Source organism: Amycolatopsis pigmentata (assembly GCF_042684065.1).
In the GTDB taxonomy this organism is placed as follows: domain Bacteria; phylum Actinomycetota; class Actinomycetes; order Mycobacteriales; family Pseudonocardiaceae; genus Amycolatopsis_E; species Amycolatopsis_E pigmentata.
Window position 1 is genome coordinate 274,194 of sequence record NZ_JBHUKR010000020.1, and the last position, 115,343, is coordinate 389,536.

At 69.2% G+C, this 115,343-nt stretch carries 54 protein-coding genes (2 of these 54 cut by a window edge); 14 read left to right on the forward strand and 40 right to left on the reverse strand.

Annotation, left to right across the window (positions count from 1 at the left end; translation table 11 throughout):
- Positions 1-623, forward strand: the final stretch of a protein-coding gene (locus ACFSXZ_RS30795) for a phosphocholine-specific phospholipase C (RefSeq protein WP_378268923.1). Its footprint begins 1,432 nt before the window's first position; 623 of the gene's 2,055 nt are visible here — the last part of the coding sequence; the start codon falls outside the window, past its left edge; its stop codon occupies positions 621-623.
- Positions 624-717: 94 nt separating this feature from the next.
- On the opposite strand, the gene ACFSXZ_RS30800 is transcribed toward ACFSXZ_RS30795, so the two are convergent.
- The 4 genes from ACFSXZ_RS30800 to ACFSXZ_RS30815 all read right to left on the reverse strand — a co-directional run bounded on the left by ACFSXZ_RS30800 (position 718) and on the right by ACFSXZ_RS30815 (position 5,175).
- Positions 718-1,818 (reverse strand): zinc-binding dehydrogenase, encoded by a 1,101-nt coding sequence (locus ACFSXZ_RS30800; protein ID WP_378268924.1) that lies wholly within the window; start codon positions 1,816-1,818, stop codon positions 718-720.
- The gene (locus ACFSXZ_RS30805) at positions 1,811-3,058 is read right to left on the reverse strand and encodes an acyl-CoA dehydrogenase family protein (protein WP_378268926.1); all 1,248 of its coding nucleotides are present in this window, start codon (positions 3,056-3,058) and stop codon (positions 1,811-1,813) included. Before ACFSXZ_RS30805 ends, ACFSXZ_RS30800 begins: the two co-directional genes overlap by 8 nt.
- 138 nt (positions 3,059-3,196) lie before the next feature.
- Entirely contained in the window at positions 3,197-3,868 is a 672-nt protein-coding gene (locus ACFSXZ_RS30810; protein ID WP_378268927.1) for a GntR family transcriptional regulator, read from the reverse strand.
- Positions 3,869-3,957: 89 nt separating this feature from the next.
- Entirely contained in the window at positions 3,958-5,175 is a 1,218-nt protein-coding gene (locus ACFSXZ_RS30815) for an acyl-CoA dehydrogenase (protein WP_378268928.1), read from the reverse strand.
- A 125-nt stretch (positions 5,176-5,300) separates the two neighbouring features.
- Here ACFSXZ_RS30815 and ACFSXZ_RS30820 point away from each other — a divergent pair, with 125 nt between their 5' ends.
- The 3 genes from ACFSXZ_RS30820 (at position 5,301) to ACFSXZ_RS30830 (ending at position 7,495) form a co-directional block, all read left to right on the forward strand.
- On the forward strand, positions 5,301-5,702 hold the full coding sequence (locus ACFSXZ_RS30820) for a cupin domain-containing protein (protein ID WP_378268929.1): 402 nt from the start codon (positions 5,301-5,303) through the stop codon (positions 5,700-5,702).
- Positions 5,695-6,573 carry an NAD(P)-dependent oxidoreductase gene (locus ACFSXZ_RS30825; protein WP_378268931.1) on the forward strand — a complete coding sequence of 293 codons (879 nt, stop codon included), beginning with the start codon at positions 5,695-5,697 and terminating at the stop codon, positions 6,571-6,573. The genes ACFSXZ_RS30820 and ACFSXZ_RS30825 overlap by 8 nt, the downstream gene beginning before the upstream one ends.
- A 76-nt stretch (positions 6,574-6,649) precedes the next feature.
- Positions 6,650-7,495 carry an SDR family NAD(P)-dependent oxidoreductase gene (locus ACFSXZ_RS30830; RefSeq protein WP_378268933.1) on the forward strand — a complete coding sequence of 282 codons (846 nt, stop codon included), beginning with the start codon at positions 6,650-6,652 and terminating at the stop codon, positions 7,493-7,495.
- Here ACFSXZ_RS30830 and ACFSXZ_RS30835 read toward each other — a convergent pair whose 3' ends face one another.
- The 7 genes from ACFSXZ_RS30835 to ACFSXZ_RS30865 form a co-directional block, all read right to left on the reverse strand.
- A complete protein-coding gene (locus ACFSXZ_RS30835) occupies positions 7,496-8,206 on the reverse strand; it encodes a GntR family transcriptional regulator (protein ID WP_378268935.1) in 711 nt (236 codons plus the stop codon).
- Between the two features lie 76 nt (positions 8,207-8,282).
- Positions 8,283-12,374, reverse strand: coding sequence for a non-ribosomal peptide synthetase (locus ACFSXZ_RS30840; RefSeq protein ID WP_378268936.1), 4,092 nt, complete (start codon positions 12,372-12,374; stop codon positions 8,283-8,285).
- Positions 12,358-12,888 carry an SET domain-containing protein-lysine N-methyltransferase gene (locus ACFSXZ_RS30845; RefSeq protein WP_378268938.1) on the reverse strand — a complete coding sequence of 177 codons (531 nt, stop codon included), beginning with the start codon at positions 12,886-12,888 and terminating at the stop codon, positions 12,358-12,360. The genes ACFSXZ_RS30840 and ACFSXZ_RS30845 overlap by 17 nt, the downstream gene beginning before the upstream one ends.
- 376 nt (positions 12,889-13,264) lie before the next feature.
- The gene (locus tag ACFSXZ_RS30850) at positions 13,265-13,648 is read right to left on the reverse strand and encodes a VOC family protein (protein ID WP_378268939.1); all 384 of its coding nucleotides are present in this window, start codon (positions 13,646-13,648) and stop codon (positions 13,265-13,267) included.
- Positions 13,648-14,016 carry a hypothetical protein gene (locus ACFSXZ_RS30855; RefSeq protein ID WP_378268941.1) on the reverse strand — a complete coding sequence of 123 codons (369 nt, stop codon included), beginning with the start codon at positions 14,014-14,016 and terminating at the stop codon, positions 13,648-13,650. The genes ACFSXZ_RS30850 and ACFSXZ_RS30855 overlap by 1 nt, the downstream gene beginning before the upstream one ends.
- On the reverse strand, positions 14,006-15,646 hold the full coding sequence (locus ACFSXZ_RS30860; protein ID WP_378268942.1) for a hypothetical protein: 1,641 nt from the start codon (positions 15,644-15,646) through the stop codon (positions 14,006-14,008). The genes ACFSXZ_RS30855 and ACFSXZ_RS30860 overlap by 11 nt, the downstream gene beginning before the upstream one ends.
- A gap of 8 nt (positions 15,647-15,654) precedes the next feature.
- Complete coding sequence (locus ACFSXZ_RS30865) at positions 15,655-16,218, reverse strand: hypothetical protein (protein WP_378268944.1); 564 nt, start codon at positions 16,216-16,218, stop codon at positions 15,655-15,657.
- A 180-nt stretch (positions 16,219-16,398) separates the two neighbouring features.
- Here ACFSXZ_RS30865 and ACFSXZ_RS30870 point away from each other — a divergent pair, with 180 nt between their 5' ends.
- From ACFSXZ_RS30870 to ACFSXZ_RS30880, 3 genes are all read left to right on the forward strand, one after another.
- On the forward strand, positions 16,399-16,851 hold the full coding sequence (locus ACFSXZ_RS30870; RefSeq protein ID WP_378268946.1) for a hypothetical protein: 453 nt from the start codon (positions 16,399-16,401) through the stop codon (positions 16,849-16,851).
- Positions 16,852-16,867: 16 nt separating this feature from the next.
- On the forward strand, positions 16,868-21,235 hold the full coding sequence (locus ACFSXZ_RS30875) for a cation-translocating P-type ATPase (protein WP_378268948.1): 4,368 nt from the start codon (positions 16,868-16,870) through the stop codon (positions 21,233-21,235).
- A 111-nt stretch (positions 21,236-21,346) separates the two neighbouring features.
- Entirely contained in the window at positions 21,347-21,472 is a 126-nt protein-coding gene (locus tag ACFSXZ_RS30880; protein WP_378268950.1) for a hypothetical protein, read from the forward strand.
- Positions 21,473-21,502: 30 nt separating this feature from the next.
- Here ACFSXZ_RS30880 and ACFSXZ_RS30885 read toward each other — a convergent pair whose 3' ends face one another.
- The 4 genes from ACFSXZ_RS30885 to ACFSXZ_RS30900 all read right to left on the reverse strand — a co-directional run bounded on the left by ACFSXZ_RS30885 (position 21,503) and on the right by ACFSXZ_RS30900 (position 23,710).
- Complete coding sequence (locus ACFSXZ_RS30885) at positions 21,503-21,901, reverse strand: STAS domain-containing protein (protein WP_378268952.1); 399 nt, start codon at positions 21,899-21,901, stop codon at positions 21,503-21,505.
- 53 nt (positions 21,902-21,954) lie between these two features.
- Positions 21,955-22,398 carry an ATP-binding protein gene (locus tag ACFSXZ_RS30890; RefSeq protein ID WP_378268954.1) on the reverse strand — a complete coding sequence of 148 codons (444 nt, stop codon included), beginning with the start codon at positions 22,396-22,398 and terminating at the stop codon, positions 21,955-21,957.
- 140 nt (positions 22,399-22,538) lie between these two features.
- On the reverse strand, positions 22,539-22,952 hold the full coding sequence (locus ACFSXZ_RS30895) for an STAS domain-containing protein (RefSeq protein ID WP_378268956.1): 414 nt from the start codon (positions 22,950-22,952) through the stop codon (positions 22,539-22,541).
- 212 nt (positions 22,953-23,164) lie between these two features.
- Positions 23,165-23,710: a hypothetical protein gene (locus ACFSXZ_RS30900; RefSeq protein ID WP_378268958.1), complete on the reverse strand. Its 546-nt coding sequence runs from the start codon at positions 23,708-23,710 to the stop codon at positions 23,165-23,167.
- 117 nt (positions 23,711-23,827) lie between these two features.
- Here ACFSXZ_RS30900 and ACFSXZ_RS30905 point away from each other — a divergent pair, with 117 nt between their 5' ends.
- Positions 23,828-24,463 (forward strand): cupin domain-containing protein, encoded by a 636-nt coding sequence (locus ACFSXZ_RS30905; protein WP_378268960.1) that lies wholly within the window; start codon positions 23,828-23,830, stop codon positions 24,461-24,463.
- A gap of 2 nt (positions 24,464-24,465) precedes the next feature.
- Here ACFSXZ_RS30905 and ACFSXZ_RS30910 read toward each other — a convergent pair whose 3' ends face one another.
- Positions 24,466-25,308, reverse strand: a complete 843-nt coding sequence (locus tag ACFSXZ_RS30910; protein WP_378268962.1) for a TIGR03620 family F420-dependent LLM class oxidoreductase — start codon at positions 25,306-25,308, stop codon at positions 24,466-24,468.
- A 111-nt stretch (positions 25,309-25,419) separates the two neighbouring features.
- On the opposite strand from ACFSXZ_RS30910, the gene ACFSXZ_RS30915 reads away from it, so the two are divergent.
- Entirely contained in the window at positions 25,420-26,286 is an 867-nt protein-coding gene (locus ACFSXZ_RS30915) for a LysR family transcriptional regulator (RefSeq protein WP_378268964.1), read from the forward strand.
- Positions 26,287-26,299: 13 nt separating this feature from the next.
- On the opposite strand, the gene ACFSXZ_RS30920 is transcribed toward ACFSXZ_RS30915, so the two are convergent.
- From ACFSXZ_RS30920 to ACFSXZ_RS30945, 6 genes are read right to left on the reverse strand one after another with little or no spacing between them, the layout of a single operon-like run.
- Positions 26,300-27,583, reverse strand: coding sequence for a cryptochrome/photolyase family protein (locus tag ACFSXZ_RS30920; protein WP_378268965.1), 1,284 nt, complete (start codon positions 27,581-27,583; stop codon positions 26,300-26,302).
- Entirely contained in the window at positions 27,580-28,689 is a 1,110-nt protein-coding gene (locus tag ACFSXZ_RS30925; RefSeq protein ID WP_378268966.1) for a cytochrome P450, read from the reverse strand. Before ACFSXZ_RS30925 ends, ACFSXZ_RS30920 begins: the two co-directional genes overlap by 4 nt.
- Positions 28,686-29,744 carry a glycosyltransferase gene (locus ACFSXZ_RS30930; protein WP_378268968.1) on the reverse strand — a complete coding sequence of 353 codons (1,059 nt, stop codon included), beginning with the start codon at positions 29,742-29,744 and terminating at the stop codon, positions 28,686-28,688. Before ACFSXZ_RS30930 ends, ACFSXZ_RS30925 begins: the two co-directional genes overlap by 4 nt.
- Before the next feature lie 14 nt (positions 29,745-29,758).
- Positions 29,759-30,148: a lycopene cyclase domain-containing protein gene (locus tag ACFSXZ_RS30935; protein ID WP_378268970.1), complete on the reverse strand. Its 390-nt coding sequence runs from the start codon at positions 30,146-30,148 to the stop codon at positions 29,759-29,761.
- Complete coding sequence (locus ACFSXZ_RS30940; protein WP_378268971.1) at positions 30,138-30,440, reverse strand: lycopene cyclase domain-containing protein; 303 nt, start codon at positions 30,438-30,440, stop codon at positions 30,138-30,140. Before ACFSXZ_RS30940 ends, ACFSXZ_RS30935 begins: the two co-directional genes overlap by 11 nt.
- 3 nt (positions 30,441-30,443) lie before the next feature.
- Positions 30,444-31,343, reverse strand: a complete 900-nt coding sequence (locus ACFSXZ_RS30945) for a phytoene/squalene synthase family protein (RefSeq protein WP_378268972.1) — start codon at positions 31,341-31,343, stop codon at positions 30,444-30,446.
- An 80-nt stretch (positions 31,344-31,423) separates the two neighbouring features.
- Between ACFSXZ_RS30945 and crtI the strand changes: the two genes are divergently transcribed.
- Both crtI and ACFSXZ_RS30955 read left to right on the forward strand, forming a co-directional pair.
- Entirely contained in the window at positions 31,424-32,905 is a 1,482-nt protein-coding gene (gene crtI, locus ACFSXZ_RS30950) for a phytoene desaturase family protein (protein WP_378268974.1), read from the forward strand.
- A 38-nt stretch (positions 32,906-32,943) separates the two neighbouring features.
- Positions 32,944-33,852 carry a MerR family transcriptional regulator gene (locus tag ACFSXZ_RS30955; protein ID WP_378268976.1) on the forward strand — a complete coding sequence of 303 codons (909 nt, stop codon included), beginning with the start codon at positions 32,944-32,946 and terminating at the stop codon, positions 33,850-33,852.
- On the opposite strand, the gene argS is transcribed toward ACFSXZ_RS30955, so the two are convergent.
- Positions 33,820-35,580 carry an arginine--tRNA ligase gene (argS, locus tag ACFSXZ_RS30960; RefSeq protein WP_449224295.1) on the reverse strand — a complete coding sequence of 587 codons (1,761 nt, stop codon included), beginning with the start codon at positions 35,578-35,580 and terminating at the stop codon, positions 33,820-33,822. The two genes, ACFSXZ_RS30955 and argS, sit on opposite strands and share 33 nt — an antisense overlap.
- Before the next feature lie 324 nt (positions 35,581-35,904).
- Between argS and ACFSXZ_RS30965 the strand changes: the two genes are divergently transcribed.
- Positions 35,905-36,279: a chloride channel protein gene (locus ACFSXZ_RS30965; protein ID WP_449224296.1), complete on the forward strand. Its 375-nt coding sequence runs from the start codon at positions 35,905-35,907 to the stop codon at positions 36,277-36,279.
- A gap of 15 nt (positions 36,280-36,294) precedes the next feature.
- Positions 36,295-36,777 (forward strand): nitroreductase family deazaflavin-dependent oxidoreductase, encoded by a 483-nt coding sequence (locus ACFSXZ_RS30970; protein WP_378268978.1) that lies wholly within the window; start codon positions 36,295-36,297, stop codon positions 36,775-36,777.
- Between the two features lie 15 nt (positions 36,778-36,792).
- Here the strand turns inward: ACFSXZ_RS30970 and ACFSXZ_RS30975 are convergent, their stop codons facing one another.
- Entirely contained in the window at positions 36,793-37,338 is a 546-nt protein-coding gene (locus ACFSXZ_RS30975) for a MarR family winged helix-turn-helix transcriptional regulator (RefSeq protein ID WP_378268979.1), read from the reverse strand.
- A 73-nt stretch (positions 37,339-37,411) separates the two neighbouring features.
- Entirely contained in the window at positions 37,412-37,870 is a 459-nt protein-coding gene (locus tag ACFSXZ_RS30980; RefSeq protein WP_378268981.1) for a DUF6292 family protein, read from the reverse strand.
- Between the two features lie 271 nt (positions 37,871-38,141).
- Between ACFSXZ_RS30980 and ACFSXZ_RS30985 the strand changes: the two genes are divergently transcribed.
- Positions 38,142-39,101, forward strand: coding sequence for a sensor histidine kinase (locus tag ACFSXZ_RS30985; protein WP_378268983.1), 960 nt, complete (start codon positions 38,142-38,144; stop codon positions 39,099-39,101).
- A gap of 15 nt (positions 39,102-39,116) precedes the next feature.
- Here ACFSXZ_RS30985 and ACFSXZ_RS30990 read toward each other — a convergent pair whose 3' ends face one another.
- The 15 genes from ACFSXZ_RS30990 to eccB form a co-directional block, all read right to left on the reverse strand.
- The gene (locus ACFSXZ_RS30990) at positions 39,117-39,422 is read right to left on the reverse strand and encodes a hypothetical protein (protein WP_378268984.1); all 306 of its coding nucleotides are present in this window, start codon (positions 39,420-39,422) and stop codon (positions 39,117-39,119) included.
- A 165-nt stretch (positions 39,423-39,587) separates the two neighbouring features.
- Positions 39,588-40,574: a hypothetical protein gene (locus tag ACFSXZ_RS30995; RefSeq protein WP_378268986.1), complete on the reverse strand. Its 987-nt coding sequence runs from the start codon at positions 40,572-40,574 to the stop codon at positions 39,588-39,590.
- A gap of 2 nt (positions 40,575-40,576) precedes the next feature.
- On the reverse strand, positions 40,577-41,242 hold the full coding sequence (locus tag ACFSXZ_RS31000; RefSeq protein WP_378268988.1) for a LuxR C-terminal-related transcriptional regulator: 666 nt from the start codon (positions 41,240-41,242) through the stop codon (positions 40,577-40,579).
- Between the two features lie 266 nt (positions 41,243-41,508).
- Entirely contained in the window at positions 41,509-44,547 is a 3,039-nt protein-coding gene (locus tag ACFSXZ_RS31005) for an AAA family ATPase (RefSeq protein WP_378268989.1), read from the reverse strand.
- Between the two features lie 108 nt (positions 44,548-44,655).
- Complete coding sequence (locus tag ACFSXZ_RS31010) at positions 44,656-77,718, reverse strand: WXG100-like domain-containing protein (RefSeq protein WP_378268991.1); 33,063 nt, start codon at positions 77,716-77,718, stop codon at positions 44,656-44,658.
- A gap of 278 nt (positions 77,719-77,996) precedes the next feature.
- Positions 77,997-78,896, reverse strand: coding sequence for a hypothetical protein (locus ACFSXZ_RS31015; RefSeq protein WP_378268993.1), 900 nt, complete (start codon positions 78,894-78,896; stop codon positions 77,997-77,999).
- On the reverse strand, positions 78,893-81,571 hold the full coding sequence (locus tag ACFSXZ_RS31020) for a hypothetical protein (RefSeq protein ID WP_378268995.1): 2,679 nt from the start codon (positions 81,569-81,571) through the stop codon (positions 78,893-78,895). The genes ACFSXZ_RS31015 and ACFSXZ_RS31020 overlap by 4 nt, the downstream gene beginning before the upstream one ends.
- A 48-nt stretch (positions 81,572-81,619) precedes the next feature.
- A complete protein-coding gene (locus ACFSXZ_RS31025) occupies positions 81,620-108,526 on the reverse strand; it encodes a WXG100-like domain-containing protein (protein ID WP_378268997.1) in 26,907 nt (8,968 codons plus the stop codon).
- Between the two features lie 14 nt (positions 108,527-108,540).
- Complete coding sequence (locus ACFSXZ_RS31030; protein ID WP_378268999.1) at positions 108,541-108,855, reverse strand: hypothetical protein; 315 nt, start codon at positions 108,853-108,855, stop codon at positions 108,541-108,543.
- Positions 108,848-109,243, reverse strand: a complete 396-nt coding sequence (locus ACFSXZ_RS31035; protein ID WP_378269000.1) for a YbaB/EbfC family nucleoid-associated protein — start codon at positions 109,241-109,243, stop codon at positions 108,848-108,850. The genes ACFSXZ_RS31030 and ACFSXZ_RS31035 overlap by 8 nt, the downstream gene beginning before the upstream one ends.
- A 31-nt stretch (positions 109,244-109,274) precedes the next feature.
- Positions 109,275-111,623 carry a hypothetical protein gene (locus ACFSXZ_RS31040; RefSeq protein WP_378269001.1) on the reverse strand — a complete coding sequence of 783 codons (2,349 nt, stop codon included), beginning with the start codon at positions 111,621-111,623 and terminating at the stop codon, positions 109,275-109,277.
- A 32-nt stretch (positions 111,624-111,655) separates the two neighbouring features.
- Positions 111,656-113,350 (reverse strand): hypothetical protein, encoded by a 1,695-nt coding sequence (locus tag ACFSXZ_RS31045; protein WP_378269002.1) that lies wholly within the window; start codon positions 113,348-113,350, stop codon positions 111,656-111,658.
- Between the two features lie 158 nt (positions 113,351-113,508).
- Entirely contained in the window at positions 113,509-113,799 is a 291-nt protein-coding gene (locus ACFSXZ_RS31050) for a WXG100 family type VII secretion target (protein WP_378269005.1), read from the reverse strand.
- A gap of 30 nt (positions 113,800-113,829) precedes the next feature.
- Positions 113,830-114,126: a hypothetical protein gene (locus tag ACFSXZ_RS31055; RefSeq protein WP_378269006.1), complete on the reverse strand. Its 297-nt coding sequence runs from the start codon at positions 114,124-114,126 to the stop codon at positions 113,830-113,832.
- 24 nt (positions 114,127-114,150) lie between these two features.
- Positions 114,151-115,343 carry the 3' portion of a type VII secretion protein EccB gene (gene eccB, locus ACFSXZ_RS31060; protein ID WP_378269007.1) on the reverse strand. Its footprint extends 148 nt past the window's final position, so only the last 1,193 of its 1,341 coding nucleotides appear in the window; its start codon lies off the right edge, out of view — the gene reads right to left on this strand; the stop codon is at positions 114,151-114,153.

Consider the following 115,343-nt stretch of genomic DNA (forward strand, 5'->3'; position numbering starts at 1 on the left):
CCGACTACGTGCCCGCCGTGCCGGCCAATCCGGTCCTGCCCCGGCAGGAGCGCGGTCTCCGTCCCGCCCGGCCGCTCCCCTACGACCTGGCCGCGGACGCGAAGCTCACGGACGGACGGCTCACGATCACCTTCGCCAACCTCGGTCAGGCAGGCGCGACCTTCCTCGTGACCTCGGCCTCGACGGCGGGTGGGCCGTGGACCTATACCGTCGAGGCGGGCAAGGAGCTGTCGGGCGATCTGGCCCTGCCGGCCGGTGGGCCGTACGACTTCACCGTGCACGGTCCCAACGGCTTCCTGCGCCGGTTCACGGGCAGCACTGCTGGGCCTGAGGTGAGCGCCGGCCATGACGGACGCTCCGGCGGGGTGAGGCTGGTCCTGACCAATGAGGACGGCGTCCCGTCGCGGTTCACCGTCACCGACGCGTACGGCCACCGCCGGACCACGACGCACACGGTGCCGCCCGGCGCGAAGGTCGTCGTGCCGGCCGATCTGAAGAGAAGCAACAACTGGTACGACATTTCGGTGACCTGCGACAGGGACACGACTTTCCTCCGACGTGTGGCAGGCCATATCGAGACGGGGTACGCGAGCACCAGCGACCCGGCCATCCTCACCGGCTGAGGTCTGGTGGAGCGCCGATACCTGAGCAGGTCGCGGGCGGAACGACCCGTTCGCGACCTGCCTCGGCCTTCGAAGGGAGCGCGCGCTCACCGGGTCAGGACGGCATCTTCAGCACTCCGGTCACGACCTCGTGACCGAGCGCCGCTCGCAGCGCCTGGTCCGCCTCGTCGAGCGTGAATGTCTTGCTCAGCACAGGCGCCGGGTCGAGGAGCCCGCGTTCCAGCAAGGTGGCGAACCGGGGCAGGTCCCAGCGATTGCGGGTGTTGCCGTACTGACAGCCGATGATCGTCTTGCTGGTCACCGTGAGATCCACGACGGGCAGGGTCACGGTGGTGTCCCTCGACTCCCATCCGGTGGGCACCATCGTCCCGCCGCGCCTGGTCATCGTGAGCGCCTGGGCGAACGCCGACGGCGGGCCCGCGGCCTCGAACACGTAGTCGGCGCCGCGCCCTTCGGTGAGCCCCCGCACGAACTCGACCGGGTCGCCGTCGGCGGGGTCGTGCACGGCGGTCGCGCCCACCGCGAGCGCGATCTCGCGACGCTCCGCTCTCGGCTCCACGACCACGATTTCGGCGGCGCCCGCCAGGCGCGCGCCCTGCACCATCCACAGTCCGATCGCCCCGGCGCCCAGCACGGCCACCGAGGAACCCGGGGTCACGCGGGCGATGTTGACCACGGCCCCGACGCCACTGGTCAACCCGCAGCCCAGGAGGGAAAGCTCGATATCGCCCACCGAGGAGTCCACCGCTACGACGCAGCTTTCCCGGAGGACCATCCGCTCGGCGAAGGTGCCCACGCCGCCGTCGGAGTGCACCGGCGTGCCGTCCTCACGCGCCCCGATCACCCAGGGCGGCACGATCCCGCCCACGATGTCGACACACTGGTATTCCTGCCCGCGCACGCAATAGAAACAACTGCCACACGCCGGGGTGCCCGCGATCACGACCCGCTGGCCCGGCCGGACGTGGGTGACCCGCGACCCCACCTCCTCGACGATCGCCGACGCGGCATGGCCGAGCACCGTGGGCGGCGCGGCCAGCAACTTGCCGATCGACGACAGCGCGTCGGTGATGCAGACGTCCACCGCCAGGATCCGCACGACGATCTCGCGCGGCCCGGGGTCGCGCAGGCGGATCGTCTCCATCCGCAACGGAGCGCCCACCTCGTGCAGCACGGCCGCCCGGGTCTCACGCATCGGTGATCCCGAGGTGGTCACGGCCCCTGTCTTCGTCGATGAACTCGACCAGCACGTTGAACCGGTGTCCCCAGGCCATCGACATGTCACGCCAGATGCGCTGCATCCGCTGCCCGTCCTCGGCCGCCGCGGAACCGGCCGTGCGGAACAGCGTCTCCTGCATCGCTTCCCAGCTCAGCCACATGCTTTCCCGGCCGAGCACCTGGATGTCGAGGTCGACGGAGCGCGTGAACGGCCGCTCGCCGCTCACCCCGGCGCGGCAGGCGTCGAGGTACTGCTCCGCCGCCTCCGTGACAAGCGCTTCCGCCGCGCGGAGCTTGGCGGTCGCCTTGCCCAGCCAACGCTGGTAGTGCGCGTTGTGCATGCGGAGCACGACCGGTGGCCGGCCGGTCTTCTTCGCCCGGATGATGTTCTCGTACTCGTCCAGCGCCCCCAGCGCCATGCCCACCACCAACGCCGCGAAGTCGAGAGAAAACAGGCTCAGCGTGCGGCCGGCGTAGAGCGGATTGCGGTGCACCCGGTAGCCCTCCGTACCGCCGGTGACGTCCGCGTCGATGAGGAACAGGTTCTCGATCACGGAATCCTCCGGGAGGACCGCGCCGTCGAAGCGGACGCTGTTCGATCCGCTCCCCTTCAACCCGAGGGTGGTGCCCCAGTCGTCGAGCATGGTCCAACTCGAACGGGGGGCGAGAAACAACGCGGGCGGCCCGATCGGCACTCCGTTCGGTTCGGCGGCGGGCAGCGCCTGCCCGAGGTAATGCGTCGCGTAGGGCGCTCCGGAGGCGTAGCCGTGGGTCCCGTCGACGCGCCATCCTCCGTCGACCCGGGTGACCGTGCCCGCCGGCGCCGACACCGACGGGCACAGGAAATCCCCGCCACCGAACGCCTCCGCCTGCACGTGCCCGGGGAACCAGGTGGCGACCTGCACCGCGTGATGCGCGGCGAGGCAGACACACCAGGCGGTCGACGGACACCCCCGCGCGAGTTCCTTGATCACGGTGGCGAACGTGCCCGGATCGACCTCGTGGCCGCCGTACCGCCGCGGCACGAGAGCCCGGTAGAAGCCCGCGCGGCGGAAGGCCTCATGGGTGTCCGCCGCGCAGCGGGTTCGCTTCTCGGTCTCCGCCTGGCGTTCGATGAGTTCGGGCACGAACGCCTTGGCTCTGGCGATCAGTTCGCCCGGGGCGAGGCCGGGTTCGGCCTCACCTTCCCGTGAAGGCACGGTGTCGGTGACGGGCATCGGTCCGCTCCTTAGCGGTAGGTGTGGTCGCCGGGGGCACGCCTCGATCGCCCTCCGTTCCGCGGCACGCGCTCAGATTGTATGATCGTATGACAAAATTCCCGGTTGTGGAAGAAGTTTTCCTTGACGGGAAAGGAATCAGCGGCAGAGTGCGATGCGGCGAAGGCCGGCCTCGGTGATCCGCGCGCGGTGCCGGTCGCAGGCCGCGATGGCTCGCCGGGCGTCGCGTGCCGCGAGCGCCGAGTAGATTTCGCGCAACTCCGCGGCGATTTCGGCCCCGCTGCCGGGTTCGGTCACGGCGAGCGACATGACCAGTCCCGCCTGCACGCGAAGACCCTGGAGCAAAGCGATGGTCCCCGTGCTTCCCGTGCCACGGAGCATGACGACGAAGAACCAGTCGCGGGCGCGCATCAGCTCTTCCGGCGCGGGATCCTCCGCGACCACGCGCTCCAGCTCTCCCAGCGCACGGCCGAGTGCCCCCAGCTGGGCATCGGAGGCGTTCGCGACGAACCGGCGGACGGCGACCTCTTCCAGCATGTGCCGGACCTCGTCCACCTCGGCCATGTCGCTCGGCCGCGGATGCGCCACCACGGCACCGCCTTCGGACTCCGTCACCATGCCCAGCTCGGCCAGTTCGGTCAGCGCTTCCCTGACCGCGAGGCGGCCGGCACCGGTGAGACTGGCCAGCACATCGCCCGGGATGGCGTCACCGGGGCGGGCATCGCCGCGCAGAACCCATCGGATCACGGTGTCACGGACCATCCGCGAATCGGCCACGGGCCCACTTGCCCCGTCATCGTCGATGGGCACGGCGCGATCGTAGCAGCGCGGCGGCGCCGTCATCAACGCGCGAACACGTGGCCCGGCAAAGTCCACTGTGGACTCTCCGGGGGCGGTGTTCAGGCCTCCTCGAGGCCCAGCAGGAGCCGGGCGGTCCGCCGGAACGCCTGCTCGCGCAGCATCGGGTTGCGGTGCACCAGGAGCATCGCGAGGTCGCGGAAGATCCGTTCGAACCGCTCACCGTGCCGTATCGTCGAAGCACCTACCGTGCGCAGCAGGTCGTTTTCGACGGTTTCCCAGACCCCGACGCACACTTCGCGCACCACGCCCGCCAAGCTCCAGTCGTCGAGGAACGTGTACTCCCGGGTGCCGTCCGCCGTCTGCCCGCAGTACTCCATGTGCTCGGCGATCACGCCGTTCAGCGCCGCTTCCGCGGTCCGGAGCTTGGTGTAGCAGGCGCCGTAGAGACGCTGGTAGTCGGCGTCCTCGATCCGCGGCACGATGGGCAGGTACGGCGTCTTGCGGGTCCGCATCAACCGCTCGTACTCGTCGAGCGCGAGGAAACCGCCGCCGACCGCCAGCGCGGCGAGCGAGGTGGTGAAGGTGACGAGACCACGCCCGGCGTACAGCGAGTTGCCGTGCAGCCGGGAGCCGACGGTGCCGTCCTTGACCGAAAAGTTGATCATGTCGGCGTCCTCGAGGAACATCGACGAGTCCAGGAACGCGCCGGTGAACCGGATACTCTCCGAACCGGTCGCCTTGAGCCCCAGCGAATCCCCCCAGTTGTGGAGCCGTTCGAACGCCGAGCGTGGCGCGAGGTACATGCCCATACGTTCACCGGTGCCGTCCTCCTGCTCGAGCATGGCCTGCCCGAGAAAGTAGGTGGCATAGGGGATTCCCGAGCAATAGTCGACCACGCCGTCGAGGAGATAACCCCCGTCGGTGCGGCGGGCCTTCACCGTGGGCGCGGCCACCGACGCGGCGCGGAAGTCGCCGCCGCCGAACACGCGGTCCTGCACCTCTTCGGGGAACCAGGACGCGACCTGCAACGCGTGGTTGGCGGCGAGGGTGAAGCACCACGCCGTGCCGAGATCGCCGCGAGCGAGTTCCTTGACCACGTCGAAGAACACCCGGGGCGAGACCTCCAGGCCCCCGTAGCGCTTGGGCACGAACATGTCGTAGAACCGGGCACCGAGGAATTTCCGGTGCATTTCCTCGGAGTAATAGGTGAGGTCCTCGGCCCCGGCCTGATTCTCGAGCAGCTCCGGCCGCAAGGCGATCGCTCGCTCGACGAGGTCGGAACCGGCCGGTGACGCGCTGACCTCCATGATCGTCATACAATCAGCCGTTTTGCCCGCTGTCAACGCACGGTGACTTGCCCCCGCCCGGCACAACATCATATCGTCAGACAATGTGACAAGGCAGGCCACCAGGACGGCCGGCCGAACGACGAGGAGTGACCATGAAGCACGTCCGGCCCGCCGACCGTGTCGGCACGGCCCGCAAGACCGGCTCCCAGTTCACCGGGACGGTCAACTCGTTCCTCACGCTGTCCGCCGACGGTGTCATCGTCAACACCGTCGACTTCACACCGGGCGCCCGCACCTTCTGGCACACCCATGAGCACGGTCAGATCCTCCAGGTCCTCGCCGGCCAGGGCCGGGTCGGCACGGCCGAGGGCGTGCGGGTGCTGCGGCCGGGCGACACCGTGTGGTGCCCTCCTGGCGAGCGGCACTGGCACGGCGCGGGAGCGGAGTCGTTCATGACCCACACGGCGATCTCGCTGGGTGTGACCTCCTGGGCCGAAGAAGTCGACGACGCGACCTACACCACCGAAGCCGATGGCGAGTCCGGCGATGAGTGAGCGCGTCGCTTTCCTGGGGCTCGGCAAGATGGGTGCGCCCATGTCCCGGCGGCTCGTCGAGGCGGGTGTCCGGCTGGCCGGCTTCGACCCCGAGCCCTCCGCGCGCCGCGCGCTCGAGGAGGCCGGCGGAGAGACCGCGGAGACCGCGGCCGGCGCGATCACGGGTGCCACCGTGATCGTGCTGATGCTCCCCAGTTCCGCGGTCGTGGAGGCGGTTCTCGGCGACGAGGCCGTCCGTGCCGTGCTCGCGCCGGGCAGCATCGTCGTCGACATGAGCTCGTCGGACCCGGTGTCGACGCGTGCGCTCGCGAAGAAACTGGCGGCCGGGAAGGTCGCACTGGTGGACGCACCGGTCTCGGGTGGCGTGGTGCGCGCGAAGGACGGCACGCTCACGATCATGACCGGCGGTGATCCGGCCGACCTGGAACGGGTCGCCCCGGTGCTGGCCGCTTTCGGCACCGCGCGCCGCGCCGGCGACGTGGGCGCGGGACACGCCCTGAAGGCGATCAACAACCTGCTCTCCGCGGTGCATCTGCTGGCCACCGCCGAAGGCGTCGAAGCGGGACGGCGTTTCGGGCTGGACCCCGAGGTGATGGTGTCGTTGATCAACACCTCCAGCGGCCGCAGCGGATCCAGCGAGAACAAGTTCCCCAACTACGTGTTCCCCGGGACCTACGATTCCGGTTTCACCGTCGGCCTGATGCTCAAGGACATCCGCATCGCCGCGAGCCTGGCCGAGGAGGTCGGCGCGCCGGTCACGCTGGGTGGCAAGGCGGTCGAACTGTGGGCCCAGGCCGAAGCCGCGCTCGGCGGGCAGGCGGACCACACCGAGATCGCGCGCTGGGTCCAGGCGAAGAAGGATCTTCGATGACCGTGCCCGGTCGCGGCGGTCAAGGTGACCAGCGGGCGCACCGTCGCCAACTCGCGGGAACAGGAGCGTCCTGAACATGGTCCACAACGGACTTGCCGGGAAGGTCGTCGTCGTCACCGGGGCGGCGGGAGGCATCGGAAAGGCCGCCGCGCACCGCCTGTCCGCCGAAGGCATGTCGGTGGTGGTGGTCGATCTCGACGAGGCGAACGCGAACCAGGTGGCCGCCGGGCTGCCGGGCGAGGCGATCGGGGTCGGGGCCGACGTCAGTTCGGAGTCCGATGTGGACACCTACATGGCGCGTGCGGTGGCCCGGTTCGGCCGGGTCGACTGCCACTTCCTCAACGCGGGCATTCCCGGCTCGACGACGCCGCTCCCCGACGTCGAGGCCAGCGAGTGGGACGCGATCATGGGGGTGAACCTGCGTGGTCCGTTCCTCGGGGTGCGCGCCGCGTTCCGGCACTACCACGAACGGGGCACCGCGGGCTCGATCGTGGTGACGGCCTCCATCGCGAGTCTGTCCGGCAGCAACGATCTGCTCGCCTACACCACTTCCAAACACGGTGTCGTCGGACTGGTGCGGGGAGCCGCGGTCTACGGCGGTCCGGTCGGCGTGCGGGTCAACGCCGTCGCGCCGGGCATCGTGCCCACGCCGCTGTTCGGCGAGCAGGGCATGGCCGGGATGGCACACCGCGCGGGCACGTCCCCGTTGCGCAGGCCGGGCAGGCCCGAGGAGATCGCGGGCGCGGTGGCGTACCTGCTCAGCGACGACGCTTCCTACGTCACCGGCAGCGTCCTGTCCGTCGACGGCGGTTCGCACGTCCAGAACACCGCCCGCAACGGTGGCGGGGCCGGGTTGTGGGATCCCGCGGGGATCGACGCTCCCCTGCGTGCCCGGCACGGAAGCGCGCGGGCGGCCGAGTGATCAGACGGCTTCGCCGAGCCCCTTGATACCGGCCTTGGCGGCGTTGGCCACATGCCGGGCGCTCGCCCGCTGGGCGGCCCGGGAGTCCCGGGCCTCGATCGCCTCGACCAGGGCCCGGAGTTCCTGCACGGCCTGCCGCGGACGCTCCTCGCTGGAGGACAGTGAGGTCGCGCGGAGCAGGCTGACCCGCGCGTGCAACTGAGTCAGGCTGGCCTGGAGAGCCCGGTTGCCCGCCCCCCTGGCGAGCAGGTCGTAGAGCTTGTCCTTGAGCTTGAGCATCGACGCGGTGCCGCCGCCGCGCTCCACGGTCTGTTCGAACTGGGTGAACGCCTTGCGCACGGCCACGACCTCGGCGTCGGAGGCGTTCTCGATGAACTTCTTCACCAGATGCCCCTCGAGCACCCCGCGCAGTTCGTAAAGCTCCTCGGCCTCCTCGGCGGAGGGGGCGACCACGACCGCGCCCTTCTGCGGAATGGTCTTGACCAGGCCCTCGGCGGCGAGTTCGCGGATGACCTCGCGGATGGTGGTGCGGGAGACCCCCGTGCTGTCGATCAGCTCCCGCTCGATCAGGCGCTGCCCCGGCTTGAAGCGGAAGCTCAGGATGGCATCCCGGAGAACCTCGAGCACCTGCTCGCGCAGCGGGGCCGAGACACGGCCGATCCGGCCGGACAGATCGGGGCCCGGGCTGCCCATCTTGACGGACTCCACCACGGGGCAACCCTACGGCATGCCCGTGAGGCGGACAAACCAGCTCCGGCCCTTCTCCCGCAAGGTATCCCCGCGTCGTTCAGGGAGCCTCCCGGTCCATCGCGGGACGCCTGCGCGAGGCACGGTGCCTGCCGCCGCCGATCAGGATCGGCTGCCCCGGCCAGGTCGGGAAGCCCGCCTCGTGCCGCCGGGCGTGGCGGACCATGCCCGGCCGCGCGCTCCCGTCCAGTGCCCGGGTCGGCGCGCCCTCGTACCGGCGGTCCGGCAGCAACCGTTCCTGTTTCATGACCACGCTGTGCGGCGCGACCACGGTGTTCTCCCCGATTTCCGCGCCGTACAAGGGAACCGTCGCGTGGCCGAGGGTGGAACCGGCGCCGACCCGGACCGGGGCGATCTTGAGCACCCGGTCCTCGAAGGTGTGGGCCTGGAACATGGCGCTCACCGTGGCCCCGTCCGCGATTTCGAGCATGTCGGGGTCGACGATCTGGGCGAAACCTTCCGAGAACACCACCCGGGAACCGATCTTCATGCCGGTCCGCCGGAGGTAGACCGCGAGCAGCAGCGTGCCCTCCAACGTGGCCAGTGCCCGTCCGGCGATGAAACCCCATGCCACGTAAAGGAAATCCCATCGGCTGCACCAGCACGACCACAGCGGGTGAGTGCCCGGGCGTACCCGGCCCAGCAAACCCCATTTCAGCGCCAGCACGAACAGGCACAGCGAAGCCACCGTCGCGAGCGTGACCGCCGGGACGCCCAGCAGCACCAGCGGCAGCAACGGCAGCAGACCGGAGACCTGGTCGACGCCCCACACCCAGCCGAGCCCCGCGAGCATCGGCACGATCGGCAGGGCGAAGCGGAGCCATTCCCAGAACACCCGCGTGAGCACCCTGGCGAACGACGGGTCGTGGGTCAGCGAGCGGTCCACGCTCACGATCTCCCGCTGTGGCAACTCGAACGGCGGATGCCCGAACCAGGACGTGCCCGGCAGGATCAGCCGGTCGTCGGCCAGAGTGGAAATCCCGATCAGGATGTCGGAGGGCAGCCGCTGCCCGCCGCGGATCACCGCGTGGTTGCCCAGGAAGGTGTTGGCGCCCAGGACGACGGGTTCCAGCGCGACCGTGCCCTGGTGGACCCGGGGCCCGCCGAGATAGATGCCGTCCGCGAAGAAGGTGTCCGGCCCGATCTCGATGAGTTCCGGCACCACGTCGATGATGGTGCTGATTTCACAGCCACGGCCGATCCGCATTCCCGCGACCCGCAGCCACGGCGGCCAGAACAGCCCGCCCGACAGCCAGCGCCCGGCCGAACTCACCAGCCCGGTCTTCAGGGCCACCCGGACATAGGCGGTGCTCCACCGGCCGATCACGCCGGGCCGGACCGTACCCAGGCATCGGCAGGCCAGCGCCTCCATGGCCACGGCGAGGAACAGCGACAGGCACCCGGAAAAGCCGATGGCCGCCAGCAGCGGCAGGTTGGCCATCGGCTGGGCCAGCGCGTCGAGCAGGGACTCGTAGGTGAGCCCGAACCGGTAGACGATCAGCAGGGACAGGGCCAGCGACGGCAGCGCGAGCACCCACTGCAGAAGGTCCCGGCTTCCGATCATGAGCAGCCCGTGCGCGATCGGCGACAGGCTCCGCGTGCTCACCCGCGGCGGCGGTCCCGCATCGCCGACGGGCTTGGCCGGCACGCCTTCCCACCGTTGCCCGTCGGGGATCGAGCGGCCCGAGGGCAGCGAAGAAAGCGCTGTCAGGCAGGCTCCCCGGCCGACCCGGGTGTCCGGGCACACCCCGGCGCGCACCTCCAGGGTGGCGCCGTCGGCGATGGTGACCGGGCCGAGCACCACCTGCCGGCGTTCGAGCGAGATCAACCCGATCGACGCGTCCTGGCCGATCGAGACGTCGTCACCGATGTGCAGCATGTCCCAGCCGCCACGGGAAAGGTCCACGCCGCGATGGATGTGCACCCGGTTCCCGACCCGGGCCCCCAGCGAGCGCAGCACCATGCACTGGAACTCGGTGCCGGCGATCCGGCCCCACGGGATCAGCCGCATGAACTGCCGGACGATCCACATGCGCACGGCGAAACCGCTCCACACCGAGGCCCGCACCGGCGTGTACCGGCCGATGAAGACCTTCTTGGCTCGCACCGCCAGTGCGATGGTGAACGGGGAAAGCGCGGTGCGGCCCACGGTCAGCACCACCGGGGCGACGAAGAGGAGCGGGATGAGGCCGATGTGGTCGGCCACCCACGGCAGCACCCGGAAGAAGAGGAAGTAGGCCACCGCCGAGCCCACGAGCAGTTCCACCACCAGCCAGACGGCCTGGACGGTCGTGGCGCCGATCGGGTTCCCCGCCGGTGTCCTTCGTGGTCGTTCGAGCTTCACCGTGCCCGACTCCTCGGAAGGAGCGGCGAGCGCGGCGAGCCCCTCGACCGTGCGGGCCTGGTAGAGGTCGCGCACGGTGATCCCCGAAGTCGCGGGGTCGGCCCGCAGCGCGGTGATGACGACGGCCGCGGTCAGCGAACTGCCGCCGAGGTCGGTGAAGAAGTCCGCGTCCACCGGGGGCGGCGCGCCCAGTGAGAGCGCCTCGGCCACCGCCGTGGAAATGAGCTGTTCCATCGGTGTACGCGCGGCCGGGCCGGTCTGCTGTTGTTCCTGCGTCAGCGTCGGCAGGTCGTTGCGGCGCACCTTGCCGCCGGCGGTTCTCGGCAGCTCGTCGATGAGACCGAAGGCCGAGGGCATCATGTAGGTGGGCAGCGCCTTTGCCAGGGCTTCACGCAATTCCGGGATCGCGGGCGGATTGCCGGGGTCTTCGGGTATGAGGTGCGCGGCCAGGTTCTCGCCCTGCACGCGGCAGGCCGCTTCCCGCACGCCCGGGCACCGGGCGAGGACCGATTCGATCGCCTCCAGTTCGATCCGGTACCCGCGCAGTTTGACCTGTGAGTCGATGCGGCCGTGATAGAACAGCGTGCCGTCCGCGTCGGCGTGCACGAGGTCGCCGGTGCGGTAGATCTTGCCGAACGTCGGGTGCTGCGGGAACTTCTCGGCCGTCAGGTCGGGACGGTTGAGGTAGCCCAACGCGATCCCGGCACCTCCCATGCACAGCTCACCCTGCTCACCGGTGGGCACCGGCTCGAGGTTCTCGTCGAGGACCCACGCCCACATGCCCGGCACCGGACTGCCGATCGCCACCGGCCTGCCCGGCACGATGTCCTGGCGAAGGCAGGTGATGCTGCATTCGGTGGGCCCGTACCCGTTGACCATCCGGCGGCCCACGGACCACCGCTCGGCCACGTCTTCCGGTAGCGCCTCGCCGCCGACGTAGAGCAGGCGGAGGTCGGGCAGTTCCCGTCGCGGGTCCTCGCATCCGGTCGTGCGGAGCAGGGTCGGCGGCGGGCACAGGACGGTGATGCGCTCCTCGCGCAGCCACGGCACCAGGTCCGGGCCGAGCCGTGCGGTGTCGTCGTCCATCACCACCACGGTCGCGCCGCTGGCCAGGGCCAGCCACACCTCTTCGACCGATGAGTCGTAGGCGGCCGACGACCCCTGGGCCACCCGGTCCCCCGGCCCGAGACCGAACTCGCCCAGGTCACCCTCGACCAGGTTGACCACGCCCCGGTGCGGCACCATCACGCCCTTCGGCGCGCCGGTACTGCCCGAGGTGTAGATGAGGTAGGCCAGGCTGTCCGGTCCGGGTGCGGCGGGCAGGTAGGCCGTCGACACGGCGACCGGGCGGTCGACCCGCACCACCGGCCCGCGGTAGCCGATCCGCTCCGCCCGCTCGGCACCCTCGGCATCGGTCAGCAGCGCCGACGCGCCCGCGTCATCGAAGATGTGAGTCACCTGATCGTCCGGGAACGACGGATCGACACAGACGTAGGCGGCCGCCGCGCGCAGCACGGCCAGTTGCGCCGCGTAGACCTGTTCCGTGCTGCGGCGGAGCATGATCGCGACGATCTGCCCCGGCGCCGCGACCGCCAGCACGGCCCGCGCGAGCCGCTCGGACTCGCGCCGGAGCTCCAGGTAGGTGACGGTCGTGCGCGACCGCCCCGGCCCGGGCGGGACGTCGATCGCGACCGCTTCCGGCCAGGTGGCCGCCGCGCGGTCGAAGTACTCGTGGAGCGCGGGTGGCCTGCCCGCGTCGAACCAGTCCGACTCAGCGGTGAGCGACACGCTGAGGCTCCTCGCCGTTGCCGTAGTCCAGCAGCGCCAGCAGGTGGTCGGACAGCCACGGGCGCAGGCGCTCCCGGTCCGCCGGCGCCAGGTGGGCGAAACCGGCGACCCGGCGCACGCAGTGTTCGGCGCCGCAGCGGCACTCGAACGGCTCGGCCAGCTCGAACTCGGTGGTGTTGTAGTCGAAGGTGATCTCTTCGCGCGGCTGGATGGCCCGGACCGAGTACACCTCGCGGTCGCGGATGGCCACGCTCGGGGCGCAGCTGTGGTTCATGAACCGCCAGTAGAAGCGGTCCATGATCTCCTCGATACCGTAACTGGGCGGCAGGTCCAGGTGCCGGTCCTGGCCGAGTTGCACCGAATAGCGGGTCGGTGTCCCGGTCAGTTCCCCGTCGAGGCGGAACATCAAGGTGCCCGGCGGTACCGGACGGCGCGCGACAAGCGCGTACTCACCGCCCGCGCGCAGCACTGCCACCTGGTTCGCCCCGGCCTGACGACTCATGGTCTCCGTCATCGCGACCTTCCCATGCCGTTGACGCTGTCCACGTCCCGTGCCCGGCGTCCTGCCGGGCCCACACTGAGAACAACGCTGCGGGATTTCGCGCGGTTCAATCCCGGCCACATCAGTTTCCAGAAAGCCGTGTTCGGCCCGTCACCGAAGAACCGGACGAAGGCCACTTTGAGGACAAGCCCGGACCCTTCGGGCTCGTCTTCGCAGGTAAAACGGGTGTGTGCGACCGGAGAGCCCGCGCGCGACAATCTTCCGGGCCACCGTGAAAACTGTGAAATTTCGTCGGAATTTACCGATTTTCACGGCACCCGGGATCGGTTTCGAAAACGTATTACCGCGATTCCACGCCGATTCGGGGTCGCCGGTGTGGTGGACGGGGCTATTCGTGGCTCGTGTCGACGACACAGAATCGGTTGCCCTCGGTGTCGGCGAGCACCACGAAATCCGGCGACTCCGGATAAAGATCCCATTCGACCCGGACGGCGCCGAGCGACACCAGCCGTTCCACCTCCGCGGCCTGCTCGGCGGCGCTGTCCGTGTAGAGATCCAGGTGGACGCGGGGCACGTCCTGAACCGGCGCCGTGCTGGTGTCCAAAGCCAGCGCCGCGCCCTGGCCGCCGGGTGGGACGAGGACCACGAAATCGGCTTCCGGTCCAGGTTCGCCTTGGCGTGGCACATATCCGAGCGCCTGCCGCCAGAAGGCGACCGCCCGCCTCAGATCTCCGGCTCCCATCACCGTCGTGCCGATGCGCAACGGAGCCATCAGCTCAACGCCCCGTGGATGGCTTCGCTGAGCTGAGTGACGGCAGTGACCAGTGGCGGGACCGGCTTGACGAGGGTGGTGAGCCGTTCGAGCAAGCGGCCGAGTACTCCACGGTCGGGCTCGGGGCGGTTCAGTTCCTCACGCAGGATCTCGGCGGTCGCCTTGGTGGTGCCCGGAAGTTCGGCGTCGTGCCGCTCCAGGAGTTCCTCCAGCGTTTCGAGCAACCGCTCGGTGGTTTCGCCGCCGGACCCGGACGCGAGCCGGATGTCGCGGCTCACGGCCTTCGCGCCCGGCCCGACGGCCTGGTTGCCGACGATGCTCTGGCCGCCGGACTGCTGGATGCCGTAGTTCGGCGAGTCATCCCGCATTCGCTGTCTCCTGGGAATTCCGGGGCGGGACCGTCGTGGTCGTCTGTGTCGCGGTCGCGCCCAGCCCGACCGCCTGGTTGCCGACGTGGCTGACGCCGCCGGTCTGGACGATACCCTGGTTGAGGATCACCATCTGCCGGTTGGCGAACTCGGTGGTGTCCACCTCGTGCTCGTCGAGAAAGTCCAGCACGGCGGTCAGCACGTGCCGCTCGACGATCTTGAGATGTTTGTGGACGTCGGTGTTCTGGAAATAGTTGTGGGATACCGCGTCCTCCGCCATCTGCCGCACACTGAAACGGGCACCATAGTCGTACCCGAGGTCTTCCCCGGCGAGGTGGCGGTTCCGTTCCAGGCGCGCGCGATGGCGTATCCCCGCCAGGCCGACCCGCAGGACCCGGCCTGGCGCTCCGGCCACGAGGGAGGGCAGCCTGGCCGCCGAGGAAAGCAGCATCCTGCCGATCTGCCCGGGGACCGGGGTGTCGGTGAGCCGGTCGACATGGTGGTACTGCGACCAGACCGGCCCGAGGATCGCCCGATCGCATTGGAAGTAGAGCAGCCTGCCGTCCGTGGAGAAATGCAGGAACGTGCTCGCCACCATCTCCTCGCCCCACGACCGCACTTCGGCGCAGAGGAAATACCGCGCGCTGCCGTTCGGCTGCCCGGCGATTTCCCGGATCTCTTCGGGCGTCAGGTTCTGGCGGGGCGGAAGGTCGCGACGCGGCAGGAAACGGGAGCCCAGCGCCTCGCCGCTGACGAAGATCCGGTCGGTGATGTGCAGGCCTTCGAGCGGTTCACCCGAACCCTCCCCGGCCTGTCCCAAGGCGACGAGCCGGTTCCGGACATGCTCGATCAGTTCTCCGACATCGATCTCGACCACCTCGCCGGGATCGGTGCGTCCGCGCCGTGAGGTCGGCAGGGCGAACGCCCAGCCCACCATCGCCGTGCCGTATCCGAGGAACGGGGTGAACCCGCTGTAGGGCGTCACATTCCCGTACTGGGTCGCTTCGATCGCGCCGAGGATGGGCGCCACCCACTCCTCCCGTGGTCGTGGTGCCGCCTCCGGCCGGAACCTGCTGCGCGCCAGTTCGCCGATCACGACCTGCCGGGTGGTCAGCACGTCCCAGGCCAGCGCCCCGTACATCACGAGCACCACCGGCAATCCCAGCCAGGGCACGCCGGTGAGCCAGCCCGGCAGGCCGACGGCTTCGGGGTCCCCGCCGCTCGGGGTGAGTCCGCTGATCAGCACCGCGAGCAGGACGGGAATCGCCACCATCAGCAGGGCAGGCACCACCGGCCAGGTCCGGCCGCGCCCGCCCGGCCGCCGCACCGTGCCGGCCAGCGCGGCGATCACGAGCAACGACAGCACCGTCCACAGGAGAGAGACGACGAGCGCGATCACGACACACACCACCAGCGCGAGATCGCGCAGATACCACTGCCGCCGCGCGGCCAGGCAGTGCAGCACCACCGGCCGCAGGTCGAAGCCCACCGACGGTGCCGTGGCGCGGAGGTCACCGGCGAACACCCCGTTCAGCACCCGGTTGGCGAAGTTCTCGTCCGTGCGGGCGGCCACACACAGATACCGCGTCACCTGACCGGAGGTGGCGCGGGCGGCATCGGGTTCGGTCACGTCGATCCTCACCACAGCGAAGGGGGTTCGTTCTCAGGGCGGTCCGTCCCCGGGTTCCGGTACGCGTGCGCGGCGACCGCCCCGAGCGCGATCCCGAACACCAATCCGAACAGCGTGGCCTGGATCAACGGGGTCATGACGAGGTTTTCGAAGGCATCCGACCCCAGGTAGTCCCAGTCGTTCCGTCCGTTCGGCTGCCCGGCGACGACCGTGGCGAGCAGCGCGCCGGACACGGCGGCCACGGACGCCGCGAGCACCGTCGTGCCCACGAGAGCGGCGAACGCCCCGCCCCCCGGCGACGACCGGGCGAGACGGCGCAACCCGAAGACCATCAAGGCGACGAAAAGCACCGCTCGCAGGTCCAGCGCCCAGAAGTTCCATTCGTTGCCGGGCTGCGGGCTCAGCCGCCAGCGCGGGAAAATCACCACCGAATACAGCGGGAACCCCGGGCCCGGGAAGCTCTTCACCACCAGATCGGCCACCACCTGGTTCGCGGCGAGCAGCACATAGCAGAGGACAAGGGAGATTCCCGGTGCACGGGCCACCCCCCGGCCGGCGATCGGAATCGTCACGGGCATGACGGTAGCCGTGGCGCCGGCTCCCGCTCTACGGCCGTGACGGTGACCGTGACGATTTTTCTTGTCCCGCAGACGGATCGGCGAAGATGGTCACACTGGGCCGAATGGTGCAATTGATAATGGACCGGACGTAGCATTGAACGGGTCTCGCGAGTCACGACCGAGGGAGTGCCGATGCCCAAGTCACCGCGAACCCGCACCGAGCAGCCCGCGAAGGCGCCGTCCGGCCGGCGGAAGAACGAAAAGCAGGCGGAACGCGGCTCGAAGGTCGATTTGCCGTTCGCCACCGGCAAATTCCACGCCCCGGACCTGTCCGGAATGCGGCCGCGGAACGTCATCGCCGCCACGCGATCGCTGTTGCCGTCACCGCGGGAGGCCGCCTACTACGGCGGTCTCGCGTTGCTGGCCGCCTTCGAAGTGATCGAATGGCCGGTGGCCGTCGCGATCGGCGTCGGCGCCGCGGTGATGGGCCGCGGCCACGGCGAAAGCGGCGCCGGGGAAAAGCCGGAGACCCACGAGGGCGACGGGCACCGGCGGGAACGGGCGCCCACCGGGCGGAGCACGGCCACGTCGCGGCGTGAAGGGACGGCCGCCAGGCGGAGCACGGCCGCGGCGCGGCGCAAGTAGGCGCTGGACGCCCGACATGCCGGTCATCCGTCTCCTGAACGCCCTCAACCAGCTCGTCAAGCCCTTCGCCGGCTCTCTCGGCGCGGTCTCCGACCTGGTCTCCGGCGGTGACGGCCGCCGCGCGTGGACGGCCGGGGACCGGATGCACGTCGAGGTCCGCGGCGTGCACCAGCCGGGTACCGAGGACGCGGCGGAGGCGCTGCGGCAACGGCTGCTGGACCTCGACGGCGTCCGCGCCGTGGAGATCAACGCCCACTGGGGCCGCGCGATCGTCATCCACGATCCCACCGTGACCAACGTGAGCGACGTGGTCGACGCGGTGAAGGAGATCGAGGAGGACTGGGACCTGCGCGCCCACGGCCAAGCACCCGCCAGCGCTCGTCACCCCGCGAATCCCGGACCCGTGCTCAGGGAGGCGACCGCCCTCGGCATCAGCCTCGTCGGCGCGGGGTACTCGCTGGCCGGGCGGGCGCTGCCGGGAAAGTTGCCCACGGTGTGGCCGACGCTGATCTCCCTGGTGGACTCCTCGCCCCGGCTGCGGTCCGGGGTCGAGCGGCAGATCGGTCGTCCCCTCGCCGACGCGATCTTCGCCGTCGGTGGCGCCACCGGGCAGGCGCTCGCGCGAAGCCCGCTCGGACTGCTGAGCCACGCCGCCTCGCGGTTGGTGGTGCAGCGGGAATTGGTCGCCCGCCGGCAGGCCTGGGAGCGGTGGGAAGCCGCGGTGGCCGGGCAACCGGGAATGCACGAGGCGGAAGCGCTGGAGCACCGGCCGCGTCCGGTTCCCGTCCCCGCCGGCCCGATCGAGAGGCTGACCGACGCTTCGGTGGTCGCCGCGCTCGCCGGTTCCGGTGCGATGCTCGCGGTGACGCGGGACAGTGAACGAGCGACCGCCATCCTGATGGCGGGCCTGCCGAAAACGGCGACGGCGGGGCGAGATGCCTTCGCCAGCCGGATCGACGCCCTTTTCTCTCAAGCGGGCAGCCTGGTGCTGGAACCGGACGCCCTGCGCCGCCTGGACCGGGTCGACACCGTCGTGCTCGACACGGCGATGCTGCTCACCGGCCGGTACGCGGTGGACACCGTGGTGCCGCTCGGCCGCGCGCATCCCGCTTCCGAACTGTCGCAACGCATCCATGAGTTGCTGGACGCGCGCCATCCTCAGACCCGCCGCGAACGTGACGGCTGGGTGCTGGAAAGCGCGAGCGATACCGATCCCCCCTCGGTGCGGCGTCGCGCGAAGGAACTGGGCGGACCGGACGCGGTGGTTTTGGTGGTGTCGCACGAAAACCGCCCCGTAGGGCTGGCACGCCTGCTACCGGAAATCGACCCGATGGCCGAGGCTTTCCTCGAAGCCGCGCGGTCCGCGGGCCAGGTGCTCCTCGGTGGCGCACCGCCAGGGCTGAGCGAGCGGCTGTCCGTCGACGGCGTGGTGGCCGGAGGACGCAAGCTGGAGCGCGAGATTCGGCGACTCCAGAACGAGGGCCGGGTGGTCGCCGTGGTCACCCGCCATCGTCATGCTCTCGCGGCCGCGGACGTCGGCCTGACCGTGCACGGCGTGGGGGGCGCGGTTCCGTGGTCCGCGCACATCGCGTGTCCCGACCCCGGACAGGCGTGCCTGCTGCTTTCGGCGGTCGCCCTGGCCAGGACGACCTCCTTCGACTGCGCCCGGCTGTCCGTCGGCGGTTCCGTCCTCGGTGGCCTGCTCGGCGGTTTCGGCCCGGCGCAGGGCGCCACGACCCGCGCCTCGGTGCCGATCAACCTCGCCGCGCTGCTCGCCATCGCGGTCGGCGTGTGGCGGGGGTCCACGCTGAGCGCGCGGCCGACACCGCAACCGGTCGACCGCACCCCGTGGCACGAAATGTCACCGCGCGCGGTGCTGAAGTTGCTGTCGAGTTCCCGTGCGGGACTGCCGGAGGCGGAGTCGGCGCGACGGCACGGCAGGACCACCGAAACCGAAGAAGTCACCGAAACCGGTCTGGTGCGGGCCTCGGCGGACGAACTCGCGAACCCGTTGACGCCCGCGCTGACCGCGGGAGCGGGCATTTCGGCGAGCCTCGGCTCGATCACCGACGCACTCTTGATCACCGGCGTGCTCGTGGTGAACGCCCTCATCGGTGGCGTTCAGCGGGTCGGCGCGAACCGGGAGCTGCGGCGGCTGCTGGACACCAGTTCGGTCCCGGTGCGGTTGCGGCGCGAGGGCGTGGTGCACGAAGCCAGGGCGGCCGACCTCGCGCCGGGTGACGTGATCGAACTCCGGGCGGGCGACGCCGTTCCCGCCGACTGCCGGCTCCTCGAAGCGGCCCGGCTCGAGGTGGACGAATCCGGCCTCACCGGCGAATCCCAGCTGGTGACCAAGACGGCGAAGGCGGTCGCCGCCGACGATGTCGCCGACCGGCTTTCGATGGTCTATCAGGGCACGGTGGTGGCCTCCGGCACCGCGACGGCGGTGATCGTGGCGACCGGGGAACGCACCGAGGCCGGGCGCGCCGCACGGACCGACGGCGAAGCGCCCCGGACCGGCGTCGAGACCCGGTTGCGAACACTGGCGGGCCGCACGCTCCCGGTCGCCATCGGCGCCGGGCTCGCGTTGCTGGCTGTCGACCTGGTGCGGGGGCGGGGCCTGGCGTCGGCCCTGAGCCAATCGGTCGGCCTCGCCGTCGCCGCGGTGCCCGAGGGCCTGCCGTTCGTGGCCACGGTCGCCGAACTCGCGTCGGCCCGGCGCCTGTCACGGCAAGGTGTCCTGGTTCGCAGCGCGAGCACGATCGAGGCGCTGGGGCGGGTCGGCGTGCTGTGTTTCGACAAGACCGGGACGCTGACCCAGGGCCGGATCGCGCTGCGCAGGGTGTCCGACGGCGCGGTCGGAGCCAAGATCGACGACCTTTCTCCCCCGCTCCACGCGGTCCTCGCCGCCGCCGTGCGGGCGAGCCCGTGGCAGGAAGGCGCCGGTGTGCCGCATCCCACCGACCGCGCCGTGCTGGAAGGGGCGAGCGAGGCAGGAGTGACCGCTCATCACGGCGTCGAGGGGCTGGAGTGGGTCACCGAGATCGCCTTCGAACCCGCCCGGGGCTACCACGCGACGCTGATGCGGCACGCGGGCGGTTTTCTGCTCAGCGCCAAGGGATCGCCGGAGATCATGCTCGGCCGGTGTGTGCGCTGGCAGCGCCCGGACGGCTCGGTGCCCTTCGACGCGTCCGCGCGGCGGCAGGTGGAGGGGCAGATCGAGCGGCTGACCGAGCGTGGCTACCGGGTGCTCGCGGTGGCCGAACGCAGCGCGTCCTCCCGCGCCGAACTCGGTGACGAACGGGTCCGGCGGCTCGATTTCCGCGGCCTGATCGCGTTCGCGGATCCGGTGCGGCCGACCGCGGCCGCGGCCGTCGACCAGCTCAGGCGGGCCGGTGTCGAGGTGGTCATGGTGACCGGGGACCACCCCGGCACCGCCGAAGCCATCGGCGCCGAGCTCGACATGATCAACGGCCGCCGCGTGCTCACCGGAAGCGAGCTGGAAGCGCTCGGCGACGAAGAACTCGAAGCGGTGCTGCCCGAAATCGGCGTGTTCGCGCGAGTCAGCCCGGCGCAGAAGGCCCATCTCGTGCGCAGGCTGCGCGAGCACGGGCAGGTGGTCGCGATGACCGGCGACGGGGCCAACGACGCTCCGGCGATCCGCCTCGCCCACGTCGGCATCGCGCTCGGCTCGCGGGCCACGCCCGCGGCCCGCGAGGCCGCCGATCTCGTCGTCACCGACGACCGGATCGAGACGATCACCGCCGCGCTGCTGGAAGGCCGGGCGATGTGGTCGTCGGTCCGCGACGCGGTCGGCATCCTGCTCGGCGGCAACCTCGGCGAAATCGGCTTCACCGTCGTCTCGGGCCTGTTCGGCACGGACGACACGCTGAACGCGCGCCAGCTGTTGCTGGTCAACCTGCTCACCGACGTCCTTCCGGCGATGGCCGTGGCCGTCCGCCCGCCGCCCGGGGTGAGCCCCGCGGAACTGCTCGCGGAGGGGCCTGAAGCCTCGCTCGGCGGCGTGTTGCTGCGAGACGTCTACCGTCGCGCGGCGGTCACCGCGGGCACTGCCACGGCGGGCTGGCTGCTCGCCCGGCCGGTGAGCACCCCGCGCCAGGCGGGCACCACCGCGCTCGTGGCGCTCGTCGGCGGCCAGCTCGCCCAGACGATCGCGATCCGCGGGCGCACTCCCCTGGTCGTCGGCGCCGGGGTCGGCTCGTTCCTCCTCCTCGGCGCCGTGGTGCAGATCCCCGGGCTGAGCCAGTTCTTCGGCTGCCGGCCCCTGCTTCCGCACCAGTGGGCCATCGCCTTGGGCACCACCGGTGCGGCCGCCGCCGCGGAAGTGCTGTGGCGGTCGGGAGCCCGGACGCTCGAGAGGTAACCGGCCTTTCCGCACGTGTTAACCTCGTGCACACCTTTTGCCTGTTTTCCCCTTAACGTCCGTGCCTGACGCTGGCACCTGGAACCACCACCACGAACAGGAGTTTCACCCATGCCCGAACTGCTCGCCGGCATCCTCGCCCGCGCGGGAATGATGCTGCTCGAAGCCGTCATCGTGCGGGTGGTGCAGGAGATCTTCGCCGCGGCCGTCAAGCCGCGGGACACCGCCTTCGCCTGATCATCAGTCCGGAATGGACGGACGAACTTCCTACGGCCCGTCCTGCTTCCCTTGGGGACGCAGAGCTTCTTCCACCGTGTGGTAGAGCGAGAGCACCTGGTCGAGGCCGGAAATCTCGATAGGACGAATCACCGGACGGTTCGAGTCGACGACGATCCGTAACGGTTCCTGCCGGTTTTCGGCCTGTTTGGCGGCCCGGACCAGAGCACTCAGACCGGGTGAGCCCAGGAAGCCGACGCTCGTGAGGTCGATCACGCACAGGTGCTTCCCCGCCTGTTCGAGACCCCTGCTCGCCGCTGATTCCAGCTGTGCCGCGGTCGCCAGGTCGACCTCACCGGCCACCGTCACCACCACGGCCGACCCGGTTTCGTACACGCTTATCCGGAGGGTCGTCGAGGATGTGGCGGGGTCGTCACTGTGATCGGACACCTTGGCCACCCTACCCCCCGCGCCGGCGAGTGACCGAGACGTACCGCCTCGTGTCAGTCGTCCTCTTCAGACTCGGAACGCTCCGGACGCACGACGGACAGGTAGCCGGCCTGCTCGCGGCGAACCATGGGCAGTTCCGCCCAGACCGTCTTCCGCCCGTGGTAATGCCGCGTGCCCCATGCGGCGGTCAGCTGCTGCACCAGCAACAGCCCACGGCCGCCCGAATCGTCCGGGGTCCGCATGACCGGCCGTTCCGGCGAGGCGTCGTCGACCTCGATCCGCAGCCGTTCCCTTCCCCTGGTGAAACCCAGGTGGATCTTCCTCGGCGGAAGCCCGTGCTGCCACGCGTTGCTGACCAGTTCGTCGGCCACCAGAACCGCGTCCTCGGTCGTCACCCCCTCGTGTCCGGTGAGCCCTGCCCGAACCCATTCCCGGGCTTCGGCGAGGCTGACCGAGTCCAGATCAAGTCCGACCGGCGCCTCTGGTTCACTTTCCACCCCATGCCACCACTCCGCCGACACGACCTCTCCTCGCTCCGCTGGCCAGAGCTCTCCTGATACCCCGGCCTCCTCGCGGACAAACTCGACAGAGTCCGCGTTACCGCAGGTCATACGCAGAGTGACGAAAATCGGGCAGGCTAGTGGTCGCTCGCGCCCAGGCTGCCGAGCGCGGCGTCGTGGGTTTCGTGCACGGAGAAGGTCGGCCACAACCCGGAGGCCTCCAGTGGCCGCCGCACCGCGTAGGTGGAGACCACGAGTTCCAGGGGAACGTCCGCCGCTTCCGCCCGCTTGCGCAGACTCACCAGCAGATGCAAACCGCAGGAGGCACAGAAACCCACTTCCGACAGGTCGACGATCAGGGCGCTGGTGTCCGCGGCGGGCTCGTGTTCCAGCGCCCGGTCCAGCTGCCCGACACTCACCCAGTCGATCTCGCCCGAGGCGATCACGCGCGTGATTCCCGCCGGGCGGCGGATGACCTTCACGGCCAGGGCAGGCGAACGGGACTCGCCGTCCGTGCTGGAGTACGCCTCACCACTGCTCCGAAAACACAAGATGTTTCCATTCTCACCTGGCGGCCGGGCACGAAGTGCCGTCCCCTTACCGCCTTCTGACCGGAAAGCGCCTTCGCGCCCTTTTCTGACGGTACGGACCATTCGCGGGCCCGACAACTTGCCGGTCGGCAAGTGAGTCGTGAGACGCGTCACCGCGGGCGAAACGGGAACGCGTTCTCGCGCAACGATTCGAATGGAAGCGAGACCGCCCGTCAACCGTTCTGGCGCTTGGCGAACCTGGCGCGCACCTCCGGCCGGCTCACCGCCACGATCAGGGCGATCAGCACCACCGCCTGCAGCCCCTGCTCGACCCGCATCCACACGGGGTACTGCCCGGCGATGATCAGGTAGGCGATACCGCCCAGCCCGGCGATGCAGATGTAATAAAGCCGGATGTAGGCGCCCCGGGAACCGCGGCGCAACGCGTAGGCGCGCCAGATGTAGACCGCGGAAACCAGCACCATGGCGCCGAGCCTGCTCCACAACGCGGTTTGCAGCGTGCGGCGGAGCAGGTCGATCTCGGCGGGAGTGGCCGAGGCGGGCAGGTGCGCGTGCGCCAGCTGGAAGTCCAGCACGCTGTCCTTCAGGATCAGCGTGAGGATGGCGGTCAGCACGCTGAGACCGAGGTTGACGAACATGATGACGAGGACGAGGCGCAACGCCTTGTCGCCCCGGCTCGCCTCTTCCCGGGGCATCTCGACCGGCGGGGCGCTCGGCAGGTCGCCCGGGGTGGAGTCCGAACTGAATGACGGTTGCATGGAACAGATCCAACCACTCGCGCCCCTTCCGTGGAGGAACTTTTCACGAGCTCGTTGCCGGGCGCACGGGCGTGGTCCGTGGCACGCTGGAGGAGGCGCGTGCACGAGGAGCGGTGAATGGAAGCCCAGGTCGGGAGGCGGATACGGCGGGAGCGGCAACGGCATGGGCTGACGCTGCGGGAACTCGCCGGCCGGATCGGTATCTCTGCCAGCATGCTGTCGCAGGTCGAGACGGGCCGGAGCCATGCTTCCGTCACCACGCTCTACAACCTGGTCCAGGAGCTCGACCTGGCGCTGGAGGATCTGTTCGAGGACGAGCGGATGCCGGAGCACGGTCCCGTCGATTCCCCGCCGGTCCGGCGTCCCGGCCTGCGTCTCGACCGCGACCGGCCGGTCGAACGCGGCTGCGACCGGGTGCGGATCCAGCTGGAGACCGGCGTGGTGTGGAACCGGGTGGCGCACCTGGGCACCGAGGCCGCGCACATCATGGAGGTGACCTACCCACCCGGCAGCACCTCGGCCGAGGAGGGCCGGTTCCAGCAGCACGAAGGCATCGACTTCGCGTATGTCCTGGCCGGGCAGCTGAACCTCCATCTGGGGTTCGACACCTACATCCTCACCCCCGGCGACACCGCGGCCTTCGACGCGGGTGAGGCGCACATGCTGGAAAACAGCGGCACCATGGACGCGCGGGCCCTCTGGGTGGTCTTCCGGCCCTGCCCCGACGAAACCGGCCGTCCACAGTGGCGCTGAGGTCAGCGGGAAGCCCGGGCGTCGAGCAGAGCTCCGGCCACTCCGCGGAGAATCGCGATCGGGTCGTCACCGACCGGATACACGCCGACGTGATCGGCGCCCGCGTCCAGGTGAGCGAAAAGGCCGCTCGCCACGGTCGCGGGATCACCGTGCCGGACGAGCGCGTCGATGAGCCGGTCGCTGCCGGAATTCGCGAGATCGCGGTCGGTGAACCCGAGCCGGCGGAAATTGGCGGCGTAGTTGGTGACGTTCAGGGCCGTCCCGGGAGGGGCGGCCCGCGCGAACGCCCGGACACGTTCGGCATCGGTGTCCACCACCGCGAAGTGACCGGGCAGCAGCAACCTGTCCGGGCCCAGGATGGCCCTCGCCGACCGGGTGTGCTCGGGCGTGACCATGCAAGGGATGCTCCCGGCGGTGCGGTCTCGGGCCAGTCGCAGCATCTTCGGGCCGAGCGCGGCCAGCAGGATCCGCTCGGCGGGCACGCCTGCCGCGGTCAGTTTGTCCACATAGGACAGCAGCGTGTGGTACGGCGAGGCGTATTCGGCGTGCACCTCACGGTGACCGATCCCGACCCCGAGCAGGAACCGATCGGGGTGCCTGGCCACGATCCGGTGGTAGGAGGCGGCGACGATCTCCGCCGGGGCCGTCCACGCGTTCACCACGCTGGTGCCGACGACCATCCTTTCGGTGGCGTCGAGCAGTCGCTCCGCCTGCGCGAGGTCGGCCGGCGGCGAGGCGTCGAGCCACAGCGTGCCGTAGCCCGCCGCTTCCATCTCCGCGGCCCCGTCCGGGGTCACCTCGTGCCCGCGCAGGTGGGCACCGAACAAACCTGGGTCGATACTCATACGCAAAGTGCACCATCGTGCCCGGCGGGGAACCAGATCAAAGAATCACGCACAGCGATAACCTGATCTTATGACCGCCATGCCGCGGCAGGCCGAGGGACGAGGAGAAGCGTGGAACTGCGGGCATTACGCCACTTCGTCACCGTCGCCGAGGAACTGCATTTCGGCCGTGCCGCCGAGCGGCTGCACATCGCCCAGCCGGCGGTGAGCCAGCAGATCGCCCGGCTGGAGCGGGAACTGGGAGTCAGGCTGTTCGACCGCTCGCGTCGCCGGGTCCGGCTCACTCCGGAAGGGCGCCGGGTACTCGACGCGGCACGGGACGCGCTGTCGGCCGCCGAAGGGGTCCGGATCGCCGCAGACGCCCCCGCGAGCGTCATGCGCATCGGTACCTCCGCGGGATTCACCACGCGGTTGGAGCGGGGCATCGACTCGTTGCGCGAACAGGCCTCGCCCTTCGAGGTCGTGCTCGTCGATCTCCCGCTCACCGCACGCTTGGATGCCTTGAGGCGCGGCGAAATCGACCTGGCACTGGCTCGTGGCGTACTCGCGGCGCCTGGGCTGAAAGTGCTGCCTGCCTGGACGGAACCGCTGTTCGCGGTGGTGTCCAGGGACCACCCGGCCGCGGACCGCGCCGTCGTCGGCGTCGACGAACTGGCCGGCGGCTTCCTGCGCGTCCCATCGCCCGAGCAGGACCGGCCACTGCACGACGCGGTCACCGCCGCCCTCGCCTCGGCCGGGTTGGCCCCGAGGTTCGGCAGGCCGGCCGGAACGACGCGGGACACGGCCGTCGAGGTCGGCTTCGATCCGCACAGCTGGGCGGTCCTGCCCGCCGATCAGGTCGCCGAGATCAGCTCCCTCCGGGTGCGCGTGCTCCCGCTCAAGCCGGCGATGACGATCACGGGCAGCGTCATCGTTCCGACGGCCTTACCGCACCGGTGCGGCACGGCCCACGTGGCCGCGTTCCGCGACGCGGCGTGAGTTCCCCAGCCGGTCAGCGGCGGGCGGTGAGGAAACGCCGCCGCGCCTCCTCCAGGTCGACGATGGGCGCGGGGTAGCCGGGCGTGCGCGACCGCCACGGACGGTGGATGCCGGGAGCGGCGAGGCCGGCGAGTTCGGGGACGTAGCGGCGCACGTAGTCACCGTCAGGGTCGAAGCGCTCGGCCTGGCGCAACGGGTTGAGCACCCGGTTCGGCCGGGTGTCGGTGCCGGTGCCCGCGACCCACTGCCAGTTGAGGTTGTTGTTCGCGATGTCGGCGTCGAGCAGGTGGTCCAGGAAGTGCCGGGCGCCGGTTCGCCAGTCCAGGTACAGCGTCTTGGTGAGAAAGCTCGCGGTGATCATCCGGGCGCGGTTGTGCATCCAGCCTTCCGCGAGCAGTTGCCGCATGCCCGCGTCCACGATCGGGATGCCGGTCCGGCCCGCGCGCCAGGCGTCGAGCGCCTCCTCGTCGTCGCGCCACCGGTCGCCCCGTCCGCGATAGTCCCTATACGCCGCATCCGGACGAGCGGCGAGCACCTGGTGATGGAAGTCGCGCCACGCGAGCTGCCGCACGAACGCCTCGTCTCCGGCCCGCCGGGCCGCTTCGAGTGCCGAGACGCACCCGAAATGCAGGTAGGCCGACAACCGCGAGGTGCCTTCCTCCGCGAGCAGGTCGTGGCGCCGCGCGTAGTCGCGGACGGGGCCTGCCACCCAGTCGCCGAGCCGACGGCGTCCCGCGGTCTCACCGCCCGGAAAGCCACCGCCGGAAGCCTGGGGAAGGTCGCCGGCGTCGATGGCGGGCAACCGGATCGCCTCGGGCGGAGCCAGTGACCGTCGCCATGGCACCTCACGCCAGCGCCGGTAGTACGGCGTGAAGACGGAGAAATGGTCCTTTCCTTGCGGCGCAAGGAAACCCGGCGGCACGATGGTGTGCACGTCGTCGTGCGAGTGAAGCACGGCGCGGCCGAGTGCCGAGCGAAGCGCGGACTCGCGAGCCTGCGCGTAGCCCGACACGTCGGCGGCGATGTGCACCCGCTCGGCGCCCACTTCCTCGGCGACGCGGCGAATCTGGTCGACCGGGTCTCCCGAGCGCACCACCAGTGCTCCGCCCCGTTCCCGCAACGAACGGTCGAGGTCCGCCAGTGACTCGGCGAGGAACCGTGCCCGCCCGTCCGGCACGGAGATCTTCTCGTCCACCACGAACAGGGGCACGACCTTCCCGGCCCGCGCGGCCGCGGCGAGCATCGGGTTGTCGTGCACGCGCAGGTCCCGGGTGAACACCGCCACGGCGGCACTCATCGGTACTCCATCCACAATGGACCTTCGGGCCGCAGGGTGATTCCGGTGCGCGCGGCCGGGTTTCCGCTCACCCGCGTCAGCGACGGCACGCGGAAGGCCGACAGCGCCGTGTGCAGCATCAGCCGCGCGAGATGGGTGCCGAGGCAGGTGCGCCTGCCCGCCGCGAACGGCAGGTAGCCCCAGGCAGGACGGGGCCTGCCCGGCCGGAACCGGTCAGGGTCCGGCCACAGGTCCGGCTCCCGGTGGGTGAGGTACGGCGAATAGATCACCAGCGTCCCGGCGGGGATCGGGACCCCCGTGACCATGGTGTCATGGGCGGCGACCCGGCTGCCGAGCCAGCCCGCCGGGTAGAGGCGGAGAACCTCGTCGATGAACGGCTCGACGCCGGTCCAGGCGGGCCATTCCGCGATCCCGGCGAGGTGCCACAGCGCCCACGCCAAGGTGTGCGCGGTGGTGTCGTAACCGGCCGCGAGGGCGATCCGCAACTCCTCGACCAAGCCGTCGGTGCCGGCCAGCGCGGCGGGCAGGCTCCCCTCGGGAACATTGGTCACCACGCGGGCGATGGCGCCCTCGATCCGGCGGAACAGCAGGGGCCTCGGCACCAGCGCGCGAGGCCCGGGCTGGTCCAGGGGCGCAAGGAAGGCCGCGAGAAGGCGGTCGGGCAACCGGCCGGCGAACAGCACGGTGTTGAGCATGCGGCGGACCGTGCGGCCGGCCCAGGCAAGCGCCTCGAAACGCCCCTGTGGCAGTTCGGTCTGCTCCCGGAGCGTGTCCGCGGCGGCGGCCAGCGCCCGGGAGGCGAAGTGCGGGTTGAGCTCCCGGCGCCGCTCGTCGTGCCGTGGCACGTCGGCGTGGACGACGCCTCCGGCCAGGTATGGCGTCAGCCCGGACAGGCTTCCGTCACTGCGGAACGTTTCCAGATCACCGAGGACCGCGCGGTTCCACTCGGGCCGGTAACCGACGAGCGCCCGGCGCCACAGCCGCAGTTCGAACACACTGCCTTCGCGCGCGCCTTCGGTCAGCAGATCGAGCGGATCTTTCCCCCACCGCCCGAGGTGCCCGAACACGGGGTGGGCGACAGGACGGGGCAGGGTCTCCGTGGTCATGGGTAGCGACGTCCTTTCCATCGGGCGGTACGACGTAGCGCCACCGCATAGACGGGTAGCGCGGCCACCGCGGCCAGCGGCGCGAGCGCCGCCTCGGGGTATCCGTGCCGCCCGGTCTTCGCGTTGGTCAGCGCCCGTCCGCCGAGCCCGAGGACGGCGGCCCACCGCCAGGCCCGGCGCCCTCCGCTCAACCAGGCGGGCCAGGGCAGGGTGTGGGCCACGACCTGCCAGACGGCGACGGCGATCAGCCAGGACCGGCGTCCGGCGTGCAGGCTCTTGCCGAAACCCCGCACCGCGTCGCGGTACCCGCCGTACATCCGCGCGGTGATCAGGTTCCCGCCGAGGGCGAGGCCGAGCTTGAGCCCGTGGGCGCGGGCGCGCCGCGCGAGCACGACATCTTCGACGAGTGCCCCGGCGACGGCGGCGTGACCACCCATCCGGTCGTAGGCCGCCCGGCGGAACGCCAGCAGTTGCCCGTTCGCCGTGGCGGCGGCCGGGACGGGGGCGTCGAGCAGGGGGTGTGGCAGGAAACCGAGCAGGACCTCGTCGATCGCGGGCACGAGGAGCCGTTCGCCGAAGGTCATGGTGAGCTGACGGGGAAAGACCGAGAACACCTCGGCCCGTTGGTGCTGGATTTCGTGCCACACGGCCGAAAGCGCACCGGGCGAGAGCGTCACGTCGGCGTCACAGAACAGCAGGAGTTCACCGGTCGCTTCCGAGGCGAGCCGGTGACACGCCCAGTTCTTGCCGACCCATCCGGGCGGGGGCGGTGTTCCGGTGACCAGGCGCAGCCGGGCGTCGCGGGCGGCATGGGCGGCCACCACTTCGGCCGTCCCGTCGCGCGAGCCGTCGTCGAGGACCAGGATCTCGTCCGCCGGCTGGGCCAGCAGACCCGGCAAGGTCCGGCGAAGACGGTCGGCCTCGTCGCGGGCGGGCACGAGGATCGAGGTGCGGACGCCGCCGGTCCGAACCGGACGCAGTGTCGGGAAGGCGACCAGGTTGACGAGCAGTCCGGCCGTCTTCACCAGGTGGAAAACGAGTACCGCCCCGCTCACCGTCTTCGTGGCGGTCAGTGAGTCCCCCGGTGCCGAAGGCGCCGAGCAGCCGGGCCACCCGGAACCGGCGCAGGCTGTCCTGGTCCATCAGCACCGACAGCTCTCTCACGAAAGAACTCCCACAGCAGCAGGGTCAGAGTCACCAACGCGAAGCCGAAGCCGAAGTCCTCCACCGGGATGTTCCACGGCGCCCGTAACCCGGACGTGGCAGAAGCGCTGTAGGAGACGATCGGCGCGGCACTCTTGGTAAGCCAGCCGTCGACCGGAACCTGGAACGCCAGCACGATCGCCAGCGCCGCCCAGTAACGGCCGCGGGCGAACAGGCCGGTGCGCAGGAGCGCCAGTTCCAGCAGGACGACGGCGGCGGGCACGGCCAGCGCGGCGATGGTGTACTCACCGGGCATCGCGTGGCCCCAACGCCTCGTAGGTCAGCAGCGCGCACACCGGCACCACGAGGAAGAACAGCCACTCCTCCACCGGCAGTCCCAGAACCGGCGCACGCAAGGTGAAACGCGCCGAAAACCACCAGTCACCGCGAACCGTGGCGATCTCGTCCCAGACGGCGAACACCGCGACCACCGGCAGGAGCGTGGCGGCGAGCCGCGCCGGCCTGCGGTACACCCGCGCGAACCGTTCCAGGGGCAGGGTGATCGCCACACAGGCGAACAGCAAACCCAGGTACTGCAGGGAATCCACGGTTCACCTCCCGGCCGGGACGGGGGTGCCCGGGCGGGTGAACACACAGCGAGCCGCCATACCGAGCCGCTGCCACCGTGGCACCGCGGCCCGCCCGGCGAAAACATCGTAACCCGCCGCCTCGACCTCGCGCAGGATTCCACTGTAGAGGTGGAAGGCGGTCCGGACGCAGGTCTGCGATCCGGGCGGGAGCATCGGGATGCCCGGCGCGGCAAGGGAATAATGAGACCAGGCCCGGCCGACCTCGAACTCGATCAGCGCGCGGATCGCCGGAGAAGCCTTGCCCGCGCCGGCCGCCTCGGCGAGGTCCTCGTCGGTCACGCCGAACCGGGCGAGGTCGGACTGCGGCAGGTAGACCCGTCCGCGGGCGAGGTCTTCGGCGACGTCCCGGATGAAGTTGGTCAGCTGGAAGGCGAGCCCGAGTTGCCGGGCGGGCGCGCGGGCCGCCACGGGATCGTCCGGTTGCAGGATCGGCAGCATCATGGTGCCGATCGCCGCGGCCGAACCCTCCATATAGGACAGCAGGTCGGAGTAGGCGGCATAACGCGTGACGGTGAGGTCCATCGCCATGGAGTCCAGGAAGACTTCGAAGTCGCCGAGCCGGATGCCGAACACGGCGATCGTGTGCAGCACCGCCGGGAGCAACGGGTCGTCCACGCGCTCGCCGTGCAGGCCAGCCCGGAATCGTTCCGCCCACGAGCGCAGCCGCCGCTCCCGCTCGGCCTCCGGCAGTTCCTCCATGCCGTCGACGATGTCGTCGGCGTAGCGCGTGAACCCGTACAGCGCGTGCACATGACGACGTTTCCAGGCCGGCAGCAAGCGGGTGGCCAGGTAGTAGGTGCGGCCGTGCCGCTGATGCAGCCGGCGGCAACGGTCGTAGGCGAGGGTGAGTTCGTCCTCCACCTTCGCACCATAAATCGACGCACCAAACGACGCAACTTGCTGTTACACTGAGCACTGTATCCACGGGAAGAGAGGTCACCATGCGAACGGTGAGCGGGCCCACCGACCACGTCATCGTGGTCGGCGCCGGTCTCGGCGGGCTGTCCTGCGCGCTGCACCTGGCCGGCACGGGGCGGCGGGTGACCGTGCTCGAGCGGGAGGCGACGCCGGGCGGCCGCGCGGGCAGGATGACCCGCTCCGAGTACAGCTTCGATACCGGCCCGACCGTGCTGACCATGCCGGAACTGGTCGAAGAGGCGTTGGGCGCGGTAGGGGAACGGCTCGCCGACTGGGTGGACCTCGTCCCGCTCGACCCCGCCTACCGTGCGTGGTTCCCCGACGGGTCGAGCCTGGACGTGGTCGCCGACCCGATCCGCATGGCGGAGGAGGTTTCGCGCGCCTGCGGCCCTCGCGAGGCCGACGGCTACCTGCGGTACGTCGAATACGTGCGCAAGCTCTGGCGGGTCCAGCGGGCCGACTTCATCGAACGCAACCTGGACAGCCCGCGCCAGCTGCTCAACGCGAACCTGCTGCGGCTGGTGGCGATGGGCGGGTTCGGACGGTTGCAGCCCCGGGTCGACCGCTACCTGCGCGACCCGCGCACCCGGCGGATCTTCTCCTTCCAGGCCATGTACGCCGGGCTGGCGCCGCACCGGGCACTCGCGCTCTACGCGGTGATCTCCTACCTCGACACCGTGGCCGGCGTGTGGTTTCCGCGCGGCGGGATGCACGCCGTGCCGCAGGCGATGGCCGGCGCGGCGGAGAAGCACGGCGTCGACATCCGGTACGGGACCACCGTCGAACGGGTCGAGGTCCGGCACGGCCGCGCGGCCGGCGTGCACACGGACGGCGGCGAGTACCTGCCGGCCGACGTGCTCGTGCTCAACCCCGACCTGCCGGTGGCCTACCGCGACCTGCTGCCCGGCGAAGTTCCCCGGCGCGTCCGGCGCCTGCGGCACTCGCCGTCGTGTTTCGTCCTGCACGTCGGCTCCCGGACCGGCTACGACCACATCGCCCACCACAACATCCACTTCGGCCGGGCGTGGCGGCGCAGCTTCGACGAGGTGATCACGCAGGGCCGGCTGATGTCCGACCCGTCGCTCCTGCTCACGAACCCCACCCGCACCGACCCCGCGATGGCGCCGGCCGGCGGTCACGTCTACTACCTGCTCGCGCCCGTGCCGAACCTGGCGCATCGCGGTCTCCGGTGGCGGTCCGGCCTGGCCGAGCGCTACGCGGACGAACTCACCGGCGTGCTCCGGCAGCGGGGCTATCCCGGCTTCGGCGCGGCCGACGAGGTGCGCGAGATCGTCACCCCCGAGGACTGGCTCGACGCGGGGATGGCCGCGGGGACCCCGTTCGCGGCCGCGCACACCTTCGCCCAGACCGGTCCGCTGCGTCCGGCGACGCTCCATCCGGGACTGTCCAATGTGGTCTTCACGGGTTCCGGGACCCAGCCCGGGGTGGGGATTCCGATGGTCCTGATCTCGGGCAGACTCGCCGCGGCCAGGATCACCGGTTAGCCCATCAGTCGCCAACCCAGAGCACGAGGACAACGGCGATGCCGAACGAACTGCTGACTGTGGGCGACGCCGCCCGGCGCATCGGCGTCGCGGTGACGACCCTGCGCACCTGGCACCAGCGCTACGGCCTGGGGCCGAGCCATCATCGCGCCGGGCGGCACCGCCGCTACACGCCGGACGACCTCGCCCGGCTCGACATCATGCGGCGTCTCACCGCACAGGGCGTGCCCGCGGCGAGCGCGGCGCGTGTCGTGCTGGGCGGTCCTCCCCCGTCCGAGGACATCCGCGACGGCGGCGGTCACGCCATTCCGCTGGGGCGCGCGGTCACCGAGGCACGCGGTCTCGCCCGGTCCGCCGTGCGTCTCGACCACGCCGCCATGCGCGATTCGCTCGGACGGGCCGTCCAAACCTACGGCGTACTGTCCACATGGGACTCCTTGGTCCGGCCGGTGCTGCACGGCGTCGGCGAGCGCTATGCCCGTACCCATCGCATGATCGAGATCGAGCACTTGTTGTCCCGTTGCGTGTCCGAAGTCCTCGCGACCGTCCCACGGCCCTCTGGCCCCGCCACGGTGCTGCTGGCCTGCGCCGACGAGGAACAGCACACGCTGCCCCTGGAAGCGCTTTCCGCCGCACTCGCCGAACTCGGAGTTCCGAGCCGTCTGCTCGGCGCCCGAGTGCCGCTGGAGGCACTTCTCGCCGCCGTCCGCCGCACCGGACCAGGGATCGTGGTGCTGTGGTCGCATGCCGCCTCCACCGCCGATCCCGCCCTGCTGACGGAACTGCTGAACCACCGTCCCGCCCCGGCCGTCGTCGCCGCAGCGGGGCCCGGCTGGCACGCCGCCGGACTCCCGGCGGCCGTCCACACGCCCGGCAGCCTCAGCGACGCGATCGACCTCGTCATCCCTGGGGCCTTACATCCGTTCGGGGGCGCTGATGCCGAGTAGGCCGAGCCCGTTCGCGAGGGTGCGCGCGGTGAGCCGGCACAGCGCCAGGCGGTTGCCGCGGACCGGCTCCTCCGCTTTCAGGACGGGGCAGGCTTCGTAGAAGGTGGTGAAATCGCGGGCGAGGGCATAGAGATAACCGCAGAGGCGATGTGGTTCGAGCGTTTCACCGACCTCGGCGAGAGTGGTGCCGTAGGCGTCGAGTTCGAGCGCGAGCGCGCGCTCGGCCGTTTCGAGGGGGATGGTGGGGTCGACGGTCGCTTCGGGGTCGCCGGCCTTGCGGAGGATCGAGCGGATGCGCGTGTGCGCGTATTGGAGATAGACCCCGGTGTTGCCGGTGAAGGACACCATCCGGTCGGTGTCGAAGGTGTAGTCCTTGACCCTCGACGTCGACAGGTCGGCATACTTGACCGCGCCGATCCCGGCCTGTTCGGCGATGCGGTCGAGGTCCGCCTCGTCGAGTTCGGGGTCCTTTTCCGCGACGACGGCACGCGCACGCGCTACCGCTTCGTCGAGGAGGTCGCTCAGGCGTACCGTGCCGCCGGCACGGGTCTTGAAGGGGCGGCCGTCGGGGCCGAGCACGGTGCCGTAACTGACGTGGGTCGCTTCGGCGGCGTCGGTGAGCCAGCCCATGCGGCGGGCGGCCTCGAAGATCAGCCGGAAGTGCAGCGACTGGCGGTAGTCGGTGACGTAGAGGAGCCGGTCGGCCTTGAGGTCGTGCAGACGGTGGCGGATGGTGGCCAGGTCGGTGGTGTCGTAGCCGTAGCCGCCGTCGGTCTTGCGCACCATGAGCGGCACCGGATTGCCGTCCGGTCCGGTGACCTCTTCGGAGAAGATCACCAGCGCGCCGTCGCTTTCCACGGCGACCCCGGCGGCGACGAGTTCGGCGAGCACGTCGGCGAGCATCGGGTTGTAGAACGACTCGCCCACCGAGTCGCCGGGGACGAGCAGCACGCCGAGCCGGTCGTAGAGGGCCCGGAACACCTTCTCGGATTCGGCGACGATCTCCCTCCACCGCGCCAAGGTGCCCGCCTCGCCCGACTGCAGGGCGACCACCCGTTGCCGGGCTCGATCGGCGAACTCCGGATCGGTGTCGAACTTCCCGCGCGCCGCCCGGTAGAGCTCGTCGAGGACGGACACCGCCGAGTCGGTTCCGGAAAGCTCGTCCTGGTGCCAGGCCGCGCCGGGATGCTCTTCGAGGTACTGGATCAGCATGCCGAACTGGGTGCCCCAGTCCCCGAGATGGTTCTGACGGATCACCTCGCCGCCGAGGAAACCCAGCACCCGGGCGAGGCTGTCCCCGATGATCGTGGTGCGCAGGTGCCCGACGTGCATCTCCTTGGCGACGTTGGGGCTGGAGTAGTCGACGACGATGCGCCGCCCCCGCTCCGGAACGCCGACTCCCAGCCGCGGATCGGCCAGCCGCGCCGCGACCTGTGCCCATACCGCGTCCGCGGCCGCGGTGATGTTGAGGAAACCCGGCCCGGACAACTCGACCGAGGAGATCAGGCTCTCGCCGCCGAGCGCGGCGCTCAGTTCACCCGCGAGGTCGGCGGGCCTGGCGCGGGCGCGTTTGGACAGCGCCAGCGCGGCATTGGACTGGAAGTCGGCGTGCTCCGATCGGCGCACCAGGGGATCCGCTCCCGCCAGTTCGGGCCGGGCGCGTCCGATGGCTCCGGACACGGCACCGGCGATCCGGCCGAGCAGTGACGGCACCCCTGGGTTACTCACGCGGTCCTCCCTCTTCGCCCGGCCATTGTCCCAGGCACGGACACCGCGTCACGTCCGGGTACGGAGTGTGCTCGAATCCGGTCCCGAACGGTTCGAGCACCCACACCCATTCGTGCTGATTGCAAGTGTTGCATACTGCAATTGTGGCCGCCCGAACCGAAACCCGTCCGATCCTTCTCTCCGCACATCAGCCGGCGGGCCGGTGGCTCCGGCAGAATTCCAGTGGTCTGCTGGTCCTGGCCGTCGCGATCGGGGTGGGTGCCGGTGGTGGAGCCGTCGCGTTCCGCGCGCTGATCACCGGTTTCACGCGCCTGTTGTCCGGCCATGCCGACTACTCGGCGGCGGGCGGTGAGGCCCATCCGTGGTTTCCCGCGCTGGGGCCGTTCTTCGTGCTGCTCACTCCGGGTGCCGGCCGGTCTCGTCTACGGCCCGCTGGTCCACCGCTTCGCGCCCGAAGCGAGCGGCCACGGCGTGCCCGAGGTGATGTACGCGGTGGCCGAGCGTGGTGGCCGCATTCCGGCGCAGGTGACGGTGGTCAAGGCGCTGGCGTCGGCGCTGTGCGTCGGCTCCGGCGGGTCCGTCGGGCGGGAAGGGCCGATCGTGCAGATCGGGTCGGCGCTCGGCTCGACACTCGGCCGGCTGGCACGGATGCCGGAAAACCGGCTGCGGACGCTGGTCGCCCGCGTGAAACAGCGCTGAGAGAACAGGACTGAAATGCCGCTCACCGACCGGTTGCCCACTGGCGCGCTCCGCGTCTTCCTGCGCGCCCCGATCGTCGTCTACCGCGCCGGGCTCGGTGGCGTGTTCGGGCATCGGCTGCTCTATCTGGCTCATCAGGGCAGGAAGACGGGCAGACGCCGCGAAGCCGTCCTCGAAGTGGTCGGTTACGACTCCGCGATCCCGGAGGTGTTCGTCGTGGCGGGTTGGGGCGAGCTGAGCGACTGGTATCGCAACATCACCGCGGCGCCCGCGCTGGAGGTGCGGCTGGGCGGGCAACGCTGGCCTCACCCGCGCCACCGGTTACCCACGGTGGAGGAGAAGGTCCTGATCCTGAAGGCCTACCGGGACCGGCATCCGCGCGCCTGGCGGCGGGTGGCGCCGATGATGGGCCTTCCGGCCGACCCGGAATCGGCCGCGGCAAGGGAACACCTCCGCCGGATTCCCGCAGTGGCCTTCAGCCCCGCGAAAGAGTCCTGAACGCGGTCCGCGCGCTCAGAGCCAGAGCGCGTCGGTGCGCTCGCCGACCGGCAGTTCGCCGCCGGCCTCGGTGAACGCGTTCAGCGCCCGGACCAGGCCGCGACGCGCGGTGACCGGCATGTGGGAGACGATACGGGTGATCTCGCCGCGTCGCCGCCGGGTGACCGCCTCCACCACGGCGGCCCCCTCCTCGGTCAGAGTGACCACGAGTTCACGGCGTGAGGCGGGGTTGGCCTCCCGGCTGACCAGCCCGGCCCCGACGAGCCGGTCGACCATGCGGGTCGCCGTGGACGGGTTGACCGCCAGATGCTCGGCCAGGGTGGTCAGCTTGAGCGGCCCCTGGGTGTCCAGCACCACCAGGAGCCGGAACTGCGGGATCGTGATCGACTCGTCGACCGCGGCGATCGACCGCGCGGACACGGCGACCAGCAGCCGCGAAGCGGTCAGGACGGCGTCGGTCATCGCGTCGACGTCGCTGGGCGCGGGCTTGTCGGCCGTCCGCGTCGCGGACTGGCCCGTTTCCTTCGCGGAGGTCGCGTGTGCTGGACGACGGGGAGGCACACCACTGTTCTACTCCCCTCCCGCGGTCGGGCGTCCCGGGGCCGGTGGGCAGGCGTCCGGGTTCGCCGCGCGCCTACAACGCGATGCTGTCGCGGCTCGCCGGGAATCCGGACTCCGGAAGATCTTGACCGGCGAAGCGGCCGAGTCGCCGCTCCACGGTTTCTTCGAGGTCCGCCACGGGAAACTCGGGCGCACGGGTCACGCCGTCGTGGTCGAGAGCCGCTTCGACGAACGACGCCACCGCGTGGGGCTGGGGAAAGCGCTCCTCGTCCCCGAAGTAGGCGATCACTTCGAGCGGCCTTCGTGGCGTGGACTCCAGGGCCACGGACCATCCTCTTCGCCCGGACCAGACCAGCATCAGGTCACGGCCGGGATAGCGGACGCACCGCCGCGCCAGGGGAAGGTAGACCGCGGCGGTGTCGCTGACTTCGGCAAGGACCGCGTCGCGGGGAAGATCCAGTTCGTCCGCGACCGCACCGGCGTATCCCGCGAGGGCCCGTTCCGCGATGGTGCGTCGCTCGGGTTTCGTCATGCCGGGCTCCCTTCCTGACGAGGACTATTGCACTATGCAAAATTATACCGGAGCCGAGACGTCGCTCACTGGGAGCCGGACTGCCCGGGTGCTTCGGTCTCGGGACATGAATCGTTCATGCGGTGAAAGTTTCGGGCTCTGCCGCTCGGAGGGCCGCCACACCGGGCTTGCGCACGTCGATGGTGCCGGACGGGCTACGGCCCTTCTCTCCGGCAGCCGGAAAGGGAAATCGCGGAGCCAGGAAACCCAGTGATGGCGCTAAATTCCCGGCGTGAACGCACGGGAAAGACGAACGGTCGAAGCGATCACCGCTCACCTTGCCCACGCCCGCCAGGTCCCGGGCCCGGGAGAACTGGCCCGGGTGGTCGGCACGGCGAGCGGGGCGAGCGGATGCGCGCTGACCGTCGCCGGGGTGCGGCACCAATGGGGCGACGGCGCGGGGCCGTGGCTGGAGCACCCCGTCCGCTACGACGGCGAAGACCAGGGGGTGCTCGCCGTCTCCCCCGATTCCGCGGGACCGCTGACGGCCGTCGCGGCGGTGCTCGGCGCGCCCGTGGCGATCGCGCGCCTGGAGGCTGAAACCGGCAGGCTGCGTGACACGGGCGACGCGGCGGCGCGCGCACTCGCCGAAGACCGGTGGCGCGCCGCGGTCGAGATGGAGGCCGAACGCCGGGGGCTCGAGCGCGACCTGCACGACGGCGCGCAACACCATCTCGTCGCGCTGCGCATGGCGATCTCGGTCGCCGAGCACGCCGGAGGCGAAACCGACGGCCCCGAAAGCCCACTGCCCGCTTTGCTGACCAGGCTGGACAACGCCGAACGGGTACTGGTCGACACCGCCTCCGGGGTGCTTCCGGTCGCGCTGGCCGCCGAAGGTCTCGCCGGGGCGCTCGACGCCGAACTCGCCGGGGACGGCGATGTCCTGCTCGACATCGACGGCCTGCGGCGGCGGTACCCGCCACCGGTCGAGTCGGCCGTGTACTTCTCCTGTCTGGAGGCGGTGAACAACGCGCACAAGCACGCCCCGGGCGCCGACGTCACGGTCATCGCGCGGGACAGCCACGGCGGTCTCGAATTCGCCGTGGCCGACACCGGCCCCGGCTTCACCGCCCCAGTGCGGAATTCGGGGCTGCACAACCTTTCCACGCGCGTGGCCGCCGTCGGCGGGAGGATCGAGATCAGCTCCGTCCCGGGCCGTGGCACGGCGGTCCGGGGCTTCGTCCCGCACTGAAACCCCCGGGTCCGGTCAGTCGTTCCGGCCCGGCTGTTCCGCCGCGCGGGCCACCAGTTCCCGCACGAGCCCGACGACTTCCGCGGGGGCGGACTCCATGGCGTTCTCCCCGACCGTCACCTCGAAGGCGCACCGGGACGGGTCCGGTGACGAACGGACTCGCAGGAACAGCTGTGTTCCGTGCTCGGCGATCATCCGATCGGCCGTCTGTTCCACCGCGGCCTTTCCCGCGGGCACGTGGACGTGGAACAGCGGGGTCTGGGGCGGGTCCGGGACCACGCGCACGGTTCCGTCGGCGTTGAGCGCGGCGGCGATCGCCACCGCGTGATCGCGGAAGGATGCGGGTTTCGAGCCACGTCACGGGTTCCTCGGGTGCGGTGTCCGGGCCGACCAGGCCCGCCCATTGGCGAAGCAGGTCGTGTGGCTTGCGGCGGGTGGGACCGTGCAGGCTGAGCGAGCGCCGGATGACGGGAGAGTTCACGGACTTCAGTGTGCCAGCGGCCAGGCGGGGGTCGCGGCCGTTTCGGGCCGGTCCGCGAAACGGAGGGCGACCACGGCCCAGCCCCGCCGGACCACACACTCCATCGTGCCGCCCAGAGCCTCGAGGCGTTCGGCGTCGTGGGTGAGCGCGGAACGCAACTCGACCTGAGACAGGCGGCCGGCGGGGGCGGTGACGCGGACCCGCGTGGCGCCATCACGGCCGAAGTCCACCACGACGGGAACCTTCCCCACGGTGTCTCGCGTGCCCGCCAGCAGGGTCAGGGAGGCCGCCACGGCGTGGTACAGACCGGACTCGGCCGGCCAGCTCGACCGGCCGGGATCGCCCCGGAAACGCACCGGCCGGGGCAGCGTCGCCGCCAGTTCTTCCAACGCCTCCCGTGGGCCCCGGTCGGGAAGCATCGCCGGGTACACCCCGCGGACGACGGTGCGGAAGGACTCCAGCAGATCGTCCAGCGCGTCACGAGCCCGCGCCAGCTCGGCATCGCGTAACCGCCGTCTGACGCCGTCCAGGTCGCGCAGGGTCGTCGCGGTGATCGACCGGACGAGCCTGCGCCGCTCGATGTCGCGCACCTGCGCCAGCTTCTCCCGCGCGGTGGTCACCTCGGCCCGCAGCGCGTGGACGCGGGCGCGGGCACGGTCGCGGTCGTCCCGCGCCGTCCCCAGCCGGGCCGCCACCCCGAGCCAGCCCGCCGTTTCCCGCAACGCTTCCCGCTCGGCGGCGCCCCAGCGCCGGGGCGCGGCGAGAAGGACCAGACCATTTCCGCCCACCGGTTCCCGTGCCACCACATCGTCCGGGATTCGTTGCGTGCCAACACTTTCGGGCCAGGCCGCGACCACGGCGAGCCCGGTGGGCTCTCGCACGCAGTAGGCGACGCGGCCGCCGGCCGTGTGGGCCATGTTCCGCACGAGCGCCGGGACCAGCCGTTCGGGCGGCACGCTCGCCGCGAGCAGGTGAGGTCTTTCGCCGGGCATGGCTACCAGTCGATCCGCATCGCCCGGAGATAGGCGAGCACGGCCAGGACGCGGCGATGGTGCAGGGTCTGGTCGCTGGGCAGGCCCAGCTTCGCGAAGATCGACGCGATGTGCTTTTCCACCACCTTGCCGGAGACGAACAGTTCCCTGGCGATCCCGTTGTTGGCGCGGCCTTCGGCCATCAGGCGCAACACGTCGAGTTCGCGCTCGGTCAGTGAAGCGAGCGGGCTGTCCGGGCGGCCTGCCGGGACATCGACGAGGCGTTTGGCGAGCACCGGCTCGATCACGATCTCCCCCGCCACGATGCGGTCCAGGGTGTCGGCGAGCACCCGGACGCCGCCGATGCGCTCCTTGAGGCGGTAACCACTGCGTTCGGCGCCGATTTCCAGCACACGCATGAGATAGTGCGTCTCGGCGTACTGCGACAACATGAGCAGGCCGGTCTCGGGGAACTTGGCGCGAATGCGTTCCGCGGTGACCAGCCCCCCGTCGGGTTCCGGCGGCATGCGAATGTCCAGGATGGCGACGTCGACCTGCTCGGCGGCGACGATCGCGAGCAGCGTGTCACCGTCGCCGACGCGGCCGACCACCTCGTGCCCGGCCGCCTCGAGCAGCATCACCAGTCCTTCCCGGAACAGGGCGCCGTCCTCGGCGATGGCTACCCGCATCGCGCGTCCGCCCGCCGTCCGAGCCGTCCTGATCGTCGCGCGCCGGGCACCGACGAGGGCCGTCTGTGGTCTGTCACGGGCACAGCCTCGCCGCCCGGGTGAGATCCCGACAAGTGGTGAAGATTCCGCGCGGTCAGCGGAAAGATTCCTACCTGCGGAAATGGTCAGGCCCGTTCGGCTATGACCATGATTACGTTCACGCTCGTGCACTCGACGCCGCCGTGGCTACCCCGATGGACCAAACCTCCGATGGGCCGGATCTGTTCTCATCCGGCACCTGGCGCGGCCGGAATGTCCTGTGGCAGCAACACACACAGATCGTCCAGGGTCGGATCGGTCAGGCCCCGCGTCCTCCGCGCGTGCCGGGCGATGGCCGCGTCGAGGATCTGGCGCGCGTAACGGCCGTTGCCGAACCCGTCACCTCTCGGCACCGCGGCGAAATGCGCCCGCAACGCGGCCACGGCGGGCCCGGAGCACTCGTAGCCCGCGCTGTTCGCGTGCTGCGTGACGATGGTGACCAGCTCGTCGGCGCTGTAGTCGGCGAAGGTGACCCGGTGGGAGAACCGGGACGACAATCCCGGGTTGGCGGCCAGGAATCCGTCCATCTCCCGCTGGTATCCCGCCGCGATCACGACCACCTCGTCCCGGTGGTCCTCCATCAGCTTCACCAGCGTGTCGATCGCCTCCCTGCCGAAGTCGTGACCGGCCCCGCCCTGGCCGGACGACAGCGTGTACGCCTCGTCGATGAACAGCACGCCACCCCGCGCCCGGTCGAAGGACTCGGTGGTGCGCTTGGCGGTGTGGCCGACGTATTCGCCGACCAGGTCCGCGCGGCTGACCTCGGTGACCTGGCCCTGCGCCAGGACTCCCATCGCGGCCAGCAGCGAGCCGTAGAGCCGGGCGACGGTGGTCTTGCCGGTGCCCGGGGGGCCGGCGAAGATCAGGTGCCTGCTCAGCGAGGGCACCGGCAGCCCGGCCGCCTGCCGCTGCCGTGACGAGGCCAGCAGGTCGACCATCGCCGCGACCTCGGACTTGACCTCGGCCAGCCCGACGAGCCCGCGCAGGGTGTCGAGCAACTGGTCCACCCGTTCGGAATCCACCCGCCCGGCACCCGCGCCGACCGCCGAGCCGGGCAGCGGGCCGAGGTCCTCGGGCAGCAGCCGGGTGAGCGAAACCTGGGTCGCGGAGTCGTCCTCCGCCAGCCGGTAGGCCTGGCGCCCCACCATTTCCTCGAACACCTTGCGCGCGGTGCGGCCGTTGCCGAACACGCCGTCGCGCGGGAGGTTGGTGAAATAGGCGTGCAACGCCGAACGGGTCTCGAATTCCAGCCGGTAGTCGTGGGTCCGGCAAAGGCCTTCGACAATGGTGACCAGTTCCGCCGAGGAATAGTCGGCGAATTCGATGGTGCGCGAAAACCGGGACGACAGGCCCGGGTTGGCGGCGAGGAACTGGCGCATGTCGTGGGTGTAGCCCGCGACGATGACCACCACGTCGTCCCGGTGGTCCTCCATCAGTTTGACCAGGGTGTCGATGGCCTCACGACCGAAGTCCGGGCCGCTGCCGCCGGTGGTGGCGGCCAGCGTGTAGGCCTCGTCGATGAACAGCACACCACCGAGGGCCTCCTCGAACTTCTCGGTGGTCTTGAGCGCGGTACCGCCGACCACCGAGGCGACCAGGTCGGGCCGCGCCACCTCGATCAACTGGCCGCGTTTGAGCACGCCGAGCGCGGCGAGGATGCGCCCGTAGAGCCGCGCCACCGTGGTCTTGCCGGTGCCGGGGGAACCGGTGAACACGAGATGGCGGGACAGCGGTGGTGACGGCAGTCCGGCCGCGGCGCGGCGCTCGGCCATCTGGTGCAGCCGCACCAGGGTCTCCACTTCACGCTTGACCCCGTCCAGTCCGACCAGGTCACCCAGTTCGGTCAGCAGGTCGTCCAGTTCGGCCTTGCCGGAACGGCCGCGTGGTGGAGCGGCGCGGCCACCTCGGTCGTCCATTGTGGACTCCGGAGCGCCGGGCCGGACCGGTTCGGGGAGTGAGTCGACGGAGAGTCGGGTGTCGCGCCCGCCGTTCTGCTCCACCCGGCAGTCCTGGATGTCGACCACCTGATCACTGAGCACCCTCACCCCGTCGCGCAGGTTGTCACGGACGGTGCACCCGCTCATCCCGCCGGAGGACTGCTCGTGCCATTCCGCGCCGATCGCGCACTCGCGTACCTCACCGCCGTCGACCTCCAGGCGCGCCTGGCCCCGCACGCTCAGCCCGGCGCCGGCCGTCCCGGTAATCCGGGAGTCGGTCACCCGCACCCTCGCCTGGCCGGTGAGGACCACCCCGGCGGCGGTCCCGCCGGTGATCTCGCACCCGGAAATCCGGACCTCCGCGGCGGCGTCGGCGAACACCGCGTCATGCCCGGTGCCGGTGAACACGCACTCGGAGAGGTCCGCGGTGGAGGAGTCGAGGACCTGCACCGCGTGGCCCGCGGCGTTTTCCACCACGACCCGCTCCAGTTCCACGGCGGCCTGCTGCACCACCACGATCGCCTGCGCGGTGGTCCGCTTGATCCGGCAGTCCCGCAGGACCGGCCGGGACCCGCTCGCCGCGAGCACCGCGACACCGTCCACATCGGACAGTTCGGTGGCGGTGACGACGAACTGGCTCCGCTCCTCGGCGACGATGGCGGTGCCGGTGACCGCTTCGACCCGGCATCGCTCCAGCGAGCCCTGGCCGCCGTCGGCCGCGAGCACCCCGCCCGCGACCTCCGAGAGCACACAGTCCACCAGTTTCGGCGCGCCACCGGTGCGGGTCACGACGGCGGTGCTCGCGACCGAGGTGATCCGGCAGCCTCGCACGTCGGCGCGGGCCCCGTCGTAGACCAGCAGTCCCGCACCACCGGGGTTGCGGATTTCGCAGTCCCTGGCCCGGAATTCGGTGCCACCGCGCGCCACGAACGCCACGCCCGAATCGGCGGCGAGCACGCATTCGTCGAACTCCAGCGCCCCGCTGCGCAGATCCACGGCCACTTCACCGTCGCTGTGCACGAGTTCGACACCCGAAACCGCGGCGTGCTCGACGTTCATGCGCAGCACCGGGTCTCCGGAGGCCTCGATGCGCACCTGGCCCGGAGCCCCGGAACCGGACAGGGTGACCTCACGGTCCAGCACGATGGGCTCCGGGTACACGCCGGGCCGGATCGAGATCACGTCACCGTCCTTGGCGGCGGCGATGGCGTCGGTGATCGTGCGGAAACAGTCCGGCTCGGCCGGGGAGACCCCGAGCATCGACCGGGCGCTGGTCATCCGGCTCGCCACGGCGGCCCCTCCTCCCTCGAGGGCACCCGCCCGACGGTGCCCGCGCCGACCCTGTCACCCACGCTGTTCTCCTCTCCTTCACGACACGGGTGCCGTGGCCGGGAGAGTTCACGGCCCGGGGATGCCACCCAGTTCGGCGAGCGCGGCCTGTGCCTCCGGCGGCAGGTCCTCGGGCCTGACCGGCAGCGGATGGCCCGACGGCGGGAACAACCACCACTGGGGCGGGTCCTGGGCGTCCGTCCCGATCACCATCGCGATGATGTCGCGATAGACGTTCCACGACATGTCGGCGGCGAACTCGGCGGTGACGCTCGCGCCCAAGAGGATCAGCGCGCCCGCCCACTGCCGCAGCCTGCCCGTGGTGCCCGTCACGGGGACCTCCCAGTAGGCGGACAACCGGTCCCGCAGTTCGTCGACGGTGCGGTAGCGCTTGCGTTCCGCCTCCTCGTAGGGATCGGCGGAGGTCTCGCCCTGGTCCGCGCCCCAGCCGGCCTCGCGCGTGCCCGACAGCAACCTGATCGGTATCCAGTGATGCTCGGCGTCGAACACGCTCGCGTACACTTTCCCCAGTCCCGCGCCCGCCGCCTCGACCTCGCCCACGGGCGTCACCACGATCGTCCCGGCTTCGACGTCCACAATGGACAACTGGGAAGGGCCCGCCCACATCAGGTTCAGCATTCGCACCCCGGCCTGGGAGCGGGCGAGCACGATCGCGTCCGAACCCGGACCCCGCAACAACTTCGCCACCTTCGCCAGGCCGGCGCCGTCGGCACCGGCCAGTTCCGGCGCCGGCACGGTGATCTCCGGCCCGGATTCCGCGCCGTCACGGCGCATCACCGTGCTCGCCTTGGGTGCGAGCGTCGGCACACCGTGGAACGTCCAATGCAAGGCCAAGGTCCCGGACAGCCCCGGATACGCCCCGTCGGAGGCGAGGCGCTGGGAAGCCGCCACGAGATCGAGATAGCGGGCCGGATCGACGCCCCGCGTACCGGAGGCCACTATCGTCTTCAGCTCTTTTTCCCCCTCCAGCGGCTCGTCGGACGGGGCCCGGCCGGAGAGGGATTCCACGTCACCGGATTCGTCGTCACCGGATTCGGAATCGGACCCTTCGTCGTCCGAGCCTTGCCAGTATCGCCTCAGTTCCGCCATGGTGGCCGCGCCGCCCCGCATCGTCGCCACGTACTGCCCTGGCGCGGAACTGCTTTCGGGATCATCACTCGAGGCGTCATCGGCCTCTTCCAATGCCGCGCGCTCCTTCTCGGCCAGCGCCGCGTGCTGTTCCGTGGCCAGGCCCAGCACGATGGACCGAGCCAGGACGCCACCGTCGCGGCCCTCGGTGAGTGCGCGCGCCACCACGGCGCCCGCCATCCAGTACAGGGGCGAGTCCTCCAGGAAATCGTCCAGCACGCCCTCTCCGATCCACAGATCCCAGCGCGTGCGCTTCAGTTCCTGGTAGGCCAGCCGCACCAGCCCGGTCGCCAGGAACTGCTGGAAAGGCCGCACGTCGCGCGGAACGGGCGGCTCTTCCTCCAGGTTCCCGGCCGTCCAGACCCGGTCGCCCCCCTGCCCGGTCTGGCCGGTGACCCCGATGGTGAAGGTCCCGTCCAGCCGGTCCCCCAGCGCGAAGATCGTGGCGTTGTCCGCGACGACGTCCGGCCTCGCCTCGACCGGCCGCGAACGCTCGTCCGACAGGTCCCGTACGTAGACCTCATCGTCGAGGTTGACCAGGTGCAGGGCGCGGTACCGCAGGGTCAGCGCACGGTCGCCCTGTCCCCACGTCCGTTCGACGACCACCATGGACGAGTTCTCCACCTCGCGCGCCAGGCCGATGAGCAGGTCCATCGCCCGCCTGCCTCCACCGACCAGCATGGGTTCCCGCTCCAGAAGCGCGAGAACGGGATCACGCTGGTATTCCACGCCGGTGTTCGTGGCCCTCATGCGGGCGACGACGGAAGCGTGACTGCGCAACACCGGCACGACGTGATCGATATCGTGAATGGACCGGCCATCGACCAGATCGGCCGCGATGTCGTCCAGCACGCGCTGGGCCCCTTCGGGCGAACCGTTCCGGAGAGCGTCGGCGACGATCGTGATCACCGCCGTGCCCAGCTTCCTTCGCGCGAGTGCCGGCGCGGCGGGATGCGCCCAGAAGACCTCGAACGCGGCCGGGAAGTGTGACGACACAGCCCGCGGATCGCCGGAGATCGCGGACTCGGAGCCCAGTCGGTAGGCCCGGTCGGACACCGTCTGGCCGGTCCATGGTTTGGGCATCCGGGCGGGATCGTCCCGCAACCCGGTGGCCCTGGCCCATTCCAGCAGTGGGCGGGCGTCCCCGTCCCAGCCCGCCTGCGCACCGGGGAACCGGCCATCCTCCGCGACGTGGGCTTCCAGTTCGGCCGTGGTGAGCGGTGCGATCTCCCGGTAGGTCCGGGCGCCACCCGGGTTGGGCAGGTCGGCGACGGCGCGTTCGGTGGCCGACATTCCCTCGTCGAGGGTGAGGGTTCCGGACCCGATCCCGACCGCGAGCCCCCCGAGACGCAGCAGGAGCAGTCTCAGTCTCGTGTTCCAGTGCAGGTTGGCCAGGTAGGCGAACCTCATCACGTTGTACATGCTCACCGGGCCGCCGGTCGGCAAGGCCTCGACGGTGTCGTCGGGCCACCAGGTCAGAGCATCCCGGCCCTCGGAGTTCGTGACCACCACCACCGGCGGTGCCTGCCCGGGGCCTGCCGTGCCGCTTACCGTCGACAGGGCTCTCCAGGCCGCGATCGACCGCCTTGACCGACTTCCATCGGCGACGCCCGCGGGAGGCTCCGGCGTCTCGGGGAACGGACCGGTGAGAGCCACCGTTTCCACCATCGCGGTGAGCAGCCTGAACCGTTCGTGGACATCACCTTCCCGCATGATGGCTTCGGCCTCGCCGACGGTTCCCGGAGACGCCGCCGCTTCACGGTGCTCCGGGTACTCACGCCACAGGAACCGGAGAAACTTCTCGACCTCTTGTTTCACGGCATTCGCGTACCGTGAGGCGGTCAGGATGTAGTCCGGCAGGTTCCGTTCGAAGGCCGCCACGGACCGCTCGAAAGGCGTCCGGGGCACGCGAGCCAGAACCCGGTTCTGGGGCTGTGCCTCCTCCGTGAAGGCCTCGTCGTGCTCGCCCAGTCCGGCCGTCCACGACCCGGTGTCGATGGGCCTGCCTGCCAGGTCCTCCACCTGTGCGAAGACTTCGCCGACGCCGTCGAATTCGTCCACCGCCAGTGGCCGCCTCGCCATGAGGTCGTAAAGCACGAGGTTGGCCCCGTCCGCGGAATGGACCTTCAGCCACCACACGCCAGCTCGTCCGCCCTGATCGTCGGGGACCGCGACCACCAGCGCGTGCATTTGGGTGCCCTGGGCCAGAAGCGGGACGGCGAGCGTGATCAGCCCCTCGACAGCCCGTCCGAAATGCGTCAACTCGGCCGACAGGACGAGCTCTCGTCTCGGTGTTCGGTCCGCCCAGCGCACGTCGACCACCGCCGCGGCGCCGGGAATTTCCCGCAGTACTTCCCCGATTCCGATCGGCGCATGCCGTGCCGGCGCGGTTCCGGACGGGGCGCCGGGGCGAGACCGCGTCGGCTCACCGACGATCGAGGTCCCGTCGGGCCCGACCACGACGGCACGCACGGCGACCAGATCGTCCGGCAGTTCCCTGGCCGACCAGATCTGGTCGGTGATCCGCATGAGCAACCGCTTGCCCCGGTAGTTGAGCACGTTCAGCGTCTGGTGCGCCTGCAACATCCCGGGGGTGATCTTCAGGCCTGACGGCGTTTTCCCGACCACGAAGCGGCGCGGGTCCGGGCGCTGGGTCGTGGTCACCACACCCGCCATGCCGTGCCGTGGCACCAACGCGAGCACCGCGTCCGTGCGGCCGTCACCGAGGTCGGCGGGAGTGTGGGCGACGAGCCATGCGCCCGCGTCATCGGTGTAGGTGGCACCGATCGCTCGCTGGAAGTGGCCGTGGAAGGCCACTCCCGAGGCCATCCCCTGGACACCACCGAAAGGCCAGGCGAAATTCGGCCCCGGCGACCGGTGACCGAACGCCGCGGATCCGTCCGGAGCGATGACGGCGGCGTAGAAATCGGCCCGTGCCTGCTGCCCGGACCACGTTGTCCGGCGGCCTTCGACATGCACGGCGTGGGGCTCGCGGCCGTCCTGCAGGAACGTCCACACCCGGAGCGTGGTCACCGCTTCGGGGTGCCGCGAGCCGTTGGGCACCGCGTAGAGAAGACCGATGGCTCCCGCGGGGAACTGGTAGGTCGCCAGACCGTCGAGCGCTCTCTCGAGGGTCACGTCCCAGCCGACGAGCGCGGGTTCGACGGACAGGATCAGTTCGCTGGTCTGTCCCTGGTAGGTCACCTTGAACCGCTTGTGGAAGAACTCGGCGAGGGCGAGAGACTCCGCCAGGAACGCGATCTCGCCCGTGGGGACCTCGGCGGGGTCGAGGCTCTGCCGGGGCACGTGGAACGGCCGGACGAAGCGCGGGCCCGGCTCCGGAGGCGGAGCGAGCAGGAAGGTTTCGGCCACGGTCGCGGGTGAGCCGCCATACCACCACTGATCCAGGGTCCACCGGGACGGGAACGGGTCCGGTTCGCTCTCCCCTGGCGGTTCCCGGAACCCGGCGTAGCGAACGAGAGCCAGGTCCCGCATAACGGACCGCGCGAGGGTGACGCCGTCGTTGCCGTCGCGCAGATCGTCCACCACCATGGCGACAACGCCGTGTTCCAGGCTCAGGCGCGTGCGGGACCAGGGCGGCCAGACAGGCCGCAGGGAGCGGAAATCGGGCACGGTGAGCCCGCTGATCCGGAGCTCTTCGTCAACCTGGCCGACGATCTCACGCGCCCGTTCGTTTTCCTCGGCGAAGTCAGGATTGTCGGTGCGCGCCCGGGAGAACACGACCCGGTCGGTCCACACCGCGGCTCGCTCCGGCTCCTCGGAGGTGACGGGGGCCGCAGCGGGAAGTTCGTGCAGATCCATGGTGATCTCCGCCAGGAGGTCATCCACGTCCTCACCGCCGCGCCGGGCAACGGCGATCAACCGCAGCGTCGCCGTGCCCAGCCTGCCCCGCATGAGCTCCGCGCCGCCGGGATGCGCCAGTAAGGTCCGGTACGCGTCTTCGACCTCCTGCCGTCCGTAGTCGGCCAGGCTCCGCCCAGTCGCCTCCGCTTGGCGCAGCAGGGTTTCGGGGGTCCACGGCTTGCGTGGGAGCGACGTGAGCCCGGCCTCGAGGGCGTGGATTTCCATGCGGCGGCGCAGCGTATTCCACTTCTCCCTGTGGCTGAAGGGTTCCCGCAGCATTTCGTGCTGCCCCTCCAACGGGCCGGCCTCCACCGGACCGTGGAGCCCTTCCAGCAGCAGTTCGACCCGTTTCATGACCGCGTGGACGTCGTTCACCCGCACCCGCCCGTCCTCCGCGTCGAACTGCGGACGCAGTGCGGCGGCGAAGTGTTCGTCGGGGAAGAGCCGGTTTTCGGCGACCTCGGCCCTCAGCACCTCTTCCCGGATGCGCGGCACGCGGCGATACCGGCCGAAGCCGTGGTCACCGAACAAGCCGGGATAGAACAACGCGGCGGTCGTGATGATGTCGTGGAAACTGGCTTCGCCGCTGTCCAGCAGTTCGCCGAGCAGACCGAGCACCACCAGTTCCGGGTCGATCCCGGCGTGGTGGTGCTCGTTGGCGAACTTGGTCGCCACCAGCGCGTCGTAGGTGGTCTCGGACAGCCCGCCCCGGGTCAGGGCGCCGGTGGCCTCGGCCTGTGCGTACCACTCGACCGAGCCGGAGGCGAACTCGGCGGGAATCGGCGGCCGTTCGCCTTCCACCCCGGTGGCGTGGTCACCGATGTAGCCGATGAGTTTTCTGATTTCGCGGCGCACCACATCACGGCCCGCGTACCTGGTGCTCAGCCACCGCGCGAGCCGGGACTCGAAAGCCTCCGCGGCACGCGCGTACTCGATCCTTCCTTCCACGAATTCGCGGGCGAGCGGGCCGAAGTCCTGCAGCCTCCGGACGGCGGGCGAAGACTCGGAAGGCACGGTCGCGAGGGAATGGACGGCCACGTACAGCGGACCCGCGTGCCGGAACCTGCTCAGCGGGGCGGCCCTGCCCTCGCTGTCGCGGACGACCAGCGAGGAATCCGGCTCGCGGTCGATGCGCCACAGCCGCCCCCGGCCGCCCCTCGCCGAATCCTCGGCCAGCAGCACGTGGTCACGGGTGGGATCGTCCAGGAGATCGACGACCACCTTGACCAGCCCGGCCACTCCCGTGTCGACGAGCATGAAGGAGGTGGGCAGCGGGGGCTTCCCCTCGAGCGACCAGTAGTCGTCGAGCACTTTCTCGGCATTCTCGAAGTTCCCCAGAACCTCGGCGATCCCGATTTCCCTCCGGTACCGCCGGGGTAGTCCCCACCGGGTTCTCCCATCGTCGGACTCCAGGCTTTCCGCGGCGGAGTCCCGTCCGTGGGCGCCGGATCCGGGATGGCCGGCGAGAGTGGCTCCACCCGCGGAGGTCAGGACGGCGTGGACCTCACCGGGATCCTCGAACGCCATCGGGTTCACCAGCCTGAACGAGGCGCCGGTGACCTGGATGATCCACTTCTCGCCCCGCTCGGTGAAGATGCTCCAGCTCCGCCGCCCTTCGCCAGGGCGTTGGGTGAACACCACCCCCGCGGCGCGACTTTCCCTGGCGGGGATGCGCGCCCTGACCGCGGTCAGGTTCTCGTCGTTCCCGAACTCTTCGGGCCTGTGGGAGGTGATCAGCCGGCGAGGGTCGTCCTGGTAGGGCGCCAGGAGTGCGCTGGAGAAGGCGAGTGCGTCGGCGGCCCCTGCGGCGTCGGCGAAACCCGGCTCGGTGGACTCGGTTTCGGACAGCGACCCGGCGTCGGACTCGTCTTCCGAAGCGGTGTCCTCCGAAGTGTCGTCTCCCGGCCCGCGACCTGGCCGCCGTGCCTGTTCTCCCAGCTCCCTCAGGAGATCTTCGCTTTCGCGGGGGAGCATGGAGAGGTGCACCTGCGGGTCCGTCGCCATGGGCTTGTCGTTCCCGGCGGAACCGGAGGCGGCCTGCGCGGCCCGGTGTTCGGCGCCCAGGCCTTTCACGACGGCGTCGAGAACCTGGAACTGGTCGACGCGATCCCGCTTCGCGCGTGCCAGCAATCCGATCATGTTGTCCCGGCTCGCGCTCAGGTGGGGCAGTCCGGCCAGTACCGTGTCGACCAGCATTTCCGACATTTCAAGGTGGTCTTCGATGCCTGCCGAGGGCGAACCCGAGATCGCCGCTTCCAGCAAAGGGGTGGTCCATGTCTTCAGGTAGAACCCTCGGGGATCCGCCGGATCGTCTATTGTGGACTCCGCGAGCGCTGTCGTCGCCTGCGCCACCGCATCGCGTGCGCCATCGTCGTCGCCGGTGGCCGGGGTTTCGGCGGCCACCGGGGTTTGGCCGGTGCCGGAAGCTTCCGGGGCGTGCGGGGTTTGGACTACAACGTCGCCGGTGGCCGACGCGACGGACCGTCGCGTGCCCGCGATGACCCGGCCGTCGAGTCGGATCCCGGCCAGGGAAACCGTTGCCTGGCCCTGGTTTCCCCACCACTTGGTCACCCATTCCCGGGTCAGTTCCCGTGCCTGGTCCACCGGTTGCCCGGGCTCCACGAGACGTGCCTTGCCGGAGGAGTTGACCACGTGGTGGACGACACCGCCCACCACGAGCGCCGCGGAGGCGCCGTCGCCGCCCCGGATGACACGGTCCGCGGCCGCGAGCACCCCGTCCACTCTCGTGCCGATCTTTTCCGGCTCCAGTGCGGCGAGCCGCGCCCGCGGATCACCACGGTAGACCCGCGGTTGCGAAGAACGCTGGAAGGCTTCGTGGTAGGTGCGGTGGGACTCCAAGGTTCCCCGGCTGCCTTGGAGGTCGGCGAGCCAAGGCCGCCCGGCGAGAGCCCGCGTCGGTCGGGTTTGGACGTCGATGGCGGCGACCCACGCGCGGGCTCGGGGATCGTTCTCGATCTCGATGACCGCACGGTTTCGCAGGGTCCGCGCGAACGTGGCCCGTAAGCGTCCGTCGCCGTGGTCGGAGAAAACCACCGCGAGCGCCCCCGTGCCGCCGTTGACGAGCAGTTCGCTCAGGTGAGCGTGCCAATCCGCCCGGAGTGCTTCGGGCTGGAGCAGGGTGATGTCCGGGACCCTGTCGCGCCCACCTTCCGTGCTGAGATAACGAACGCTGCCGAGCGCCGTGGCGAGTCCGTCGGCTCCGGCGAAGGGTTCCGCGAAGACAGGCCCCGCCACCCGCTTCGCGCCGACGACCGGGTCGCCGTTCAGATCGAGCGTGAGCCCGTGGAGTTCGAACCCGGCGAATCCGGAGAGGTCCGGTCCGCTCCCGTCCGGGAGGATCGGCAACGCGGTCGGCACGACACCGGTGGCGGTGATCGTGACGGTCTGGATGTCCACCGTTCCCTCGGGATTCGTGGTCGCGGTCCAGACCCGCTGCCCGGCGGAGGGGTCCTCGGGCAGGCCGATGAGGAAACCGGACGCGCCCGCGTGGCCGGCCATGCGCGTTTCGAACGCCGCCACGCCGTTCGCGCCGGTACCCACGACCGCGGGCGTGAACGACGCGATTCGTTCGGCGGGGTCTTGACGGTATTTCTTACCGAGGCGATCGTGCGACGCGCTGAAGTGGGCGACGGCGGCGCCGATCTCGTCGCGTGCGTCGTACTCTCCGCCGAACACCGACGGGTCGAACGGCGGACGGCTGGGCTCCAGAGCCTTTACGCTCTCACCCGCCAGGCTCGACACCATCTTCACGGCCATGTAGTTGGTCCTCGTACGCGCGGCCGCGGCCGTCTCGTTCCCCATCGGCGAAGAGGTGTAGGCCAGCAACCGGACCAGGGCATGATGGACATCCGGGGCGAGTTCGAAGTGGTCGCCCCGGTCCCGAACCGACTCGGTGGCGCTCTCGACGACACGGGACGCCCGGCGCAGCGTGGTCTCGTCCTGGTCCCGCGGTAGGAGACGGGTGAGGTCCCGGACCGCGTCCGCCGCCGACATGCCGGGCGGGGGCCAACTCTGCTGGACGCGCCGGATCACCTGCGTGGCGGCGGTCTGACCGGACGGTCCGGATTCGGCCGGTCCCGGCTCGGACGGTCCCGGCTCGGCCGGTCCGGTTTCGGCCGGTCCCCCCCGGCCCCTCACGGTGCGGTCGGAGTCGACATTTCGGGGGCGCGCGGTCTCTTCGGAGCGGCTGCCTTCGAACTCGGTCTCCGCGGACTTCGCCGGTCCGGGCACGGACGGCTGATGCCCGTCGGTTCCGGCCTGCCCGGACTCGTCGCTTCCCGGCTCGTCGGCCGGAGCGGACTCCATGGTCTGAGGACCGGCGGGGAGCACGAGGATATGGTAGGCGCCATCCCGCGGCAGCCTGTCGGTGTCCGGATGGTCGCTGTCCATAATGTCCAGTCGAGCACCGGTGACACCGTCGGTGAGGACCGAACGCCCGGTGGGGTCCCCCTCACGATCCCGCTCCGCGTCGAGTAGCCAGAAGTATCCCCGGGTATCCGCCTCGAAGAGGCCTTCCCGGGAGCCCGTCGCATCGGCTTCCGCGGAGTGCAGCACCACCACCCGGTTCCGCGGCCCCGATTGCTGGAGGGCAATCTCCAGGGTGGGAAGCCTGCTCCCGGATCCGGTACCGGCCAGCCACACCACCTCGTCGGAGTCGACCGCGACGAAATGGTAAGTGCCGTCCCGTGGCAGGTTCACGCTTTCCGGGCCGGAACTGTCCACAGTGTCCACCGCTGCTCCGGTGGTGGCGTCGGCGACGAGCCATCGGCCGGTCCTGCCGCCGTCCTTGTCCCGTTCCGCGTCCAGGAGCCAAATGCTCCCCGGCGGGCCCGCCTCGTCCGCCGGATAGTGCATCAAGATCACCTGGGTGTCGGGCGCGCCCTTTTCGAACTCAACCAGGGCCCTGGCCAGCGCGCGCGGACGGCTTCCGGGCCCGGTGGCGGCCAGCGATCCCACGGGGGTGGGAGCGAGCGCGAGATAATGGTAGGTGCCATCGCGGGGCAGTTTCCCGCTGTCCGGGTCGACAGCGTCCACAATGTCCACCACCTGCCCGGTGGCACCGTCGGTGATGGTCAACCGGCGCTTGCCCTCGCCTGCCGCCTCGACGTTCACCATCCACATCCGTCCCGCCTGGTCACCGGGCGGGTAGTTGACCAACAGCAGCCGGGTGTCCGGACCGGTGCGATCGAGACGGCCCACCGCACTGGTCAGCGCACTACGCCGGTCACCGCGCAGCAACCCCACATCCGTCACGCGGCGATGCCGCTCGAGTCCGGCGACGGCGGTGGTACCGGCGACGTCGTTGAGCGTCCGGAGCACGAAGTCGAGGCCGACGCTCGTGCCCCTGCTCGCACGGAGCCGCTCGACATTCGCCATCATGTTCAAGCCCCGGACCTCCTGCGGCACCGCTGATGTTTCGTCTTCCTTGACCTGGCTCTCCATGACGGTTCGCAACCGTTCTTTGTCCTCGGGCGACAGGTGGCGTTCGATGGTCACATGCCCACTCCGGAGATCCTTCGGCACTTCCTGGGGCAGCGCCGCGATTTGCAGCAACCGGGTGACGCCATCCGGCGCGGTCGGGTGCGGGTAGGCTCGGTTGACGAACTCCCCCTCGCGCGAGTACGGGATGCCGTAGTATTCGTCCAACTCCTCGAGCACGCTGGGGGCCTCGTCCAACCCGGATCCGGTCAACCGGTGAAGTCCTCCGTCGCCGTTTCTGAGCAGGGCCCAGGCGCCCACCGGTTTGCCCTCGCGGTAACCGATCACGGTCATGACGGTCTCGGAGCCACCGGCGTCCAACCGGTGCACGATGTCCGCCATGCCATCGAGGACAACCGGCGTGTGCACGGGCAGGTGCTCCGGTGTTTGTTCCCGCAGGCTTGCCGCCTCCGCCCCCAGGCTGGCCAGCCGTTCCCTCCGCGTCCTCGCATACGCTTCCGCCTGCAGGCGCAACGCCTCGTCCAGGCCGGGCACGTCGGGGATCGCCCGCACGAGTTCCTCGCGCCCGCCCGGTACCAGGGCACCCTGGCCCATCCGGTCGATGGTCTCGACGGTGTGATTCGGGTGCAGGTACCGCCGGTGGGGGGTCTCCGGAATCGCATACACGCCGGCGATATCCGCCAGCATGTCGGCGTCGAGCACCAGCTCACCGGTGCGCTCATCGGTCCACAGCTCGCCGTCCTCCGCCAGGCGGATCTCCACCAGCGGCTTTCCGTCCGGGCCGGAAACGACCTCGAAACGAACCGCCAGCCCGTGACCTCTGTCCGAGTAGACGACCCCAGCCGCCCTCGCGCCCACGCCGGCCGGTTTCAACCGCTTCGCGACCGACACCAGACCCGAAGCACCGCGAGTGAACCACTCGGGCGTGAACTCCCCCACCCCGTGGTCCAGCAACGCGGCCCAACCGTCCACATCGGACACCCGGGCGAGCACGTCCCGCCCGACCGGGTCGCCTGGAGACCTTCCCCCGGCGATGAGCGCCATATCGTGCATACCGAGCGACCGGCGGCCCAGAACCACCCCGTCACGATCGCGGACCACCATGTCGATCTCTTCGCTGTCCGGGAATTCCGCGAGTTCACGCCTCGTCCCTCTGGAATCGGACAACTGCGGCCCATCGGCGGTGGCGCGCACCTGGAACTTCCGCCCGTCGGCCCGAATCAGCGCCGTGGTGCCCACACCACCCTTATCCAGCGCTTCGACCACCGAATCGGGCAGACCACCGGCCGAGCGGGGCCGTCCGGGATAGAGTTCGGCTTCAGCCCCGTCCAGCGTCCTCTTGGCCTCTTCCCGGATCACTTCCGGCCAGTCGATACCGGGGAGCCACGACGCCGCCGTGCGGCCGGGCTCCTTGGCCGGAGGGGCGAAGTGGGTCGCGTACACCTCCACGGTGGACGTTTCACCGGTGACCCCGGCCGTCGCGCCCAAGGTGAGCCGGACTGGGCCATACCAGGCCGGCTCACCCCGTCCGGGCTGAGTGCCGAGTTCGTTGACGGCCAGTTCGACCTCGACCTGAAGCGCGCCCCCGGTCTCCCGGAAGGTGAAGAACAGCCCGGCCGAGCCGGGGCCGGTGGACTCGACCCTTCGCAAGATCTCGGCGCGTCTCGTTCCGCCGGCGGCCGTCTGGGGCACCCGGGTCGTCACGGCATTCTGATCACCGCCGTGAAGCGCGGCCAACCGGCTGAAGATCTCCGACAGACCCGCATGGTGCGGCAGACCCATCCAGCGCGGGAGATCGGGGAGCTTGATCAGCGCGTAATTCGGCATAAGCGTCGCCAAAGCCCGCATCCGTTCGAGATGCACCGCCGGCACGGACAAGTACTGTGCACCGACCTTCGCCGTCACATAGACGCGGCCAAGCCCCGCGACCGTGTGTTCGTCCGCGACGAACACACCGTCCCGCGCACTGAACAGGGAGATTTCCGTCCCGCCCGTTTCCCTCGAGGAACGGACCATCCGCCAGGCCCTGGCCCGGCCGGTTCCGGTTCCGGGCCGGGCCGGATACCCGATCACATAGAGTTCCCCGGCCCCCAGGGGAATTTCGGCGAAGATCCTGCTGACGCGCGTCAACGCGGGCAGCCCGAAACCGGCGATGTCCGGTACGAAGAACCTGTTCGGTGGTCGATCGGACGGCGGATCGGGCGGGAGCAACTCGGCTAGGCCGTCGACGTCGGCCAGCGAGGCGAATTGGTCTTGCGCGACGAGGGTTCCGGGCCCTTGCAGCATCAATGCCCCGGTCGCCTCGGTAACCGGATAGCCGGAGCCGATTTCTCGTCCCGTTCCGGTGAAGGCGGAAAGGTAGATCTCGTCGGCGGAATCGAGGAAATTCATGCGGGCGCGGTCCACGAATTCACCTCCGTCACTGCCGTCCTCGATCACGTACCAAACCTGGTTGCCCCGCCGCGTGATGACGAACGTCGTACCTTCGTCACCGTCATAGGCGACGCCCACCAAGGACGCGATCGGCTCGTTCGGAGCGAGTCGCGCCTTGAGCGCGTCCAGGCGCGTCGCGAACGGCGGATTTTCGGTCAGACGCTCGGGGTGGAAAGGCAAAGTCACGGTACGTCCGAGCCCACCCAAGGGAGTGTGGAAGCGGTCCCGGCGAGTCAGCCCGAGTCGCAGGTGGGCAGCGTCCTGGACCAGCACGTCCACCACGTCCCGGCCGACCAGCGGCTCTCCCCAGTGCCGCAGGGCGATGAACAGCGCCAGGTCCCTGTCGGCGGGACGGCCGGCAAGCTTTTTCAGTCGATCGCGGAGGCCGACCGGGTTCTCGGGACCCGGGAGGAATCGCGCCGGGTCGTTCCTGCTCGGCAGCAGGGAAATCTTGTCGTCCGGGCCGATTTCGGGCGGCCAGCCTGTCGACTTCCTCCCGGTGAGCATGTTCTCCACGAACACCGTCGTCGCGCCCCGGGAGACGATCCACGCCCTGGACGAACTGCCGTCGGCCGGAGTGACGACCATGACGACACCGGTGAGGTAGGGAGTGACGGCAAGGTGCCACAGGACGTGTTGCGCCGCCCGGGCCGGTCCCACTTCCAGGGGATGGAATTCATCGATCGCCTGGGAGCCGGCGTCCAAGGACCAGTGGCGCTGGATGGCCCGTTCGAGACCGATGACATCCAAGCGGGCGATCAGGGTGCGTGCGTTGACCCCGATGGACAGTCCGGCGGCCCCGTCGCTCCGCTGTTCGTCGATCAGCGCGTCCAGATGGTGGTAACCGAAGCCGGGCGGCCGGCCGGTGCCGTCGTCCGGAATCGCGTAGAGCTCTCCGGCGTTCCGGAACTCGTCGACGAGCCGCCGGAGCGACACTCCGTCGGCCTTCCTGCCGAAAACAAGGTCGGTGACGGAAAACTCGCCGCCCTCGCGCGTGATGAGCAGGGACACGCCGTCCCACGGTCTCTTCCGCGAATACCCGATCACCAGCACGGACGCGTCCGGCGCGGGGGCACCCCGCCGGGCCGCCTCGGCATCCACCCGGCCGAACCACCCGATGATGCGATCCGCGCCGTCTCGGCCGGAACCGGCGTACCGCAAACGGGCGGGGGTATTCGGTTCGATTTCGTCCTCCACGGGGCGTCCGTGGAACTCCGCCTGGTCTTCAAGGCCCTTGGCCAGTCCGCGGACATTACCGAGTACCTCGGTGAGGGACACCGGTTTGCCCGCGTACCGGCCGCGCGCTTGGGCGACCAGCACGGCCGCCGCGGTGTTCTTCGCCGGGTAGTCCTCGGAGACGTACCGGCCCTCCGAATCGAACACGGCCGCTTCCAGCGCCTTGAAGGTGTACCCCTCCACGGGCGCGCCGTCCGGGTCGCGGATGTCGGGTTTGCCGTGCTTGTCGAGGGTGATGACGAACGCGTTCGCCTCGAACCGGTCGTCCGGATGTTCGGCCACGAGCGCGGCCGGGCTCTTCCCGGGCCCGCTCGCGAGCTTCAGCCGTTCGACGATGGCGTCGACCCCCTTGGAGCCGTGACCGAACCGCTCTCGTTGGTAGGAAGAAGGCGTTTGCCGCCCCGCCGTCTCCCACGCGGAGAAACCCGTCAATTGGCGCAGCTTGCCGTCCGCCTTGTCGATGCCCGCCACCGGCCGCTCGAGAGTGGGCACCACCGCGTAGACGCGGTCCGTTTCGCCGATGCCGGCCTGCCAGTCCGCCAGCGGCTCCGAGGTCACCTCGTCGCGGACGACCGCCTTACCCTTCTCCCGGTACCCGCTCCGGATGACGCCCGGTCCGCCGTTCGCCGGATAGATCAGGAACAGGGTGCGGGGGTGCCTGCCGCTCCCGATTCGCTCGATCGTCGCGGCCATCTCCTGGGAGCCGGACCCGAGCGAAACGAGCGAGAGCACGGCACCCGGACGGTAGGAGGAGTCGTGGTCCTTGGCGTGATCGAGTGCACTGCCAAGCCCGACTGCGTCCAGCAGGCTGTTCGTCAGGATCGCCGGACTCGTCCACGCGTGGGCTCTCGCGTCGATCAGTTGCGCGGCGCGATCGGCGTGCGGATGCGAGAGGCGGGCGTGGCGCCCCTTGACGACCGGGATCACGAAGATCTGGTGACCGGGTTTGAAGGTGGGGCTCACCTCGACGGGTTCGCCGGTCGCGTAGTCGTACACCGAGAATCCGTTGTCGTACTCGAAGAGCAGTACCCGGCCCTTTTTCGGGTGCCGCACGCCGTATTCGATCAGCACCAGCGAAGCACGCCCGGTGACGCCGTCGAACCACCGTTCGACCTCGTCCAGGGCCCGCTCACCGTCTCCGACCGCTTGGAGGCCGGGGAAGTCCGAGCCCGGTCCGATCACATACCAGGGATCGGCGTCGTGGAAGGCGTTCTGCGCGGCGAGCGCCTCGCGCAGGCCCGGGGCGTCGGTGATCTCGTCCACAATGGACGTCGGCTCGGCGATCGCGCCACTGGCCTGCCGCTGGATCAGCGCCTCCGCGTCGTGTGCCCAGGGATAGGCGTGGCCGATATAGGAACCGGTGGAATCGGTCGGAATCGCGTGCAGTTCACCGGTGGGCCAGTCGGCGCTGGTGGGCACCGCGACACCCTCGGCATTCTCGCGGACGACGATCAAGCCGCCGTCACCCTTGGTCGCCCAGAGCACGGACGGGGTCGCGTTTCCGTCGTCGGTGTACTCGATCGTCCGCGCGAAGGACGGGGACCCGCCACGCACGAACCGTTTTCCGAGGGCCAGCTTCGCCTCTTGGCCACGGCCGAGGTTTTCCCATCGCGCCGTTTCGGCATCCACCGTTTCGGCATCCACCGTTTCGGCATCCACCGTCGAACCGGTACCGCTCGCCTTGATCAACTCCAGGTGACGCCGGAGCGCGCTTTCCAGACCCGGTATCTCTCCACCCCGTGGCGGCGGGGCCGGTATCACGTCTTCCTCGTTCTCCGACTCCTCCTCGTCCGACTCTTCCTCCTCCGACTCCTCCTCCGACTCCTCCTCCGACTCTTCCTCCTCCGACTCTTCGGTGCCGGATGAGGGCGCCGCCGTCTCCTGCCGCGAGGTCGCGGGGAACAAGCCTTCGAGCATTTCCGTCGCGGTATTCCACGCGCTTCCTTCGACGCGCTCCTGCCAATCCTCCTCGCTTTCACCGACCCTGCGGGCGCTCGACAACTGATGGGCGACGATACGGTGCAGGGAGGACCGCATGGCGTCGTCGACGGGAAGTCCCCCGCTGTCACGGCGTGTTTCGACATCGGCGATGGCGCGAGACAGCAGTTCCCGCGCTTGCTCCGACGCCTCTCCTGTCGGTACGAACCCGGGCCCGATCTGTTCCTCCAGGACCCTCTCGATGACCCGGTGCATCGAGGATCCGGACTGACGGGAACTCTCCCCCGCCGGCCGCGCTTCCCCGAGCAGGCGTGCGAGATCGACCGGCTGCTCCGGTATCCCCACCATGTGCACCCTCGGGTGGGTGAGATGGCGAGGCGGCCGCTGAGCCGGACCAGGGCCCGCCTGGTTTCCGGGGTCTTCATCGGAATCCTCGCCGGAGTCCTCACTGGAATCCTCACTGGACTCGTCATCGGATTCTTCGCCGGACTCGTCCTCGGCGCGCTCCGCAGGCTGCGCGGCGGGCGCCTCTTCGGTGTCTTCCTCGGAATCGCTGCCGTCGGAATCCTCGCTGGACACCTCACCGGGATCACCGGTGGCATCCTCATCGGAATCCTCGCTGGAGACCTCACCGGCGGCCCCTTCACCAGACGACTCGTCGGAATCGTCGTCGGAGTACCAGGGCGTCCGGGCCGCCGCGGAGGGTTCGGCGACCTGTGCCTCAGCAGGGGCCCCCAGCCCCAGGTTACGGACGACCGCGGCGATCCGGGCGTCGGCATTCGCCCGTCTCACCTCAGCGGTCCCGGCACCGGCCAGCACGTCGGCCGCCAGGGAGATCAGCGCGACGTTCAACCCCGGCGTTCGTGACAGTTCGGCCTCGGTGGTGTGGTGCAGGACAACGGAATGCGCCTCCTGGTGAACCCGCTGGAGCTCATCGGGGCGGAGCATCAGCAGCCTGTCGTCGGCCTCGTAACCGGCATCGATCACCTCGTCGACCGTCCTCAATGGACGCTCTGTGCGTTCCTGGACGGAGGGACGTGCTGCTGCCACCAACAGGCTGTGCGCGATCCCGTGCACGGTGTCGACGGCGGAACCAGGATCGCCGCTCGCCGTCGCGACATGTGCCGCCACCCGGACGATGTTGTCTTCGGTGTAGGGCCACCCGGCCACATCGTCGCGGTACTCCTCCAGCTCCGACTTGGCCTGGCGGCGCGCGTGATCGTCGAGTTCGTGCAGTTCCGGAGCGTCCTCGAGGGCTTGGTAGAAGCGGAGATCGTTCCATCGGGTCAGCAGCAGTTCCGCGAACTCGGCCGAGGCCTTTTCGCCGGCGGCGACCTTGTCGTCTTCGGTACCAGGAGTGATGTGGGTGATGTAGTCGACGAGGTTCTGCACGGAGTCGAACTGTCCTTCGATACTCCGTAGTTCATCGAGATGATGGAACCATCGGATCACCGCCAGCCTGCCGGTGACCACCGGCGTGGTGCTCGCGCTTTCGACGGCCTTGGCCAGGCCGGCGTAGGCGAACGCCGACTCGACTTCGAAACGTTCCCGCGTCCACTCGGTTTCCCGCAACGCGGTGGCCACATCGGGCGCCAGCCCGCGTTCTACCCGGAGAACGGCGGGCAGCCAGGGGCCGTCCTCCGGCTTCACACCGAGTTTCTCCGCGACGAGCGTGGCGCCCCGGTACACGTCGACGTAGTGTTCCGGCTTCGCGCGTTGCATGCGGTGCGCCATGACCGTGGCGAGCTTTGCCCGCCGGTCGTCGGTGAGTTTCTCCTTGTCCGTCGTCAGCGCCACGATGGCATGTCCGAGCCGCACCCACTGGTCGGTGAGTTTCCGCTTGTACTTTTGTTTCGCGGACTCGACGTCCAGCCACGCCGGGTCCCCTTCGCTGATGTCGTCCGTGTCCGGTCCCGGTGTGGCGGACCGGGGAGTGGTCGCTCCGGACGGGGTCGATTCCGCCGCCGCGGTGTCCTGGCCCCCCTCCACCGGTGTGCCTTCCGGCGTCTCGCGGAGTGATTCGAGTTCGACTTGGTCGAGGCTGAGCTTCGCGCCGTCCCGCTCGGTGCCCAGTCCGTGTGCGATGCCGCGGGACAGGGCACGGGGGTGGGACCTGCCGTCCGGGAACAAGGTGACGACGGAGGCGACGTTGTCCGCGGTGAGACGGTTGGTCGTCAGCTTCGCCGGATCGTGGTTCTTCTCCGCCTCCTCCTTGGCCGGTTGCAAGGCAACCGGGTCGGCGGCGGCACCTTGCGCCTCGTTCAGGGCCTCGTCGAAGTCCGCGCGCGTCCATCCGGCTTCCAGGTGCTGGGCGGCCTCGGCCGCCCGCTTCCACGTGGCCGCCAAGTTCTGTTCGAAGTCTCCCGGCGCGGCCAGGTCGGCGGCGAGCATTTCGGGGACGTCGAAGGCCAGTCCCAGCTTCTGGAGACGAGGCGGACTGAAGTGATACAGCGCGATTTCGGTCGCGACGGCCCGGAGGTGTTCCCGTCGCCGAACATCCAGCGCGTCGAGCCACCGCCGGGTGTTGCCCAGTCTGAAGGTCACGCGGGATTTCATCCACAGTGGAGTTCTCGCTATTCCCTCGATGATCGCTCTGACATCGAAGACATCGTTGAACCGCCGCGAGATCGACGTCGCGGCGTGGACGACATCGTCCGGGTCGAATTCTCGCGCGCGAAGATAGCCCGCGAACGTGGTCGCCGCGTTGCGCGCGGCGTTCACCGAGTCACCGTCGAGTTGTTCCGGTGCGGGCGCTTCCCGCCGGGCAGCCCGCACTCCCTCATGCGACCATTCCGTGTCGAGCTCCATCGCGATGTGCCGGGCGCGCAACCAGATGTCGACAAGGAGCCACCGGGACGCGCGTGGCACACCGGTCAACCGCTCCGCTTCCCGGACGTGATGGGTGACGTGGACCAGGACATCGATCATGGGCTCGAGCAGAGCGCGGTCGGCGAGGGAGAGCGGGTTGGCGACGAGCAGGAGCGTCTGCAACGTCCAGTGCAGGTCGGAACCCCTCGGGATGTCCGTCGCCTCCTCGACGGGGGGCCGCTGGGCCAGTCCCGGCACGGCAGCCCTCGCGAACGCCGCGTCGAGCACGAGACGTTCCCGGGTCCAGGTGGTCGTCTTCCACGCGTCGGCGAGAGACTTCACGAGGCGACGCTCGACCCGCAAAACGCTGGGTCGCCATGCGCCCAAACCGGGTGAGACACGCAACGAATGCGCGAGGCTTTCGGCCGCCAGATAAGCACTGCGGACATCACCGCCTGGACGCACCAGTTCGCTCGCCGCGATCGTCCCGAGGTCCTCCTTCGCCTTGGCTCTCTCTTCGGGCTCGATGGCATCCAGGTTGTAGGCCGTCACCACGATGGCATCGGCGAGTTCCCTCACGCGAGCGCGACCCGCCTCCGTGAGGGAGGCCCTGGCCGGCTCGGCGTGCGCCGCCGCGAGCTTGCCGTCGAGGTCCGCTGCCTTCCGCCGCGCGGCGAACGTCGTCGTGGGGGCCGACGTGCCGAGCAGCTTCCCCCAGGGCATCGGAACATCGCCGACCACGGCATAGGAGTCCGTGGTCATCGTGATGGCATAGACATGGCCCAGGTCGTTCCACGACGAGTCCGCCGCGTCCGGCAACCGGGCGCCCGTGGCCGTCCTGAGCTCGAAGGTGACGCTGTCGCCGACCGGCACGGCTACGACATTGATCCGGCGGCCCGGTGTGTAGGGCTCCGTCGTGCCATCCGGCCGCAGGCCACCACCCCGCATTTCGATCAGCATCGCGCCGGCGCCCGCACGATCGGCCTCGGACAGGCTGTCGAGGGGGCGAAGGGCGGCGAGCAACCCACCGGGGCCGAGGCCGGTATACGCGGGGCGGACCCGTGCCGGGTTGGGGAGCGGCTTCACGGCGGGGTTCCTCCGGCGGAGGTCGGCGCGGTGGCGCTCCTGGAAGGCGAACATGCCCTGGTCGGGCACCGGATCCGGAAATCCGGGCAGGTTCACCATTCTCCTGGTCGCGGCCTGAGTGAGCACGGGCGCCGCGCTGCCAGGACGCCGCGTGGTGTTCAGGACCGTGGCGAGGTGTTCGGAGAGCCGGTCCACGTCGATCTCACCCGCCCGGCGCCACAGGTAGGCGACGACCAGGGCCACCTCGTCGACCGGGTGGTTCTCGCCGGGGCCCTCCGGCAACTCCTCCACCGCCGCGCGCGCCTTGCGGATTTCCTCGTCGCTGAACTTCTCCTGACGTGCGCGCCGCAGTGTCTCCGGGAACTCGTCGCCCTTCCACGTGACGTCCAGGCCCCGCACGACTCCCGCGGCCAACTGCCGGAGACCCTGGTCTCGCAAGCGGTGGATCACCCGGGCGACGTCCACCGGCGTCAGGCGCTTTCTGCCCAGTCCACGTTCGTCGTGCCAGGCGGCGACCGCCGCGTTCACGCGCTCCGATTCCCGTTTCGGCTTTTCCGGCGGTTTTTCCGGCCCCAAAGGACCGGGCTCGATGTGGTTCAGCTTGTCGACAACGAGGTCGGTGTCCCAGGCCGCGATGACCGCCGAGGGGAAGTCGGCCCGCCCCCACCCGGTCCCCAGACCACGCTCGATCGACTCCGACATCCGGTCGGCATCGACGGACACTTCCGCGTTGGCGATCACCTGGGCCACGTCGTCACGGGAGAACTTCCTGAGGGCGAGCAATTCCTCGACATGCCGCGGGTACACCGCCGCGTACGCGGCGCGCACCGCGCCGACGCTGATCGTCGCCTGTCGCGCCACGCTCAAGGCCAGGCCGAAGCGTTCCTCCGTCCACCCATCCTCGACAGTGGACGCGATCCACTCCGTCAACTCCTCCAGCGTCGCGAGATCACCGATGCGCTCCTTGATCTCGGCCACGGCCTTGGCGGATTCCTCGACGGTGTAACCCTTTTCCACGAACTCGCCCGCCCGCGTCTCCACCGCCGCACGGGCCTCGCTCAACGCCTCGTCGCCGACCGTCGCCGCCCGCGCACGCCCACGGAAGGCCGCTTCCGTCAAGCGCAGGCCTAGTGTGTGCGCCAGGCGACGGTAGACCCGGAACACGCCCACTCCACCGGGCAGGTTCTGGCTGATGAACGCGACGGCAAGGGCCGTCTTCGCTGGCGTATAGAGCCGGCCGGCGAAGCTATCCAGTTCGTTCAACGCGCGGACCGTCGTGCGTGCGGCGTCCAGGAGGACGGCGTTGATTTCACCGCCTTTCGAGTCTTGCTCGGCCAGCCGGTGCAGGTTGCCGAGATCTTCCGGCGTAGACGGGGTGCGCAGATCGCGCGCCATGTCGGCGGAGATCCCGAGTGCCTTCTCCGTCGTCTCCTGGTCGGGCCCCTCCGGCTTGTACAGCGCGTCGGCCAGTACCGACGAGGCCGCGTCGATCAGTTTGCGGTTCGTCAACGTCTTGATGCTGTTGCTTGTCGCCAGCGCCAGGTAGGCCTCTTGTTCCCGTTCTTCCCGAGTGTCCTCGGGAAGCCCGCTGAGCCGGGTCGCGGCGGCAGCGCCCTCGGTGAGCACCCTGTCCTCGGGCCAACTGGGCGAGGCCTGTGGGGGACGGCTCGGCCGGGAAGTGGCCGCCGGCTTTGCCCGAGCCACCCTCCTGGCTTCCCTCGCGGCTGCCAGCAGGCCGGAAACCCGGCTTTGGGGGGTCGAGAGCCGCGGCCGGACCCCCAGGTAGTGGCCGAGTCCCGCGGCGATCTGGTCTTCGGTGAGCAAAGAGCCGCTCTTCCTCGCGCGCTCGGTGATCCATCCGGCCACCGTGTCCGCCGAGTAGCCCTGCGTCTCCTGCCCGAGATAAGTCGCGACCGCCCTCTTGGCCTGTTCCGACGCGGGGGTAGTCGCTTCAAGAGGCGTCCACCGTGGACCCAGGGCACGCACGATCTCCGCGGCGTGCCTGATCGCCGCGGAAATCTTGGCGTCGCGATCGCCCGGCGTGGTCAGCAAGGTGTGGGCGACGACGGGTTCGAGCATGGACACCAGTTGCGGCGTCCGGCCGAACAAGGACGCCACCGCCTTGGCGTTGTCCTTCAGACGGCTCCACTCGGGACCACTCACCAGGTCCGCGATCAGCTGCCGGGCCACGCGCGCCTCGTCCTCGACACGGCCCTGGTCCTGCCGGAGGATGCCCAGACTGACCGCGTAGACGATCGCCATGTCCCGCGCCCGGTCGGGATCCTTCAGGTCCACGTGACGCGCGACCGCCAGCCGGAGGTCCTGGTAGAGCGCCGTCGTCATGATCGGCGAGGACTCCCGGTAGACGCCGGTCATCCTCCGGCCCGCCGTGTTCAGCTTCTCCTGGCTCATGCCGGTCGCCCGTGCGCGCTCCGCCATCCTCCGGATTCGTTCGACCGGACCCACCGCGATGCCCAGGCCCGTAGTGAGGGCTTCGGCGATGGCTTCTTCGTAGGGACCGAACGAGGCCGCCAGGTAGGCCACCACGTCGACCAGGTCCTGGCGGTTGCCACGTAAGACGCCGAACTTCTCTTCGTCAAGGACGAATCCGACGGCTTCGTCCGCCCGCGCTCTCCCCTCCGCCTTCCGCTTCCGCTCCTGCTCCCTCTCCTCGAGCGTCAATCGTTTTTTGCGTTCCCGTTCCTTGGGCGTGTCCGGAGCCAAGGCCGAACGCAGCGCGTGCTGGAAGTCCTCGCGCGTCCAACCGGTCCCCAGGTCCCTGGCGGCTTTCACGCCGGCTCGCGACAAGTGCCAGATCCGCGCCTTGGGGTCGCGGTATTCGTCCTCCCGGAAACGGCTCGAGAGGTCGGCACGCTGCGTGCGCAGCTTGACGGGGTTGTTGTGGCGCAGGATCTGTTCGAGCGCGGGCCCGGTCAGCCCTTCGATCGTGGTCTCGACCGTGCCGGTTTTTTCCGTCCACAAAGGATCCGAAGGGAGTTCGCCCGTCCGCGCCGCGCTCTCGCCGGAAACTCGCTGCTCCGGTCGGTCGCCGACGGTGTCCTCGCCGTCCAGCCAGACCACCCGCACCGCCGCCGCTGTCCGCGGGAAGTCGCCGGGCTCATCGTCGTAGCTTTTCCTGCTCACCTCGCCGGATTCGTTCTCGAACACCCAGATACTGCCCGCCGTGCCGTCGCCGGGAAGCACGAACATCATCGCCCTGGAGCCGGGACCCAACTTCCTGAGCCGGTCCTCCACGACCTTCGGTGGATAGCCGTCGAAGATGTCCTCCGGTTTGCGGGAAGACAGCGCCGTACCCGGGAACGAGCCCTCGGTCGCACCCCGGGAACCGTGGTCATTCAACGCGGCGAAGAGGTGCCCGGCCTTGACAAGCTTGGCGGTCTCCTGGAAAACGGGGTGCCAGTGCCCCGATTCCAGTCCATAATCGACAGCGGACCGGATGTCGTCGTCGGTCCAGAAAGACTCGGCCGGTGGCGCGCCACCCGGTGCCTCCGGTGGCTTTTGCGTGCCCCGCTCGTTGGCCAACCTCAACGACAACTGCTTGGCGTTCTGCGGCCCGCCCTCCAGCGCGACCACGACCTCGTTCAGAACCTCCTGGTAGGCCGGGGTTCCCACCCCCAGGATGTCCAGATCGTGGGTATCGGCCACCAGTCGCCTCGCGGCACCCGCACGGTTCGGCCTGCGCAGTAGCCGTTCCGCGGCCTCGGCCGTCTGCCGGTCGGGATGCCGGGGGCGTTTGCTCGCCCGCCCACTGGTGTCGGCGGCTTCCACGGACGGTCCCGTCTCCGCGGACACCGCCGTCGCCGGCCGCTTGCCCCGCGCCCGCTCATCGGCGACCACCAGGTCCCGGAGCGCCGCCGCATAGGCGGCGACGGCGGCGGGATCCCGCTCGTGGAACTGCCGGGCGGCGACGAGCACGGTCAGATCGTCCGCGAGGTCCGGCATCTCGTCCACCACGATGAAACTCCGGGCCCGCTCCATCGGGTCCTTGGTGGCGGCCCGGGGCAGCACTTCGCGTACCAGGTCCGCTCTGGCCCTGATATCCGCCACGGACGACAGCCCGGCGAGCGTGTCGTCTTCCGGTCGCGGGTTGTCGCGAGCGGTGCCGAACGCCGTCGCGAGGCCCTCGGTGACCGCGCCCAAGTGGGGCCCCAGCACGGTTTCGAACCGCGCGACCGTGGTGACCATGTCCGCGATCGTGGGCCTGGGACCACCCAGCTTGGCCGGGTCGTGGCGCCTTCCCACCAGGTCCAAGGCCCGGGACAGCCCCCTCTCGCTGAGCGGCAGCGCTTCCCTGTCCCGCACCTGACGGAAACGGCCGGGGTTCCACCCGGTGTCCAGGTCCGACGCGACTTCTTCGGAGAGCCGCAGCACATGCGCGTCATCCGGTCCGGGATCGACGAGCAGCGCGTGCGTGAACATCGCGCGGAGAGCGGCGGCCGCACGACGGTTGCGGATCGCCGTCCACGGTTGGGTCAGCGCGAGGATATCCCCGGCGCGGCGGGGGAGGGTGATCCGATCGACCGGCCCCGGCCATGAATTCATCCGGTGATCCGCTTCCGTGCCCCGCGACGACACGGAATCCTCGGTCCAGGGCGTTCTCGGCAGTGCCAGGCCCCGCGCGAGATACCGGAAAGGGAGGTCGGTGTCGTCGCCGAGCCGGCCGGTCGCCACGCGAAGGACGTCGGCGACCGCGTACCCCTCTTTCTCCAACTGCTCCTGGACTTGCCGGACTTCCCGGCGTACCAAGCGAATCAGGCGGTCCAGCCGTGCCGCGTCCTGGCTCACGACCTGGGGAATCGTCGGGGCGTAGACGCGGAAAGCGGCCGGGGTCCATTCGGTCATCATGGCTCGCGCCATCTCGCCCGAAGCCCTCCACGCCGCCAGGTCCTTGTCCGACTCGGAGCCCATGGTGAGGTGCCAGACAAGGGCCACGGCACTGGTCACCTTGCGGTGAATGCGCGCCTCTTGGAGTTCGACCGGGTTGTGGAGGGCCACGACGAACCGCTTCGCCCGTTTCATGGCGGAGCTGTTTTCGTCGAGTAGCTCGGGTATTTCGTTCTTGGCCAAGGTCTCCAGTGCGTCGAGCCGCGACCGGCTCAGGTGCCCCATGGCCGGAACCCGCCGCGCCACACCCAAGAGACTCGCGAAACGCCGGGCCGACGCGAGTCCTTCGGCAACGCCGTCTTCGCGGGAAACCCTCGATCCGGACACGATGTCGCTCGCCACGACATCGGTGAGCGCGCTGATTCTGCCGGGACTGAGCGATGTCGTGTCGAAGGTCAAGGCGACGATGACTCCTGCCAGTTCCGTCGTCTCGTCGACCGACGCGCGCCTGTTCCGATCCCGGAAATCCGCCAGGGATTCCTGCGCGTCGAGCACCTTCCCGGCCATTCCGGTTTGCTCCCACAAGGCATCGAGGCGCTGGGAGAACAAGGATTCCTCGGCCCTGGGCAGTCGCCACAACGCGAGGCCCTGCGCGAGGTACTGGAAAGCGAAATCGGCGTTGCCGGCCTGCCGGCTGACGGCCACGCGGACCACGTCCTGGTAACGATATCCCGCCGGTTCGAACAATGGCCGGCGCCGCTGGATCTCCAGGAACAGGGAAGGAAACCCATTCGCCAGGTTCGTCAGCTGCTCGGTGGTCAGCGGCGGGGCTGTCTCGGCGTAGTCCGCGAAGCCCGCCGGGGTCCACCCGGTCGCCATGGCTCGTTCGATCTCGCCCGACGCCTTCCAGGCCGCCATGTCCTTGTCCGACTCGGAGCCTTCGGTGTGGTGCCAGACGTAGGCCACGACACTGATCACCTTGCGCTGGACGTGCTCGCCGTCGAGCCTGCGCGGGTCGTGGATCGCCACGACGAACCGCTTCGCCCGTATCACGGCAGGGCTGTTTTCGTCGAGCAGCGCGGGCATTTCGCCTTCGGCCAGTGCCGCGAGCGCGTCGAGCAGCGACCGGCTCAGGCGTCCGATCGCCGGGGCAGGCCGCGCCACACCCAAGAGATTCGCGATACGCCTGGCCGACGCGAGCCCCTCGGCCAGGCCACGCTCACGAGAAACCCTCTCCCCGGAGACGATGTCACTCGCCACGACATCGGTGAGCACAGCGATCCGGTCAGAGGCCAGCCAGGTCGTGTCGAAGAGCGAGACGACCATTTCCCTCGCCAGATCCATCGTCTCGGTGGACATCGCGCCACGACGCCGGAATTCGGCCAGGAGCTTCCGCGCGCCGCGGACGTGCCGGTCCATTCCGGCCCGCGCCCACGCGGCCCGGACGTCGGCCCGCGAAGGCCTGGTGGCCCTCCGCGGCGGTCCCCCGGGCTCCGGCGATGCCTGTGCGGGAGTGCCCGGTGCGGGTGAGGCCTGCGTGGGCAGGTCCGGCGCGGGAGTGTCCCGCTCGGAGATCGCGGGCGCCGGAGTGTCCCGGGTGGACATTCCCCGCTCGGGCATGGGGGTGTCCGCCCTCCCCGGCGCGGGCGTGTCCCGAGCGGGCGTAACCGGCTGGATCGACGTGGCCCGGCGGTCGCGCCGCTCTGCCCAGACAGCCCAGTCGCGGGCGATTTTTCCCCAGGACGGCAGGTGTGGATTCCCGATCAGCACCCTGCCGTCGGTGCCGATTCCCACGGCCTTGAGAGCGAGGGTTTTGAGCTGCGCCAGCTCATCGGGTGCCATGGCCCGGAGCAGTGCTGTCTCATCGAGGGTGAGGTCTTTGAGCCACGCTACTTCTCGGGGAGTGAGGTTTTCGAGCCGCTTTACCTCAGCGGGAGCCAGGCCTTCGAGCGACACCTTCTCCTCGGCGGCGAGGTCTTGGTACCGCGCTACTTCCCTGGGAGTGAGGTCCTTGAGCCGCTTCACCTCACCGGCGGTCAGCCCTTGAAGCCACATTTCCTCCGCGAGGCCGAGGTCACGGATCTTGCCCGTCCTGATGTCGACCGCTTTGCGATCGAACGTACCATCGGACCGCCCGACGACGTCGATCATGAGCTTCAACGCTCCGGTGGAGTCGTAGCCCAGCACCGTCGCGGTCGTGGCCAGCCTCGCCTTGTCGGCACCAAGCCGGTCCAAGACCCTCTCCAGCCCGTCGCGGCCCCGGCCGACATCCTCGAAGTCCACCGGGTACATCTTGTTCCGGCGCAGATCCGGGCCAAGGACGACCGCCGGATTGCGCCCGGCGATCCTCCGGTGCGTGGACTGCCGTTCGAGGGCGGTCGACACCGGATCGCCGACCACGAAATTCCGTTGCCTGCCAAGGCGATTCGCGGATCGGGCCGAGCCCGGGGTGGCTTCCCGGCTGTTGCCCCGGCTCTCGCGCAGAACATGGAGCTTCCCCGCCAGCGAGCGCGAAGTGCCCAGGTAGCGGGCCATTCCGTCGGCGAGTTCGTCGACGTTGAGCGCCCAGTCGTATTCCGATTCGTAGTAGGTGACCCACCCCGCCACGTCACCTTCGGAAAGTTCTTGCTGGTCCAGCTTCTCCCCGTCATGGTGGAACCTGACCGCCTCGAGCGCCTCGTCCGACGTCACGTAGTCGCGCAGGTCGCTCGTGCCCGGGCCGACGCCCAGATCGCGCGCCATGTCCACGGCGACCCGGATCCCGGCGGCCACCTTCCTCTTCCGGCTGCCACGCGTGGTGAGCATCGTGTACTGGATGACCGGTTCGGTGAGGCCCTCCCAGCCCTCGTAGTGAAGCTTGTCCTCGTCGTGGAAGGTGCCCGCGATCGCTCCGGCGGTCGTCCTGAGCAGGGCGTTCTCCAGGTCATCGGGCCCCAGGTCGCCCAGGGTCGTGGCCATACCCTGCTCGTCCAGCAGAAGTTTCTCGTCCCACCGGAGTTTGTCCAGCCTGATCGCGTGCGCGACCGTGATTTCATACGCGCGGCCCGGCCTCGTGGGATCGATCCCTTCCGCCGCCAGGAGAATGAGATTGTCGTGCAGGTCGCGCGGGTCATCAGGGTCGCGCCGGACCAGGTTGTCCACCAGGCCGGTGGCCTCCGCCATCCGGTCCCCGTCGTCACGAACGTCCCGCGGTACGCGTTCGGCCAGCATCCGGATGCGGTCCACCTGGGACAGAGTGGTACCCAGGCCCTTGGCGATTCCTTCGACGACGAATTCTTCGTGGCCGGGGAGGACGAGGGTCTCTTCCGAGTTGGTGGCAAGCACCATCGTCACCCAGGCCCCCACTGTGGCGACTTCTTCGCGACTGACGCGCGAACGTTCCTCACCGGCACGGGGGTAGGTGAGTCTCCGCTCGTCATGAAAGAGATCGGCGGCGGTCCGTGCTCGCTCCAGGCTCGCCGCCCAGTCCTCCGCCCGCACACCTACGGGTTTCTTCAGCTCCCCTGCCGTGGAGAGCACGGCGCGGAAATCGGGCAGGATCCATTCGGCCAGATCCGTGCCGAGCTCCGCCGCGGTCCGCGCCGCGTGCCGCGTTTTCGCCGGTGCTTCCTGGTACCGGTCCATTTCCCGGGCGACCAGGACCCGGGCTTTGCCCAGCATTCTCTTCCGGAAGAACACCAGCGGATTACCGTTCCGCAAGAGGTGTTGCGCCGCGGGGGCGAAATATTTCTTGATCGTGTCGGTGCTCCTGCCCGGCAGTCCATCGAGGAATCCGGCCACCTCCGTGTCGACGACACTGGCGGTCCAGGGCGGGAGGGAAGGGAGTTCACCGAGTACGCTCACGGACTGTTGCAGGCTCTCCTGAAGGCTCTCCTGTTGGCTCTCGTGTTGGCTCTCCTGTTCCTCGCCCTCCTCTTGCGCGTGAACCGGTTCTTCGTCCACCGGCGCGGCCTTCGTGCCCAGGGCGGTCGCGAGTGCCGCGGACACGTACGCCGCGATACTGTCGTCGCCGAGCACCGTCATCCGGTGGGCGATCACTCCGATCAAATCGCCGGCCTCGAGTCCCCGCGCTTTGATCGTCTCGGGATCATGCATGGTCGTCACGGCCTGAGCCGCTCGAAGCATCGTCTGAACGCCAGGCGCGCGGTCCGACTTCGCGTCCTCGACGGCGGCCAGGAAGCGTTCGAGCGTCCACTGGGTCCCCAGGTCGCCGGCGAGGTCACGGGCGAGGTCCGAGGCGGCTTGGAAATTGGCATCGGCATCCCGGTCGTCACGACTCAACTCCTGGGCGACCAGGGCGAGCACCTTTTCCTGATGCCCGCTGTCCCGGAGCGCCAGCGGATCGTGGTGCCGCCATATCAGCGCCTTCGCCTGTCTTCTGATCGCCTCGGCCGCCTCGGCGTCCAGTGCCACGAACGCGACGAGCGCGGGGCCGGACTCGTCCCGGAGTCGCGGCACGGTCCACAATGGATGATCAGTGCGTGCGGACCACCGGTCACGGCCGGTTCCGAGGAGACCGCCGAGCCGGGCCGAATACACCGTCGCCTCGCCGGCGCCGCCGGAACGCCACCGGGACGCGACGAGCAGGAGCACCTCGTGGGACAGGTCGATGTCCCGCAGCAGTCCGATGTCGTGGGTACCCCACAGAATGCCCGCGGCCTCGATCAATGCCTCTTCGTCCGAGCGGACATCCTGATCGAGCCGCGCCACGCTGTCCAGAACATGCTTCCGAGCCCATTCCGGATTCACCAGACGCAGGTCACTCCCCATGTCCACCGCGAGATCACGCACGGCCGCTTCGTTCCGGCTCTTCAGCGCATCGGCGAGGAGGCGTTGCAGAGGCTCGTACAGGTGCAGCTCCTCAAGCCGGGACTTACCGAAGATCTCGTTCAGGATGCCCGCGGCCGTGGCCTCCGACGGAGCACCGGTCAGCCCCGGCAGACGCAGCGCACCGCGTGCGACCCGCCCGTATGTCCACGGGCCGGACTCATCCCCGTCCTCGTGGGACCAGGCCATTCCGAGCTTTCTCGCGATTTCCTCGGTGAACTGGCCGGTAGGAACGATGTTTCCCTCGTTGAGCGCCAGCTGGTGCGCGATCACCAGGATCAGGGCGTCCCGTTCGGCCTTGGTCAAGCCACGCGCGTCGACCGCCGCCCACATGATCACCGCGGCTGTCTGCTTGTAATCGTCCGCGTCGGACATGTCCATCTCACCGAGAGCGATGTCCGCGGCCTCGTACAGTTCTCCCATTCCCGCCGCGTTCCACCGGGCGCGGAAGGAGTCCGCGATCACGACGGCGTTCTTCCCGTCGAGTCCGACGGCGTAGACCTCGGACTGACCGCCGATTTCGGCACCGATCTTCGCGGTGTCCCCGGGCTCCCCGATCACGGCGCCGGCGACGTTCTTCACCACGACGACGTCCTCGTCCGGCACGATATGGAGGATCTGGCCCGCCGATTCACCGCCGGAGCGGACCAGGAGTATCGCTGTCGATCCTGGCCCGGCCTTGGCGAGACGACCGGCCACCAGCCTCACGGTGCCGGGGCCGTAACCGATCCGCTCCGGCGGGCCGGATACCAGTGCCTCGATGACCTCTGCGGGCGGGGAGTCCTGGCGATGGCCCGCATGAGCCCTGAGCGCGACGGACACCTCGCGGGGCCGGAATTCCGTGATGAACTTCCGGAAGCCGTCGGAGAACCCCGATACCCCGAGTTCCTCCTTCACCGTGTCGAAGTCCGACGGCAGCCAGAACGACAGACCGTCCCCAACTCCGCCTCCTCGCGGCCCGGCCGACGCGCGGGTGTCGAAGTACCCCGCCAAGCGCAGCGACTGTCCCCGCGCCATGTGCGGATTTTCCTCCAGCACACCGGCCAGGAACAGCAGAACATTGTCGTATTCGCCGGTCCGCTTCAGCTTGTTGACGCGGTGCGTCTCCGACACGAGACGCTCGGCGGCCTTCCTGCGTGCGGGATCGTCCAGGAGCTTCTTCGGATATCGCGACGCCATTCCGGCGATGTCGATCCCGGAACTCGGCTTGTTCGTGCCGGTACCGGTGCTCTTCGTGCTCTTCGCGCTCGTCGTGTTTTTCGTGTTTTTCGGGCGTGCGGCCTCCCCTGCCGACGCGGTCGCCTGAACCGCTTTTTTCTTGGTGCGGCCAGGAGGTGCCGCCATCTTCGGCGGGGTTGTCGCCGGCAGTAACGGCTTCGCGCCGGGCTTCCGGACTTTCGCGGGCTTTCCAGTCGCCGTCGGCCTGGTTTTCCCGGTGACATCCCGCGACTGGCCGTCGGCGGGTGGAGTGCTATCCGGTGCGCCGGTGGTCCCGAGTGCGGTGACAGGCGGTTCCTGGCCGGGGCCGGTGGAGGTGACTCCAGCGGGTGGCACTGGGGTCGTCCTGTCCACAGGGGACTGTTGGACGACGGTGGTGATGGTCTCTTTGCCGCCGCTGGGGCCGGGTGCGTCGTCGGAGGTGACCGACTCCTGGTCCGTCCACGAGTTCAGGCTGCCGCTGTCGGAAACGCTCCAGGCGTCGCTGTCCGGCCCGCTGGTGTCGGAATCGCTGCTCTCCCCCACATTTATGGGTTGGAGAGCTGAATCGCCATTCCCGGAGAAGTCCGAAGGCGGAACTGGCGCGTCACCGGGCGGGACGGCGGGGTTCGCGTGGCCACCGGTGTCGTTTCCGTGCTCCGGGGCGAGTTCCTGACCGCCTGTGCCACCGTCGGAGTGCGAGTCCATACCGGACTGGCCGGGGTTGGAGACACCCTCGTTCCCCTCGGGACCTGACGGGAAGGGCCCGGGCTGCCCCGGTTCGGGATGTCCCGGTTCGGGATGTCCCGGTTCGGGATGTCCCGGTTCGGGATGTCCGGGTTCAGGTTGTCCGGGTTCGGATAGTCCCGGTTCAGGCTGTCCATGGCCGAACTGTGCGGATCCGGACTGCGAGGGCCCGAGTCCGGCATGTTCGGAGCCGCCCGGACCGGCGGAAGTGACCTGGTCGGCGGAGAGGGCACCGGACATCAGCGGTGGTGGCGTGCGCGCGCCGGTCCCGGGAACCACCCCGCCATCCTCGGTGCCGCCCCCGCTCAGGCCGTTGACCGGTGGTCGCTGCCCTGGACCCCCACCGCGCTGACCACCGTCCGACAGCGGGCCGTCCCCGCCGCGCCCCCGCGGAAGGATGCCGGTCTTCTCGTCGAAATCGCTGTCCCCGTCAAGGCCGTCGAAATCGAACAACGAGTCCCCGTCAGCGCCGAACCCGCCGCCGGGCCCCGGGCCGCCGCCATGCCCCGGGCCGCCGCCGTGGCGGTCCAACTGGTCCAGCAGCTTCTGCAGCGCCACCATCCCGGCCGCCGTCCCCGCCTCGCGGAGTCGCTTCACGTACGGGGCGATCGCCTTGCCGGCGTACTTGCCCGCCACCCGCGCCACGCCCGACGACGCACCGGCCGTGAAATCGTTCACGCTCACCGAGAACTGCCCCGTCAGCGCCGCGTTCGCCAGCGTCGCCGTGAACCCTTCGTGCAACGACTCGTGCACGACATGGCTGATTGCCTTCGCCACCTTCAGGTGCCGGTCCCCGCCCTTGCCGCGGTCGAGAGCCACGGCCAGCACATGATTGAGCCGGTGCCCGAACACACCCGCCACCGGTGCCATCACCCCACCGAAGGCGCCCACCACCGCCGCGTCCTTGAAATACTCTCCGGTCCACTCCTTACGGGTGCCCTTGTCGAACTGGATCTTCTGTGCCGCCCAGGTCACCGCCATCTGATTGGCCATGCTCACCGTCGTGCCCAGCAACAACCCCGAGGCCAGCTTGGCCAGGTCGCCCAGCATGAACATCCGCGAGTTCAGCCAGAGCACCAATTCCCGCAAAGCCTCACGGGCCGCCTCGATCCGCGCCCCCAGCCACGGCATGATCAACGGTCCCAGCACCGCGTACCACAACGCGGCGAACTGGAGTTCCGCCACCAGCAGATCCAGCTCCAGGATCACGATGTACTTCATGTATTCGACGTCCAGCGCGAGCTGCCGCAGCATCGACCCCAGCGTGTGGAAGAACCCGGTCGAAACGTCCAGATAGTTGTCCGACCCCTCCACGAAAGGAGCCATCACCGCGACGAACGCCCGCGCCGCCTCGCCCGAAAAATCCGAGCGGATCTGGGTCACCGCACGCCGCAACTCCGGGCCCAGGGTCTCCAGCCGCCGCGCCGCGCCATCCCACGCGTCCGCCAGTTCCCGCAGCAGATCCTCGTTCGCGTCCGGAAACTCGTCACCGGTGAGGAATACGAAAAGACCGCGCGCCTCGTCGCTGACCATCATGGCCATGCGAAGTACCCGCTAACCCGGATCAGCCGCCGCGAGCACCTCACACAGCCGCACCCCGGCACCCCGCACGGGCACCACGAAACGAAGAACGCCTGCCGGCCCAACCTGCCGGCGGCCATCACGTCCCACGGTGCCTCCTCTCATACCGACATCCCGACGAGGACTCCGCCGCGAGATCGCGTCCCTTCCACCAAAACGGCTGGATCACACGCCTCTTATTCAGGACACGTCCGGTGCGACCGGGAGAGTTCACCGGCGACCAGGTGGACGACGCCCGGTCATCCCGCCCGCCACAACGAGTCCTCGTCCCCGGAAGGCACCAGTGCGGCGCGCACGCGATAACGGTCCAGCGGGGACAGCCGCCGCACCGGCGCCCTCTTCCGGGCGTGCGCGGCGAGGCGCGCGTCCACCGCGAGCCGGTGCCGGTCCAGGTAGTACCGGGAGGCCTCCGACCACACCCACACCCCGTCGGAGCGGAGATCGGCCGGTACCGCGCCGGCCGTGCCGGTGATGAGATCGGTCAACCTCACCTCGGAGGTGAGGACCACCTCGCCCCCGGAAAGGAAGTCCAGCAACCTTTGCCGTTCTCCGGCGTCTTCGACGAGCTGGTGGCGCGGCCCGAACCAGGGGCCGCGCCCGGGTGAGGCGCCATCGAAGGCACGGGCGATCCGGACCGGTGTCCCGGGCGTGGCCGCCCACAGCAGCGTCGCGGCGAGCAGGGCCTCCTCGTGATACCGGGGCAACGGTGTCTCGGGCCCGAACACCTCCACCCGTGGCGTGTCGCCGGCCTCGTCGATCGCGTCCTGCGCGAGTGCCGTAACGGCAGGCAAGTCCGGCCCATCGGCCTGCACGAGGTAGACCCGGTCGCTTCCGTCCCGCATCACCGCCCAGCACGCCACTGCCGCTCCTTCGGCCGTTACCGCGCTCACCACCGCGCGATCGGCATCCTCGTACCCGGCTCCGTGCGGGGTGAACCGGTAACGCGCCCGGTGCGTCGGCGGCGCCACTTCCTCCAGCGCGGCACGCAACTCCGCCAACCGGTCCGTGTCGCCTGCCGCGAGCGCGTCACGCGCGACGGCGAGCCAGCCGTCGGGCACGCTGCCTGCCAGCGTGAGCAACGCGTGGTGCGGGTCCGTCTTCGGCTCATGCTCACCGGCCGGTGACGATGCGCGGGTCATCGCGGGATTTCCCGGATTCCGGGCAGTGGTCCGAACCATCTGGTGTCCTCCGGTTCCCCGGCCGCACCGGCCGTGGCGCGGGCGGCCAGTGCCTTCCGGAGCCGGGACAGCGCCGCCTCGTCCGGAGTGCCCTCCTCGGCGAGCAGGATCCGGCGAAGCGGCCCCTCGTCCACGGCCAGCACCCGCAACCGGGTGTGGCCCGGCAGCACCAGATCCGTGGCATCCTCCGGCAGCAGGCCGTCGAGCCTGCGCGCGGTGGTGGTCCAGATCAGCGCCTCCGCGGGCCCTACCGCGACGGCGGGCACCGCGGGCGCCACGAGCACGGGTGAAGACAGCCGCAACACGGTCCGGGGCCGGACCTCGGTCTCGGCCGGGATGCCCCGCACCACCACGGTCCGCGCGGTCGGGAGCCGGCGGAGTCCGCTGGCGAGGCAGATCTGGAAGTCGGTGTCGTAGTTCTCGGTCGGTTTCTGGGCGAAGACCCGCACCACGGCCAGTTCCGCGAGCAGTGCCGAGTGTTCGGAGGGTATCGCTCTCAGCCCCGGCCGTTCGGACAGCATCCGGGTCACCGCGCGGGTCGCGACGTCGTAGGCGGGGCCCAGCATGCCGCGCACCGCTTGCCGCTGCTCCGGGGTACTGCGGGCGTCGGCCGGAACCTCGACGACCGGGGGGACCACGGGTGACGCGGGACGCTCCGGCGGGACCGGCTCGGGCGGCTCCTCGTAGCGGTCCGAAGTGGACATGATCGGGGTCGCGGTCACGGGTGACCTCGACACCGCGGTGACCCGGGGCGTCAGGGCAGGCAGCGCCTCCGCCACCTTCGGTATTCGCGCCTCGGTGTCGGTGGCCCCCGCGGGCTCGGGGGGCTCCGGAGTGCGCTCGCCGGGCAGGTGAACCGTCGTGAGCGGCCTTCGGATGTCCTCGATGGACAGGTTTCCGGGAGCGGCGTGTGGCCGGGGGTCGGGCGGCGCGACGGTCATCACATCGGAGGTGTGCGCCGGTTCGGTGTCTCGCTTACGTTGCTTGTCTTCCCCGGATTCCCGCGGATCCTTCTCGGCCGGTTCCTTCTCGGGTTCCTTCTCGGCGCGTACGGCTTGCCTCGTGCCGGTGGGTTTCCCGGGTTTCTCCGCTCCGGCGGTGGCCGTCGCGGCGGGTGGTGGGATGGGGATCGACGTGGCGATTGACGGCAGCGGTGGTGGGGCGCTCGAAGCGGAGATCGACGGCAGCGGCGGTGGGGCAGGCTCGTCGACGAGACCGGCGACGGGGTCGGAGTGGCCGGAATACCCGGGAAGCGCGGCGGCCGCGAGGATCGGTTGGGCGGGCAGCACGCACCCGTCGGCGGTCACGACCACGGCACCCGAGGGCGGCTCGACGGCGGACTCGGTCTCCTCGTCCGCCCAGACCTCGCTTTCCCCGGAGACCTGTTCCTCGAGGACTTCGGCTTCCCCGGCCGTGGACTCCGCGAGTTCGAGCCGCAGCGAGGCGGAGGCGAACGGGACGGCCGAGGCCGCGACTTCGAGCCGGGAGGCGGCCGCCGCGGCGTGCTCGGTCACCGGCACCACCCGCAGGTGGTCGCGGGCATCGGCGGGCAGGCCGCGCATCAGGCCGTCGAGCGCGGCCAGTACTTCGCCGGGGACGGGGACGTCCGAAGCGAGAACCACGTCCGCGGTGGGCCCGGTCCCGGCCGCCCATTCCGGGTCGGGAGCCAGGTTTTCCGGCCGGACCAGCAGGCCGCGCGCCATCACGTCCACGCGCCAGCCCTCGGCCATCCTGTAGGACGCCGGACCCCCCATACCCAGCGCGGGTCCCGGCGCGATCCAGCGTTTCAACAGCGGCGTTTCCCCAGGCCGGTAAACGCTTTCCAGAGCGAACGGCCGCCAGGTGAACGCGCCGGTCTCGTCGACGTGGACCGGCCTGCCGTCCAGGGGGACGCCGTGCGCCATCCGCACCGGCGTCCCGAGTTCACCGGCGATCGCCGCGCCGAGGTCGGGCACGCCGTAGGAGGCCAGCACGATCCCGCCTCGTTTTTCGGCCGGGATGGCGCCCAGCACCTCGGCCACCGTGGTCACTTCGGGCGGTTGTTCGCCGGGCGCGCCCAGCACGACGTACATGCGGTCGTGGTCGGGCACGCCCCGGTGCAGCGGGTCGCCGGGCCGCTCGGGCGCGCCGGGGCGCCGGACCCACAGACCCGCCGGAACCGGGGTCACGTGGCCGGGCAGCGTGAGCGGCAGCCGGCTTTGCCACCAGGGCGAGGGATGCCGCGGCCCGGAGCGGGCGCGTGGCCGCTCCGGCTGGTAGGAAACCCAGCCCGCGCCCGGTTCCCGGACGAAAAGGCTGCCGTCGGGCAGCGCGTCCGGCGTCCCGTCCGGCGCGACGACCTCCACACCGAGCCGGTCGGCCAGGCGCCGGGCGGGCGGCAGCGTGCCGTCCTCGCCCATCGCGCCCAGCTTGGGCGCGATCAGCCGCAGGCCGCCTTCGGTGGCGTCGGCGAGATCGGCCACCAGCCACGGGTCGAGCCGGGCCAGCGCCGGGAGCGCGGACGCGCCGACGACGACGGGGGTGCGGTACCGCTCGTTCGGCAACGTTTCCGCCAGGGCGAACGCGTCGTCGTCGGCACCGGCACGGCGAAGGACGAGCGCGTGCCGGACCCACTCGACGCTGATCGACTCGCCCACGGTGAATACTCCTCTCACGCACGACACGGTTGGCATCGCGGCGAGAGTTCACGCCTTTCCGAACAGCGCGCGGGATTCCGGCGGAAGGTCTTCGACCCTGACCGGCAGGGGGTGACTGCCGTCGGGCGCGAACAGCAGCCAGCGCGGCGGGTCGTCGGCGTCCGCGCCCAGCACCAGCGCGATCACGTCCCGCCACATCGAGGTCGACAGGTCCGCGGCGAACTCGGGCGTCACCGCCCAGGCCGTGACCAGCCGCAGGCCGCCCAGCCACGGCACGAGGCGGCCTTCGATGCCGGGCACCGGGATGTCCTCACCGGCGTCCGCGGCCGTCCGCATCTGGTGTTCACGCGCGAGATGGGCGTACTCGACCAGGTCGTAGCGGCTGATCTTCTCGCCCGGTGAAAGCCTGCCGAGCGGCGGATGGACCGCCACGAACGCTCCGTCGGCGCCGTCGACGATCGCGTAGACCTGGCCGAAACCGGAGCCGATCTCGTCGATGGTCTCCGGTGTCACCAGCCGCCACGTCCCGGCCTCGGCGTCCACAAGGTACAGATCCTTCCGGTGGCGCAACAGGTTCAGGACCCGGCCACGCCGCGGCGTCGCGGTCCCGTCCTGCCGGATGTCCACCAGATACGCCTGCGCGCCGTGTTCGTTGAGCCGCGCGGCCACCTTCATCAGTCCCCTGGTGCCGCTGCCCGCCAGTTCGGGAGCACGGCCGACCAGGCGCTGGGCCGCCCTGGGCGGGTCCACGAGCACCGTGTCCGCGTTCCGTGGTTCGCCACGCCACGTCGAGTACAACGCCAGCCCAGCGCGCCCACCCGACAACTCGCCCGTCCCCACCCGAAGATCACCCCCGGCCCCCGTGCCCCGGACCAGGCCGGCGATCGACGGCGGAGCGGGGAACTGTGTCCCTGGCGGTGCCATCGCGTGGGCCTTCGCGTCCGGTATCACGGCATCCTTGTCGACCAGGGTCGAGGACTCGCTCACCGACCGCTCGTCGGCCGACGGCTCGGCACGCAGTCTCCTCACGACGATCGCGGCGAATTCCCGCGCCATCGCGGTCTTGGCGGCTTCGTCCTTCTCCGGGTCGCGGAAGATGTTCGCGATGACCCCCTTCACCTTGTCGCCGAATCCGGTGTCCCACAGGTCGTCCACCGCGACGCCCGCCTCGGCGGCGGCGGACCGCAGGACCGCGTCCGCACGCTCGGATTCGCCGGGGGTGGGCGGTACGGCGATCCTCGCCGCGATCTGTTCGACCTGAATGCGCATCGAAGTCTGTTCTTCCGCGGCAAGCCTGAAGACATCCTCGGTGACGTCCGGAACTTCGACGCGAAACACCTGAAGCCTCAAGCGACTCGGCCCGGGGCCCGTCTCGCCGCTTTGAGCCGGTTCAGGCGCACGAGAAATCGGTGCGGACGAAGGAGTTCCGGGCACCCGGGCTGGAGTCACGTACACGCGAACCATGCCGGAGAACATCGACTTCGGGTCCAGGGCATCGCCCGCGGCGTCCCGCATCACCACCTGGTTGCCTTCGCGGATCGCGTTCCAGGCCTGCCCGGTCCCCTGCGCAGGGTAGGCGATCACCGTCGACACGGTCTTTTCCTTGCCGGTGGCCCGGACCTCCTCGTTGACCTTCATGAGCGCCGCGACGCCGACTCCGGCCGGCCGTGGCACCGGGATCTCCTCGTCATCCCGCGCGTCCGGCCGGTTCGCCAGGACGGCCGTCAGGCCGTTGGCGTCGGTGATTTCCTCCACCAGCCGGTCGCGGCCGGCCGTGCGCCCTTCACCGGACCTGGCGATGAATTTTTCGGTGTCATCGGCATACGGATAGGCGTGGTTGAGGTATTCGCCCCGGGCCGTGACCGGGGCTCCGTAAAGGCGCTCGAACTCCGCGAACACGCGGGGCGGCACGATCGCGCCGTCAGCGCCGAACACTCGCACCCGGCCGTTCTGGTGGAGGATCAGCCATTTTCCACTCGGTGTTCCCCGCTCCCCTTGCCGGTAACCGAGCAGCGCGGTCCAGGCGCCGGAGACGGTGTCGTCGTTCGCCTCGGGGATCGTCGTGCGCCGGACGATCTCCTCCAACCCGGGGTCGCCTCGGTCGAGACGTTCCGGCACCGGGAGGGTTGTCAGTGCGAGGCTGTTGCCCGACGCTTCCGCGATTTCCCCGATATCCGTGCCCAAGGCCTCGAGAAGGGGGCGGAAATCGTCCGGAACGGCCGTGGAGCCGGGCGGCGCGACCTCGGACAGCGCCGCGAGGTCGTCCGGCCCGGGGGGCCTGGTCCGCATGAGTCCGGCGAGGACGACGGAAATCCGCTCGGCGGCGGCGAACGCGCCGGACTGCCCACCCAGGTAGCTCGCCACCATCGTGACCAGTTCGTCGAGCACCGCCAGGTCGCGCAGCTTGCCCACGTCGTGAGTGCTTTCCACGATGACGAGCGCCTCGCGTGCCTGCTCCTCGGTGGGCCGCGTCGCCTCCGCGGCCCCGGTTCTGATGAGGTCGATCGTCCGCAACACGCGCAGGCGTTCGTCCAGATCGTCCACTATGGACTCGGCGTACGCGATGGCCCGCGCCTTGAGATCCCGTTGCCTGGCAAGCTCGGCCGCCTCGTCCCCGTCGCCGGACGGAACCGGCGCGGGCCGTGGGTTCCGGATTCCGGAGGCGGGCGTGCCGTCGCGCCAGTCGGCCAGCGCGAAGATCTTCGAATGCGCGTCGAGCGCCTCCGGAGTCGCTTGGACCGAGGTCCCGGTCGCCAGGTCCACCAGGTGTACCGTGTGGCTCCCGCCGACGAGAACCCACGCGCGCAGTTCGTCCGGATCCGTTTCCGCCGCACGCGGCTTTTCGATCAGGATCGCCGCCGCGCCGTCCCCGCCTTCACCGACCACGCGAACGAGCCCGTCGAACCCGGACTCGACCGTGCCGAAGGGCACGGGCTCGCGCGCCAGCACCAGTTCGAGAGGTTCGTACCGATCGATCTCGCCGCCGACGCCGAGCGCGCGCTGATAGTGGAAATGGGTGGTGTAGTAATCCAAAGCCGCGGTGAAATGCTTGATATGCGTCAGTTCACCGGGCTCTTGCCGGGCGGTGGCCAGCAGACCGTCCGCCATGTCCCACAACAGACTCTCCACATCCGTGCCGGGATCGTGCCGCAGGCGTGCGGTGACGATCTGGATCAGCGCGATACCCATCCCGGAGCGCAGCAGCGCGAGCCCCTCGGGATGCCGCGTGAACTCGTGGTACACCCGGTCAAGCTCGCTCCGCCGGTAGTCCCACAGCTCCGCATCGCCCACTTCGGCCCGGACCTTGTCCGGGGTCCAGGAGGAAACCCCGCTTCGGGGTGGCCGCACGTACTGGGCGAGCAGCATTCGGAGATCCTGCCGGTTCAGTAGGGAGAACGCCTCCCCGAAAACCTCCTCGTCCGGGAACGCTTTTTTCACCGCGACGTTCGCCCGGAGTTCGTTCTCACCGAGCGGAGCCTTCTCGTCGAGCTCTCCGTTTTTCTTGAGCGGCTGCAGCGTGTGGTACCGGCCGAAGTTGTTCAGATACCGCAGTGAAGAATTCGCCAGTTCGGCGGCGGCCATCACTTCGTGGTAGGTGTTCCGCTTGGTCCCCCTCCTGACGGCGTACAACGCCGCGCGGATCATCGCCAGGTCCAGCCCGGCGTCCTCGTTTTCGTTGAGGAGCGTGCCCATGCGCAGTGCCCGGTAGACCTCCTGGGAGATCCCGCTCCAGATCAGCGCGCCGGACTTCTCGCCCTCCCGGTGCGCGGGTGCGTCCAGCCGCAACTCCCGCTGCGGTTTGAACCAGGTCACGACCTCCCGGTGGTCCCTGTTCCGCGTCCGGGCGATCCTTCTCTCCCGGTCGCTGAGCGGAGGCTTTACGGCGGCCACCGGCTGACCCGTACGCAGCGCTTCTTCGGCGCTGTCGAGCTCCGCGATCGCCGACGCGTCGCCCCCTTCCAGCGCGGCGGTGGCCACCGCCTTGTTGTACCGCCTTGCCCCGCTGGTAATCCGCAGGCCATCCCGCTGAGCGCGGATTTCCGGAGGGTCACCCGTCCACCCGTGCAGTTTGCCGGGCGCGGCGAGCCGGTCGGTCATGCGGTCCAGCAACGCGGCGAGTTCGCGAATGTTGCCCTTGCGCACCACCGCGGGCGCGTCGCGCGCGGCACCGGGGATGCGCTTGTCGGTCTCGGCAATGCGCTCACGCTCCGAAGCGGTCAGCTTGTTCCACAGCTTTTCGACAAGCTCCCTGAGCGCTCGCTCCATCTCGGGCCGGTACCTGTCCACCAGATAATCCACCAGCCTGAGTTCGAACTTCTCCGCTGCGTCCGGATAGCGCCATCCTGCGCCGAACCAGGCACGCGCGAGAGGGGGAAGGTCATCGAGGCGCGCCGGTACCGAGGAGACGCCGTTCTCCTCGTTCACGAATGTCCCGTAGACCCGGCTCACCTTACCGAACACCAAGATGTCCAAAGGTTGCCGGCCACCGTCGGCATCGACGACGAAAACCTCACGGTGACCGTCGCCGCCCGTGACGAGGTTCCCTACTTTACCGCCCACGCCGGACCGCTCAGGATAGAGAGCCGCCAGCAGGGAACCGGGTTCACCACGCGCCAGGAGCGCGACGGCCAGCAGCGCCATCCCGCCGATACCGTCACCGGCGTAGGGCACCTCGTCCGGCAGGACAGGGGCGAGCGGGGATTTCTGTGACCAGTAGTATTCGAGCGCCTCCTTCGCGTCGTCGAGGCGCAACAGGGCACCGATGGAAAGCGAACCGGCATGCCCGGGAACCCGCTCCTCGAACTGTTCCGCGGCAGCCTGCGCGGGCGACTCCCGCGGCGGGACCTCGGCGCTGGCGAGGACGTTCCCCTTGAGATCGACAACGACCGCCCAGACCTTGTCGAGGTTCTTGAACTCGCTCGAGGTCCGCTCGGCCCTTCTGATGCGGCGCTCTCCGGCGTCGAGAATCATCACGACGCCGTGATAGTTGAGCACATACCAGGTCCGGCGCCGCTCGCCCTCCCTCTCCGTCACCATCACCGCCGCCGCGCCATGCCCACCGCGCTCGACCGTTCGCAGGACCTTCTCGGTCCCGTCGGCTTGGTGACGCCTGTCTTGGAAAAGACGGTGCCGCTCCGAGGCGATCAGGTCACGCGGGTCGTGCGCGTACCTCGCGCCCAAAGCCCGGTGGAGGACTCCGTGGAGCGTCAGAACCTCGTTGGCACCGTCGGTCGTGCCGAACGGGTAGGAGAAATTCGGGCCGTCGGCGTGATGGCCACCGATGACCACGGAGTCCGTCACCGGGTCGAAGAGCACCGTGTAGAGGGTCCCGTGGAATCCCCCGGCGATGTCGTCGGACAACGTCACCCGGTCTCCGTCGGCGTCCAGGACCCGCAAGTTCCCGGTACCGTCCACCACCACACCCCACGACCCCGCCGTGCTCGGCATCCTCCCGGACGGCACTCCTATGACGACGCCGGCCGTGCCCGGCTTGGCGTTTTTGACCAGCGGATGGTCACGCAGCGACGAGATGCCGCGGCTGCTACCGATGATCATCGGCACATAGGAGGTGATGCGTTCGCGCGCGTCTCCCCGGTAGCCGAAACGTTCAAGGAACAAGGAGATCAGCGCGAGGTTGTCGTCGAGGTGCGCGACATCTCGGTAGGCGGGAAGAAACGAATGCAAGAACGGTTGCCCGGGAAGCCGGTCCACCCGGTCCGGCTCCGGGCGGGTGGGCCCGGTCCTCTGGAAGGACCGGAACAAGACCGGCTCCCCGCCTGCCGTGGACATCCGGCGGGCCCCGAAATCCGCCAGCACGCTGTCGTCGGGCTCCATCGCGGTCCCGTGCAGCCATTCCTCTACGGTCCATTCTCCGGTGAATGTCCTCGGTATCACGGGTCCGGCGGGTTCGATGACCATTTCGTCGCCGGTGGGAGGTGCGCCGCCGAGGAGCCGCCCCGGGGTGGTCGACTGCCCGTAGAGATCCTCCACAATGGACCGAGCGACCAGCTTCGCCGTGGCTTCCCCGTAACCGTGGTAGGTCGCGGCGATCACCTCGCGTGCCGAGTGCTCCAGGTGCTGCCCGCGGAAGGAGGCCAGGCCGCTGCCCGTTTCCTCCTCCAACTTGCCGAGCGCCTCCTCCAGCAGACCCTCCGCCCGCTCGAAGTCACCGGAGGTGTACCGGCCGCGCGACCACTCCGCTTGGGCCTCCACCTCGGTGTCGGTCCACGGGGAAATGCCCCAGGGGGAGCGCGCGGGGGCGGAGAGGTAGAACGTGCCGTTCTGGGGCAGATCGCGGGTGACCTGATCCAAAGTGGACACGCCGGTGATGGTCCAGGCCTGTCCGGCGTCGCGTGGGGGGCCTGGGGGGTAATGGACCAATCCCACCTTCGCGTTCGGGTTTTCTTCGAAGAGTTCCCGGATCTCCGTACGCACCACTTCGAGGCTGTCCGCGCCCTTGGCGGCGAGTCGCGGTATCCAGACCTTCCTTTCTCCCTCGTCATCCTCGGAGATCTCGGTGAGCATGTCTTCGACACCCTCGACGTCGGTGATCACGTCAACGGCGGTGGTCAACGGAATCCGTCCGCTCAACGGGCCCACCCGGTCGAGCAGTTTCGCGGCACCCCGGTCGGGGAACGGATGGTCACGGCCGACCCACTTGAGATTCCGGTCGACCACGGTCAGGTAATACCGGTCGAAGCCCTCGATTTCCTCCTGGGGAATCGGGACCGTCCTGCCGTTACCCCGCACGAGAACGAACTCGGCGCTCCCGGTTCCCTCCTTCGGACCCAGGTTGGCGAAGACCCACGATTGCGCCATCTCCCGACCGCGGTAGCCGGTCAACCTCGCCGTCGTGCCGCGACCGCCCACGCTCATGCGATCGTTCAGTTCCTTGAAAGCCTGTCGCTGGTTACCGGCGTACGCGGGCGTGTAGGCGGGAAAGGGCCTCGTCATCCGGTGCCTCACCGTGTCGAGCTCACGGGGGTGGTTGACCATGACGTCCACCTCCGAATGCAGCTTCAGCACAGTGACGAACTCGGTGACGTCACCGACCGCCCGGGTGAGCTGCGTGAGGCTGTCGAGCAGCGCACCGGGGCCGTGCCGGTCGATCAGCGCGGCGGTCTGGTCCGCGTGCGGGTGGGCGCGAGCTTCCTCCTCCGGACCGGGGGCAGGCGATTCTTCACCGGTGTCCGAGGACGAGGAAGACAGGGTGACCAACGACCGGTCGTCGGCACCCATCGCCGTCACGTACCCGTCGTCGAAGTCACCGTACTCCGACGCCCGCGTGGGGCCGTTCCGCCCGCTCACCCGCATGAGCCGGCCGCGCTCGGTGAACACGATCAACGCGACGCCCTTGCCTCCGGTGTAACCGAGGAACAGAGCGAACGCGCTGTCACCGTCGTCGCGCACGTCGTCGAAGATCTGGGGCTGCTCCGCGTCGGTGCCTCGCATCATCCATCGCGGAGGGTGGACGAAGGTGTTGCCCAAGGTGCCGCCCCGCAGGGAGGCCAGCCGTTCGAGCGCGCCGGAGAGCATTTCCGGATCGACATCGGTGACCCAGTTGGCGATCGCCTCGAGCGGGATCTTCGCCCGGCCCGGCACCACCATGATCAACGAACGGGCCCGCTGGTCGAATGCCGGACTCGGCGCGACGCGCTTGTTGTTCTTGCCGATCACGACCGCGTAGAGCCTGCCACCGCCTTCAACCACGTCGTCGCGCGCCGGGAACGGCGCACCCTCGCCACTCCACATCTCGACGCGACCCGCGCGCTTTTTCAGCAACCACGCCTGCCCCGGCGCGCCCGGCTCCGGGTACACGTGCACGACCGCGTACCGGCCGTCCTCACCCCTGCCGACCTGCCTGATGACCCTCGCCATCTCGGCACCGGTGCCGATCAGTTCGACTTCGTCGAAGGGGGCGTCCTCCGGGACCTCGGCGAGAACGGGCTCGAGCCCGTTGACGTCGGGGACGAGACGCAGGAACTGCTCACGGGACTTGCGAACGCCTCGCGGGTACAGGGCGATCGCCCTCGCAGTCGCGTCGGTGAAGGGATAACCGAGGACCGGTTTGTCGTCTTCGCCGACCGCGGACGCATACACCAGGTCCGCGCTGTCCAGTTCGTCCGCCCATCGTTCCTCCGGCACCGGCGCGCCCTCGTCCGTGCCGTTCTCGCGATAGAGCCGCGCTCCGCTCGCGTCCTGAAGGAACGTCCACATGCGACCCTCGTCCGCACCCTCCCGGTAGCCGATCACCGCCACCGACGAAAGACCACCACCCCGGCCGGCCAGTTCGCGTACGGCGCGCAGGACCTCCCCCTTCCGCACACCCTTCGCGGTGTGACGTAGGAGCGTCTGGGGATAGAACGGCAACGGGCTCCCGGGCGCCTGCGGACGGTGATGACGCCACAGGCGTCGCAGCCCCTTCCGAAGATGCGGGACATCGGTGATCCACCTGGGCGCGGAAGAGACGTCGAGGCCATCCTTGGTCCAAAACGCCAGAGATCGTGCCAATTCGGTTCGGTTGCCGAGTCCGAAAGTGTCGATGGCGTCCCCGGGACCGGAGGTGGCGAACACCGAAAGCTTCGCCCGGTCGTTCTTGCGCGGAATCGCGTAGACCACGTCCTGCTCACCGATCCGCGTTTCCCAGTCGTGTACCTCCTCCCCGCTCATGCTGTTCCGGAGGACCACGCGCCCCTGTTTGAAGAAGACGTTCCACCCGATACCGTCGGTCCCCGAGTACACGACCGTCATGACGTCGGCCGGTTTCCCGTTCTTCCAGGTGCCCAGAATGACGTGGTCGGCAATGAGGCTCATCGCGCCGGGACCCGCCCCGACCCGGACGGGACGGTACTCGTCGATTTCTTTCGCACCCTCGTCGATTTCCCGGTGCGTATCGAGGGTCCCGGACAAGTTCACCACGTCCGGTAGTTCCTTGGCGAGGCGCTCACGGCTCGCCGCCGCGCCGTCAAGTTCTTCGATCAGTACGTCGATCCGGTTGCCGTGCTCACCGGTGAGACGTTCGTGGTTCCCATCCGGATCGACCGGCATCGCGAAGAACTCGTCATAGGAGCCGAGTTCGCTCAGATCATCCACCCACTCCCCGGTGGCGAGATCGTAAACCGTCGTGCTTTCGCCGTCATGTCCGAGCAGCCAAGCGCGTCCGCGAGGGGAATTCCGCCGGTAACCGATCATTACGACGGTGGCGGTCCCGGCGTCTTCGCCGGAAGGCTGAAACTCCAGCCAGATTCCGACGTCGTTCAGGCCGGTTTCACCATGACCGGCGAACTGAGGTCCGCGGAACACGGTGTCCGGACCGACCTCGTAGCCGGGCTCGCGACCATACTGTCTCCGCTGCGCCTCGATCACCTCGGAGAGATCGTCGGCATCGATGATGACATCGGTGATCCGCACCGGGTGCTCCGGCAGTCTTCCCGCCGCGCGGTCGAGAACGAATTTCCGCGCATCACTGAGGTCATCGCGGAAGATCGCGTACAGTTCGCCCGGACCGGCGAAATCGTTGCCCATGAAGCCGGCCGGATCCGTGTAGGAAATCCTGCCCACCCCGTCGAGGGTCACGAGGAAGTTGCGCCCGTCGCTTGTCCCGTCCGGATACTCGGTGACGACCGCGCTCGCGTTCCGAACCCCGAGCCTGAGCCGTTTCTCGATCTTCCGGCGCGCCTCTTCGCCGCTTCCGAAGGATTCTCCTTCGTGATAGCGCGACAGGCCGGCCCGGCCACGGGCCTCCCGGTCCGCCTGGTCCGCCCGGTCGTGGAAATCCCGCTGGAAACGGAACGCCTCGGCGGCACCTCTCGGCCGTCCGATGAAACGATCTCCGGACACGGTGGAGACATACAAATGGGAGGCCGCGAATTCTGGGGCCGGATTTTCCACTGTGGTCCTGGTCACGGCGTCGACCACCTCGACCGCCGGGCCGACCTTCGTCACCAGGTAGGCCCGTTGAGCCCCGTCCCGGTACCGGAACAGCACCGCGGACGCGCGGTCCCCACCGCGGCCGAGAAGTTGCGTGACCTCCTGGTATCCCCGCACCGCCTCGGGGACGAAGAACAACGGCCGGCCGTCACCCTCGAAAACCCCGCGGAACCTCGCCTGGGCCACGATGGCATCCCAGGCCCCCGGCACACTCTCGAGCTTGGCCTGTAGCGTGCCGATCTGATCCTGCGAGAGCGCTTCACCCGGCCGCGATTCGGCGAGCCAGTCCCCGACGGCGTTCCGCTCGGGCACCACGAGTTGCGGAGTCGCCGGCATGTCGGAGTTCTCCGACCCCTCGTCGGAGGCCAAGGACGGCATCTCGACGTCCGACTGATCGCCCTCGGAGTCGTCGATGTCCATCTCCGGGCTCGCGCCGCCGGGCAACTGTTCAGGGGCGGACTGCTCCGCGTACAGGCCGGTCACGATCTCCCAAGCCTTCTGGTACGCGACCTGGTGGGCCTCCTCCGGGCTGACGCCGGGCTTCTCCCCCTCGGCATGCAGTATCTGCGCGATCACGATGGTTGCTTCCCGTTCCAAACCGGACAGCCCGAAACCATGCAGAGCGACGCCCTCGGTGGTCCACAGATTCCTGTTCGCCACCCTGAGCAGCTCCGACGCCGACTCGAAGTCAGCCCCGGTGTAGCGAGCCCTGGACTGCGCCAGGTCGTGCACACGTCGGCTCATCGGCACGGACTCGTCTGGCGGGGCGGACGGTTCCGGACGTTCACGATTCGCCGCAGTCAGGTCATAGAACTCCAGGCCTCGGCGACCCATCGCGGCCACGAAGACATCGTCGACATTCCTGACGACCGCTCGGCCGGAAACTCCCGAACCGGCTATCTCGGTGAGTTCGGTCCTGCCGGTGTGGGGATTCACCTGGTTGCGCACCAGCCACACCTCACCCACCTTGGCTTCGCCACGCCCCCGGTAACCGAGGAAAAGGGCGAACGCGCCCTCCTCGGCGGTGCGTAGCAGCCTCAACGCCTCCCGTTGCGGGTCTTTGCCAGAGCCCGCGTTTCGTGGCGGGAAAACCTTCGTGCCGTCCAGTCCCCGGTTATGAATGACACCCACATGCGTGAGCACCCGGGTGAGCTCCCGCTCGTCGATGTCGGTGACCCAGTCGAGGATCGTCCGGAGCCTGATCGTCTGCTCTCCGTCCGGCACCCGATCCACCAGTGCTTCGGCCTGGGGCCGGTCGGACGGCGAGCCGGTCACGTCGTTGCCCGCGGCGTCATACACGGTCCCGTAGAAGTGGACCAGGCCGCTCAACAATTCGGGATCGTCCTCGAGGAGGAACGTCGATGTCCGATACCGCATCACGACGTCGTCGCCGGCCTTCGTCATCCGGAACGCCCGGCTGAAAACCCCCGGGCTGCTGTATCCGAAGATCACCGCGTGGTGTCCGCGCCGCCGGACACGATGGCGGAATTCACTCATGGCGCGCTCGGCCGGGGCGATCGAACGGGGTGTCGCCACCGTTTCACCGGCTTCGAACACGTCTTCGCCACCACGGACGTTACCGATGAGGCCGAGGAACTCGGAGACATTCATCCGGGTGCCCGGCGGGTGGGCCGTGAGGGTTCCGGCGGCCGCGTGCACCATCCAGTCCGGGGTGCGCGCGCTGCCGTCGTCGCGGCTCGCCGAGGTGTAGACCGTGAGGAAGGGACCGAACTCGGCCTCCCAGTCCTCCACCTCGCTTCCGTCCACGCGTTTCAACCGTGAGCCCTGCGCCACCCAGGCCTTGCCCCTGCCCTCGGCCGGGTAGGCGATCACGACCACGGAGTGGATGCCGTTCTCCGCCGCCAGTTCGCGCACCTTGCGTGGGACCTCGGTTTTCGGTCCCGTGACGCGCGACGGGAAGAACTTCACTGTCCGGTTCGCGTAGGCCGCCAGGAGCGCGTGGATGCGGTGCAGACCGTCCACATCGGTGATCAGCGGGACCGCGAACGAAAGGTCGGGCGCCGTGGGGGCGTAGCCCGTCAGCTCCCGTATCACCTCGGTCTCGTTCTTGTACCTGAACAAGAGCTTGAGCTGTGTCGGAATCCGCAGGCTCTGGTCGTCCACCGGCGCGACGGACAATTTCGCCCGGTCCTCCCACCGCGCGATCGCGTAAACCTGGTCGAAGGGAGCGATCCACGTACGCCAGTCGGGCATCGCCCGGTTCTCGGCGTGGTTCCAGACGATCACCTGGTGGTGCTCGTCGCGCACGTGCAGCGCGACACCCGGTCCCCTTCCGCCGGGGAGGACCACAATGATGGTATCCGCGCCGTGGCCGCCGAGTCCGACATGAAGGGTGGCGCGCTCCAGGGCATCCTCCCCGGTACCGAGATCCACCAGTGCGTACCTGTCGCCCTCGCGGAGGAATCGGTCGAATTCCCGGTGCGCCCGCAGGGCTTGGCGAATTCCCACGACATCACTCAGGCCACCCTCCACGCTCCGCCGTGACAACAGTCGTGCCCCGTAGACTTCCCTGAGCACCCCTATATTGTGAGGTGCCATCTCACCGAGACTGCCGAACGTCCGGTCCGGCCTGACCGCGATCGTGAAGTACGAGGTGAACCCCGTGAACCCCGTGGACCCCGGCGTCGCCCAGGTGCGCGTGACGGCATTCCAGACCCGGTTGGCGCCCGCCCTCCGTTCGGTCAAGAAGGCCTGGCCGCGGCCGTCGTCCCGGTAGGCGAACATCACCACGGAGGCACCGTCACCGTAGTGGTCGAGCCATTTCACGATCCTCTTCGCGGTGACCGCGAAGTCGCCGGTCAACTCGGGTCCGGAGAACTCCGTATCCGGCCCGACATCGTAGTTCAGCGCCCCGTCGTAGAGGGCCGACTGGGCTTCAAGCGCGGCCGCGCTGCCATCGACATCCCGTATCCACCCGGTCAGCGGCGCCCGGCGGCCAGGCCGGCCGGCGACCAGCGCCGTCGTGTCGTTCGCGTACGCTCCCCGTGCGGTGCTCGCGCCCGGCTCCTCCCCGGACCGCTGCTCCGGCACGGCGACCGCATCCGGTCCCTCCTCCGTCGCGGCCTCGCCGGCCTCGCTCACCTCCATCATGTCCACTTCGGACGGTTCGGTATCCTCTTCGTCCCAGCCTTCGCCGGAAGCGTCATCGGACTCTTCACCGGGATCTTCGTCGGACTCTTCATCGGACGACGAGTAGACGGAGTCCATCCAGTCCTCGCGATCCTCGGGATCCGGTCGCCCGGACGCACCACGGATCGCCAACGTCAGCTCGCCACCGGACGTCCGCGCGACGCCCAGCTCGGTCGCGACCCTGCCGATGTACTCGGGCGTTCGCTCGAGTCCGGTGAGAATCCTCATGGCCGCGACGACGACAAGATCCCCGGCCAGTCGGTCATCGTCGGTCGCGACCGCCCGAGAGACGATGCTCTCCGCCTCCTCGACCAGTTCTTCGTCGTCGAGCAGCGTGGGCATGGACCGGAGTATCGCGGCGGCGGTCCGTCTGACATCTCCCGTGGAGGTCCACCGGAGGGCCGGACTCAACGTGGTCCCCAGTCCGGCTCCGATCGCCTCGGCGATGGCGTCCTCGAACGGGCCGTCGATCTCGTCCGCGATCAGGGCGACCACCTCGGCCGCCGCGTGGCTCGGGATCTCGAGACCTTCGAGTTCCTTCGTGTCCTGGCTGAGGCTCACCGCCTCCCGCGCACGGTTCCAAGCCTCCTCGTCGCTCTGGACGTTCCTGTCGGCGGCCGCGTCCCGGGCTTCGTCGAAAAGGGCTCTGGTCCAGCCAAGTTTCAGATCCGCGGTCATCTCCGCCATGAGAGTCCATGCCGCGGCGCGGTTTTCCCTGGGGTCTCCGGGACCGGTCAACTCGTCCAGGATCACCACCGCGAGTTCGTACACGCCATAGGTCCGGCCTCGGAACGCGCGCGTGCTGACATGGCTCAGCACTGTTTCGAGCGCCTCATCCCAGTGCTCGCTCCCCTTCGGATCCTCGCGCTCGTCGCCCGCGGTCAACCGATCGTATTCCTCCACCACCCGGTCGTCGCTCCACAAAGGACTCCTGGCCATCGCTTCGACGACGTCGCGCTCGCTGATTTCGGGGAACGTTTCCCGGAGGTGGTTCACCATCCGGATGACGTCCTCGATCTCGTAATGCCGCTCCTCGAGGCTGCTCCGATACGGTTGCAACGTCACCTTCAGATCCACGTCGGCCACGTCGGACGCGGTCACGTCACGGAGAACACGGCGGACCCCGCGAGGACTCCACCCGCCTCTCAGGTCGTCCGCCATCCGCAGGGCGGCCTCCGATACCGCGGCGGACTTCTGTTCGTCGGATCCGTGGGTGAAGTAGTGGATATAGCCGAGGATGCTGATCAGTCGAGTGGTCATGCCGGGCGGGACGCTCACCGGATTGAACCTGGTGAGCAACACCTTTCTCACCCACTCCACCGCGGGTTCATCCGGATCTCGCAACCACGGCGCCACATCCGTCGCGAACTCTGATCCCGCGACGACCAGCTCCGGCGTCCAGGACCGGATGCCCATGGGGTTGACCATGTCTTCCAGCGGGAAGGGCTCTCCACCGGGCTTCTCGCCGGACTCGTCCTCGGGGTCCAGCCGGAAGTCCTCCCCGATTTTCGACCGCCAGCCTTCGGCGGTGAGCCGCAGACCCACCGTGATCGCCTCGACGACATGGTTTTCGAAAGGACCGGCCAGTAGCGCGGAAACGCCCATGACCACGTTCGTCAGGTCGGTCACCCCCAGAGGGCGATCGTGGCTCGCGAGAGCCTCGCGCAGTGCGTCCAGGTCGTCGGCCAGGAGCAGCGCGTCTCTCGCGCGATCCAGCGCCGCGTCCGCTTCGTCCGAATCCCCGGCCACGCTCGACGCGAAGGCGTCCGCGGCTTTGCCGATCTTCGGTGGTGTCCAGCCGAGATCCAGTTCTTCGGCGATCTCCCCCAGAACCGCCCACGCGTCCTCGATGTTCTCCTGAATTTCCCCTGGAGCCAGCAACACGTCGGCGATCACCAGGACGACGTCGCCCAGGTCACGCTCGTTCACCTCGACGAGGTCGAGGCGAGCCGCGACCATCTCCTTCGCCAGCCCGAAGATCTTCGCGCTGTTCACCGGCGATCGGGCCTCCAAGGCGGCTTCCACGCGTGGCCCCGTTTCCCGGATGTCCTCCTCGGTCCATACCGGGCTCGCGGCCATGGCCGTGATGACGTCGGCGGCTCTCACATCGAAGTGTCGTTCGAGATAGAGCGCCACGGCCACGACATCGTCGATGATGTAGTCTCTGCGCTCCAGCGCCCTCCGACGCGCTCCGGCCGCCGCGTACGCCGAGGCGATCAGATCCGCGTCGGCATGATGGAGCTCATCGAGCGCGCTGGTTCTCAGTGTTTCGGCCAAATCGGTGGACAGACCGCGCTCCTGCCGCAAGCGGGCCACCAGCCGGGAGCCCTCCGGACGCGTCGTCCCCAGAATGCGCGCGACGCGGCGCGACCACTCGTAGATCTCCCTGAAGCCCTTGTCTCCCAAAGCGACAAGCCGATAGGTGACGGCATACTCGAGCGCTTCTCGCTGCTCCTTGGTGAGCTTTTCCAGGTCATGAGTCATCCTCACGATGGCCGCCGCGAGTCTGCGGTCGGAATCGTCCTCACGCAGGAAGCGCACCACTTCCCTTACCCTGTCCGGCTCGAGGCGGGGAGTCGGACGGGGATTGACGAGGCCCTCGATCAACCGGAGTTCCGCGATGTCGGCAGGTCGCTTGCCGCTCAGATCTCCCCAGAGATCGGCAGGTCGCTTGCCGCTCGGATCTCCCGGGAGAGGCGAGGACCGGCCGTCCGCGTTGGGGCCCAGGCTCCACTGGACAATGCGTTCGGTCTCCGTTCCCTTCCGATCGACGTAGGGCACCAAGCCGATCTCCGTCGTGCCGCGTTCGCCCACCACGACATTTCCGACGACGGGTTCGCCGTTCGTGTTCAGCGCGAAGACGAAGGGCCAGCGCAGATCCTTCAATTCCTCTCGCTGCTTCTTCGACAGGGAGCCGCCGGAGGACCCCACGAACAGGTAACCGATCTTGTCCGGCGATGGGATCACGTTCACCACGGCGCCCTGTCTCAGGATCACCTCCTCCACATCGCCTGTTTCCGTGCGCACGACTTCCGGCCTGATGTCGAACACCACCGCGGTCGCGCCTGGACCCGCGCCACGAGAGGAGAACAGTTCGGTGATCCTGTTCAACAGGTCGGCCCCGTCGTAGGGAGGCGCGACTTCCTTCAGTACGTCCTCGTCCTTGCCCTGGTGGACGACAGCGTCGTTCAGCAGATCGGTTATGCGTTTCCTGCCCAGATTCTCGGCTCCGCCGAGCCTGTTCACGGTGGCCCCGATGGTTTCTCCGAGCCTGGCGATCGCGGCGAGCATGTCGGCGGGCTTTGTGCTGCTCTCCTCCGGCGTGCCGGCGGGCTGTTGGGCGGTTTCCTCCGGCGTGGCGGTGGGCTTTTCGCCGCTCTCCCCTGGTTTGGCGGTGGGCTTTTCGCCGCTCTCCCCCGGTTTGCCGGTGGCGGTGGTCGGCTCACCGGCGTCCTCCAGCAGACCGTCCCCGGGCCCGACGTAGTGCGCTACGTACATCTCCGTCCTCATCACCGGCACAGCGCTCGAGTGCGCGGCACGCCATTCCGCCTGGAATCCGAATGCGCCCCGGTCGTTCACGACCTCGTTGAATTTGTAACTCCAGACGATCTCATCGGGCCGCTCGCCGGCGCGGGGTAACGTGATGCTGCGCGAGATGGTGAGATGTTCCGCTGTCGCCATCCTGAAGTTTCTGCGCATCGTGCGTGCGCTGCCCGCTCGTGCGGCACCCAGCCCAGCGGCGAGTCGCCGTGACACCTCGGGAATCGACGCCTCGCCGGCCCCACTCACGCTCGCGATCCAGGCGACCACCCGTTGCATGTCGGTGACCGTGTGGCCGATCGGACCGAGCCTGCGCGCGTCGAAATCGCGGGGAACGACCTCGTGCGCCACCCGCAGGAACTCCGAAGAAATCTCGGCGTCCCATGCGGAATTCCGCGCCGCGTCGATGTCCCGGAGAGCCACCTCCAGCCGCGCTTCCTTGTGCTCGTCCTGAGGGGGTTGTCCGACCGTCCCTTCGACCGTCCCGTCGTCCGGATCGGAGTCCGAGTCCGAGTCGGAGTCCGAGTCCGAAAAGACCGACGCCGTCCAGGCCCCGCGGTCGGCGGGATCCGGCCGTGATGCCCCGCCGCGAAGGGACATCGGCGGGGCATCGGCCGGCCGGCTGGTGCCCAGGTCCGACGCCATTTCCGCGGCGAGCAACTCCGCCTCCCGGAGGTTCACCTCCGGGTCCCCGGGGAGGGCCAGCCCTCTCGCGATCATTTCGGAGACACCGTCCGCCAGCCCGATCACCCCGCTTTCCGCCTCGAGTGTCCGGAGTGCGTCCGCATCGTGGTACCGCGAGGCGATTTCAACCGCTTGTTCCGACGCGGTGACCAGTTCCGCGGCCTTCTTCAGCGCGGCGGAATTCTTCGCCACCTCGTCACCGTCGGTGTGGTGCCAGGTGTCCGCCACGATCCACACCGCCGCATCGCGCAAGTCCCCCAGTGTTTCCGGGTCGCCATACGCGGACACGAACGCCCGCCCCTTGGAGAACAACTCCCGCCGCCCCGCCTCATCGAGGACAGCCAACCGGTCCTCCGCGAACGCACCCTCACCACGAATGACCGCCGGACGCCACCACGGCAACGCCCACGCCCGCAGCACCGGCTTAGCCCTCTCGCTGGGCGGAAGATAACCACCGCGCAAGCCCGTGGGCACCTCGGAAGGTCCGCCGGATTCGCCCTCCCTGGCCGGCCCGGCTTCCGGCGCGACCTCCTCCCAATCCGGACGCATCAGTCGCAGCCGCCTGGCGATACCTGCCGAGTATTCGCGCAACGCCTGGAGGTCGTGGGTGGTCAGCCCCTTGTCGGCGACGACGACCGCAAGGTCCGTGCGTTGTTTCTGACCGAGTTCCTTGAACTGGAAGGTCTGCTCCACGACCAGCCGGGCGTCGGTCATCGCCCCCCTGTCCCGGACGAGTTCGGGTCTCTCGCGTCTGATGTGGTCGGCGAACCGGCTGACATCCTCGAAGTGGTCCAGGTTCCTGCCGGGAGCGACCTCGGTGTTCAACCCCCGGCCGATCGCCTGAGCCACGTTGGCCTCCAGCGACGGATCCGCCATTCGGCCCATACCCGTTGCGCGAACGGAGTAGACCATCCGAGTGACGCTGGGGGGCAGGATGCGCCGGCCGGTGAGCACCCTCCAGTCGTGGGTGTACTCCACCGCCGCATCCGCACGGCCCAGGTCCGGGTCGTCGGCCGGCGGTCTCGGCAACCGGCCGAAGGCCGTTTGGAACCCTTCCTCCGTCCAGCCCAGGTCGAGATCCCTGGCGATCTCGGCCATGACCCTCCGCGCCTCCGCGATCTTCCAGCCCATGGGCTCGGGGCCGTCCAGGACATCGGCGACGATATTCATCAACGCCATCGAGAAATCGAGGTCATCGGCAATGACGTAATAGCTCACGAAATTCAGGACAATGGGGACAGCCGCGCTCATCAAGGCGTCCCGGTCCGCGTCGGACAGGCGACGGAGCCTGCGGCCCGCGCGAGCACCATCGGCCAGCACAAGATTCTTGGACCAGACCATGGTCCTTGCCATGGTCGCGACGAACTGCCGGATGTCGCCGTGGTATTCCCGTGCGTAGGACGCGGCGGCCCTGACGACATCATCGATCTCGTAGAACCTGGCCAGCCTCGGGCGACGTTCTTCGGCCGCGCCGCGCGCGAGGTTGCGCGTCTCCTCGGGGATCTCCGCCAGTTCCGGGGCGACGCGCAACCTCCGGCGCACCCCGTTGGGGGTCATCCTCGTGTTCAGGTCATCCGCCATGAAGGTGGAGATCTTCAGGACGAAGCCGTCCTTGTCTTCGGAGACCTCCTGCCGGGCATACCTGAGGACATCGTGCGCGGCGTTGTTCAGGCCGTCTTCGTCGAGGCGGTCCAAGTCGTGCCGCGCTATCAGCCGCACGCCCACACTCTGGTCTTCTCCGGGCTCCGGTTCAGGCAGGAAGGATTGTGCGAAGACCGCCTGCACCCTGAGCCTCGACCGCGTCCATTTTGTCCGTTCCAATGCCTCGGCCACGGTGCTCGCGGTGCGTCCGACCCGCAGGTGAGCGGGCAGCCAGGCGGTATCCGGTAGTGCCGTACCCAATGAGTCCGCCAGAGCACGGGAGTACTCGAAGGCGCTGGTACCCGAAGCGGTGGCCCGCCCGAGGTACTCCGCGACTATTTCGACGAGCGCCCGGACTCTCTCGGCCGAGATCTTCCGTTTGTCGTGCGTGGTGTCCACAATGGCCTCGGCCAGGGCCATGTTTCCCTTCCATCGTGCCCTGTCCGCCGCCTTCAGTTCATCCAGCGCGGTGCGCGCCTCGGTCCACCGGTGCTCCAGGTCCGATCTGGCCCATTCGGTCTCCGGGTCCTTCACCGCCACACCGCCGGGCGATGATGTCGTCGCTTCGGCGCGTTGACCTCGCCGGGGGTCGGCGTTGCCGACGACGACCGAGCCGTCCGTGGCGATGCCGATCGCATACAGGGCACGCAGGCCGTCGAGCCGGGTCAGTTCGGCATCGGTCAACCGGACGCCCGAGGAGTCGGTCACCGCGAATTCGACGTGCTCCCCCTCGTTCCCGGCTCCCGCACCCCCGGCCTTCCCGCCGACCGGGATGATGTTCAGCACGCGACCTTGAACGCTCCGGGAGCCGCTGCCCGGAACGAATTCGAAAATCATGGCGCTCGGGTACCGGCCCACCCCAGGATGTCTGAGCCTGCGATACAGTTCGTCCAGCCCGCTCCGGCCGCTGCCGACCGACTCCGCGGAGGTGTAATCCGGAACCGGAGTGGTCTTCACGCGGGGGTCCAACCGGGCCAGCCTGGCTCGATAGGCCTGCTGGAAGGCGAACGCGCCCCGGTCGGATCCGGTGAAGGGCAGATTGTCCGCCGGTTTCGCCGGGTTGGAGATCGTCACCTTGACCGTGGTCGCGTGCTGGCGGATGGATCGCGGCGGCACGCCCGCGGGCCGCAGGACGTCCAGGACCCTCCCGATCTCCCGGGCGATCCGGCCTCGATCGAGATCCTCCCTTTCGGCACTGACCAGGGCGACCAGGCGGATCATGTCGGCGATCGAGAACCGGATCCTGGCGAGCTTTCGCTCGTCCAACCATTCGTGCACCACCGCGTCCGCCTCGGCCAGGATCTTGTCGCCGATGTGAGTACTCCACGCCTCGTCGACCCGCTCGCGAATGTCCGGCTCGGACCACTTCGTCTCCAGGATTTCCGCGAGCACTGCCGCGGTCCGGAAGGGATCGCCAGTGCCGCTCTCGCCGTCACTGATGGACGCGACCAGACCGATCAGGTCGGTCATGGAGAAATTCAGGCCGGTGAGCTTCTTCCCGTTGTGATAGGTGTAGACCGCGACGCGGGCCCTCTTCATCGTCTCCGGATCGATCTCACGTTTCTTCGTAAGGAGTTCACGAAGCCCGTTCTCCGTCCATTTCGTTCCGAGCGCCTCCGCGAGGCCCATCGCCGCCTGCCGAACGCTCACCAGGCGCTTTTCGGTATCGATGAAATACGCGATGACCTTGACCATCTCGTCGACCGAGAACCCCATCGCGCCGAGCTTGGCGGGGTCGTGGTATGCGAGTACCTCGACGCGTACCTGCCGCAGAAGTTCCTCGTCGAGATCCTCCGCCTCCGCTTCGCCGAGGATCTCGACGAAATCAATCTCGGTCCAGCCCATTTCCAGGCTCGTGGCGATGTCGGCCACCGTCCGCAGCGCCGCTTCGATCCCTTGGCGATGAAGAACGTCGGCCACGATCACCACGACCCGGTCGAGGGAGCCGCTCTCCTTCAGGGTCTCGAACCCCAATCTGACCTGGATCACGGCCAGTGTCTCCGCCCGGAGGTCCTTCCATTCATACCCCTCGAATCCGCCGGGTAGTTCGCTCAGGTTGCCGCGCGCCACCTCGGCGCCTTCGGTCAGCGTGGGGTCGGTCCACTCGACCCGCGTGTGCGTCGTCTTGGGCGTCACTGTCCGGCGAATCCATCTCGGCAGCTTGCGAAGACGCTCGGTGAGCGGGAATCTGAGCGGAGTTATGGCGCGCAAGGCCTCGTCGCCCGGCATACGAGAAGTACCCAGCGCGTTGGTGAGCCCCACGGCGACCACCTGAATGGTGGAAGCGTCCAGGTAACCATCCTTCGCCAGAGTCGCCACCACACGGATCACATCGCCGGATGAATAGCCCCTTTCATGGCCGGCCTGCTCGTCGTGATACTTCCGGACCGCCCGCTCGGCCGCGGCCCACACCGTCTCACCGATCTCCGCCCTGGTCCGGGCGCGTGACAGGAAAGCGCGGAAACGTTGCGGGTTCCAGGACGAGTCCGAAACGGTGACCAGTTCCGCGGCCTTCTTCAGGGCGGCGGAATTCTTCGCCACCTCGTCGCCGTCGGTGTGGTGCCAGGTGTCCGCCACGATCCAAGCCGCCGCGTCGCGCAGGTCCCGCCATGTTTCCGGGTCGCCGTAGGCGGACACGAACGCCCGCCCCTTGGAGAACAACTCCCGCCGTCCCGCCTCGCCGAGGACGGCCAACCGGTCCTCCGCGAAGGCACCCTCACCCCGAATGACCGCCGGACGCAAAACCCACGATGACGCGGCCCGCTCCAACCGGAGGCCACGGGTCGTAGGCCTCCGCCCGGTCTCCCACCCCTTCGCGAGTGCCTTCGCCACCTCCTCGACGCCCAGGTCCCGCCCCAAGGTGGCCACCAGCCGTACCACCTGCGAGCCGGAATATCCCCTCTTCCGGACCAGTCTTCCCCCGTGAAAATCCCGGACCGCGGCCCGCGCCTCGTTCACTTGACCGGCGTCGAGTTCGTCCGGACGGAGGGCTGCCACTTCCGCGAGGAAACTGCGCCTGTCCCAACGAGATCCCAGTCCCTCCGCGATCTCCCTGGCCTTCTCCAACGCCGCGGCGTCCTTGGCCGCCTCGTCCCCGGCCGTCCGATGCCAGGTGTGCGCGACCACCGACACCACCGCATCGTGCAAATCCCCCAACGCCAACGGACTGTTGAACGTCAACACGAAGAGACGAGCTTTCCGCGTCAACGCCGCACGCTGTCGGTCGTCAAGAACACCCAATTCGTTGACCGAATACGCCGCCTCCCCGAGAACCGTCGCCCGGCGCCACCACGGCAACGCCCGCGCCCGCACCAACGGCTTGGCCCTCTCGCTGGGGGGAAGATAACCACCGCGCATGCCCGTGGTCCTCCGGGACGGTTCGCCGGAGTCGACCTCCATGGCCGACCCGGCGTCCGGCGCGGGCTCGTCGTGTTCGGTGTCCACCTCCATTGCCTCGGCCCCGGACTCCTCGTCCGACTCGCTTTCCGGCTCGTCGTCGCCCCCGGCTTGCGATTCCTCGTCCGATGGCTCGCTGTCCAGGCCCCAGGCGATTCCCGCCGAAATGCGGCGTTCGGAGACCGCGACCCCTTCGATCTGTTCGAGCCGGGCGGCCACGTAGGCGACCACTGTGGCCATTTGTGACAACGAAAGGCCATCGTCGGCCAGCTTCGCTTCGTCGTGGCTTTCCGCCACCGCCTCGAACGCCCGGTCCCACCGGTCCTCATCGACCAGCCCGGACTCCACGGCGTCCCCCAGCACCGCCCAGACTTCTTCCGGAGTCCACTGCGAGTCCAGGTAGTCGGCGAGCCTGCGCGAGCGCTTCTGAGCGGCCTCGAACGCGGCTACGCTGCTGTCCCCGTTGTGAATGTCGAGTCCGATCAACCCGAGCACGACCTCGTAGCGTTCGAGGCGAAGCAGGAGCAATGGATTGTGCGCACTCGCCGCGTGCGCGGTGGCGATCCGGCGGATCTCTCTCAACCTGGCGCCGTTCAACGTCGCGAACACTCGCCGCGCCTCGGCGTGGTCCGAGGCGATTCTCTGTTCCATCCGCTGCGAGCGTTCCGCGCTGCCAAAAGGGACCGTGGCCGTACCCGGAACCACTTGACCACTTCCCGAGGGTCCCGGCTCCGCCGGCCGGGAGGTGGTGCCGAGAACACTCGCGAAATTCACGGAATCCGCGCGCGCCTGGTTCTCACCGGAGGTGAGGATCCGGCCCGCGATCACCGTGACCAGGTCGAAACGCAGAGCCCGCTCGTCAAGACCGGTCCTGTCGTGGGTCTCGTGCACGATGGCCTGTGCCGCGCGGATCGCACGCGCGATCGCCAGAGGGTCCGTCCCGCGCAGCTTCTTCGCATCCTGACGGATCACGTTCACGATCCAGTCCCGCTTCAAGGTGCCCAGGCCGAGCCCGATGTCGACGAGCAACCTGCGAGCTGCCTCGGGACCTTTTTCCTTCCACTCCGCTATGAGGAGCTGGCGAACGGCTTGATGCAGTCGTGGGCTGTACCGGCGAAAATCACTGCTGTCCGGTACCAGGTCGTTGACGGACATCAGCACCTCGTCGAGGACGTCGTACTGGGACAGATCCTTGACCATCAAGGCCCGGCGCGCTGTCTCACGCGCTGTCCACGGGCGGGTCCCGGCTTCACCGCTCGTCTCCTCAGGCAGGGCTATGCCGAGTTGTGTCGCGAGGTCCCGGCCGAGTTTGAGCCCGAATTCGACGATCTCCTGCTCGGGCGGGAGAAGTTCGTCGGGGACCGCGTATCTGCCCCCCATCGCACGCGCGATCACCTTGGTCAACGCGGTCTGGCGAGCGGCGGCCACTCGGCCCAAATCCATGGTCGCCAACATGATGTGGGCCGAGCGTCGCATCAATAGGTCGCTGAGAGCCGCACCGACATTACTGAGGTACGTTTCCGCCTGATTCAGTGACTCGGGGATCCCGGCGATTCTCCACCGGTTGTCGAGGGCGTCCTCGATAATGGCGTGGCCGTTCGCGTTGAAGCCCACCGCGTGGACTCCTCCCGGACCACCCCGGCCACGGAAAGCGTCGGTGAACTCCTCAAGGGTCGAACGTCGCACCGCCGCGCCGTCGTACGTTCTCAGGACGAGTTGGTCGGTCCTGGCCTCCGCGTTCGCCCTCCCCTCGTTCGTAATGAACCAAACACCACCTGGCCCGTCCCGTAACGGACGGACGACGATCAGTGCGATCGCTCCTCGTCCGTTCGCCTGTACTCGCAGGCCCGTGTCCCTTATCGCGTTCATGCCGGTACCCATTGGTGCGAGGGAGCCGGAAACGACCTTGGCAGAGATGTCCGGTGCGGCGTGGTGCCCGTCCAGGAAGTTCAGCGCCGAGAAAACGTGCGTCGCGTCGACTCGCCTGACCAGGTCGCGGAAATCGGAATTCCACCGCGAGGTCCGGGCGAGGTCGTTCTCGCTCCACACCGCCTCGGGGGGCGCGCCACCCTCCATCACTTCCGCCTGCACCGTCCGGGACCTCGGCGCCCATCCGGTGCCCAGGTCGTCCGCGATCGCGCGGGCGAATTGAGGGGCATACTGCACACCGGCACCCAACAGCTTCTCCGCGACGATCCGGACCACGTCGTCGTAAAGACCCCTCTCCACCAGACGAGACCGGCGGTGGATCTTGTTCACCAGCGTGGACGCCTCGATCATCGTCCTCTCGCCGGGCGTGCCCTGTTCACGGAGCGCGGCAGCGACCTCGCGAACATGCTTTTCGGTCCAGTAAGCGTTGTCTCGCGGCTCGTTGGTCGTCAACGGCGCGATATCCGGGGACCGGTCCTTCACACCTTGTTTGCCGGAGGGCATTTCGGTCTTGGCCGGTTCTCCCGCCGACGCGGACGCTTGGGCACTCTCCTGTCGTATCCGCTCGGGTGCCGGGCGCATTTTGGGTGCCAACGCCTTCGGCATCAGCCGGCCCTTCAGCCGCCTGGACGGAACCGCGCGAGGGCGCACCTTCCTCGGTTTGGCCCGGTCCGCCGCGCCCTTGCGCTCGGCGGCCTCAGCCGGGTTTTCACCAGGGTTTCCCGGCTCCGGAGGCGTGACCTTGTTCGTCGTGACACGCTCGTCCGGCAACTCGGGGATCGGCGAAGTGGTCACCTTCGCCAAGTCGATGGGTGGCGTCGAAGGCGGCTTCACGTCATCAGGGAGACCACTTTGCCCGTCTGGCAGGGATTTGTCCGGCAAGTCGTCAGGGGTTCGGTCCAGCAGCGGTTCCCCGTGCGTGGAGATACTCGACACCGACGATGACTCGGACGAGAGGGACCACACATCGCTGTCATCCTTCCGCGAACTCGCCGAGCCCCCCAGACTCACCGTCTCGTCATCGGAGACACTCTCCGGTGGAATCTCGTGCGGGGGGATTTCCCCGCCATGGCCATGCGCCACGAACATCGGCCCGTGGCCCTGGGGACCGTTCCCGTCCAGACCGTTCCCCTCCAGACCACTGCCACCGTGGCCGTTCCCCTCCAGACCATTTCCCTGGAGGCCGTTGTTCTGGTTGCCTCGGAATCCTTCGGGACCTTGAGGGAGCGGGCCGTCGTTCCCGGTGCGGAAACCGTTGCCCGACAGGCCTGGGTGGTCGTGACCACCGTTCGGACCCGCCATCGCGGGTGGCACCGTCCGCGACCGGACCTGAGGGGGATTCCCACCGGGTTGGCCGTGCCCACCCGACTGGCCGCCGTGCCCACCCGGCTGACCGTTCCCGCGACCCGGACCGCTCCCACCACCCGGACCGCTCCCACCGCCCGGGCCATGCCTGCCACCCGGACCGCTCCCACCACCCGGACCGCTCCCGCCACCAGGGCCATGCCCACCACCCGGACCGCTCCCGCCACCCGGACCGCTCCCGCCACCAGGGCCAATCCCACCACCAGGACCGGGGCCGATGGGCGCGCCGCCACGGCCGCCGGGGAGAGGCCCCTTCTCCGGGAAGTCGTCGTCTCCGTCCGAGTCGTCACCGTGCTCGCCGTGACCTGCGTGCGTCGGGCCCTGGGAAGACACGAGCCCGGCCACGATGGCGGCGAGGGTGAGTTTGGTGACGAACGCACCGAAGAGGTGGCCGGCGACACGCCCGACCCCGGAGGACGCGCCCGCGGTGAAGTCGGCCCAGTTCGCCGTCATCTGGCCGGTCAGCCAGGCCGTGCTGAAGGTCCCGGTCAGGCCCTCGTGCATCCCCTCGGAGATGACGTGTGACAACTGGTGCGCGAAGACCCGGTGCCAGTTGCGCTTGCCGTTCGCCTTGGTGAGGGCATAGTCGATCATCTTCGCCAGCCCATGGCCTGCCCCGTGCGTGACCGGGGCCAGGAGACCGCCGACGAACCCGACGACGCCCGCGTCCTTGAGGTATTCGACGTTCCACTGGTGGCGCTTGTAGGGGCCGTCCTCCATGAACTGGATTCCCTGAGCCGCCACGGTGACCGCCATCTGGTTGCCCAGGCTGATGCCCATGCCGATGATGGCGGCCCGCCAGTACTGGTTGAGCTTGTAGAACAGCCAAAGTTTCTTCTTGACGTAGCCCACCACGTCCATGATCACGTCCAGGACCTCGCCCAGCCGGCCGCTGAACCACACCAGCGCCAAGGGCCCGAAAACGAAATAGGCGATCGCCGCCCATTTCATTTCCTCCAGCAGAATCGTCAATTCCAGAATGACGATGTATTTCATGTACTCGACATCGAGAGCGAGTTCTTCCAGCATTTCACCCAATTGCCGGAAGAAAACCCCCGCGGTGTCGATATAATTGTTCTGCCCGTCCACGAACGGCGCCATGCCCGCGGCGAAGGCCTGCGCGGCCTGGCCGTCGAAGGACGATCTCATCGTCGCGACGGCACTACGAAGGGCCGGGCCCAGCTTCTCGGAGAGCTGGTACCCGGCCTTGTACCATGCTTCGGCCAGCGCACGCAACAGGTCTTCGTTCGCGTCCGGGAACTCGTCCCCGGTCACGATCAGGAAAAACATCCGGAGTTCGTCGCTGGCCATAAGGGCCATACGCGTTGCTCCGTCTACCCTGAACTGGCCGCCTGGTTCGCGTCACTCTCGGCATCGGCGAAGGACCGTGCGGCCCTCGACGTCCGCACTCCCGATGTGCCGATGGCGTCGTTGAAAAGATTCAGGAAATCGACGCCGATTTGCTGGTTCGGCTTGTAGTTCTCGTCGAACTGCGCGCCCATCGTCCCGGTGCCGCCCGCGTACGCGCACGCCTGAATCGCGTTGAGCAGATCGGTCCTGATCTGTTGTGCCTGCTCCGCGATCCGCTCGAGGTCCACCCCGCCCGCTTTCAGGGCTTCGACGTCGACGTAGGTCCGGTCGTCACTCATCGTTTCCGCCCTTCGGGTTCGTGATGTCGGCGAGCATGTCGCTCAGGTCAGGGCCGTTTTCCAGGATCTGCTGGATGTCGACGCCTTCCGGCGCGACGCCCGCCGCCAGCCCGGTCACCGCCTTCATCGACTTGTCCTGCGCACGGGTGATCACGTCGACCACCTTCGCGGCGAACTCCTTGGGCGCGAGATCGCGCCAGCGGTTCCCGGAGAACGTCAGCTCGGTGAGCCGGCCACGGCTGTCCACCGTGGCCTTGATCATGCGGTCCTTGGTCGTCGCGCTCGCGGTGACCTCCCGCATCTCCCGGGCCGCCTCCGCCATGCGCTCCCGCTGTTCCCGCAGATTCGCGAGCATCGCGGCGATGTCGTTGTGCATGGAGTCGAACATCGCGCCCCACCTTTCTCCCGATAGTCGAAAATCAAGCGGATCCGGACGCTTCCGCGGACGCGGTGCCCCCGGTGGCTTCAGCCACTTCGGTGGCCCCAGTGCCTTCCTTGGTCGCGGTGGCTTCGGCACGCTTCTCCGGCGCCTTCCGCCGCGAGGCGGCCCGCACATGGACATGCTGGGGGGCCAACGGCTCGTCGGTCACCGGCTCGCCGTCCGGCCTGCCGATCACGCCGTTGCCGACCGCGTTCTCGATGCCCCAGACCTTTTCGTCCTCCGACAACCAGGTCTGGCGTTCCCGTTCGCGTTCCTTGGCGGCGCCGCCCATGCCCCCCATGGCGCCCATGCCCCCCATGCCGCCCATCATCGGCGGGATCATGGGCGGCATCACCGACGCGCCACCGGCCTGGTTCAGACCGGAAGTCAGGCCTTCATGGCCACCACCGGAACCGAGATCACCGGACCAGTCGGCCCAGCCCTCGCCCGAACCGCCGAGTGCGCCGCCGCTCGTGGCCGCTTCACCCGCGCCGGGTGCGCCACCGAATCCACCCGCCGCTCCACCCGCGCCCGGTGCCCCACCGAATCCACCGGCCGCTCCACCCGCGAAACCGCCCGCGCCACCGGCTGCGCCGCCCGGTCCCGGCGCACCCGCGGCGCCGCCTGGCGGGATGGACAAGCCGTTGTGGGTCAACGAGGGGAGTTCGGGTGCCGCGCCAGGAGGGGGTGGCACCCATCCCTCCGGCGTGGTGTTACCGCCGCTCTTGCCGCCCGGCGGCGGGACGAACAGGTTCTCACCGGTCGGTGGAGGCTCGTACCCGCTGTACTTGTTGTTCGTGCCGAGGGTGCCGTTCGGCGAGAGCGACGGGGTGAAGCCGCCGGGCGGATAGGGAAGCGGGCCGGCGTCGGAACCGCCGGGCGGTACGGCCAGGAAATTGTTCCCCGGACCACCCGGCGCGTTGGCCGGATTGTCGTTGCCACTGCCGTCCCCGCCCTGCGGGTTGAACGGGTTGTAACTGTCACTGCCGTTCGGGGGCGGACCGAAATCGCCACCGTCCCCACCCTGCGGGTTGAACGGATTGTAATGGTCACTACCGTCCGGAGGAGGACCGAAATCACCACCGTCTCCGCCCGGCGGAGCGTGGTAGTCACCGCCGCTGCCGCCCGGAGGGGGAAGAAGGGGAGGAGGATTGCCACCCGCGGAGCCCCCTCCCGACGGCGGTGGTGAGCCGAGCGTGGGCGGCTTGATGTCGTCGACCTTGGCCAGCGGCCCCCGGGCCTGTTCGTAAACCGCTTCGAGCTGGTTCAGCAAGTCGCGGGCCTTGGTATCGAGCGACTTCAACCGCATGATGGCGAAATCCCTTATCTTGGCGTTGAAGTCGTCCCAGGTCGCCTTGCTGCGCAGATCACCCTTGATCGGCGGAAATCCGGGCGGCGGTGTCGGCGCCTTCCCCATGTCATCGAAATTGAAGTACCCCCCGGGGCCGAGTACTTTCCCGACATGAGTCGCACCAGTGAATTGGTCTGTTTCCAGGTGGTCGACCCAGGCACCGCCCTCGTGTCCGTTGATCGTCGAGTCGAACCCGGCGAGCGTCTTGTTGATGTAGTCCTCGCCCCCCGCCTGGTTTCCGATGTAATGATTGAGAACGTATTGCGGTGTGCCGGCGATCAGCCCCATCCCCCAGATGTAACGGTGGATGCTGTCGGAGATGTACTGGGTTGCGTCGGTCACCGCGTTGTACAGATCGTTCCGGTGGTCGTACCACAGTTGGGCCAGCGAAGAGGCGACGTAGTAAAGCCACTCCGCGATCAGGGCCAGCATGGCGGAGGTGTCGGCGGGCGTCCGTTGCGTGATCTGGCCGTGCACGTCGTGCATCACGTGCCTGATCCGCTCGAGATTCTGCTGGATGGCGAACGCGGCCCGCCCCCGGAAAGCCGCATCCTGACTGTCCAGGGCGTTTATCCAGGACTGCAGGGTCTTCTCGTTCTGGTCGAGCCAGCTCGTGTACTGGTCGACGAGTGCCTTGACCTCCCACACCTGGCTGGTATCCATCGCGCCGAGCTTGCCTTGCGCCAGTTGCGGGATGAGAGCGTCGATTTCGTCCAGGGCCTTGGTCCACGTCGTGAAGGCCGGAGTGTTGATGTTGGCACCGTAAAAGAACTTCTGGAAAGCGCTGTAGTTGCCGAAGGTGGCCGTCGGCCAATCCTTGTCCGATTCGATGTGCGCCAGGAAGGAGCCGGCGTCCTTGTTCGAATCGGTCGGCGACAGCGGCGCTCTCAGGTCGTTACCCAAGCCGGTCAGGGCGACGAGAACCTGTTCGAAGGTCAACCTCGAATAGTCTCTGCCGTCCGGCAGCTTCAAGGTCGAATCATTGTTGTCAGGCATGGCCAGTCCCTCGATACCGTCTCGGAGAACCGCTAGTTCTTTCCGCCGGTCGACCCGCCACCGAACGCGCCGTACGCGCCTGGATTGGTTTGACCACCGCCGGTGTTGAGGTCCGGGAACTCGGTCACGAACGTGGTGAAGTCCATCTGGGCGAGATCGTTGGTGTCCTTGAAGACCATGGTCGCCAGAGTCAGCGCGTTACCCATCAGCGACAGGGCCACCCGCATTTTTTCGTTGACCCCCGCCACCGACTGGCCGAAATTCTTCGTCCAGGCGGCGACATCACCCGCCGGTCCCCAGTTCGAGTTCCCGGCGTGAACGGTCAGGTCGACGTCGAGTGCCATCGTCGGGGTACTCGCCGCATTCTTGGTCAGGCTGTCGTCCATGTCGTTCACCACGCCGGTCAGTTTCCGGTACTGGCCTTCGTCGAAGGTCAGGTTGCCGCCGCCCGAGGTCGCCTTGACGGGCGGAAGCCCCTTCTTGCCGCCGGTGTCACTTCCCTTGTCACCGGAACCGCTCCCCTGGCCACCGGTGTCACTTCCCTTGCCACCGGAACCATTTCCTTTGTCACCGGAGCCATTTCCTTTGTCACCGGAGCCGCCCGACCCGGTCTGTGGCGCGGGCACCGACTTGGTGAAACTGGCGGGGGACATCTTTTCCGGGACGACGAGCCTCCGCGCCAGAGGCTGCTGCGGTTCCGCACCCGGCGTGACGGGCGCCGGCTTGTCCTGAACCCTCTTCCCCGCCTGCATCAGCTGCGGTTGCGCACCCGGCGTGGGGGAAAGCGGCTTCCCCTCGACCGTCATCGCCGATTGCATCGGCTGCGGTTTTTCCGACTTGGAGAACGGCTTGAGCTGGTCCGCCGAGCTCGTCGTGTCCGGCGCGGTGGCCACCTGCACCGGTGAATCGTATTTCCCCGCCGTGCCGGTGTCCGGGGAACAAGTGTTCCCTGCCGTGGAATCCGGCGCGGCGTCGTGGCTTCCGTTCCCCGGTGGGGTGGTATCCGGCGATTGCTGCACCGACGGGTCCCCCTGCGCCGACGGGTCCCCCTGCTGCCCCGGGTCCGGCTGCGCGGCCTTGTCGTCACCCGTGCACTGACAGCAGCAACAGGAACCGTCGTGCCCGCCCACGGACGAGTTCGGCGCCACCGCGTCCGTTCTGGCGGTCGTCAGGATGTGGCCGGCGGGGTGTCCAATGTCGTCGGCCGGCGCCGTGGCGGCCACGACATGGTGGCCCATCGGTGTCTCGAGCGGTTGGGCGAGCTGGCCCGGCACGGCCGGAACCATCGCGGAATCCGACGCGGGAACCGAGGCGTGCAGGGGGTGCACCGGTACGGCCGCGGATTCCGCGGAATCCGCGGAAGGCATCACGGCATACGCGGGGTGCAGCGGTACGGCGTGGAGTGCCGCGGAATCCGGGACGGGAGCCGCCACGGCATGTGCGGTGTGCGCGGGTGCGCCGGGGCCCGGGGTGCCACCCGCGGCACGCATCGGCGTGCTCGGCGCGTCCGGTCCCGGTCCGAAGCCGTCCGCGACCGGTCCGGTGAACGGATGGTCGAGCGCCGGCCCCACGGGCTGCCCGAGGGGTTCTTCCACGACGCCGGGTGCCTCCGGTTCACCCGGCATCATCGGCGCCATCGGCACATACCCCGTCGAAGGCACGCACTCGGACGGCACCTGTGCGGGCTTCCTGGCCCTGGGCATCGGTCCCCGAAGCTGGGTGTCCATGACACGTCTCCTTTCCGCTGGCACACCGCGTCGCAAGCCCACGATGTCCTCGTGGACCCGCGGTCCGCGTTGATCAAGCCCGCGGCGGGATCACCGCCACGGTCACTTCCGCCGGGCCCGGGACGCCCGGGCCCGGCCTTCGACCGTCCACAACGGACTTACTGGATGAAGATCTTCGTGCCGGTGTAGTCGCCTTCCTTGAAGATCTCGTGCACGTCGATCGACCTGAGCGTGTCGGCGTTCAGCTTCGTTCTCATGTCCTCCATGCTGGCGTTCCAGGTCCGCTGCTGCTCCTCCCACAGCGGCGCGACCTTTCCGTGCACCGAGTCGGGAATGTTCCGCAGGGCCATGTTGAGGTCGTCGACCATTTGGCCGAGTTCGCTGACGGCCTTGTACAACTGCTCGTTCAGTTCGAGGAGACCATCGTGGTTGATGTCGAAGGAGGTCATGTTCGTCTGCCTTTCGGTGCTCGGGGTCGGTCAGCTCTGTTGCGCGGTGTGGGTCGACACGCCGCGGAGGACCTTCAAGTTGTCGTTGGCCTTGCCGTTGAGGTCGGTCAACGCACCGATGACCTGGTTGAAGTCCGCGGTCCAGTCACTGATCCGGGCGGCCAGCTTCTGTCCCGACGCGGAGTTGTTGACCACCGGCAAGGCCGCGGACATGGCCTGGACCTCGCTGTTGAGGTGATTCATGTTCTGGATCGCGGTCTCCGTCGCGTTGATCACCGCGATCAACGTGGAGTCGTCATATCCGTACTGTCCGTGCATGTCGTCCACGACAGTGCCTCCTTGTTTTCCGAACTATTGGATGACATCGAGCGGCGGCCCGGTCGGCAGCAGATCCAGCAGTTCGGCCGGCACCAGTTGTGCCGACCGCGCCGGAAATCCGAGCGCCTCGGCCGCGTCCTCACTCGCCACGGGGAACTTCGCCCCCGCTTCGGTGATGAGGTAGATCCCCGCGCCGGCGATCCCCGGCGCGGGACGGGTCCGGGCCAGGAAACCGCCGCCCGGGGCCACCTCGACCCGGTCGGCCACCCGGCCGTCGCGGGTGAGCCCCGCCTGGCCGCCGCTTTGGCCCGGTCCGTTCAACGGCGGAGCCGACACCAGGGACGCGGCGGTCCCGTCCCACCGCACACAGGGCATCCGCGAGCGCGTGTCCATCGGTGTGGGCGGCTGCGGCGGGAGTTGTGACTGCCACGGCGGAGCCGGCAGCACATGTTGCTTCGCCAGTTCGGCCGGGGTGGTGCGCAGCGGCGTGAGGCCACCGCGAGGGTCGGCACCCACCAGGGCCCCGACGGTCCCGCTGACCGGGATCAGGCCGCCGGGCGCGGCGGCGAACAGCTTGTCCCCCACCGCGTCGGGCACGGTGACCAGTTGCCCGGTCGTGGTCGGCGCCCCACCGACGAGGGGTCCCTGTCCGTCCCGGTCCAGCGGCGGCGCCCCGAGATCGGGACCGGCGGGAAGAGTGTTGAGCCAGGCGGCGTCGACCGCCATCGCGGTGGTCGGGTCCAGACCGAGCGCGCGCGGCACCCAGGCCTCGGTGATCCGCGACACGGTTCCCTGCCACACCAGGTAGAGCTGCTCGCCCACGCGGACCAGCAACGCTTCGCCGACGGCGGAGGGCCGGACATCCGGCATGACACCGACCGTCACGGCGACGGTGGGCCCGTCCTTGCCGGAACCCGCGCACACCGTCCACGGTTTGGCAGACCCGCCGGACACGGTGGGCAACGCGTCCGGGGCGCCGAGGATCCCGATCGGCGCGCCCTTGGGAATGCGCGCCAGGTCGCTGTCCCGGACCGAGGCGGTCGACGGGTTGCCGTGGACCAGCAGCCGGGCCGAGGCGTAGTTGAGCACCGGCCTCAGCACGTCGCCCAGCAGCAGGTAACGGTTTCCGTTGTCCTTGTCCACGATGAGCGTTCCCGGCTTGCGCCAGGAGTTCCCGCTGCCCATGCCGGTGAACAGCCCGATCGCCACGACCGCGGCGACGACGA

Excerpts from the sequence above, each read along its gene's own strand:
- ACFSXZ_RS30800 (WP_378268924.1), bottom strand. The coding sequence starts at position 1,818 with ATGCGTGAGACCCGGGCGGCCGTGCTGCACGAGGTGGGCGCTCCGTTG.
- ACFSXZ_RS30805 (WP_378268926.1), bottom strand. The coding sequence starts at position 3,058 with ATGCCCGTCACCGACACCGTGCCTTCACGGGAAGGTGAGGCCGAACCC.
- ACFSXZ_RS30815 (WP_378268928.1), bottom strand. The coding sequence starts at position 5,175 with ATGACGATCATGGAGGTCAGCGCGTCACCGGCCGGTTCCGACCTCGTC.
- ACFSXZ_RS30820 (WP_378268929.1), top strand. The coding sequence starts at position 5,301 with ATGAAGCACGTCCGGCCCGCCGACCGTGTCGGCACGGCCCGCAAGACC.
- ACFSXZ_RS30825 (WP_378268931.1), top strand. The coding sequence starts at position 5,695 with ATGAGTGAGCGCGTCGCTTTCCTGGGGCTCGGCAAGATGGGTGCGCCC.
- ACFSXZ_RS30830 (WP_378268933.1), top strand. The coding sequence starts at position 6,650 with ATGGTCCACAACGGACTTGCCGGGAAGGTCGTCGTCGTCACCGGGGCG.
- ACFSXZ_RS30845 (WP_378268938.1), bottom strand. The coding sequence starts at position 12,888 with ATGACGGAGACCATGAGTCGTCAGGCCGGGGCGAACCAGGTGGCAGTG.
- ACFSXZ_RS30850 (WP_378268939.1), bottom strand. The coding sequence starts at position 13,648 with ATGGCTCCGTTGCGCATCGGCACGACGGTGATGGGAGCCGGAGATCTG.
- ACFSXZ_RS30855 (WP_378268941.1), bottom strand. The coding sequence starts at position 14,016 with ATGCGGGATGACTCGCCGAACTACGGCATCCAGCAGTCCGGCGGCCAG.
- ACFSXZ_RS30870 (WP_378268946.1), top strand. The coding sequence starts at position 16,399 with ATGCCCAAGTCACCGCGAACCCGCACCGAGCAGCCCGCGAAGGCGCCG.
- ACFSXZ_RS30875 (WP_378268948.1), top strand. The coding sequence starts at position 16,868 with ATGCCGGTCATCCGTCTCCTGAACGCCCTCAACCAGCTCGTCAAGCCC.
- ACFSXZ_RS30880 (WP_378268950.1), top strand. The coding sequence starts at position 21,347 with ATGCCCGAACTGCTCGCCGGCATCCTCGCCCGCGCGGGAATGATGCTG.
- ACFSXZ_RS30900 (WP_378268958.1), bottom strand. The coding sequence starts at position 23,710 with ATGCAACCGTCATTCAGTTCGGACTCCACCCCGGGCGACCTGCCGAGC.
- ACFSXZ_RS30905 (WP_378268960.1), top strand. The coding sequence starts at position 23,828 with ATGGAAGCCCAGGTCGGGAGGCGGATACGGCGGGAGCGGCAACGGCAT.
- ACFSXZ_RS30910 (WP_378268962.1), bottom strand. The coding sequence starts at position 25,308 with ATGAGTATCGACCCAGGTTTGTTCGGTGCCCACCTGCGCGGGCACGAG.
- ACFSXZ_RS30920 (WP_378268965.1), bottom strand. The coding sequence starts at position 27,583 with ATGAGTGCCGCCGTGGCGGTGTTCACCCGGGACCTGCGCGTGCACGAC.
- ACFSXZ_RS30925 (WP_378268966.1), bottom strand. The coding sequence starts at position 28,689 with ATGACCACGGAGACCCTGCCCCGTCCTGTCGCCCACCCCGTGTTCGGG.
- ACFSXZ_RS30935 (WP_378268970.1), bottom strand. The coding sequence starts at position 30,148 with ATGCCCGGTGAGTACACCATCGCCGCGCTGGCCGTGCCCGCCGCCGTC.
- crtI (WP_378268974.1), top strand. The coding sequence starts at position 31,424 with ATGCGAACGGTGAGCGGGCCCACCGACCACGTCATCGTGGTCGGCGCC.
- ACFSXZ_RS30955 (WP_378268976.1), top strand. The coding sequence starts at position 32,944 with ATGCCGAACGAACTGCTGACTGTGGGCGACGCCGCCCGGCGCATCGGC.
- ACFSXZ_RS30965 (WP_449224296.1), top strand. The coding sequence starts at position 35,905 with ATGCCGACTACTCGGCGGCGGGCGGTGAGGCCCATCCGTGGTTTCCCG.
- ACFSXZ_RS30970 (WP_378268978.1), top strand. The coding sequence starts at position 36,295 with ATGCCGCTCACCGACCGGTTGCCCACTGGCGCGCTCCGCGTCTTCCTG.
- ACFSXZ_RS30980 (WP_378268981.1), bottom strand. The coding sequence starts at position 37,870 with ATGACGAAACCCGAGCGACGCACCATCGCGGAACGGGCCCTCGCGGGA.
- ACFSXZ_RS30995 (WP_378268986.1), bottom strand. The coding sequence starts at position 40,574 with ATGCCCGGCGAAAGACCTCACCTGCTCGCGGCGAGCGTGCCGCCCGAA.
- ACFSXZ_RS31000 (WP_378268988.1), bottom strand. The coding sequence starts at position 41,242 with ATGCGGGTAGCCATCGCCGAGGACGGCGCCCTGTTCCGGGAAGGACTG.
- ACFSXZ_RS31010 (WP_378268991.1), bottom strand. The coding sequence starts at position 77,718 with ATGGCCATGATGGTCAGCGACGAGGCGCGCGGTCTTTTCGTATTCCTC.
- ACFSXZ_RS31015 (WP_378268993.1), bottom strand. The coding sequence starts at position 78,896 with ATGACCCGCGCATCGTCACCGGCCGGTGAGCATGAGCCGAAGACGGAC.
- ACFSXZ_RS31025 (WP_378268997.1), bottom strand. The coding sequence starts at position 108,526 with ATGGCCCTTATGGCCAGCGACGAACTCCGGATGTTTTTCCTGATCGTG.
- ACFSXZ_RS31030 (WP_378268999.1), bottom strand. The coding sequence starts at position 108,855 with ATGAGTGACGACCGGACCTACGTCGACGTCGAAGCCCTGAAAGCGGGC.
- ACFSXZ_RS31035 (WP_378269000.1), bottom strand. The coding sequence starts at position 109,243 with ATGTTCGACTCCATGCACAACGACATCGCCGCGATGCTCGCGAATCTG.
- ACFSXZ_RS31040 (WP_378269001.1), bottom strand. The coding sequence starts at position 111,623 with ATGCCTGACAACAATGATTCGACCTTGAAGCTGCCGGACGGCAGAGAC.
- ACFSXZ_RS31045 (WP_378269002.1), bottom strand. The coding sequence starts at position 113,350 with ATGGACACCCAGCTTCGGGGACCGATGCCCAGGGCCAGGAAGCCCGCA.
- ACFSXZ_RS31050 (WP_378269005.1), bottom strand. The coding sequence starts at position 113,799 with ATGACCTCCTTCGACATCAACCACGATGGTCTCCTCGAACTGAACGAG.